Origin of the sequence: Pedobacter aquae (assembly GCF_008195825.1) — a bacterium.
Taxonomy (GTDB): domain Bacteria; phylum Bacteroidota; class Bacteroidia; order Sphingobacteriales; family Sphingobacteriaceae; genus Pseudopedobacter; species Pseudopedobacter aquae.
The window spans coordinates 3,632,265-3,747,607 of record NZ_CP043329.1; the positions used below are offsets into that span (position 1 = coordinate 3,632,265).

Consider the following 115,343-nt stretch of genomic DNA (forward strand, 5'->3'; position numbering starts at 1 on the left):
ATAGCGGAGAATATACAACCGGGCCTCATTTGCATTTTGAACTTTGGTTAAATGGTTCGCCAGTAAACCCAGAGAATTATATAACCTTTTAAATACAAAATCATGTTTCAGAAAAAAAAGGAAGACACCAGAAAAGGCGAGCAAAAAGCAGGCTCTATCAATATTGTTGGTGTTGGTACCGAAATTAAAGGTGATTTGGAAACAAGTGGCGATATAAGAATAGATGGGAAAATTACAGGAAACTTATTATCAAGAGCAAAAGTAGTTATTGGGCAAACAGGCGAAGTTAGAGGCAATATCAACTCAGACTCAGCAGAAGTTTCGGGCTTGGTAAATGGAAACATCTCTAGCTCAGAAATATTATACCTTAAAGCTACGGCAAAGGTTAATGGCGATATATCATCTAATAAATTAGTGGTAGAAAACGGAGCTAATTTTACTGGCCATTGTCAAACGGGTTTATCTCAAACCAAATCTATTACAGAAAAAAGCCTATTTGATGTTAGAGCAGAAAGACAAGAAGCCACCGCTTAAAACTGTAAACAATTATATTAAATACTCTGGATTAGCTTTTCAGATGTTTAGTATCATAGGAGTTTTTACTTTTGTAGGATATAAAATCGACGAGTCACGGGCGAGTAAAACTCCAATCATTACAGGTATATTAAGCTTGCTAGGTGTTATCATCGCTATTTATACAGTTTTAAAAGGAATAAACAAATCTTCAAATTGAGTCTTTCAAAATTTTTTATCTGGTTTACCATCTTCACACTTTTCTTAATTGGCTTGGTTTTAATACTTCAAGGGCCTTTAGCTTTAAAAGCTTTTTTTATCCCTAAATTCTGGGTGATATTTGGCTTCATGGCGGGTATAACTTTAATAGTTTATTTGGTTTCTTACTTTGGGATTAAAAAAGGTGGAGAAAATCAGATATTGATATCTATGGGAGCTGTTGTTATTCGTCTGTTAATCAGCTTGATAGTTATTGTTTTTTACGTTATGACGAATAAAATAGACCCCATTTTATTTGTCATAAATTTTTTTTCTATTTATTTATCCTTTACGACCTTTGAAATTTATTGTTTGTTACTTAACTTGCGCCACCAAATTAAAAAGTAAAAAACACGGAATCAATGGATTTTAGCCACATTTTAAATTATAAAAATTTTGGATTAAAGGCGTTATTCGCACTTTTCTTAGCGTTTTTGTCATTTAATGCCTATTCAAATCAAGAAAATGCAACCATTGAACCGGCAGGAGCAGAAGCAGGGCATCATGCTGTAGCAGAAGAAAAATTTGATCCAACGGTAACTATTTTAGAGCACATTAGCGATGCGCATAGCTGGCACTTATGGGGTCATACAAGTTTACCTCTACCAGTTATTTTATATACTCCTCAAGGTTTAGAAGTTTTTTCTTCAGCTAATTTAATGGATGAGCATCATGCACCAAAGCCATACGCTGGCAAACACTACACATATGTAAATGAGCATGAGCATATTAAAGCTTTAAAAGCTGATGGTACTGTTGATGAATCAGTTTCTATTTTAGATTTTTCAATCACTAAAAATGTTGCTGCTATGTTTATATCAGTTATTTTAATTTTGGTGATTTTTATTAGTGTTGCAGGTTCTTACAAAAAACGTGTAGGGAAAGCGCCTAAAGGTTTACAGTCTTGGTTAGAGCCATTAATTGTATTTGTTAGAGATGATATTGCTCGTCCTAATATTGGATACAAATACGAAAAATTTATGCCTCTTTTATTAACTATATTCTTTTTCATATGGTTTAATAACTTGCTAGGTTTGGTTCCTATTTTCCCTGGTAGTGCAAACGTAACTGGTAATATAGCGGTTACTATGGTACTAGCATTTATTGTTCTTATTGTTGTAAATATCAACGGTAATAAATACTACTGGGCTCACATCTTTAAGCCAGATGTTCCTTTTTGGTTATTACCTATCATGTGGGTGGTAGAAATTATTGGAGTTTTCTCTAAGCCTTTCGCCTTAATGGTTCGTTTGTTTGCAAACATTACAGCAGGTCACATTATCGTATTAAGTTTAATATCTCTTATTTTCATCTTTAAGACATTAGCTATCGCTCCTGTTTCAGTTGCTTTCGTTTTGTTTATGGATGTATTAGAGCTTTTAGTTGCTTTCTTACAAGCTTTTATCTTTACTATGCTTACAGCATTGTTTATTGGTACAGCTGTAGAAGAGCATCATCATTAACGGAGAATAAGGATTTAAAGAGAAAAGAGTAAAGACTTCTTAGTAAAAGGAAGTTAAAAACTTTAAGAATAAAATAGAAAGGTTAATAAAGTTTAGATGAATAGTGCTTATTTCTAAAAAACTATCAACTAACAAACTAACCAACTAAATAAATAGAAACATTTTGTTTAACAATCATATAATAAATTAAAGTTATGGTAGGTTCAATCGCTGCAATAGGTGCAGGTTTAGCAGTAATCGGTGCTGGTATTGGTATCGGTCAAGTAGGTGGTAAAGCAATGGAAGGTATTGCTCGTCAGCCAGAGGCTGCTTCAAAAATTCAAACTGCTATGATCATCGCTGCGGCACTTGTAGAAGGTGTTGCTTTATTCGGTGTAGTAGTTGCATTATTAGGTAACAACGTAGGAGCTTAAGAATGTTTTCAATCAGAAATGTAGCGATTGGCTACATTTCTGATTATTTGACTGATAATTCATTAGAAACAACATATATAAATTTTTATGGAATTAGTAACTCCTAGTATTGGATTGGTTTTTTGGACATTAGTATCCTTTCTAATTTTACTCGTTATTTTAAAGAAATTAGCATGGAAGCCCATGTTAAGCGCTATTCATGAGCGTGAGCGTTCTATTGAGGATGCTTTAAACAAAGCAGAATTAGCTAAGCAAGAAATGGCTCGTTTATCAAACGAAAATGAAGCCCTTTTAAAGCAAGCTAAATTAGAGCGTGACGCTATTTTAAAAGAAGCTAAAGAAATTAAAGACCAGATTGTTAATGAGGCTAAAACACAGGCTCAGACAGAAGGCGCTAAATTAATTGAAAAAGCAAAATTAGAGATCAATAATCAAAAGATAGCTGCTTTAGATGAGGTTAAAAACCAAGTTGCTTCTTTATCTTTAGAAATTGCAGAAAAAATTATGCGTCAGCAGTTTAATGACAAGCAAAAGCAAGAGGAACTTGTTGGCGAGTTATTAAAGGATGTTAAGCTGAGCTAAATGAAAAGTAAAAATTAAAAATTTAAAACGATGTTTAAGTTTTGAATTTTGATTTTTGAATTAAACTTTTAAAAAAATGTCAGAAATAAAAGTAGCATCAAGATACGCTAAATCACTTATAGACCTTGCAAAAGAGCAAAATGCTTTAGAACAAGTAAAAGGTGATATGCAATTATTTGTAGATACAGTTAAAGCAAGTACTGAGTTGCAAGCTGTACTTAAAAATCCAATTATTCCAATCGGGAAGAAAAATAACATCTTAGTTGCAATTTTTGGAGATAAAGTACATGCTACAACTAAAGCTTTCTTAAAAATTGTTATTGATAAAGCAAGAGCAGAAGTATTATTTGGAACTGCTAAAGAGTTCTTAAATCAATACAATCAATACAAAAATATCGTAACAGCTAAGGTAACTTCAGCAGTAGCTTTGTCAGATGCTGCGAAAGCAGATATCACTGCTAAAGTAAAAGAAGTTACAGGCGGTGAGGTGATATTAAATGCTACTATAGACGAAAGTTTAATTGGTGGTTTTGTTTTAACTGTTGGAGATAAGCAATTTGATGCTAGTATTTCAAGCAAGTTAAATCAGCTTAAAAAAGATTTTGCACAAAGAGTAGTAGCGTAAGCTAATTAAGTAGAAAATTAAAATTAATATCTTAAATAAATAAAAGATGGTAGAGGTAAGACCAGATGAAGTTTCGGCGATTTTACGTCAGCAATTGTCGGGATTCAAGTCTGAAACTGAATTAGAAGAGGTTGGTACTGTACTCCAAGTGGGTGACGGTATTGCCCGTGTTTATGGTTTAACTAAAGTACAAGCTGGTGAGCTAGTTGAGTTTGAAACTGGTTTACAAGGTATCGTACTAAATCTTGAAGAAGATAACGTTGGGGTGGTATTGTTAGGCGCTTCTGACGAGATTAAAGAGGGTGACACCATTAAAAGAACAAAACGTATCGCATCTATTAAAGTAGGTGAAGGTATGCTTGGTCGTGTGGTAAATACTCTAGGTCATCCAATTGATGGTAAAGGTCCTATTGCAGGTACAACTTACGAGATGCCTTTGGAGCGTAAAGCACCAGGTGTAATCTACCGTCAGCCAGTTACCGAGCCATTACAAACTGGTATTAAAGCTATTGATGCGATGATTCCTATTGGTCGTGGACAACGTGAGTTGGTTATTGGTGACCGTCAAACTGGTAAATCAGCAGTTTGTATTGATACCATCATCAATCAAAAGAATTTTACGATGCAGGACAACCTGTGTTCTGTATATATGTAGCCATTGGTCAGAAAGCAAGTACTGTAGCAAACGTTGTTAAAGCGCTTGATGAAAAAGGTGCTATGGCTTATACTATTGTTGTTGCAGCTTCTGCAGCAGATCCTGCTCCAATGCAATTCTACGCTCCATTTGCGGGTGCTGCAATTGGCGAGTTCTTCCGTGATACAGGTAGACCAGCTTTAATTGTTTATGATGATTTATCTAAACAAGCAGTAGCTTACCGTGAGGTGTCTTTATTATTAAAGCGTCCTCCTGGCCGTGAGGCTTACCCTGGAGACGTTTTCTATCTTCACAGTCGTTTATTAGAAAGAGCTGCGAAAATCAACTCTAACGATTCTATCGCTCAGCAAATGAACGATTTACCAGAGTCTATCAAAGGTATCGTAAAAGGTGGTGGTTCTTTAACTGCATTACCAATTATTGAAACTCAAGCGGGTGACGTTTCTGCTTATATCCCAACTAACGTAATTTCAATTACTGATGGTCAGATATTCTTAGAGTCTAACTTATTTAACGCGGGTGTTCGTCCGGCTATTAACGTTGGTATTTCTGTGTCACGTGTAGGTGGTAACGCTCAAATTAAATCAATGAAGAAAGTTGCTGGTACATTAAAATTAGACCAAGCACAATATCGCGAGTTAGAGGCATTCTCTAAATTTGGTTCAGATTTAGATGCTTCAACTAAATTGGTTTTAGATAAAGGAGCTCGTAACGTAGAAATCTTAAAACAAGGTCAATTCTCTCCGGTAACGGTTGAAAAACAAGTTGCTATTATTTACGCTGGTACTAAAAACTTAATGAGAAAAGTGCCTGTAAATAAAGTAAGAGAATTTGAATTGGAGTACACAACACAATTAGAGCAACGTCATCCAGAAGTTTTAGCAGCATTAAAAGCTGGTAAATTTGATGATAGCTTAACAAGTGTTTTAGAAACAGTAGCAAAAGAGGTTTCTGATAAATATTAATTTTAGTATTGAGTAGAGCGTATAGTGTATTGAGTAAAATCAGTCGCAATACTCACTACTCAATTCTCAATACTAGAAAATGGCAAATTTAAAAGAAGTAAGAATTAGGATTGCATCTGTAAGTTCTACTCAGCAGATTACCAAAGCTATGAAAATGGTTTCGGCTGCTAAGTTAAAAAGAGCTACTAACGCTATTATACAATTACGTCCTTATGCTAATAAACTAAAAGAGATTTTAGCTAATCTTTCTGCTAGTTTAGAGGATGGGGTATCTGTATATACTCAGGAAAGAGAAGTAAAAAATGTACTATTAATTGTAGTAACTTCTAACCGTGGTTTAGCCGGAGCTTTTAATACAAATGCAATAAAAACTGCTAACAATTTAATAGCAGATAAATATGATTCTTACCACAAAAGCGGTAATCTTCACATCATAGCTATTGGTAAAAAAGCTCAAGATTATTATGAGAAGCGTAATTATAATGTTATTGGTAACAATAACGAGCTTTATACTCAACTTAATTTTGAAAACGTTTCTGCAATTACAGAAAGCGTAATGGAAGCTTTTGTTAAAGGCCAATTTGATAAAGTAGAAGTTGTTTATAACCAGTTTAAAAACGCAGCAATGCAAATTCTAACTGTAGAACAATTATTACCAGTGCCTAAAGCAGAGCGTTCAGAAAATCAGGTATCTAATACAGATTATATTCTTGAGCCTTCTAAAGAAGAAATTGTAGAGCAATTGATTCCTAAAAACATCAAAATACAACTTTATAAAGCTGTTTTAGATTCTCATGCTTCTGAGCATGGTGCAAGGATGACTGCTATGGATAAAGCAACTGATAACGCTGGAGATTTGCTTAAGAAATTGAAATTAGCTTATAACCAAGCCCGTCAGGCAGCTATTACTACAGAACTTTCTGAGATTGTAAGTGGTGCAGCTGCATTATCTAACGGATAAAAATTAGTTTAAATAGATATTTGAAAAGAGGTTAGTTTTCTAGCCTCTTTTTTTATTTTTAAACTTTTCTGTTTCTCGTAATTAGAAAAAAAAACACCTCTCTACCATTATGGTTAAAGAGGTGTTAAGGTTAAGGTATAAATATTTAATGTTAAGGTTTTTCCCAAACGATGGTATTATCGGCAGTAAGTGGTAATACTTTATTATTGAAAGATAGTTTAGTGATTTGTAAAGTACCACAACAATCTTTATCCATAAATTTAGTTTCTACTTTCAAAGTATCAGATAAAACAGTACCAACTTTAATAATAAACTCATCGGAGATAGCTGTTTTAAAACTGATATAGCGTGTTGTACTTACGGTACTATCAACCTTAAAACTGATGTTTTCTTTTAATCTGAAGCTATAAATACTTAAATCTGCCTGTTGTTGTCTACCTGTATTGAAAATAAGGCTGTTTAAGCTCTTATCCGTAATTTTAAGTCTTAAATTTTGAGCGGGAGGAGCGCATAATACAGCAGGGCAAATTTTATCATTATCCTGGTTATTACAGCTCATCATGAAAAAGCTAAACAGAAATAGAAGACATTTAAATTTCATCATCTTTTGTTTTAAAACCTTACGATTTCTAATGTGTAAGCGCTACAATTTTATAAAATAAATTAGCTAGTATATCCAACTATTTTATATTTTTGCAAGCATAAAGCTTTAATATTTAAGTTATGGTAAACGCAAACAATCCTTCTCATTATAAAGTAATTATCTTAGGAGTTTTAGTAACTCTTTTTGGTGTGTATCTTAAACAATTTATAGAGCATTCTACTGTTGTAGATTTAATTGGATGGGCATTAACTTTCATTGGTGCATTTATCTCTATAGGTGGTGTTTTCAAAATCTTGAAAGGTTAAAAGAAATTAAAATATTGATAAAAGCTCTGGATATTTCAGGGCTTTTTCTTTTTTAAGCTCAAGATAATTTGCGTTAAAGATTCACTTTCGCGTATTTGTTTTAAAGCTTCTTCATGGGCAATCCAAAATATTTCCTCGGCCCGGCTGATGTCAAAAATGCCTGTTTCCCCTAAACCATGTGGCTCAATTAAAATATCTACGCCTTTTCTTTTTTCTTCCATATCATGGTTGGTAGATAAAGTAGTAGCTCTTTCTATCACATGTTTCATGCTCCTGAGCTTTTCTATCACTGGTAAATGGTTACAAGAAGAGCCAATAATATAATCGCAGTTATTTTGTAAAGGCTCTAAAGGGAAATTATTAAGCACACCACCATCAACATAAAAATTTCCTTCTATCTCTATCGGATTAAAAATTCCCGGAATACAACTAGAAGCCATCACCTTGTCTATTAAAGTACCAGAGCTAAAGTAAGTAAGCTTGCCTGTGTTAAAATTAGTAGCAGTAACGGTTAAAGGTATTTTTAATTTTTCAAAGCTATTGTGCGGTAGGTAATCTAAGAATAAAGGAAAGGTAGGTTCTAGTTTTAGAAGTGCCGGCCTCCCTATGGCTAATCTAAACAAGCGTAGTAGTTGTGTTTTTTTAAAGATATTTAAAGCGTCGTAAGGGTCTATCCCATTAGCAAATAAAGCTCCTGCAATAGCCCCGGCACTAGTACCTGTAATTTGGTGGATAGGAATTTTCTTTTCTTTTAGTGCTTTTAAAACACCTAAATGTGCAATTCCTCTTATTCCGCCTCCACTTAAAACAATACCTATTTTCATTTTTGATTTGGCCTATATTTAGACTCTTTTAATATTTTCTGATAGTCTTTTTCTAACATCAGTTTTTGCAAAGTTGTTTCAGGATTTTCTTGCATATAATGCTTTACAATTTGCCAGCCCGTAAATAATCCAAGTTTTGGGGCCGAGTTATTCTTGTCGCCAAAGCCAGGTGTAAATGGTGCTTCTGACAGGTATTTCTGTATTTTTAAATAATCTGTATCATAAAGTAAGTCTTCACTCAAGAAATAGGCCCAAATATCAGACTCGAAATTGCTTGCCCATTCTGCTTGGGCTTTGGTATACCCAATAAGTACACTATCGGCAACTTGGGGTTGTACTTTACTTAAAAAATAAAGAATCTTACCATTGTAAATCATCTTATCCAATAAGCTTTTCTCCGCATCAGATTCTGGAAATAACTCCTCACGAGCCAATACTTCCATTACCCTTGGGGTGATGTTGTCTGGTGTAAACCTTCTGCTGATATACATGGGTATACTTTCTACCAGCGCCGGATAGAACTTAGAATTATTGCCTAAAAACATATCTAAACCAATGCCAATATAGTTTTCACCGATGGGTGTTTGTACCTGAAAACCTGAAATATAGGTGATTAATGTAGGTATTTTGATTTCCGGATAGTAATATTTTACATGTTTAAAAGCATCGGTAAGTATAGGGATTTGAGCATCTAAATTTGGATAAACTGCTTGTGTTTCTTTTTGTAAATCCTGATAAGGAGCACCTGATAAAACATCTTTTACAACTGGATAATAAGCGGTATCTGATATTGGTCCCGTATTTAAGATTTTCTCAAAATAATCTTGATAAAAAGCACCATATTCTTTTTGTAACTGAGGTAATGCTATAGCAAGCTGGTTAGCATTTACTTTAGCTAAGTCTTGATCAAACCTTTTGATTTTAAGCTCAACTTTAATATCGCTAACGTCTATTTTATTTTCTTGCTTACATGAAATACATGCAAATAAGCATATCAGAAAAAAAAAAGTACTTTTGGGACAGATTTTTGCTTTAAGAATCATCAGACTAATTTTAATTACCGAAGTTATGAAAAAGATATTATTCCTATTTCCCTTTCTATTTTTAAGTTTTTACGTTTTAGCACAAGATGAGGAAGAACCCGCATTTAAATTAGGATTAACAGCACATCCAACCTTAGGATGGGTGAAATCTGATATAGATAATATAGATGGTAAAGGTGTAAGATTAGGTTTTTCTTACGGCCTTTTGGCAGATATAAATTTTGCAGATAATTATGCTTTTAGTACGGGTTTAAAGCTAACTACTATTAATGGTAGAACAGAAACTGTGGTAGGAACCACAAATTCTGAGCAGGTTTTTAAATTACAATACATAGAGATACCAGCTAAGCTTAAACTATTAACCAATGATCATAATGGCGTAAGGTTTTTTGGAGAGTTTGGTTTAGGAAATGGTTTAAATATCAAAGCTAAACAAGACAATACTTCAACCATTACGGCTGATAATGCTGATAACAGAGATATTTATAACGAAACAGCTTTTTACAGAGGCTCTATCATTATGGGGGCTGGTGCCGAGATTAGTACAACCGGAAGAACAAAAATATTAGCAGGTTTGAGTTTTGATAATGGTTTTACGGATATTAAAAAAGGAGACGGATCTTTAAAAAATGCTTATATAGGTATAAATATTGGCGTGTTTTTTTAAGAGATTATAAAAAGCGAAGACTCAGTTATGAAGATAGCATTAGCACAATTAAATTATCATATCGGAAATTTTGAGTTTAATACTCAAAAAATTATCCAAACCCTTACAGAACAAAAAGCAGCTGGAGCAGATTTAGTGGTGTTTGCAGAATTAAGTATTTGTGGCTATCCACCCAGAGATTTTCTAGAGTATCCAGAGTTTATTGCTTTATGTAAACAAGCTGCTTTAGAAATAGCAGAAGCTTGTGAAGGTATAGCTTGCATTGTAGGTGTTCCAGAATTAAACCCTGTTATAGAAGGTAAAGATTTATATAATGCAGCTTACTTTATGGCTGATGGGGAAATTAAACAAGTTATTAGAAAAGCTTTATTGCCAACTTACGATGTTTTTGATGAGTATAGGTACTTTGAGCCTGCTCATGAATTCAAATGCGTGGATTATAAGGGCTATAAAATAGCCGTTACCATTTGTGAAGATTTATGGAATTTAGGCGATAATCCTTTATATAAAGCTTGCCCTATGGATGAGCTTATTAAAGAAGAGCCAGACTTTATGGTCAATATTGCGGCTTCGCCTTTTGCTTATAATCATGATGAGCAAAGGATTGTTATACTCTCTCAAAATTGCCATAAATATCAAATTCCTTTATTTTATGTGAACCAAGTTGGAGCGCATACCGAGTTGATTTTTGATGGCGGCTCTTTAGTTTTTGATAAAGCAGGCGATATTGTTTCAGAGCTTAAATATTTTGAAGAAGATGTTCAGATTTTTGATGTAGGCCAGGTTAAAAGCTCCATTGTTTTAAGTGAAAATCAAGAAAGACCATCAGATACAGCGCAAGTACACCAAGCTTTGGTTTTAGGTGTAAGAGATTATTTTCAAAAATTAGGATTTAAAAAGGCCATCTTAGGCTTATCAGGTGGGATAGATTCTGCCCTAGTTTGTGCACTGGCTTGCGAGGCTTTAGGTGCAGAAAATGTGATGGCTGTACTTTTACCTTCTAAATATTCTTCTGATCATTCTGTTAAAGATGCTTTAGACCTTGTAAAAAATATTGGCTGTAAACATACAACATTGCCTATAGCGCAAGTCGCCGCAGCATTTGAAGAGACACTAGCTCAAGAATTTGAAGGCCTTGCACCAAGCTTAGCAGAAGAGAATATACAAGCCCGTTCTCGCGGTGTGTTATTAATGGCGATGTCTAATAAATTCGGCTATGTGTTATTAAACACTAGTAATAAAAGCGAATCTGCTGTAGGCTATGGAACTTTATATGGTGATATGTGTGGCGCTATTTCTGTTATTGGCGATTGTTACAAGACGCAAGTTTTTCAGTTGGCAAGGTATATCAATAGAAACGGAGAAATTATTCCAGAAAACACCATTGTTAAACCACCATCTGCCGAGTTAAGGCCAGATCAAAAGGATTCTGACTCTTTACCAGAATACGATATTCTGGATAAAATACTATTCGAGTATATTGAATTGAAGAAAAGCTCAAAAGAAATTATAGAACAAGGCTTTGATGTAGATTTGGTTAAAAAAGTTTTAAATCTGGTTAATAATGCCGAATTTAAGCGCTATCAAACCCCTCCAATTTTAAGGGTATCACCTAAAGCTTTTGGAATGGGCCGAAGAATGCCTATAGTAGGTAAGTATTTATTTTAAACCAATTATAAATTATGAGAAAATTACCTCTTTTAATTCTATTTTTTATGACAACAGTTGCAGGTGCTCTCGCACAAACAAAGGCAGAGAAAGAAGTTAGTATAGCCGTAGAAAAGCTGTGTGAGGCTATGGTTAGCGGTAACAGAGCCGATTTAGAAAACATCGCGTCAAGCGATTTAAGCTATGGCCATTCTGGCGGTAAAATTGAAGATAAAGCTGCTTTTGTGGAAGCAATTGCTGGTGGTAAATCTGATTTTGTTAAAATAGATTTAGCAGACCAAACCATTCAAGTAGCAGGAAAGACAGCTATTGTTAGACATAAATTATCAGCAGATACCAATGATGGTGGTAAACCCGGACATGTGAATTTACATATCCTTTTGGTGTTTGTAAAGAATAGTGGGAACTGGGAATTGTTAGCCAGACAGGCAGTGAAAATCCTTTAACATAAAAAGAGGCTGTCTCAAAAATAGTATCTGTCACATTGAGCGGAGTCGAAATGTTCTCTGATATGCTTAGAAAAGGCTTCGACTCAGCTCAGCCTGACACAAAATGGTAATTTGAGACAGCCTCTTTTTTGTATTATCTTTTTTGAAGGTGACTTATTTTACCATAAAATCTATATGAACATTTCCCCATGCTAAAGCTACTTCTCCGTTTTTAGCGATAGTAAATGTCATTCTTTCCATAAACTCTTTAGCTTTTTCTGTTTTTACAGTAAATCTAAGCGCATCTTCTGCTTCTTTATATTTGTAATTTCCCCATTGCTCCCAAGTTTTGTTAAAAATAACAACCCATTCTTTTTCACCCGGAATAGTAAATAAAGCATATTTACCAGCGGCTAAGCTTTTGCCGTTTATCTTAACGTCTTTACTTACTTCAAACTGTGTAGCAGCGTTTGCACCAGTTCTCCAAACTTGTCCGTAAGGTGCAATTTCTTTACCAATGGTTCTGCCTTTAATGCCAGGCTGTGCGTAATTGATAGAAACTTTAGTGCCATTGCTTAAAGTTTCTGTAACACTTGCAGGCGGACTAGCAGGTTGTTTTTTAGCTTCCTGAGCTTTAACTACTACATTCCCGATAAGGAAAAATAGGGCAGAGAATAATAAGATTGTTTTTTTCATGATGTTGTTTTTATTTAGAAACGTTAATATTTATAAAATGTTGATACCTCATCAAAATATTACCTCCAATTTTTAAACAAATTGATTAAACCATTGGTAGAAGCATCATGAGAAGTAATTTCATCATCGTTTTTAAGCTCTGGTAATATCTTACCTGCAAGTTGTTTTCCTAGCTCAACTCCCCATTGGTCAAAACTAAAAATATTCCAAATAACGCCTTGAACAAATATTTTATGCTCGTACATCGCTATTAAAGCGCCTAAAGTTTTAGGGTTTATTTGTTTTACCAAGATAGAGTTGGTTGGTCTATTGCCTTCAAATACTTTGAAAGGAGCTATTTTTGAGATTTGCTCATCGCTTTTACCTTCTTTTTTAAGTTCGGTAATTACTTCTTCTTCTGTTTTGCCATTCATTAAGGCTTCTGTTTGTGCAAAGAAGTTTGAAAGCAATAAGGTATGATGCTCGCCAAGAGGGTTATGAGATTTTGCTGGGGCAATAAAATCACAAGGAATTAATTTAGTACCCTGATGAATTAATTGATAAAAAGCATGTTGTCCGTTAGTTCCAGGTTCTCCCCAGATAACAGGGCCAGTTTGGTAGTTTACTTTATCGCCATCTCTAGCCACATATTTTCCATTACTTTCCATGTCTCCCTGCTGGAAATAAGCAGCAAAACGATGCATGTATTGGTCGTAAGGTAAAATAGCTTGAGTTTCTGCCTCAAAGAAATTGTTATACCAAAGCCCTAATAAAGCTAGTATTACGGGTATATTTTGTTCAAACTCTGTTTCTCTGAAATGGTTATCCATTTCATGAGCGCCTAGAAGTAAATCTTCAAAATTCTCAAAACCTACAGAAAGTGCAATAGGTAAACCAATGGCACTCCATAAAGAGTAACGTCCGCCAACCCAATCCCAAAACTCAAACATATTTTGGGTATCAATACCAAATTTAGAAACGCCTTCTGCATTGGTAGAAAGCGCAGCAAAATGTTTAGCGACATCGCTTTCGGCAGCACCTGCTGCTAAAAACCAATTACGGGCAGAATGGGCATTAGCCATCGTTTCCTGCGTAGTAAAAGTTTTAGAAGCAATTAAAAATAAAGTAGTTTCTGGATTAACCTTTTTTAAAGTTTCTGCTATATGTGTACCATCAACGTTAGATACAAAATGAAGTGTTAAATGGTTTTTATAAGCTTTTAAAGCCTCGGCAACCATAACAGGGCCCAAATCAGAGCCTCCTATACCAATATTTATGACATCTGTAATGGTTTTTCCGGTATATCCTTTCCAATTTCCATTGATAATAGCATCAGAAAAGATTTTCATTTTCTGTAAAACCGCATTTACATCGGGCATTACATCTTTACCTTCAAAAATTACAGGTGTATTACTTCTGTTTCTTAAAGCTGTGTGTAATACAGCTCTATCTTCTGTTTCGTTAATCTTCTCACCATTAAACATGGCTTGTATAGCACCTTCAACTCCGCATTCTTTTGCAAGTTGAGTTAATAATGCCATGGTTGTTTCGTTTATTCTATTTTTAGAATAATCAACTAAAATATCATTAAACAATACGGTGAATTTGTTAAACCTTTCTGAGTCTTCAGTAAAAAGAGTTCTCAAGTGTTTATCAGATATTTCAACAAGATGATCTGCCAGATATTGATAGGTTTGTGTTTTTGTGAAGTTGATTTTTGGTAACATGCAGTTTAATTTATTGATTTCTAAATGATGTGCAATATAAGCATTGCAAAATTTTTAAGACAAAACTATTCACATTCGTTTTTGTAACTTACTATATCTTAAATTGCAACATAACACTAATTAAAAATGAGAAAACTGTTTGTTACTTTGCTAGTTGCATTAAGTTCGCAACTTTTTGCACAGAATAAGATAGATGACGTTAAGACATTTACCTTAAGTAACGGAATGAAGTTTCTGGTTCTGGAAGATGCTTCAATCCCTAATGCCAATATGTACCTGTTTTACAAAGTAGGTTCTAGAAATGAACATCCGGGTATAACCGGCTTGTCTCACTTTTTTGAGCATATGATGTTTAACGGAGCAAAGAAATTTGGTCCTAAAGAATTTGACCGCACCATGGAGTATAATGGTGGAGCTAATAATGCCTACACCACACAAGATGTTACGGTTTATACCGATTGGTTTCCTGCCCAAGCATTAGAAGTTATATTCGATTTAGAATCAGATCGTATTGCTAATTTGGCTATCGCCGATAATATGGTAGAGTCTGAAAGAGGCGTTGTACTTTCAGAAAGAAGTACCGGTTTAGAAAACTCGCCATGGAGGATGCTAGGCGAAGCTGTTAATGCAACTGCTTTTCAGGAACACCCTTACCATTGGTCTGTTATTGGTTACGAAGAGGATATTAAAAATTGGACAAAACAAGATTTAGAATATTATTTTAAAACTTATTATGCGCCAAATAACTGTACGGTTGTTATCTCGGGCAATGTGAAATTTGATGAGGTAAAAAGGCTTGCTGAGAAATATATGCAACCTATACCAGCTCAAAAACCAGGGCCAAAAGTTCATTTGGTTGAGCCTAAACAAACCGGAGAAAGAAGAATCACTGTTCAAAAACAAGTAAGTTCTCCTTACATGATTATTGGTTACCATGCACCAGAAGCGCAACATGCCGATTATTATGCTTTGGATATCTTAAGCTCTATTCTAAGCAACGGAAACTCGTCTCGCTTATACAGCAATTTGGTTGATAAAAACCAATTAGCAACATCTGTTTTTACAGATTATAGCCCAAGTTTTGATCCCACTTTATTCTCTGTTTATGTTTCATCGGCAAAAGGAAAATCTACAGATGATATAGAGGAAATGGTTTATACCGAGCTTGAAAAAATAGCTAAGGAAGGTGTTACAGCTACCGAACTACAAAAAATAAAGAACCAGAAGTTGAGCGAATTTTATAATCAGGTTGAAACCATTAATGGTAAATCTAATAATTTAGGAACCTATGAGGTTTTCTTTGGCGATTATAAAAAGATGTTTACCGCTATGGATGAATATGCTAAAGTAAGTATAGACGATGTTAAAAGGGTAGCTGCAACTTATTTTAAAAAGTCTAATAGAACAGTTGGGGTTTTAAAAAGTAACACAGAAGAATAATCATGAAAAGAAATCAATCAATCATAAAAATAGGCTTTTTCTTGCTGATGGTTTTTCCTTTGGTAGTTTTAGCACAGCAAGCTAAGTTTAAGCTTCCTGCATATGAAAAATTTAAATTACCCAATGGTTTAACCGTTTATTTGATGGAGCAGCATGAGGTTCCTACTAACCTGAGTTCGATTAATATTTTAAAATAAATTAGTCAATCATAATAAAAATAGTTATATTTAAGTGTCTTAAAATCAAATACTTAACTATAATTATATATGATTGACTACTCTAAAATTAGCGATATTTTTTGTCTTGTGGATGAATTTTGCAAAGATTTCGATAACAATACACATTCCTTTCTACTGGGAAAAGCTTCTAAGCGACCACCAGTGATGTCCAAGAGTGAGGTTATATCGATTTGCCTATTCTTTCATCTTAGTGGTTTCAGGTGCTTTAAGCACTTTTATCTGTTTTATATTCAACGACACATGCAGTCCGAATTTCCAAAAACGGTTTCTTATAATCGCTTTGTTGAGCTTAGCCAAAGCATACTTATGCCGATGACCATATTTTTGAAGACCTGCTGTTTAGGTATTTGTAGCGGTATTTCATTTGTAGATTCAACCCCAGTTAGGGTATGTAACAATAAGCGAATAAAACGGAATAAGGTATTTAAGGGCATTGCAGAGGTAGGTAAATCTACAATGGGCTGGTTTTATGGATTTAAGCTCCACATTGTAATCAACGATAAAGGAGAAATTTTAAACTTTGCAATTACACAGGCAAATGTTGATGACAGAGATCCGCTCAAAAATGAAAACTTCCTGAAATCAGTATTTGGAAAACTATTCGCAGATAAGGGATATATTTCTGAGAAACTAGCCAATATATTGTTTGTCAATGATATACATCTAATTACGAGCATTCGTAACAATATGAAAAACAGCTTAATGACTATGAATGATAAGATTACTCTTAGAAAAAGATCAGTAATAGAAACGGTAAACGATGAACTAAAAAACATTTGCCAAATTGAGCATTCAAGACATAGGTCTTTTACAAATTTTATATCCAACATGATTGCCGCATTAATTGCCTATTCTTTTTTTCCTAAAAAACCTTCAATTAAATATCAAAATGCTAATTCTAATCAAATCTTAGCTTTTTGATTAATCGAACTCAGGTTACTATTAATATAGCAGCGGTAATTCCTTCAGGAGCGGTTTTAGATGCTGATAAAAAAGGTTTAGCATCATTAACAGCCAAGGCTTTACAATTTGGAACAAAAAGCTACACCAAAGCTCAAATAGAAGAGCAAATGGATTTTATAGGAGCATCTTATAATACTTATGCCGGTAAAGAATTAGCTGGTTTAAGCGCTAAGTTTGCTGCCAAACATCAAGATAAGGTTTTGCCTATAATAAACGAGCTGTTAACGGCCCCTAGTTTTAATGAAGAAGAGTTTAGTAAAGAAAAGCAAAGAATCCTTACGCAATTAGAAAGAGCTAAAGAAAGTCCGCGTTCTGTTATAGGTAATTATTGGGATAATTTTATGTATGGTAACCACCCATACGGTAACCCAGTTTCTGGTAGTGTTAGCTCGGTTCAAAATTTAGCTGTTACTGATGTAAAAGGCTTCTATAGTAAGAATTATGGGCCAAATGGTGCTGCTATTGCTATTGTTGGAGATTTTAAAGCTAAAGAGATGAAAGCTAAAATCTCTAAGCTTTTTGGTAAGTGGACAAATCCTGTTAGCGCTACAGCTGTTGCATCAACCATAGAAAGCCCTAAAGAGGCTAGAGTTTTATTGGTAAATAAAGGTGATGCCCGCGAGACAACCATGTTGATAGGTGGTAAAGGTGTTAGTCGTAACAATCCAGATTTTGTAGCTATAGAAGTTGTAAATACTGTTTTAGGGGGTAGGTTTACCTCATGGTTAAATGATGAGTTAAGAGTAAACTCGGGTTTAACTTACGGTGCTAATAGTCGTTTCTCAACCCTAAAAAATTCTGGTACATTTTACATCAGTACTTTTACAGCAACTGCAACTACAAAAGCTACGGTTGATAAAGCTTTAGAAGTATTGAAAAAGCTTCAGGAGAAAGGTTTAGACGAAGCCACCTTGCAGTCGGCTAAGAATTATGTTAAAGGACAGTTTCCTCCAGATTATGAAACGCCTGCTCAATTAGCTTCATTACTTACCGATATGTTTTGGTATAATTTTAACGAAGACTTTATCAATACTTTTGAAAGTAAGGTAGATGGCTTAACTGTTGAAAAGAGTAAAGACATCATCCAAAAGTATTTCTCGGCAAATAATTTACAGTTTTTATTTGTAGGTAATGCAGCAGAAATTAAGAATGTTGTTAGTACCTACGGAAAAGTGACTGAAAAACAAATCAAAGAAGACAGCTTTTAAAATAAATACTATACACTAAGTATCCTTAAAAGTGGGTTAGCCTCGGCTAATCCACTTTTATTTTTTGGTATAGTAATTGATAATTAAAAAGCGACTCTCATTCAATTGTAATAATATTAAAATTTAGCTTCCTAGTTTATTAAATAATTATTTATTAGCTTGCATTTTTAATAATATAGTTACAATTTTGATTTATAATAGTTAATTTAATAATCTTGCCTAATTTAACAGAAGATGTTTGAAAAGTTGTATTCCATAGTTAAAGAGAATTTAGAACCGCATTTAAATGAGGTAGGTGAAATTTCTGTTAGTGCACACGAAGCTATCATTAATGAAGCATCGGGTACTATTATTGATGTTTTAAAAGCGCAAATAGATAACGGGAAGGTGAGTGATTTAGTAGCGTTCTTTAGCATTTCTAGTATTGATAACACGGTATTAGTGCGTTCAATAGCATCTAAATATGCTATAAGGCTAAATAAGTATTATGGTATCAATATTAATATTGCTAAAGACTTTGCTGATAAACAAATGCCTATAGTGATGAATAAGTTTATTAAAGTAGCTAAAGATAATCCTAAGAGTGCAAATGGGATGTTTGCTTTTTTTAATAAACTTAGCGGCTACACCGTAAATTTTGAAACCCTGTTTGGCAAAATGCCACAGTTTCAATTAGCTTAATTTGTAAAGGTTAAATAATTTAAAATAGTTGAAAGAACTGCTTTTATAGCGGTTTTTTTTATGCGCTAGAATTTGTGTAGGAATAAAAAAAGGAGATTGTTTTTAAGCAATCTCCTTTTTTATGTTTAAATATTTACTACTACCAGAATACAGTATAAAGTGCAAGTAAAATACCGAATATTAATAGCGCACCTACGGTAAAGCTAGTATTGGTTTTAAACATGCTACTGTCTATTTCTAATCCTTTAGGGTTAACGCCTTTTCTGTTTTCTAAAATGGAAATCAAGTACATTCCAATAATACAGAATACGAATACAAAGCCCATTCTATCTAAGAAAGGAATTTCATAAACGCCATTTACATTAACCGCGAATCCTGCTGGATATAAGAAAGAAAGATCTGTCCATTCTGGAAGGAATTTTAAAACCACCGATAAGATAAAACCTCCAATAGTTGCAAACATTGCTGCAGAAGAAGTAGTTCTTTTCCAGAAAAATCCTAAAATAAACATGGCAAAAATACCTGGAGACACAAAGCCTGTGTACTCTTGAATATATTTAAAACCACCTTTTTCTATACCTAGGTGAGGTGCAATAACTACCGCTAATAACATGGTAGCAATAATGGTAATTTTACCAGTAAACACTTGGTTAGCTTCTGATGCATTAGGGTTAAATATCTTCTTGTAAACATCTAAAGTGAAAATAGTAGCAATACTATTTGCTTTACCTGCTAAAGAAGCTACCACTGCTGCTGTTAATGCTGCAAAAGATAAACCTTTTAATCCCGGAGGCAATAAGTTTAATAATACAGGATAAGCGCTATCAGGGTTTACTTCGCCGTTAACAAGCATCTCAGTAGTAAAGACCTCTTGTTTGTATAATACGTAAGCCGCTATACCAGGTAATACTACGATAATAGGCATTAACAATTTTAAGAAAGCTGCAAATAATAAACCTCCTCTAGCAGTTTTTAAATCTGCACCTAGAGCTCTTTGAGTGATGTATTGGTTACAACCCCAATAGTTTAAGTTAACAATCCACATACCACCTACCAATACTGTTAAGCCAGGTAAATCAACAAAGTTCTTATTGTCTTTATCAAAAATCATGTGGAAGTGGTCGTCTGCTTGTGAAGTAATTAAGTTAAAACCGTTAATTACACCACTTGAACCATTATTTTGAGCTACTAAATCAAGTGCTAGGTAAGTTGTAGCTAAGCCTCCTAAGATTAAGAAGAACACTTGGATTACGTCTGTATAACCAATAACCTTCATACCACCTAGCGTAATGATGATAGAGAAAATAGCTAAAGCATACATACAAACTGTAAAGTTTATACCAGAAATACTACTTACAGCTAAAGCTCCTAAGAAAAGGATAGAGGTTAAGTTTACAACTACGTAAAGTAATAACCAGAAAACGGCCATAATCATGGCAACGGTCTCGTTATAGCGCTGACTTAAGAACTGCGGCATGGTAAATATCTTGTTTTTAAGATATACCGGGATAAAGAATACCGCAACAATTACCAATGTTGCAGCCGCCATCCATTCGTATGTAGCAATAGCAAGGCCTAAAGTGAAGCCAGCCCCACTCATACCAATAAATTGCTCTGCAGAGATGTTTGAAGCGATAAGTGAGGCACCAATTGCCCACCATGTTAATGATCCTTCTGCCAAGAAGTAGTCTTTAGAGCTTGCGCTCTCAGCTTTTTTACGGTTGTAAATCCATAATCCGTAGCCAGCAACAATCACAAAGTATATTAGAAATACAATGTAATCTGAAGTTTGAAGTGTGTTCATTCTTTCTTTAAGTTTAGTTTGGAAGACGTGAATTTATTAAAAAATATGTTTATTAAGCATGTTTTCAAAAAATTCTTGTTTTCCGCTGATGATTTGAGGTTCTCCGTGTTCAATGGCGTAAGCTCTTAAATCTGCTAAAGAAAGTTTTCCTTCCTCAAATTCTTTGCCCTTACCAGCATCAAAAGAAGCATAACGTTGTGCTCTTAGTTTTTTGTATTCAGACTTTTCTAAAATTTCTTCGGCTACTAATAAAGCTTTTGCAAAGGTATCCATACCACCTACGTGTGCATAGAATAAATCTGCAGGGTCTGTAGAATTTCTTCTGATTTTAGCATCAAAATTAATACCTCCACCTTGTAAACCACCAGCTTCCACAATGACAAGCATAGCTTCTACCAACTCTAAAATGTTGTTTGGGAATTGGTCTGTATCCCATCCGTTTTGGTAATCGCCTCTGTTGGCATCAATAGAGCCTAACATACCTGCATCTGCGGCAACTTGTAGTTCATGTTGGAAGGTGTGGCCTGCTAATGTAGCGTGGTTAACTTCTATGTTTAGTTTGAAGTCATTTAGTAAGTCATATTGTCTTAAGAAGCCAATAACGGTAGCAGAATCGTAATCATACTGATGTTTTGATGGCTCACAAGGTTTAGGCTCTATAAAGAAAGTTCCTTTAAAGCCATTACTTCTTGCATAATCTTTTACGGTATGTAAGAAACGAGCGAAATGTTCTTGCTCTCTTTTCATGTTGGTATTTAACAAGGTCATATAGCCCTCTCTACCACCCCAAAACACATAATTTTCTCCGCCTAAAGCGATAGTAGCATCAATAGCAGCTTTTACCTGTGCAGCACCATGCGTAAGTACATGAAAATCTGGGTTGGTGATAGCACCATTCATGTAACGTTTATGAGAAAATAGGTTTGCTGTACCCCAAAGTAATTTGATGCCACTTTCTTTTTGCTTTTGTAGGGCATACTCAACCATAACATTCAGTCTTCTCTCGTTTTCAAGGATGTCGTTTGTATAATCAACAACATCAACATCATGAAAACAATAGTAAGGAAGGTTCATTTTAGTCATAAACTCGAAAGCAGCATCCATTTTATCTTTCGCTCTTTCTACAGCATCCGCTTTAGCGTCCCAAGCAAAGTCATGAGTAGGACCTCCAAACGGATCGGCACCGTTACCATTAAAAGAGTGCCAGTATGCGCAAGCAAATTTCACATACTCTTTCATGGTTTTACCTTGAACTATTCTGTTTTCATCATACCATCTAAAAGCTAATGGATTGTCTGATTCTCTTCCTTCAAATTTAACCTGGTTTATTCCTTTGAAGAATTCTTTTTCACCTGTTACGATTGACATTTTTGATTGATTTATATGTTATTAATTTTTTGATTGAGTAATTGTTTCCATTCTTGGTAAGCAGTATCATAAGCTGCTGTTTCCTGAGGTTCTATAGTAGCTAGTACCTCTTGATTTTGAAAGGCTTCTTGGGCAGTTTTAAAATGTTTGATGCCGATACCTGCACCTAAAGCAGCGCCCACGCTACCATCATTCTGATAAAGCTCTATAGGTACTTGGGTAGCTCCGGTAAAGGCTTTTCTAAATACTTCGCTTAAAAATAAGTTTGATTTTCCTGCTCTAATCACTGATGGATTTAAGCCGTTTTCTCTCATGATATCTAAACCATACCTGAAAGAAAAAGCAATACCTTCTTGTACGGCATTAAGTATATGCGCTGCTTGGTGTTGATTTAAATCGATATTAAAAATATGAGCGCCAATAAGCTTATTGTTTAACATTCTTTCTGCACCATTACCAAAAGGTAAAATTCTGAGGCCTTTACTGCCAATTTCTACCTGTGAGGCTATCTGGTTCATTTCTGGATAGCTTAAATCTTTGGCAAAAAGTTTTCTTGCCCAGCTGTTTAAAATCCCGGTACCATTGATACACAATAAAACACCTGTTCTAATCTGGTTTTCTAGATAATTAACATGAGCAAATGTATTGATACGAGATTGTTGGTCGTAAACTAACTGGTTACTTACACCATAAATAACCCCAGAAGTACCAGCCGTAGCGGCAACTTCACCTGGCTCTAATACATTTAAAGAAAGCGCATTATTGGGCTGGTCGCCAGCTTTATAAGCTACTTGTATGCCCGCTTTGAGCTGAAGAGCTGTTGCTATATCAGTTTTTACCTCACCATGATTGGCAAATACTGGTTTTAGTTCTGGAAATAGGGAAGTATCAAAGCCAAATTCTTTGCATATTTTTTCTGATAGCTGGTTGTTTTTAAAATCCCAGAAAATCCCTTCAGATAAAGCGCTGATGCTGGTTGTAATCTGCCCGGTTAATTTCATGGCTATAAAATCTCCTGGAAGCATGAGTTTATAGATATTGGCAAAGATTTCTGGTTCATTTTCTTTTACCCAAGACAGTTTAGATGCCGTAAAATTGCCTGGCGAGTTAAGATGATGACTTAAACTTTCTGCTTCGCCTATATTTTGAAATGCTTTTTCTCCAATTTCAACAGCTCTACTATCGCACCAGATAATAGCATTTCTTAGCACTTGCTGGTTTTTATCAACCACTACTAAGCCATGCATTTGATAAGCTATACCAATTCCTATAATGTCTTGTGGGTTATATTTTTTGGTTTGATGATTTTTTAAGATGGCTTTTTGCGTAAAATCCCACCAGCTTTCAGGAGATTGCTCTGCCCAACCAGGTTTAAGGGCAATAATTTCTGCCTCCGTTTCTGGGTATTGTGCTGATGATATAATTTCTTGAGTATGAGCCTCAATAACAGAAACTTTTACAGAAGATGTGCCTATGTCTATTCCTAATAAATACATAAATTTTATTTTGCGGTGCTGATATAAACAATGTGCAACCGGTTGCATAAAAGTATAATTAATATTTAAATTGTCAAAATATCCTATAATTTTATTTACTTTAAGCAGTGAAAAAGAAAGCAACCATTTACGACATAGCCAAAGAGCTTAATATTACTGTGTCTACAGTATCTAGGGCGCTAAATAATTTTTCTACCATAAGTGATGCAACAAAAAAAGCTGTTTTTGAAACTGCTAAAAAGTTAAATTATAGTCCTAATCGTTTAGCATCATCCTTAAAATCTGGAAAAACCCATACCATTGGTGTTATTGTGCCTAGTATGGAGATACACTTTTTTGCTGTTGTTATCCATAGTATAGAACAAGTACTAAAAGATAATGGTTACCGTATTCTTTTATATCAATCAAGTGAATCTGTAGAGAATGAAATTAATGGTGTAAAAACCTTATTAGAGGCTCAAGTAGATGGTATTATAGCTTCTATGTCTTTAGAAACTGAGGATACATCGCATTTTCAAGTGCTTAAAAAGCAGCAAAAACCTTTAGTTTTGTTTGACCGTGTTGATGAAAATTTAAATGTTCCAACGGTAACTTTAGATGATTACAAAGCAGGTTATTTGGCAACTAAACATTTAATAGACCAAGGTTATAAGAATATTGCTTTTGTAACCACCGTTCATCAAAATAGTATTTTTGGGAATAGGGTAAAGGGTTATAAAGCTGCTTTGGCAGATCATCAATTAGAAATAAAAGAAAGCCAAATTATTTATGGCGGTTTATCTATTAAAGATGGTAGATACGGAGCTGATAAACTTATGCGAGCAGAAGATAGACCTGATGCTATTATTGCTGGTGATGATTATACTGCCCTTGGTGTTATCAAAAAATTGAAAGAATTAGAGTTAACGCCACCTGAAATAGGTGTTATTGGTTTTGCCAATGAAACTTTTTCTGGTTTTATTACACCAAATTTATCAACGATAGACCAACAAGCAAGTAAAATGGGTGTAGCTTGTGCGCAAAGTTTTATAAATATGATAGCTAGCGAAAATCCATATAAAAAGATAGAACATACAGTTATAGAACCTTTGGTGATTGTTAGACAGTCGACCTCAAAATAATATAAGTGTAATTTTACACTTCTTTTTAAGTGTTAAGTTTTATTATATTTATTTTTGAGTACTCATAACCCTATCCTCACATGTCTGAAAAGAAAATAGTTATACTTTATGTTGATGATGAAGAAAACAATCTGATTTCTTTCAAAGCTAATTTCAGAATGAAATACCAGGTGCTAACTGCTATAAGCGGAGATGATGCACTTAAAATTATGGAAGGCAAAGTGATTGATATTATTATTACCGACCAAAGAATGCCTAACATGACAGGGGTAGAATTTTTAGAAAAGGTATTGGAGAAGTTTCCAGAACCTATGAGAATTTTGCTTACCGGATATGCAGATATGAGTGCTGTGATAGACGCTGTTAACAAAGGCAAAATTTTTCATTACCTCACTAAACCTTGGAACGAAGAAGAACTAGATATGACTATTAAGAGAGCATATGATGTTTATCTGGAGCGTAAAGAAATAGAAGTGATGAACCAAAAATTGGCAACTTCTAATGATCAGCTAGAGTTTCTTTTGAGACAGAAATTGCTTTCTTAATTAGATACATTATTTTATTTTAGTAATCATTTCATCAAAAGCTTCATAACTATAAGGTTTCCTTAAAACACCATAAACAGAATCGTAAGTAGCTATTCTAGTGATATCATTTTTATTAAGAGAAGTAGTAATAGAAATAATTCTATAGTGGTCTTTAACGGCTTTAGGTAGGTTTTCAAACTCTTCTATAAACTGAAAGCCATTCATAACAGGCATCATGATATCTAATAAAAGAACGGTTATAGCATCTTCTTCAGGCTTCACCGATTTAATATCCTGTAAAGCCTCAATAGCATTATCATAAGCTTTGAATTTATTACACTTGCCTGTGTTGTAAATAAGCTTTTCGGCTATATAACAATCTAATTCTCTGTCGTCTACAATAATAAAGTTTAACTTCATGTTCTTATTTATTAGGTATTTTGATAGTGAAAGTAGTGCCTTGGTTAAGCTCTGAGTCTACTTCTACTTGTCCGTTTAGTTTTAATAAAGCGCTTTTAACATTAAATAAGCCAAAGCCAGAACCCGCTTCTTTAATGTGCGCTCTAAAGAATAAATCAAATATCTGATTTTTATATTTTTCGTCAATCCCCGAGCCGTTATCAGCAACAATAATAGTAGCTACGCCTTTTTCTACAACAATACTTAAGTTTACAAATTTGTTTTCTTTTTCTAATACTTGGTATTTAAAAGCATTAGATAGGAGGTTGTTGATGATTAAGAAAATGGAAACCCTATCGCTCCAGAAAGATTCTTCTTGTTGTAAATGGATATGGAATGTAATGGATAAAGTTTTAGCGTAGATAAGATAAACATCTTCCATTTCTTTGATAAGCGATTTAAAATCAACATCAGTGATTTTAAGTTCTCCTCTTTCTAGGCTGTAATAATCATGCATGCTTAAGATAAAATCATCTAGTTTCTGAACAGATTTGTTCATCATCCTTAAAATATCTTTTACCTCATCTAAATTAGGCGTATTTAAAGCTAGGTTTATCCCGCCAGAAATACCTACTAGTGGGCCGCGTATATCATGGCTGACAGAGTATGCAAACTTGTCTAACTCTGTGTAAGCTTTGTGCAGTTCTTGATTCTTTAAAGCCAGCATAGAGCTTGCTTCGTAAAAATTTACTGCTTCTTCAATGGCGCTAATAATATCGGCATCTATCCAAGGCTTTTTTACATATCTAAAAACATGACCTTTATTGATGGCATCAATAACAGCTTCAATATCAGTATAAGCCGTTAGTAATATTCTTATAGGGTAGGGGTGTGTACTTCTAATTTCAGCGAAAAAATCAACTCCTGTTTGTAAAGGCATCCTTTGGTCGCAAAAAATAACTTTAATATCGGGATGTTTATTTAAATATTGCGTGGCCTCAGCCGTGTTTTGAGCGGTGAATATCTGATAATCAAGTCGTAAAGAAGCCTTAAAACCTATCAGGTTATTCATCTCATCATCTACATACAATATTTTAACTTTTTCTGACATGCTTTAACCTATAATAATTTGATGAATAAGAGGTATTTTAATCATAAACTCTGTGCCTTTATCTAACGCTGTATTGATGAAAATTTGCCCGTTATGCTTTTTGATGGTATTATAAGCAATAGACATACCTAAGCCGGTGCCTTCGCCTACATCTTTAGTAGTAAAGAAGGGGTCAAATATTTTATTTCTTGTACTATCAGACATTCCGCAGCCATTATCTACAATAGATATGGTTACAAAATCTTCTGCGGCCAACGTTTTTATGGTAAGTAAGCCATCTTTATCATCAGTATGTTTAATTGCTATTGCATGAATAGCATTAGAAATAATATTTAAAAATACCTGATTTAGTTTGCCCGGATAACACTCTACCAGTGGTAAATTACCATAATGCTTTTCTACTTTAATGTTATTATTGTTTAGCAGGTTATTCATGATAACCAAAGTAGAATCTAAACCTTCATTAATATCTGCCCGTTTCAAATCGTCTTCATCAACCCTAGAAAATATTCTTAAGCCTTTAACAATTTCGGCGGTTCTGGTAGCGCCTTCATGAATACCTTTTAGTAAATGGTTAATTTCTATTTTTAGGTAGTCATAATCTAGTTCTTCTTTATATTCTTCTATTTCTTTTTGTTTTTCCTCAATAGTTTTATCAGATAAACCTACTTTTTCTATAATCTCTATGGCATCAAAAAGCATATTAACATCTCTAAGTAACGGAGAAACGTTAGATGTTACAAAGTTAATAGGGTTGTTAATTTCATGAGCTATGCCGGCAGTTAACTGACCTAAAGAGGCCATTTTCTCTGCCTCAACCAGTTGCGTTTGTGTTTGCTTTAAATCTTCTAAAGTATTGCTTAGCTCATCATTGGTTTCTATCAATTCATAAGTTCTTTCTTTTACTTTTTGCTCTAAAAGGATGTTTTGTTCTCTAATGATACGCTCGTTTTCTTTAGCAATTGCTAGGGCTTGCGCTTGAGATTGTTCTTTTTCTTTTTAAGGATATTAATTCTATCTGCAAGTGCTAAAGAAAGTAAGGTAACTTCTAAAGCAGTACCCAATTGCATAGAGTAGTTGGTAAAGGTATTATAGGGTAATAAGCCCGAGTTCTTTAAAATAAATATAATCAGACCGATAAAAAAGCCTGTCCACGCAATAAGAAAGAACTTAGCAGGGCGATAGCCCTGGGCTGTTATGGTAATGGCAACAACATAAATAACAACAATAGTATAGATAGCAGCTATATCTATTAGCCTATAGCTTATTAAATCAAAACCTAATATTCTTAGTAATACTGCACTACTATAAAGTAAAAGTGATAATATAAAAAGATGATTAAGTTTAGGTGTTCTGCTTTCAGATTGAAGAAAAAGTCTGATAAATATAACTCCTGAAATACCTGCTAAGCCAGGGAAAATAACCAAAGCTTTATGAAACAAAAAGGGCGTTTCAGAGAATATATATTTAAAACTATGACCTGATAAGGTTATTTGAGTAAGAAGGGTAAATAAAGTGTAAAGAACATAATATATATAACTAATATCCTTGGTTGATATATATAAAAAGGCATTGTATAAAATCATCACTAATAAAATGCCTATTAAAACTCCCCAAAAGATATCATGATTGTTTAGAAACTCAGACATTTTGATATCACTACCTAAATAAATAGGTAGAAACATTTGCTCGCTACTGTTAACTTTTAGGTAATAAGTTTGTTCTGCTCCATTGCTCAAGTTTAAATCAAAAATTGCATGTTGATGTTTGTACTTTCTGGCACTGAAATTTTTGGTATTACTTATTTTTTGAAAGTAAAGGATACCGTTTCTTTTATAATATAACTCACTATTATCAAGAGATGAGTTCTCTACCATCAGGAGAAGTTTATGATATTCGCTTTGGTTTTTAATAGTGAATGTTAGCCAAAAATTAGCTTCGCTTAAAGGTAAGATAATGGTTTCCGTATCAGAGGGTTTAAAGTTTTTAGCATTTAAAATATCTTTAACAGTTAAACTCTTAGTTTTATCTTCAAGAATAGCAACATGATTTCCAATAATGGTATTATCATCTTTAAAGACCAGCTTGGACTGCGCTTTACTTGTTTGAATGCCTATTAAAATAAATAGAAGTAAAAGTATATTCTTCATAAGATGAACCAAATTTAACTGATAAATAGAATTTTTTCTAAAGGTAATCTGTGAGATTTTATTTCTGGTTCTTCTGCCACAGAAATTTTTGCTAAAAATACTTCTGCATGGTTATGATTTAAACCTGTTAAAGCCTCAAATTCCTTTCTAAGTAATTGTAGCTCTTCTACACTTTCTTTGTCTAAACCTTCTCCATGCCCATGATTTATCCTGCTAAACAGATATAAAGGAGATATTAAAGGGTGTATAGCTAAGTGAAGTTGTGTAGCAGCAAGCCAAAAGCGCTCCATTGCTTGGCCACCAAGGAAAAAGCTTTCCAATTGATATTTTGGAACACTTATAAGGCATAATGCTGATGCCGATGCTATCGTTTTTAATGCTAAAGTATCAAATGCTTTACCGCCTTTTAAAGTTTTTAGCGTTTGTATAACACCAGCATCTTTGATCATGCTTAAAGCTGCAAGTTGTGAGTTACTGAGGCCTAAAGTTTTAACATCAATACCATCTTGTGATTGCTCGGCATCCTGGGTGGTCCATCGCATTTCACGATGAACAAAATCGTAATGACCTTCTTTGTTTAGTAAACGTATTCTGTCGCAAATACCAATCATTCTTCCTAACTTTTTAATTTCATCATCATTAGTAAAATATTGAAAATGAATATTAGGGATGGTATTGGAGATGTTTTTTAACTCATCCAACTTTTCTTGTGGTAATATTTGTTTTACTGATGGATTGCGGTTAGTACATCTTTTAAAGATATAAGAAGCAAGTTCTTTTAGAGATGAATTTGTATTTGATACTGAGTTTTCAAAATGAATAGCTGCAACCAATTGCTCATTTCCAGAAAGAGGGAAAAGGCTTATTTTAGCTTCTAAATTGTAGCTTAAAGCTTTTAAATAAAGATTCTCAAAAGCAGCACCCAAGGATATAAAAGAAGCTGTTTTCTGGAAATCTCCAAAAGAATAAGAACGGTTTTCTTCATGAAAAAGATAAAGAAAGCCATCTTTAAAAAGCCATTTCCAAGGTTGGTCATTCCCGGTAGATGGTGCTGCCGAGGCGGCATGTACTAAAGCCTTTAGCGTATCATCATCAGGAACTATAGGCGATGGGCTTCTTGATATGGAGACTTGATTAGCTAAATTTATTAAATCTTGTTTTGATAAAGGTTGGTGTGGATTTATTCTTTCTGCTACATGTTCTGGTGAACCATCTTTTGGGTTGGCAATAAGTTCTTCTAAATCAATATAATATCTGCCAGAAGCATGAAACTGATTTAGTAAAATTCTTCTGCTTACATCAGCTGCTACAGCGCCACCTAAAGTAACAGAGCTTGCAAGTTGTGGCCATGTATTTATGGTTTGCTGCACTTCTACCATAGATGCTTTGCCTCTTAAAGAGATATTTTCTGCACCAAGCATTTGCAATATCAAAGGTATTTTTTCCTCGTTACTTAATTCTTTAATATTCTGCGGATTAATTCCTTTTAACGTACCATGAAGCAGCTCTCTATTGGGATCTAAGTCAAACCGTTCTACATCAAGCATTCCTCTGTCGCTGGTATCCATCAAAACAGGAATTTGTAATGCTTTAGCTTTATGTCTGGCTATAATTTTCATGTCTAAGCCATCACATTCATCCACCAAAAGGTCTATTTTGCCGTCTTTTAAAAAGAAATCATCTAAATTATTTTCTGTTAAGCCCTCTTTAAAGCAAATAACCTTTAAAAAAGGGTCTATTTCTAAAATTTCACGAGCGGCAATGACCACTTTTGATAAACCTAAATTGCTTACACCACTTCTAATTCTATTGAGGTTACTTAACTCTAAACTGTCAAAATCTGCTAAACGTAATTCGCCGCAGCCTCTTTCCATAGCTAAAGTAAGCGCAATAGATTGCCCAACAGAAAGGCCAATAATACCTATCCTTTTTTGACTTAATAAATCTCTCTCTGCTCTGGTGATTTTGTATTGATTTCTATTAGTTCTTACCTCTATAAAAGCTTCTTCATCTAACAGATGGACTAATTTTTTACTCCAAGGGTAATAAACCCAAACACCATATTGTTCTAAAGTTAATTCGCCAATTTCTTCTTCAATGAGCTTAGTTGATACATCTTCTGTTAGCCTAATGGATGGATTTTTAGATTTAACAAACTCCTGTAATTGACTTAAAATTTCATCATGTACAAATAGTACCTGCTGCTGCTCAAATAACTGATTGAAAGTTTCTTGATCTTCTTTTTGATATATTCTGAGAATTAAAGGCTGATAAATTTCTTTAAGAGCATTGTTAGTCTGATTTAATTGAGAAGTATAGGTATTAGACATTTCTTAGGGTTTAGTAGAAGATATCAAATTCATCTAAGTCTTTATTTTCTAGTTGGGAATTTGGTAAAGAGGTATTGGCAATAGCCGCTTTTAAATCCCAATTTTCTAGTCGAGGTATTTGTATTTCATAGTGTATTTCTATTTGTTTGTTTCTAAGTTTTTCTAACCGAGTGATATTCAAATCTTTTCTAAGTTTAAAAATAGCGTCCTTTTCTTCATCTATTGCTTTACTCAAAAGTTCTGGATCTTTTAAAATCATGGTAGTAGCAATTAAATCTAGTTTAGGATAATAAAAGGTGCCATTATTTCCTATGCTGGTTTCTATTTCATAGCCAGAATTAATACCCATTTGTACAGTGTATGGGGCGCAAAGAGCAAAAATAGATTTAATGCCAATTTGTGTAGAGATGGCTACGCAAGCTCTAGATAAGAAAATACTACCCACGCCGTAGCCAGCAATTTCTCTTGAGTTCCAAAGGCCACAAAATTCGCCAGTTCCTTGTTGTGCATACTGGTAAACTAGATTGGTTACAGCGGGGTCTAAGGCCTTTGTAGCTTCTTCTATTGGTAAAGGTTGGCTACCACCAGCTACATGTATACGTACACCGCCATAAACCTTTTTTCTGTCTAAAGACTCTACAATCAATACAAAAGCACCAGGGTTATCTGTCCATTCATTTTTTGATGAAGTAACCTTAGTAACGCCAATGCTAGTAAGTACATTCTTATGCCCTTCCACAAATAAGGCACAAGTTTCAGGGTCATCAATTGCCCTAAAAGCTCTTAACCTTACCTCTGGTTTTTCTTTATTTAAATAAGACTCCATTATGATGTACTAATGTGTAGTGAAATAAATATAGCTAAGAAAATCTTATACCTATTATATGGGATAAAAGTTATTAAAATTTTTTTTAATAAGAATAAAATTAATAAATAAATAGCCTTTAAGGTGGTTTTAATTTGTTTTAAAGCTAAAAAGGCTATGATACAAGCATTTATTTAAAAGTCTAATAGGTAATAATTTAATTGTAACAAGCCTACTAAGTGTTCTGTATCCTAATTTAAACATCAAAAAATCAGTTTAATAATTAGAATTAATGGGTTTAACTAAAAAATCCACATTTAATAGTGTAAATAAGCAATATTTTTTACAAATTGGCATCGCCGTAGCAACCAATTAGAAATAATAGAATTAGGCAACAAAAACAACAGAATTTCCAAATGAAAGAAGGCGCAGTAATACCAGAAGATTTTTTACTTTACAGCAAGCAGGCAAAGGTTTTATATCATGATTATGCTAAGGATTTACCCATCATAGATTATCATAATCACCTTCCTCCACAAGAGATTGCGGAGAATAAAAAATTTAGTAGTTTAACAGAAATCTGGTTAAAAGGAGATCATTACAAGTGGAGAGCCATGAGAGCTCTAGGGGTGGATGAAAACTATATTACAGGCAGCGCTTCTGATGAGGAAAAATTTATGGCCTGGGCTAAAGTGGTGCCAGCAACAGTAAGAAACCCACTTTTCCATTGGACACATATGGAGCTTAAGAACCCTTTCGGAATTCAAAGTTTCTTAAATGAGCAATCAGCATCAAAAATTTATAATCATGCTAATGAGCTATTAGCACAAGATAACTTTTCTACGCAAGGTTTATTAACCCAATTTAATGTAGTTATGGTGGGTACTACAGATGACCCTTGTGATGATTTAAAATACCATAAGCAATTACAAGAAAGTAGTTTTGCAGTTAAGGTAAAACCTTCTTTCCGTCCGGATAAATCTTTATTAATTGGCGATGTAAATGCTTACAGAGCTTATATCCAAAAATTATCAGCAGCATCGGGTATACAAATTACAGATGTAGAGTCTTTAATTGCAGCATTAAGAAACAGGGTTGATTATTTTGAAGCTCATGGTGCAAGTATATCTGACCATGGTTTACAAGCAATTCCAACAAAATTAACTTTAACAGATGCCCAAAAGCAAGAATATAAAAAGCTTTTAGCTGGCGATGTAGATACTTTTTCTGATACAGATGCATTTGCTGGATATGTTTTAACCGAGTTGGGAAAAATTTATCATGAAAAAGGTTGGGTACAGCAATTCCATTTAGGTGCTATTCGTAACAACAACCACGGTATGATGAGAAAATTAGGTCCTGATACCGGATACGACTCTATAGCCGATTTCAAACAAGCCGAAAGTCTGTCTAATTTCTTAGGAAATCTTTCTTTAGAAGACCAATTAACCAAAACTATTCTTTATAACCTTAACCCAGCAGATAACGATGTTTTTGCTACCATGATAGGTAATTTTGCCGATGGTAAAACAAAAGGTAAGATGCAATTTGGTTCTGGTTGGTGGTTCTTAGACCAAAAAGATGGAATGGAAAAACAATTGAATTCATTATCAAATATGGGGGTTTTAAGTACTTTCGTAGGGATGCTTACAGATTCTAGAAGTTTCCTTTCTTACTCTAGACATGAATATTTCAGAAGAATATTATGTAACCTTTTAGGTTCTGAGATGGAGAATGGCCAAATCCCTGATGATGAAAAATGGATTGGACAAATTGTAAAAGATATCTGCTACTATAACGCTAAACAATACTTTAATTTATAATGAGTAAAATATTAACCTTTGGTGAGCTATTACTAAGAATTTCTCCGGATGCAAACGGCGAATGGTTAAAAAATAATGAAATCCCAATTTTTGTTGGCGGAGCCGAGCTAAATGTAGCTACCGGCTTAGCCATCTGGGGTGCTGATGTATCTTTTTTTACTGCTTTACCAGATCATGATCTTACCAAAGAGATTTTAGGTTATGTAGAAAATCTAAATATTGATGCTTCAAGAATTGCATTACAAGGAGAGCGTATTGGAATTTATTACCTTACCCAAGGTAAAGATTTAAAAAGCGCAGGCGTCATTTATGATAGAGCTTATTCATCATTTTATGCTTTAAAACCTGGAGATGTAAATTGGGACAAAGTACTAGAAGGCGTAAGCCATTTTCAGTTTAGTGCCATATGCCCTGCTGTTTCGCAAAATGCTGCAAACGTTTGCCTCGAAGCTGTAAAAGCCTGTAAAGCAAGAGGTATACATGTTTCTTTAGATTTAAATTATAGAGCAAAGCTTTGGAAATACGGTAAAAATCCGGTAGAAGTTATGCCAGAAATTGCTTCTTATTGCGATTTGATTATGGGTAATTTATGGGCGGCTCATCAAATGCTGGGTACGGCCTTAGATGATACTTTGATAGCTCAAGATGCTAAGGAAGCTTATCTTCAACATGCCGAAAAAACATCCTTAGAAATCATGAGTAAATTTCCTAACTGTAAAGCGATAGCTAATACCTTCAGGTTTGAAAACGGCGAAGGTATTAATTACTATACCACGTTTTATAAAGAGGCCAAACTACATGTATCTCAACAATATCAGGTAGATAAAATCATCAATAAAGTAGGAAGTGGAGATACCTTTATGGGTGGTTTACTTTTTGGTATATCATCTGGCTATAGCACACAGGATACTTTAGAATTTGCAACGGCGGCAGCTTTTAAAAAGCTTTTCATCCCAACAGATTCAACATCAACAACTAAAGAAGAAATATTACAAACTATAAAAGACTATGCCTCATAAACAAACTATCTTAGACACCATTATTGGTCAAGGGATGCTACCTCTATTTTATCATGAAGATAAAGAGCTAAGTTTAGATATCATTAAAACCTTATACCAAGCAGGTGTAAAAACGCTAGAATATACCAACCGTGGTCCGGCTGCTTTAGAGAACTTTAGATATTTAAAATCACAATTAAAAGATCTTCCTGATTTTTATTTGGGTATAGGTACCATTAAGAACACCAAAGAAGCACAAGATTTTATTGATGCTGGTGCAGATTATATTGTTTGCCCAACGGTAAATGTTGCAGTAGGCGAATTGGTTAATAGTCTTGATATGCTTTGGATACCAGGCTGTATGACACCTACAGAAATTAGTACCGCACAAGGAGTTGGCGCATTATTGATTAAACTTTTCCCGGCAAATGTTTTAGGAACTGGTTTTGTAAGTGCGATAAGAGAACTTTTTGTTGGGCAGCATTTTATGCCAACAGGAGGAGTAGAAATCGAGGAAAAAAATATTCGCGAATGGTTTAAAGCCGGTGTTTCTGCGGTTGGAATGGGGAGTAAACTCATCAGTAAAGATGTGATGCAAAACAGAGCTTTAGACGAGTTAGCAAAAAACACAGCAGAAGCTTTCAGGCTGATAAAACTTTGTAAATAAATCCAAATTATATAAACCAAAATAAACATGATGAACGAAAAAATAGGAAAATTCAGGTGGACGATATGTTCGCTTTTATTTTTTGCTACTACAGTTAATTATCTGGATAGGCAGGTATTAAGTTTACTACAACCACTACTTGCAGAAGAGTTTGGCTGGACAAATTCTGATTATGCCAATATTACGGCTGTTTTTCAATTTGCTTATGCAATTTCTATGCTTTTTGCAGGGCGTTTAATTGATAAATTAGGAACTAAATGGGGTTTTGCTTGGGCTTTAATCATTTGGTCTCTGGCAGCTATCATACATGCTTACGCAGAGGCCTTAGGGGAGTTTGCATCACCTATCTTTATTTCACTTGGAATTGCTTTACCAGTTTCTGTTATAGGATTTATGATAGCAAGAGCGCTATTAGGGTTTGGAGAGTCTGGTAACTTTCCTGCGGCAATTAAAGCAACAGCAGAGTATTTTCCAAAAAAGGAAAGAGCACTTGCCACTGGTATTTTTAATTCTGGTTCTAACGTAGGAGCCATTTTAGCGCCCATAACAGTGCCTTGGGTGGCTTCGCATTGGGGGTGGGAACTTACCTTCTGGATTATAGGAGCCATAGGCTTTTTATGGTTAATATTTTGGTTTTGGCTTTATGAAAGTCCTGCTAAGTCTTCTCGTTTAAGTGAGGCCGAAAGAGCATATATAAATAGTGATATTGAAGATCAGAAAGTAGAAAATACAAGCGAAGTTGTAGAAAAAGTATCATGGTTTAAACTATTAGGATTTAAACAAACATGGTCTTTTGCTTTTGGAAAATTCATGACTGATGGTGTATGGTGGTTCTTTTTATTTTGGCTACCGGCTTATCTTAAAGCACAATATGGTATGACGGGTACAGATATCATGTTACCACTTTCTATACTTTATAGTATGACTATGTTCGGTAGTATAGGCGGAGGTGCTTTCCCTATGTATTTTATAAATAAAGGTTATAAGCCTTATGATGGAAGAATGAAAGCTATGTTTATTATTGCTTTATTCCCATTGGTAGTGCTTTTAGCACCAGTTTTAGGTGAAATTAGTTTTTGGTTTCCAGTAATTTTAATAGGTATTGGTGCTTCGGCACACCAAGCATGGTCTGCTAATATTTTTACAACAGTTTCTGATATGTTCCCTAAGAAATCAGTAGCATCTGTTACTGGTATTGGTGGTATGGCTGGCGGTTTAGGCGGTGTAGTTATGAGTAAGCTAGGTGGATATTTATTTGATCATTATGAAAAACTTGGACACGTTGAAACAGGTTATACCATTATGTTTACTATTTGTGCCTTAGCCTATGTAATAGCTTGGTCTGTAATGAAAACTTTAGTGCCAAAAATGAAAGCTGTAGAAATTTAATTTATGCTTTTAACTTAAATATAAAAGCTGTCTTTTCTAATCAAAAGGCAGCTTTTTTTATGCTCCGTTTGGATGAAGCGTAGTATCTAACATGACAGATTCAAACTCTTCAATAGGATATTTACTTTCAATAATATCGATAAGCATTTCTGCAGCTTTTTTCCCCATATCAAAAGCTGGCTGTCTGATATAAGATAAAGAAGGGTTTAACAGCTCAACCAATTCTGAATTGCTAAAGCCAGCAATAAGAATATTACTATTATTAGCGTACTTCTTTAAAGTGCTTAAGCAGCCAGTACTTAGTCTATCACTAGCTACAAAAATGGCATCTGGCGGGTCATGCTCAATAAATTCTCTAACGGCTATTTCTACCTCCATTTTATCTCTTCCGCCGTGTTTGCAGTATTTTATTAATTTATCATCTACAGGAATATCATATTTTTTTAAGGCATCTTCATAACCTTTTTGTCTTTCGGCAGTAATAGAAAGCTGTGAAGCGTTAGCTAAATGAGCAATACGTTTACAACCTTTATTAATTAGGAATTCTGTAGCCTCAAAAGCACCTTTAATATTATTACTAGATACTTTATGGGTATTCATAGAATTTAAAATCCTATCAAAAAAAACAATGGGTAAGCCTTGTTCATGTAACTTTTCAAGATGACTGTAATCTTTAGTTTCTGCACTTAGGGATACCAATAAACCGTCAATAGAACGGTTGGCAAGATGTTCTACGTTAATGACTTCGCGGTCATAACTGTCATGTGTTTGGGAGATAATGACGTGGTAACCTTTGCTGTAAGCAACAGATTCTATACCATCAATAGCTTGAGAAAAAAACTGATTAGCAACTTCACAAACAATAACACCAATAGAATAACTTCTTCTTTCTTTAAGGCTTAATGCAATGGGGTTTCTTTTGAAGTTAACTTTTTCAGCATAGTCTAAAACTATCTTTTTTGTTTCTTCACTAATTTCATATCCACCTCTTAAAGCCCTAGAAACTGTTGAAGTAGACAGATTTAAAGCTTTGGCTATATCTTTTATCGTAATAGGTTTAAACATTAGGCTCTGTGGTTTAAAAAAGCTTCATCATAAAAATAGTAAAAAATACCTAAAACAGTATTTTTAAGCTTAAAAAATGTTGGTTTAACAATTACGGCAACGATGTCGGCATCGATTGCGTAGTTTTTTTTAAGCAGATGTTTTTTTTTTCTTTAAAAACTGTTTACCATTGTTTAAGCCAATTAAATAAAGCGGTTCTTACCTATTAAGAATTGCTTCTCAATTTATTAACCAATAATCTAAATTATGACCAAGAAAATTCTACTATTTATGGCCTTTTTGTTCATTTCAATTACTTCCTTACAAGCTCAAAACAAGCAAGTAAAAGGTATCGTAAATGATGATAAAGGCGATCCTTTAATTGGGGTAGCTGTTACCTTAAAAGGTAGCACTCAAGGTACACAAACAAATGTTAATGGTGAATTTGTCCTTAACGTACCAACAAATAATGCTGTTTTACAATTTAAATATATTGGCTATAAGGCAAAAGAAGTTGCTATTGGTAGTCAAACTGCTTTAAATGTAATTTTAGATGTAGAAGCAACCATGTTAAATGAGGTTGTTGCTATTGGCTACGGCACCGTAAAAAGAAAGGATTTAACCGGAGCGGTTGCCTCTGTAAATGCCGAAGTTATTGCTGCAGCACCCGTATCATCAGCCTTAGAAGCTATTGCAGGAAGGGTAGCTGGTTTAAATATTACCTCTACAGAAGGTTCTCCAGAGGCAGAAATTAATGTTAGGGTAAGAGGTGGCGGTTCTATCACGCAAGATAATTCTCCGCTATACATTGTTGATGGTTTTCCATTACCATCCATTGCAGATTTAGCCCCTCAAGATATTGAGACTATTGATGTTTTAAAAGATGCTTCTTCCACTGCTATATACGGTGCTAGAGGTGCTAATGGTGTTATTCTTATCACTACAAAAAGTGCAAAGGCAGGAAAAACTTCTATTAGTTTTAACAACTTCACAGGTGTAAGGCAGTTAGCCAAAAAATTAGATGTTTTAAGTCCGCTTGATTATGTTACTTGGCAATATGAACAAGCTCTTTTAACTAATTCTTTAGCAGATTATACAAGATATTTTGGCAATTTTCAGGATATAGATTTATATGCAAATGCTCCTGAAAATGATTGGCAAGAAATTATTTTTGGCAGAAATGGAGCTACCTATAATCAAAATTTAAGTGTTAATACAGGTACAGACAAAACCAAGATAAGTCTTAGCCATAATTATGTTAAAGACAGGGCTATTATGCAGTTATCTGGTTATGAAAGACAAAACTTAAATTTTAGGCTTAACCACAAGCTTCACAAAAAAGTTTCAATAGATCTTGGAGTACGTTATTCTGATACCAAAACAGAAGGTGGTGGCGCAAATGAGGTAAGAGAATTTTCATCTGCTGATTCTAGATTAAAACATGTGATGTTGTATCCGCCTTTGCCGGTTGCAGGTTTAACTACCACTACAGAAACAGATGATGACTTCAACTTGTATAACCCGCTAACAGCTTTGTTAGATAATGATCAATTTGTACATAGAAAGGCATACAATTTAAACGGTGCAATTAGTTATGACATCTTTAAAAGATTAAAATTGAGATCAGAATTAGGTTATGATGGGTTTGCTAATGCACAAGATCGCTTTTATGGCAATACCACCTATTATGTTAGAAATGCACCTTTAGCAGAAAATCAAGATGCTCCAGCTTTAATTCTTACCAATACTCAAAGAAATAGTTTTAGAAGTACAAATACTTTCAGTCTTGATCTTAATGACATGATAGCTAAAGGGCATGATCTTTCTGTTTTAGGTGGGCATGAGTATCTTCAAACTGAAGAGAAAGTACTAGAAAATGTAATTCATGGTTTCCCTGAAACATTTAATTTTGATAATGCAAGGAAATTATCTACCCAAGGTCAAGCCAATTCAATTGATAATAACTTCCAACCTGATTATAAAATTTTATCATTCTTTGGAAGAGCAAATTATAATTTCCAAGGTAAATACTTGTTTTCTGCCTCTTTAAGGGCTGATGGTTCTTCAAGATTTGCTCCAGGTAATCAATGGGGATATTTTCCTTCAGTTTCAGGAGCCTGGAGGATTTCTCAAGAAAAATTTATGTCTGGAACAAAAGAATGGTTAACTGACTTGAAATTAAGAGCAAGTACTGGGGCTGCGGGTAATGATAGAATCCCGGGTAACTTAATCAATCAAGTATATCTTAATTCTACTACAACGTGGGTAAATGGTACCAATAATTTTTGGGCTGCCTCTAAAACCATGGCCAATCCAGATTTAAAATGGGAAACTACCGTAACCAATAACGTTGGTTTAGATCTTGCCTTATTTAACTCAAGAATTAACTTCACATTTGATGCTTACCAAAACCGTACAAAAGATTTATTAATTGCATTCCCTGTAGCAGGAACTGGTTACGATATCCAATTTAGAAATATCGGTGAAACAGAAAATAAAGGTTTAGAATTCTCCTTAAATTGGAATGCGGTAAGAAAAACAAATTTTGATTTTAGTGTAAATGCTAACATCGGCATCAATAGAAATAGAGTTGTTAACCTAGGTGGTCTAGAAGGTATACCTGGAAGTTCTGGTTGGGCCTCTACAGAAATTGGTGTTGATTATTTAGTTCAGCAAGGTTTCCCAATTGGTAGAATATCTGGTTACATTAGTGATGGTAGGTACGAAGTTTCTGATTTTGATGGCTTTGATGCGGCAACTAACAGATGGATTTTAAAGGAAGATAGAAGAGTTACCAGTTCAATTCTTTACGATATCCGCCCAGGAGCTATGAAAGTTAAAGATTTGAATGGCGATAATATTATCAATTTAAGTGATAGAACTATTATAGGAGATACCAACCCATTACATACCGGAGGTATTTCTTTCAATGCTAGAGTTTATAATTTTGATATTGCTACCTACTTTAACTGGAGCTATGGAAATGATGTGTATAATGCAAATAAAATAGAATACACAACTACAAGTAGATTTAGTCAGAGAAATATGTTAGGTATTATGGCAAGTGGACAACGCTGGACAAATTTACGTCCAGACGGAACATTATCTAATGACCCAGCAGAACTTGAAGCTTTAAACGCTAATACAACCATGTGGTCTCCTTACAGCAGATTTGCTTTATCAGATTGGGCTGTAGAAGACGGTTCATTCTTAAGACTAGCAACTGTAACTTTAGGTTATACACTTCCAGAAGCTATTTCTAAAAAATTGAAAATGAGTAAAATGAGAATTTACGCATCAGGTTACAACCTATTCTTATTAACTAATTATAGCGGTTTTGATCCCGAGGTATCTACCAGACGTAGAACTCCATTAACTCCAGGAGTTGATTATTCTGCATATCCAAGAAGTAAGTCTTATGTAGTTGGTTTAAACGTTAATTTTTAGGGAGATTTAATAGCAATAAAGATGAAAAAGTTTTTAAATATATTATTTTTAGTAATAACTATTAGTTTAGTTAGTAGTTGTAAAAATGTATTAGATGCACCTGCGCAATCATCGCTAGATGAATCTACCATATTTTCAACGCCTGCTTTGGCAGAAGGTACTATTACTGGTATTCTTCAGTCTTTTGGAGAAACCAATTCTTATAGAGGAAGATTCTTGGTTTTTTATGGTTCCAATACCGATACAGAAGTTCACAGTAGTGTAAAATCTATTAATGACGATAGAGCTAGATTAACGAACTATAATACCAATATAGCAAACGGTCAGATGAATACTGATAACAATGCCTACGCTAAATTTTACGAAGGTATTGAGAGAGCTAATTTGGCTATCAGAGGTTTAAGAACACATGCAGATGTTCAAAATAATCCAAGATTAGCTCAGGTTTTAGGTGAGATTTTAACTTTAAGAGCAGTATTATACAGTGATTTAATTAAAGGTTGGGGCGATGTTCCTGCAAGGTTTGAACCTATAACTACAGCAACAACTAATCTACCAAGAAGTGATAGAGATGTTATCTACAAGCAATTATTAGCAGATTTGGCAGAAGCAGCAACTTTATTACCGTGGCCAAACGAAACTACCACAACCTCAACAGTTGAAAGGGTAAACAAAGCTTTTGCTAAAGGTTTAAGAGCAAGATTAGCCCTAGCAGCTGGTGGTTATGCACAAAGAGCAGATGGAGTGATACGTTTAAGTACCGATGCAGACCTATCGAGAGATAAAATGTACGCTTTAGCGAAACAAGAGTGTTTAGATATCATCAATAGCGGGAAATTAAGATTATTAGGTTTTGAACAAGTTTTTAGAACGCTAAACAGAGAAACAGGTTTAGCTGGCTTAGAATCTATGTGGGAAATTCCTTTTAGCGAAGGTAGAGGTCGTGTAATTTTTGATTTAGGTGTTAGACACTTAAAAACAAATAAATATACCGGCCAAAGTAGGGGAGGAAACGTTGGACCTAACCCCATTATGTTATATGAATACGAAGCAGGAGATGTAAGAAGGGATGTAACTGTAGTACCTTACGAGTGGGATAGAGCTGCCACAGATGCCGCAGACCAAGGTGGTTTTCAAGTTCCTTCAACATTAAGTCGTTTATACTTTGGTAAATACCGATACGAGTGGATGAGTAGAAGAGTAACCTCTACCAATGATGATGGTTTAAATTGGATGTATATGCGCTACGCTGATGTTATTTTAATGGCCGCAGAAGCTATTAATGAGATAGACGGACCAGCTGCAGCAGCACCTTATTTAAAAATGATAAGAGATAGAGCTTTCCCTAATCAAGCGCAAAAAGTAGCACAATTTATGCAAACGGCTACGGTTTCTAAGGAAGCCTTCTTTAATGCTATTGTTAATGAAAGAGCTTTAGAATTTACTGGCGAAATGTTAAGAAAAGCTGATTTGATAAGATGGAATTTATTAAATACTAAATTAACTGAAGCTAAAACTAAACTACAACAATTAGAAACAAGACAAGGTAGATATGCCAACCTTCCGCAGCGTATTTATTGGAAGCTAGCATCTAATAATGAAACAGTTGAAATATACGGTTTAAACTTTGGTGATACAGACGCTATTGGCGCTGCTGGTGGATATACTGCTAATAAAGCTTGGACACTTTCTGCTTCATCAGACCAAGCTACCTATTGGGATGCTTTGTTTGTTAGAGACCCTAACAGTCAACAATATTGGCCAATATGGCAATATTTTATAGAAAATTCTAACGGAGTGTTAAATAATGGAGGGGTTAATTACCAATAATAAACAGTCATGAAAAAGAATAAGACAATAATTTTAGGCGCTTTAATGGGTGTCCTGCTCTCATTTTCTGCTTGTAAAGAAGATCTCTTAACAGAAATTACTACTTTAAATGTTGATAGAGCATTTTCTCCAACTGGATTGGATGCTAGAGTTGTTAACAAAACAGGTTTAAGATTAAATTGGAATAATGTTTTCAATGCTGAAACGTATACCATAGAGATTTTTGAAAATCCAGATTTCTCTGGTTCTCCTGCTAGAACTATTGAAAACGTTTTAACCTCGCAACTACCTTTTACTGTTACAGGCTTGGCCGGAGAAACCAGTTATTCAGTAAGGGTAAAAGCTGTGGGGCCTAATGTTAGCGATTCAAAGTGGATTACCGCAACTTTCACTACTGATCCAGAACAAATTTTCTCGCCAGTAGATTTAGCTACTGTAACAGCAAGAGGAGTTACTTTAAGCTGGACACCAGGTGAAACAGCAACCACCATCACGTTTAGTCCAGGTAATATTGTACATACCGTTACATCATCTGAAATTACCGCAGGTAGAGCTGTAATTACAGGTTTAATACCAGAAACTGCTTATACAGCTAAATTAATGAATGGTACTAAAACACGTGGAACTGCAACTTTTACCACTTTACTAGATTTAGGAGGCGCAACTGCAGTAACACCAGCGGATGATTTAGCTGCAATCATAGCTAACGCACAGCCAGGGGCTGTATTGGCTTTGTTTGGAGGCACCTACAATATCAATGCAGATATCGTTATCAATAAATCTATTTCTATCAGAGGGGCTAAACCTTCTGATAAGCCAATTATAAATGGTTTGATTTTTAGAGTAAGAGCCAATGCGGCATTAAATATTAAAGATTTAGTATTAAACGGAACAGGCTCTCTAAACGGTAATCAAACTATTATTTATGATGAAGTCTCTGATAATGCTTATGGTAACCTCGTGGTAGAAGACTGTATTATAAGAAACTATGTTAAAGGTATTATTTATGTTAATCTTAGAACACTTATAGAATCTGTAACGTACAGAGGCAATATCATCCATAATATAGAATGTAATGGTGGAGATTTTGTTGATTTTAGAAATGGTTTAACAAGAACATTTAACTTTATCAATAACACCGTATATAACTCAGCACTTGCGAGAGATTTCTTCAGAATGGATGGCGGAGGTTCTACAAACTTCCCAACAGTACAATCCATCCTTAATATTAGTAACAATACTTTTAATAACGTTTCTAATGGCGCTACTAGACGTATATTGTACATCAGATTAGCAAATCATCAGATTAATTTTACAAAAAATATATTAGCAAATACAGAGGGTTATTATAGCAATCAAGCTATTACGACCATTACTACCATGGCTAATAATAATTATTTTAATGCGCCTAATTTCACTGCAAGCGCAACTGCTGGAGCTAAGAATGATACAGGTACTTTCACAAACTTAAACCCTGGTTTTGCAGATGCTGCTAACGGTAATTTCACTTTAGCTAATGCAGATTTAAGATTTAACCAAATTGGAGCCCCTAGGTGGTTTTAAAATTTTAAAAAGGAGAATTTTGTAAACAGCAAGATTCTCCTTTTTATAAATGTGAATAAGATGATGTTAAGGATAAATAAAATTATTACAGCATTAGTAATGCTAGTAGCTTGCTTTTTTATAAGCTGTAAAAAAGATAAAGCTTCTTCAGATGGTGGAGGAACCATCATAAATCCACCTCCAAGCGGTAACACTGATGGCCCTGTGAAAGTGACTGAAACAGCCTTTGCTTTTCCTGGTGCCGAAGGTGCAGGTAAAAATACTACAGGTGGTAGAGGTGGTAGAGTGATTAAAGTAACCAACCTTAATGATAGCGGAACAGGAAGTTTAAGAGCAGCTGTAGAAGCAAGCGGACCTAGAATTATTATTTTTGAAGTTTCGGGAAACATCAAATTAAGAAGTAGGCTTCAAATTAGAAATGGGGATGTCACCATAGCAGGACAAACAGCTCCTGGTGATGGAATATGCTTACAAGATTATGAAACTAATATAACAGCTAATAATGTTATTATTCGTTATTTAAGATTTAGATTAGGCGATACCAATGTTGCTACTATAGAAAGTGATGCCATTTGGGGTAGAGAGTTTGAAAATGTTATAATAGATCATTGTTCTATGAGTTGGTCTATAGACGAAACTGCGTCTTTTTACCACAACAGAAACTTTACCCTTCAGTGGTGCTTCATCACCGAGAGCATGAATAATTCTGGACATGAAAAAGGCGCACATGGTTATGGTGGTATTTGGGGAGGCAGCCCTGCAACTTTCCATCATAATTTATTAGCTCACCATACCAATAGAAACCCACGTTTTGATGGTGGTTTAAGAGGAGGAACAGGTACCGGTAAGTTTGGGGTAGACCGAGTAGATTATCGTAATAACGTAGTTTATAATTGGAGTGGTAATAGTACAACAGGTGGAGAAAATGGAGAATATAATATCGTTAACAACTATTATAAATATGGGCCAGCTACCCCATCAAATAGAAGAAATCGTATTGTTGAAATTTGGAGAGATAATACTTTAGGTAGGGGTTATGGTATTTTCCATGTAGCCGGAAATTTTGTTTTTGAAAACCCTACTATCACAGCAGATAATTGGAATGGTGGAGTTAATTTTCAATCAGGTTCTGGCATTACAAGAACACTAGCCGAAAGAACAACACCTTTTGCTATCATCAATATACCAGCACACACCGCAGAACAAGCTTTTGAAGCAGTATTAACTTATGGTGGAGCAAGTTTAACGCGTGATGCTATAGATACTAGAATTGTTGGAGAAGTTAGAAACGGTACGGCAACCTTTAGTGGTTCGGTTTCCAGATTAGCTGGCATTATAGATAAGCAAAGCGATGTAGGTGGTTGGCCGTTTTTAACACAAACAGCAGTTTTAACAGATACTGACGGTGATGGCATGCCAGACAATTGGGAAATAGCGAGGAAAATAGATCACACTAGGGCAAATGCTAATAATAGAGATTTAAGTACAGGTTATGATAATATTGAAGTTTACATCAATAGCATAGTAAGTTCCATAACAGAAAATCAAGTTAAATAAATGAAGAAAACATATAGCTTAATCACCATCCTTTTTTTCTTTTTGATGGATGTTATAGCACAGCCTCTAGCTTTTCCTGATGCAGAAGGCTTTGGTAAATTTACAAGCGGTGGCAGAGGTGGAAAAGTTTATGTAGTTAATAATTTGGATGATGATGGAGAAGGAAGTTTAAGAGCAGCAGTTACGGCTAAACACCCCAGAATGGTGGTTTTTGTAGTTTCTGGAACTATACATCTAAAATCTAGATTAAACATTAGTAAAAATATAAGCATAGCTGGCCAAACAGCCCCTGGCGATGGTATTTGTATTGCAGATTATCCGGTAAGTTTAACTGGTGATAATATCATCATCAGATACTTACGTTTTAGAATGGGAGACCGCTATCAAAATGGAGGTAAGGTGCCCGGCTCTGGTAGTGATGATGCCATGAGTATTTCTAAAAGGAAAAACATCATCATAGACCATTGCAGTTTTAGCTGGAGTACCGATGAGGTTTTATCCGCCTACGGTGGTGATAGCACTACCCTTCAATGGAATATCATTTCAGAACCGTTAAACTATTCTTATCATTTTGAAGAAGGCGATACTGATTTTGAAAAACATGGTTACGGTGGTATCTGGGGAGGCTCAAATTTATCGGCACATCATAATCTTTTTATCCATTGCAATAGCAGAACACCTAGGTTTAACGGCGCTCGTTTAGGCGCTACAGATGAATTTGTTGATTTCAGAAATAACGTGATTTATAATTGGGGGCATAATAATGTTTATGGTGGCGAAGGCGGTAAATACAATATCGTTAACAATTTTTACAAGTTTGGGCCATCAACCAATCAGAATATTTTAAACAGAATTGTTAACCCTTCTATAGATAAAACAGGTAAACACGGGCAGTTTTTTGTTGCCGGAAATAGGGTTTATAAATCATCTGAAACAACAAAAAATAATCTAAAAGGCATTCATTTTGATAAAAAAGCAGATAGTTTAAGTAAAGAAGAAGCTATTGCAAAAGAGCCTTTTAAAGTTTTAGATGATGAAAATCAATCGGCAAAAAAAGCCTATAAAGCTGTTTTAAAAAGTGTGGGTGCAAGCTACAGAAGAGATACGTTAGATAGCAGATTGATAAACGATGTGAAGCAGCAAACAGGCAGAATTATAGATGTACAAGGTGGCTTTAAACACGGCACAAGTTACGAAGAAAGCAAAATTGCTTGGCCGTCTTTAGCATCAGAAAATGCAAAAATAGATACAGATAAAGACGGTATGCCGGATGATTGGGAAATTAAAAACAAGTTAAATCCTAAATCAGCAGATGACCATCAATTATTTACCATAAGTAAGGATTATACCAATTTAGAAGTATACATCAACAGCTTAACAAAGTAACTCCCACAGCGCATGAAGTTTCTAAAACCGATAGGTTTCGTTTTAATAATGGCTATGATTTTAGCTTTTAACCAAGCTAAAGACAAAACGACCCTTTATTTAATTGGCGACTCTACCATGTCTCAAAAAAGTATAAAAGCTTATCCAGAAACTGGTTGGGGCATGCCTTTTACTCACTTTTTTGATTCTACAGTAGTGGTAGAAAACCACGCACAAAATGGTAGAAGTACCAGAACTTTTATAGAAGAAAATAGGTGGCAGCCTATTGTAGAGAAATTACAAAAAGGCGATTATGTATTTATCCAATTTGGTCATAACGATGAAGTAGCAACCAAAAAGAGTTATACTACAGAAAAGGATTTTAAGGCTAACCTTTTAAAATTTGTAAAAGAAAGTAGGGCAAAAAATGCCATTCCTGTTTTAATTACCCCGGTAGCCAGAAGAAAATTTAATGCTGACGGAAAGATTGTAGATACACATGAAGTTTATGCTGCTTTGGTAAGAGAAGTGGCTCAAAAAAATGAGGTTCTTTTCATAGATTTATCTGTTAGTAGTATGAAACTGCTTCAAGATTTTGGAGTAGAAAAATCAGCTTATTTGTTTAATCATTTAGAGGCTGGACAAAATACTAACTACCCCAATGGTAAAACAGATGATACACATTTTAATGAGCATGGTGCCAGAAGAATGGCAGAATTGGTACTTCAAGAAATCAATAAACAGCAAATGGATTTAGCAAAATATATTATAAAATAATGAAGCATTTTTTTAAGTATCTTTTCTTTTTTACGCTATGTATTTCTCAAATACAGATGCTTAAAGCTAAAGACTACCATTTTATAGTTGACGCAAAAGGGAGTGGAGATTTTAAAACCGTACAAGAGGCTATTCATGCAGTACCAGATTTCAGAAAGCAAACAACTATTATTTATATCAAAAATGGTGTTTATAAAGAAAAGTTGATTTTACCAGGATCAAAGAAAATGGTGAAATTTATTGGCGAAAGTAAAGAAAAAACTATTTTAACTTTTGATGATTTTGCAGCCAAGCTTAATAAATTTGGTGAGCCTATAGGCACATCAGGTTCTTCTTCTTTTTACATTTATGGGGATGATTTTAGTGCCGAAAATATCACGTTTCAAAATTCGTCTGGTCCGGTTGGGCAAGCAGTAGCCGTTCAAGTTATAGGAGACCGTATACATTTTAAAAATTGTAGATTTTTAGGTTATCAAGATACCCTCTATACCTATGGTTATGGTAGCAGACAATATTATGAAAACTGTTATATAGAGGGTACTACCGATTTTATTTTCGGAGCTGCAACAGCCCTGTTTAAATCTTGCGAGATTTATAGTAAAAAAGGAGGCTCGTTTATTACAGCGGCATCTACTCCAGATACTGTCAAATATGGTTATGTATTTATAGACTGTATACTCACCGGCGATGCACCAGAAAATTCCACCTATTTAGGCAGACCTTGGCGCCCCTATGCAAAAACAGTTTTCATCCATTGCGATTTAGGGAAACACATTAAACCAGAAGGCTGGGATTTTTGGGGAAAAGAAAGCAATAAGAGCACTGCATTTTATGCAGAATATAAAAATACAGGCGAAGGTTTTAAACCAGAGCAACGTGTGAAATGGGCTTTTCAATTAACAGAAAATCAGATAGATAGTTATAAAGTGAATTTAATTTTAAGAGATTGGATTCCTAAATAACCGAAGGTAAACTTGTTTTTAAACAAGTGGTATTTTGAATGTTAGCTAAGACGATAGGCCTGAGAATCTATCGTCTTTTTTATCTGATAGTTTAAAAAAATAGTTTTGTATCGATTGCACAGTTTATCAAACCCAATTATCAACATCTTAAATTTTTTTATGTAGAATTGTAATGGAAGCCAATTTATAATCATCATGAACAAAAAAATAGTGAGAAGCTTATTGCTTTCTATCGCATACTTTTCTATTCAAACCATTTCTGCTCAGGAATATGTTTCAAAAGTTTGGGTAGCCGATTTAGGCAACGGAAAATATAAAAATCCAGTTTTAAATGCTGATTATTCAGACCCTGATGCCATCCGCGTAGGTGATGATTTTTATATGATTTCTTCAAGCTTTAACCATATACCCGGCTTGCCTTTATTGCATTCTAAAGATTTGGTAAACTGGACTATCCTTACGCATGTTCTGCCGAAGCAAATACCTGCCGAAACTTTTAAGAAAGTTCAACATGGTAATGGTGTTTGGGCGCCAGCCATACGTTTCCATAAAAACGAGTATTATATCTATTACCCCGACCCAGATTTTGGTATTTATGTAACCAAAGCATCTCGTCCTGAAGGCCCCTGGTCTACACCAGAATTAATTTATGAAGGTAAAGGTTTAATAGACCCTTGTCCGCTTTGGGATGAAGATGGTAAAACTTATCTCGTACATGCTTATGCAGGCAGCAGGGCAGGTATCAAAAGCGTCATAGCCATTGCCCCTATGAATCAAGAGGGTACCAAAGTAACGGGTCAAAGTGTAATTGTTTACGATGGGCATGAGGATGATCCAACTATAGAAGGTCCTAAGTTTTACAAAAGAAATGGTTATTACTACATTTTTGCTCCAGCTGGTGGAGTACCAACAGGCTGGCAATTGATTTTGAGGTCTAAAAATATTTATGGGCCTTATGAACGTAAAAATGTGCTAGACCAAGGCAAAAGTCCAATTAATGGCCCACACCAAGGCGCTTGGATTGATACCCAAACTGGTGAAGATTGGTTTTTACATTTTCAAGACAAAGAAGCTTATGGTAGGGTAGTACACCTGCAACCCATGAAATGGGTAAAAGACTGGCCAGTTATTGGTGAAGATAAAGATGGCGATGGAAAAGGCGAGCCTGTTTTAGTTTATAAAAAACCAAACGTTGGTAAAAGTTGGCCTGTGCAAACACCTGCCGAGTCTGATGATTTTGATAGCCCAATTTTAGGTAAACAATGGCAATGGCAAGCAAATGCAGATGGTACTTGGGCTTTTGCAGGTAATAAAGGTAATTTGAGGTTATACACCAAGCAAATTCCGACAGAAGCTAAAAGCCTATGGGAGGTACCAAATATTCTTGGACAGAAATTTCCTGCTGATAATTTTCAAGTAACTACTAAAATTACTTTTACCCCAAATGATAAGTTAGAAAATGAAAAGATAGGCTTAATCATCCTTGGACAAGATTATAGCACCCTGTTTCTTAAAAGCAAAAAAGATGGTATTTATTTAGGCTATGGGCTTTGTAACGGAGCGGTAAAAGATAAAGAAGAAGTTGAAAGTATCATTAATAAAATAGATACTAAAACGGTGTATTTTAGAGTTCAGGTAAGTAATGGCGGTATTTGCAAATGGTTTTACAGTACAGATAATAAGAAGTTTTTACCCGTTGCCGAGCCTTTTACTGCTTTACCAGGAAAGTGGGTAGGCGCTAAAGTGGGGCTTTACGCCGTTAGAAATACACAAATTAATGACTCTGGCTATGCCGATGTAGATTGGTTTAAGGTTGAACCCATCAAATAATTAAAATAATGAGATATTTTTTAAGCGCATTTTTACTGCTTTTTAGCATCGCCTTAAAGGCACAAATTCAGGTTAATAATGTTGCAGAAATTTTAGCTGCTGTTAAAATAGCTAAAGCCGGAGATTTCATTTTAGTAAAGGGTGGCGAGTATAAATTTGATGCTCGTATAAACTTAAATACATCCGGTACTGTAGAAAAGCCTATAAAATTAATGGCTGCTGATTTAGCAAACCGACCGAAATTTGATTTTTCTGCTCAGTTAGAGGCTGATGCTAACCAAGGCATAGCTTTAAGAGGTAATTATTGGCATATTAGAGGTATTGATGTTTTTAATGCTGGCGATAATGGCTTAATCATTAACGGAGGAAGTTTTAATACGATTGAGTTTTGTACATTTTCAGAATGTGCTGATACTGGCCTACAGATTAGCGGTGGCGCTGCCCAGAACCTCATCCTAAATTGCGATTCTTATTTTAATGCCGATGCTAAAGTAGAAAATGCCGATGGTTTTGCTTGTAAGCTTGATGCCGGAACAGGTAATACTTTTAAAGGTTGTAGGGCTTGGCAAAATTTAGACGATGGTTGGGATGGTTACCTCAAAAAAACAGATAACATTACCACCAATTACGAAAACTGTTGGGCTTTTTTAAATGGAATGCTAAAAGATGGCACACCGGGTAAAGGCGATGGAAATGGCTTTAAATCTGGCGGTAGCGATGATAAATTACTTAAGCACAACGCCATTTATAAAAATTGCATTGCAGCCGGTAACCTAAAAAAAGGTTTTGATCATAACAGTAATCGTGGCGAAGTTACTTTGTTAAATTGTTTAGCTTTTGATAATAAACAAAGCAATATGGGTTTTGGAAGTAAAAATCCATTAACAAAATTAACTATAAAAAATACCCAAGTTATGGGTGAAGTGGGGAGCCTAAATGCCGATGTAACCGATATCAGCAATAACAGCTGGCAAAAGCCTACCGCTAAGCAAAAGGTTTTAAGCATTCAGGATTTATTAAAACCTCGTCAGGCAGATGGTAGCTTACCCAATATTCCTTTTTTCGATTAAATTATGAAGTATATTCTTGGTTTTCTTTTCTGCTTTTTAAGCATCATCTTTTTACAAGCGCAGCCCAAAGTTTACCCATCAAAATTTACGGTTGCACAAGATGGTAGCGGAGATTTTAAAACCATCCAAGAGGCAGTAAACGCTGTAAGAGACCATTCAGAACAGAAAGTAACCATCACCATCAAACCGGGTATCTATAAAGAGAAATTGGTTATCCCAACATGGAAAAGAAACATCATCCTAAAGGGGGAAAATAAAGAAAACACCATCATTAGTCATGCAGATTATTCTGGTAAACCCTTTCCTGGGAAAGATATCACTGGAGATCCAAACTTTAGCACTTACACTTCTTACACTGTTTTAATTGCAGGGAATGATTGCGAACTACAAAATTTAACCATAGAAAACACGGCTGGTGCAGTTGGTCAGGCGGTAGCGCTACATATAGAAGGCGATAGAACAGCCGTTAAAAATTGTGATATAAAAGGTCATCAAGATACTTTGTATGTTGCTAGAGATGGTTCAAGAAATTATTTCGAGAATTGTACCATTAGCGGCACTACCGATTTTATTTTTGGTGCTGCAACAGCATGGTTTCAAAACTGTAACATCATCAGTATAAAAGATTCTTATATTACTGCAGCTTCTACCACCTCCCAAACAATTTATGGCTTTATTTTTATGAACTGTAAATTGCTTTACGCTGATGATAAAGTTACCAAGGTTTTCTTAGGTAGGCCATGGCGTCCTTATGCTAAAACGGTATTTATATCCACCTTTATGGATAAACATATAAAACCAGAAGGTTGGGATAATTGGCGAGATCCAGCCAATGAAAGTACTGTTTTTTATGCAGAATATGATAGTAGTGGCCCGGGCACCTTTATGCAAGAAAGAGTAAAATGGGCACATCAATTAAAGAGAAAAGAGCTGAAAGCTTACACGCTCTCCAAGGTGTTTAAGGGATGGCAGCCTTTCAAATAAAGATTCTATTAGTTAGTTTTATAAAAATTATAAACTAACATCATGAAAAAACTACTTTTTACTTTTTTGTTTTTTGTAGCCTTAAAGGCTGATGCACAGCATAAGCTTACACAAATTTGGAAATCTGCTGATAGTATTCCGGTACCAGAATCAGTTTATTATGCTGCTAAAGAGAAGCTTTTATACGTTTCGCAAATAGATGGTGGCGGTAGTGCTAAAGACGGAAAAGGTGCTATTGGTAAGCTAGCTTTAGATGGTAAAACCATTAATTTAAACTGGGTAACTGGGCTTAATGCACCTAAAGGAATTGGCGTTTATAAAAACACCATGTACGTTGCAGATTTAACCGAAGTTGTGGTGATAGATATGAAAGCCGCTAAAATAACCAAGCGTATTGAAGTGCCAGAAACAGAGTTTTTAAACGACGTTACCGTAGATGATAAAGGCGTTGTTTATGTGTCTGATACCCGAAAAAGAAAGGTTTTCCGCATTGTTAACAACACTCCTGAACTTTATTTAGAGGATGTTAAAAGTGTAAACGGACTAAAAGCTATAGGTACAGATTTATACATTTTAGCGGGCCCAGAATTGTGGAAAGCCAACGCTAAAAAAGAGCTTACTAAACTAGCTGAAGGTTTAGAATTAGGTGGCGATGGACTAGAGCCTGTTAAAGAGGGAGAGTTTTTAGTTTCTTGTTGGGGAGGTTTAATTTACTACGTAACTGCTAGCGGTAAAGTAGAAAAATTATTAGACACCAGAACAGAAAAAATTAATACTGCCGATATTGGTTATGATCCAATAAAGCGTATCGTTTACGTTCCAACTTTTCTTAAAAATTCTGTCTTAGCTTTCAAACTAGACTAAGATATTTTTCATATTTCCCCTCTAAATCTTATACAGATTAAAGGGGAAATATTGATTTACTTCTAATAAGATAGCCTTCTCCTTTATGGCTTGTCTGCCAAATGTAAAATATGCTAAGGTTAACTCAACTTTTTACGCAAACCTTCCCGGCAACGATTGCACAAATAAATACCCTTAAATACTCAAATGCTTTCCTATTTTTCCCTAAAATTGTTATTTAAAGGTATTTAATCAAATATTGAGGCCTTTAAAATTCTTATAAACCTGGTCTTTTTTAACACTAAAACAACTAATAGCTGGTAATTTTTGACCTATAATTTCAAAAAGAATATGATTATTAAAGGGATTAAAAGAGTAATATTTTCAGGGGTAGTGCTTTCTACTCTTGTTTCTTCATCTTTAGCGCAAGAAAATAAGCAAAAGCAAATAGCAGATTCTTTAGCTTTTCTAAAAACTTTCAATGTTAAAATGCCTATCGTAAAAACACCTGTTTTTAAGCAAGATACTTTTGATATTGTTAAATACGGAGCTAAGCCTGATGGTGTAAGTCTTAACACAAACAGCATTAACCAAGCTATTGATGCTTGTCATAAAAATGGTGGCGGTGTAGTTGTATTAAATGAAGGTGTTTGGCTTACTGGGCCACTTTACCTTAAAAGCAACGTAAACCTACATTTAAGAAGTGGCGCTTTATTACTTTTTACTACAGATAAAAGCCAATATAAATTAATTGAAGGTAGCTGGGAAGGTAAGCCTGCCGTTGTTAATGAAGCTCCAATATCTGGTTACAACCTAGAAAATATAGCCATTACTGGCGCTGGTATTATAGATGGTAATGGTGATGCTTGGAGATTTGTTAAGAAAAGTAAATTAAACGAATCGCAATGGAAAAATTTGGTTGCCTCTGGTGGTGTGGTAGATAAAGACGGCAGTAAGTGGTATCCTTCTGCAAGTTACCAGAAAGGTTATCATATTAAAGATGCAACGGTAATTAAGCCTGGTACTAAGCCAGAAGACTATACAGAATTGAAAGATTTTTATCGCCCTAATTTGGTGGTTTTAAATAGCTGTAAAAAGGTGCTGTTAGAAGGTGTTACTTTTCAAAACTCACCGGCATGGAATCTTCATCCCTTAATGTGTCAAGATTTAACGGTAAGAAATATTTTGGTAAGAAATCCATGGTATGCACAAAATGGCGATGGTATTGATGTGGAGTCTTGCAAAAACGTTCTGATAGAAGGTTCTGTTTTTGATGTTGGCGATGATGGTATTTGTATTAAATCCGGGAGAGATGAAGCGGGTAGAAAAAGAGGGATGCCAACGGAAGAAGTAATTGTAAGAAATAATGTGGTTTACCATGCTCATGGAGGTTTCGTTATTGGTAGCGAGATGTCTGGTGGGGCAAGAAACCTATTTGTTTACAACAACTCTTTTATAGGTACTGATATTGGCTTACGATTTAAAACCACTCGCGGTCGTGGTGGAGTGGTAGAAAAAATCTACATCGCTAACACTTTCATGAAAAATATCCCAGGCGATGCTATTTTATTTGATATGTATTATGCCGCAATAGACCCAGTGCCTATGGCTGGCGAGGAAAGAGCAGCACCTAAAGTAGAATTTTTACCCGTTACAGAGGCTACACCACAGTTTAAAGATTTTTACATCAAAAATGTGGTTTGTATAGGTGCAGAGAAGGGTATTTTCATGAGGGGAATTCCAGAAATGAATATCCAAAATATCAATTTAGAGGATATTACCATTAAATCTAAAATTGGTATCGAGCTGATAGAGGCTACCAACATCAACTTAAAAAATATTCATTTGGTAAGTGATCAAACTAACCCTTTGATTTTAGTTGAAAATAGCAAGCAAATCAATATCAGTGGTTTAAAATCAGATACAGAAATCCAAAATCTGATAACCTTATCGGGTGATAGAACTGAGGCTGTCTCTCTTACTGGCCCATCTGTTATAACAGCAAAAGATAAGGTGAAATTTAATTTCGGAGCAAAGCCAAAATCGCTAAAAATTAATAAATAAGAAATGATGAAGCGTTTTATAATAGCATTTTTAGCAGGAAGTATGGGTTTAGCTTCTTGCTCTACCACTCGTCAGATTTCTAATCAGCAAAAGCCATTGGCACAAGAGCTGTCTAAAACAGTGATGCATAAATGGCCTTTTCCTATAGAAAATAACAGCAGACCATTAAAGTGGACTTACGAAACTGGTGTTTTCTTAGAGGGTATTACTAATGTTTGGAAAAGCACTGCCGATGCTACTTATTTCAACTACGTACAACGTTGTATGGATACGTTTGTAGAGGCTGATGGAACCATCAAAACCTATAAACTAGCTGATTATAATATTGATAATATCCGCACAGGAAGAGCTTTATTGATGCTTTATCGCGTTACAGGAAAAGAAAAGTATTATAAAGCAGCGGCTCAATTAAGAAAACAATTGCAAGAGCACCCTAGAACAAAAGAAGGGAGCTATTGGCATAAGAAAATATATCCGCACCAAGTTTGGTTAGATGGTTTATACATGGGGATGCCATTTTATGCCGAGTGGGCGCAACTCTTTAATGAGCCAGAGGCATTTGATGATATCGCAAACCAATTTACACATATAGAAAAAGTTGCCCGCGACCCAAAAACAGGTTTAATTTACCATGGTTGGGATGAATCTAGAGAGCAAAGGTGGGCAAACAAAGAAACCGGAAACTCGCCACATTTCTGGGGCCGAGCGATGGGTTGGTACGGTATGGCTATGGTTGATGTTTTAGACCATTTCCCAGCAAATCATCCTAAAAGAGAAGAAATTGTAGGCGTTTTAAATCGCTTTGCAGCGGCTATTAAAGCATCTCAAGATAAAAAAAGTGGTTTATGGTATCAGGTCATGAATATGCCTGATGGCAAAGGAAATTACCTAGAAGCATCTGCATCTTGTATGTTTGTTTATACCTTGGCAAAGGGCATCAGACTAGGTGTTTTGCCAGCAACATACGAAGCGGTTGCACAAAAAGCTTATATAGGTATCCAAAAACAATTTTTAGAGACTGATGCCGAAGGTTTTCTGCATTTAAACGGTACTGTAAGTGTAGCTGGTTTAGGTGGTAAACCTTATCGTGATGGTAGTTATGAGTACTATTTAAGCGAAAAAGTTATTCAGGATGACCCTAAAGGGATGGGAGCTTTCATTTTAGCTGCTAATGAAATGCAGATAAGAAATAACCCACAAGTAGGTAAAGGTAAAACCGTTTTGTTAGATAATTATTTCAATAACGAGTTCCGTAAAAACATCATCGGTCAACAAGAAAGTTTCCATTACGTATGGGATGAAATGGATAATAATGGCTTCTCTTTACTAGGCGAGCATATTAATTATACCGGAGCTAAACTAGCAACTTTAAAAGCAGCACCAACAGCAGCTAATTTAGCGCAGGCAAATGTCTATATCATTGTAGATCCAGATACGGAGAAAGAAACTGCCAATCCTAATTTTATGGATGCTTCATCTATCCAAGAAATTAAAAACTGGGTTAGCCAAGGCGGAACTTTAGTTTTGATGGCTAATGATGAAAAAAATGCCGAGCTGGATAAGTTTAACAAGCTGGCAGAAGTTTTTGGCATTCAGTATAAAAAAGAATTAAAAAATCCGGTAACGGGCAACCAATATGAAATGGGTGCTATACCTGTTCCTGCCGGAAATGAAATTTTTAAATCGGCCAAGAAACTATACCTAAAAGAAATTAGTACCCTTCAACTTCAAGGCCCTGCAAAGGCAGTTTTAACCCATAATAATGATGTGGTTATGGCAACTGCTAAGTATGGTAAGGGTTTGGTATTTGCAGTTGGCGACCCTTGGCTGTACAATGAATATGTAGATGGCAGAAAGCTTCCTGCGGATTTTGATAATCTTACGGCAGCTAAAGAATTATTCCACTGGTTATTAAAGCTAACATCTTCAAAATAAACAATCTCTCAAAAATGCAATTATCACAAAGCAATTTAAAAGACATTAACGCTCAAGTGGTAGGTAAACCAAATACAAATATATTTGATTTACCCGCTAAAGTATTACAATTTGGAACAGGCGTATTATTACGTGGCTTACCAGATTATTATATAGATAAAGCCAATAAAGCCGGAATTTTTAATGGTCGAGTTGTAGTCGTAAAATCTACCGATACAGGTTCTACCAAAGAATTTGATGAGCAAGACGCTTTATACACCGTTTGCGTACGTGGTATAGAAAACGGTAAAAAAATAGAAGAAAACATCATTAATGCCTCTATTAGTAAAGTTTTGGTGGCAGGTACACAATGGCAAGAAGTATTAGATTTTGCTGCTTCACCCAATTTGCAAGTTGTTATATCTAATACCACAGAGGTAGGTATACAATTGGTAGAAGATGATGTTCATGCACATCCTCCGGTATCTTTTCCGGGTAAATTATTAGCGGTTTTATTTCATCGTTATAAAATATTTAATGGCGCAGAAGACAGAGGTTTAGTTATCGTTCCAACAGAGCTTATTCCTGATAATGCTACCAAACTAAAAGACATCCTTTTAAAGCAAGCTAAGAAAAACCAATTACCTCAAGATTTTATGAATTGGATGCAAAACAGCAATCAATTTTGTAATTCTTTGGTAGATAGAATTGTACCCGGTAAACCTGATGCTGCTGCTTTAGAAAACCTACAACAAGAATTAGGTTACACCGATAATTTACTTACCATGTCTGAAGTTTATAGTCTTTGGGCTATAGAGGGCGACGAAAAAGTAAAGCAAAAGCTGTCTTTTGCTGAGGCTGATAAAGGTGTAGTCATCACTCCTGATATCAATTTACATCGCGAGCTAAAACTTCGTTTGTTAAACGGTACACATACCCTAAGCTGCGGGGTAGCGTATTTAGCAGGGTTTGAGACTGTAAAATCAGCTATGGATAATGAGGACATGGAAAATTTTATTGCCGATTTGATGAAAGCTGAAATAGCCCTAGCCATACCTTATCAAGTTACAACTGATGTTACGGATGATTTTGCTGACAAAGTTTTAGACAGGTTCAGAAACCCACACATCAAACATCAATGGTTAAGTATCAGTATGAACTATACTTCCAAACTGAAAATGAGGGTAGTACCATTATTGCTAAACCATTACGAGAAATTTACACATGTACCCCAATTAATAGCTTTTGGTTTTGCAGCATACATTCGTTTTGTAGAAGGTAAGCAAGAAGGCGATAAATTTTATGGAGAGCTTAACGGTACAACATATCATATCAATGATGATAAAGCCGCCTATGTGAACGATATTTTAATAAAGCATCAAGATAATAAAGTAGAAGCTGTTTTAGCAGATAATTTTCTTTGGGGAGATTCTTTAGCCGAGCTTCCGGGCTTTGTAAAAGCAGTTAACAAGTATTACGAAGAAATAAAAAAATCATCTGTAAGTACTTTATTGAAACAATTTAAGAGCAGTAAAGCACAGGCATAACCATGAGACAACGTATTTTAAAAGTTCATCCAAATGATAATGTAATTGTTGCCTTAACTGATATTAAAGCTGGCGAACAATTAACCTACCAAAATGAAAATTATACTGTTTTAGACGACGTAAAGGCTAAACATAAATTTCTTACTACTGATTTAAAAGCAGGTGAAGAGGTTATCATGTATGGTGTTTTGGTTGGTAAAGCACAAAGCGATTTAAAAAGAGGAAACGTTATAACCACATCAAATCTTAAACACGCTGCTTTAGGTTTTGAAACCGGAGAGCGTAAAACAGATTGGCTTAAACCCGATGTTTCTGCATGGCAAAATCGTACTTTCATGGGTTTCCACCGTGAAGATGGCAGCGTAGGTACAGCAAATTACTGGTTGGTTATCCCGATGGTTTTTTGCGAAAACAGAAATATTGATGTGCTACAAGAGACCTTAACCGGAAGCTTAGGTTACAAAAGGAAAAACAACTATCAATCACAAGCAGAGCAACTGATAGCTCTTTATAAAAACGGTGCAAAAACAGATGAGCTTTTACAGGCCGAAGTTTTTGTAGAAGAAACTCATCAAAAAGCAGAACGTGTTTTTCCTAACGTAGACGGTATTAAATTTTTAAAACACGAAGGCGGTTGTGGTGGTATCAGGCAAGATTCAGAAACTTTATGCGGCCTTTTAGCAGGATACATTACACATCCAAATTGTGCTGGCGCAACTGTTTTAAGTTTGGGATGTCAAAACGCTCAGGTATCTATTTTACAAGCAGAAATTGCTAAAAGAGACCCTAATTTTTCTAAACCTTTATACATTTTAGAACAACAAAAAATTGGAACTGAAGCTGATATGCTTTCATGGGCTATCAAGCAAACTTTAGCAGGTTTAGCTAAAGCCAACGAGTGTACACGTCAACCAGCACCTATAAGTAAAATTACTATAGGTTTAGAATGCGGTGGTTCTGATGGTTTTTCTGGTATTTCTGCAAATCCGGCTATAGGCTATACTTCTGATTTATTAGTTGCTTTAGGTGGTACAGTAATTTTAGCAGAGTTTCCTGAGCTTTGCGGCGTAGAGCAAAACTTAAGCGATAGATGTACCACGGTAGAACAAGCAGAGCGGTTCTCTAACCTGATGCGTACTTACGAAAAAAGAGCAGAAGAAGCAGGCTCTGGTTTTGATATGAATCCATCTCCAGGAAATATCAAAGATGGTCTAATAACCGATGCTATTAAATCTGCCGGTGCAGCTAAAAAAGGTGGTACATCACCCGTAGTAGAGGTGCTAGATTATCCTGAAAAGGTAACAAAGCCAGGTCTCAATTTACTTTGTACACCAGGTAATGATGTAGAAAGTACAACGGCAGAAGTTGGCTCGGGCGCCAATGTGGTCTTGTTTACCACTGGTTTAGGTACTCCAACCGGAAACCCAATTGTGCCAGTTGTAAAATTATCAAGCAATACCACTTTATATAACCGTATGAGCGATATTATTGATATCAATACAGGTACTGTTATAGAAGGCGAAGAAACTATTGAAGAAGCCGGAGCAAGAATTTTAGATTATGTAATTGCAGTTGCCAGCGGTGAAATTGAAGTTTGCGCTGTAAAACACGGTCAGGATGATTTTATTCCTTGGAAACGTGGTGTTTCTTTATAGAAATTATAATTAAATAGAGAGGGAAGCCGGTTATGCAAATGCATTCCGGCTTTTTTATTAAAGTTTTGTAGCCCGGTTTAACCTGTCATTTATGGTTATTCCCAGGTTAATATCAGGGAATTTTTCTACTATAATCACATCAAGCTCTTGCTGGTCTAAAATATGCATGGCTTTATATAGGTTTCTTGCAGCTTCTTTCATATCTCCATGTAGAGACAATACTTCCTGATGCACAATATCTTTACCTGTTGCTTTGTCCTTAAACATCATCACACCTATTCTTTTACCTTCAAATTCTGCAAGTGATTTGTAAATATCCTCAGTTAAATAGGTTCTTGTTTTAGGGGCATAATGCTTAGAAAGCATTCCTGGTGCTTGCGGATTAGCATTATTAAGCGTAAGGGGTTTAACTGGGCCAATAAGATTTTCTATATCCTCTACAGCTAAAGATCCGTGGCGGTAAAGAATAGGCTCATCGTTTTCAAACCCAATTATGGTAGATTCTATTCCTTTTTGGCAAGGGCCGCCGTCTAAAATAACAGGTAAAGTATCATGAAAATAGTTGAAAACATGTTCTGCCGTAGACGGACTAATACACCCAAAAGGATTGGCGCTAGGTGCTGCCAAAGGAAAATCTAACTCTTTTAATAAAGCTAAGGTTAAAGCATGGTCTGGCATCCTAACAGCTACTGTGTCTTTGCCTGCTGTAACCATATTTGGTACAGTTGGTTGCTTTTTCAAGACTAAGGTTAATGGTCCCGGCCAAAAATGTTGAGCCAATGTTAAGGCTACAGGCGGGATATCTTTAGCAACTTTATTTAAAAAATCTACCGAAGGAATATGAACAATTAAGGGATTATAATATGGTCGCTGTTTTAAATCAAATATTTTCTTTACAGCAGTATCACTAAAAGCATTTCCGGCCAAACCGTAAACTGTTTCGGTAGGGATGGCAATTAAATCATCATTTTTAAGCGCTTCTATTGCTTTGCTTATATCTTTTGTTAGCATTTGCTAGCTCAATTAAAACACAAAAATGATGATTATATATGATTTATCCTTATTTAATATGATGATATAGTATTAAGAGCGGTTTATGGTTGTCCGCCTTCCCATAATCTTACATTTCTCCATTTGGTTTGCATATTGGTAACGCCATCAAATTCGCCATCCTGCTCTCTACCATACACACCAAATTTCATGTAATTCATAAATTCTTTACCATCTTTTAAGGTTTCTCCATCCTTAAATCTAAATTTTTCTACACCATCCACATAAACAATTACGGCATCGCCAACATCTTCTTGTAAATGGATAACATTTATCCTTACTTCTTTATGATTGATATCCGCTGCAATCACTTTATTTCCTGATGATGGCATTTTAGTGTCAAAAGTAACTTCTAAAGAGCCACCTTTTCGGTTTCCAAAGCCTCTAATTTGCATTTGTGTAGCACCTTCAGAACTTCCAAAAAGCTGGAAAACTGCTTGTTTATCTAGTTTATCATTCATAGTAATATAGCCTTCAAATTGTCTTGAGCCTGTTCTATAATTATCATGAATTCTAATCTCAGATCTATTTCCGGGGAATTTAACCAAAGTGAAGGTATGTGTATTTAAAGCTGGGTTCCAATGATAATGAGTGGTAACATCTGCACTTAATGTAGGCAATTCTTTACCGTCTTTATCTGCAAAAGCAGCAGCTCTAGGCCAGCTAAAAGGGGTATTATCTCCAGATGGTTTTTTGAAATTCTCTAACTGTATTTTAAATCGGCCTTCTTCTCTTTTGGTAACTTCTGCCCAGTTTTTACCTATTTGGGCAAAAGTACTTGAGCAGCATAGAACAAGTAGCGTTAAGGATAATAGTGCTTTTTTCATGTTTTATAATTTATTTGATGAACAAAAAGAGGCTGTCTCAAATTACCATTTTGTGTCAGGCTGAGCGGAGTCGAAGCCTTTTTTAAGCATATCAGAGAATATTTCGACTCCGCTCAATGTGACAGATACTATTTTTGATACAGCCTCTTCTGATTGTTTTACTTAGTTTAAAATTTGATGTAGGGTAATGTTATTTAGTTTTTTTGCAAAGAACTATAACTGGTTTGGTTAAATTCTTTTTTATAGCTTAACGGACTAAGACCTGTTATTTGTTTAAAATATTTATGGAAGCTTGCAAAATTATTAAATCCGCTTTCGTAACATAGCTCTTTAATAGAAAGGTTATTTTCCATTAATAATTTACAAGCTTGGCCTACTTTTACTTCCAGTAAAAATTGCGAGTAAGTTTTTCTTGTTCTTGATTTAAAATATCTGCAAAAAGAATTAGGGCTGATATGTGCTATCTCTGCTATTTCTTCTAGTTGTATTTTTTTACGGTAATTAGCAAGAGTATATTCATAAATTAAAGTCATTCTATCATTTTCATTCTCTTCAAGCTCGTTATTATAGCCTATAGATGATAATGTACAAATTTGTTGAGATTGAGCTATGCTTAGCAAAGTCTCCATCAGAATCATGATTCTTTCTGGGCCTTCTGTGTAAAGGAGCTTCTCTAAACATTCTGCTACTTTATCTCTAGTTTTACCTTTAATTTGTATGCCTCTTTTAGCTTTCTCAAATAAAGTTCTAAAGATTTTATTCTCAGGAAGATTTAAAAAAGCTTCTCCCCAGAAATTTTCATTGAAATGTACAACCCTTGATTCTGCCGTTAATTTTGGGCTTTCATGAGAATATAAGTCATCATACCTCCAATAGTGGGGTAAATTAGAGCCTACTAATACAATATCACCGGGGCCAAATCTTTTGATACTGTCTCCAATAAATTGAGTTCCTTTACCTGCTCTAAAATGAATAAGTTCTAATTCTGGGTGGTAATGCCATCTGTTGTTAATGTTAGGGACTAAATCTTGCCTTACACTAAAAGAATGTACAGGACCAGAGGTCACTTTTAAAAGTTGTGGTTTCATTGGTTTAATTTTTGGTTGATACAATGATAAACCAACAAGACTCTATAATCAATGCTTCTAAGAATAAGCGCCTAACTAATGATTCTTTATAATTAAAAACAGTTTACTTTTTTGTAATAATATTTTAAATATATTATTTAAGTGTATTTTGTATTAAAATTTATGCTATTAATGATATGTTTTTTCATATATATCATCGTAATCGATTTCGTAAAAACTAGGCTGTTTTAAGCACTTTTTGCTGATTTTCTTTTAAAAAAGCAAGAGTATAAAAAGAAAGGTTGCCAATAGTACTGCATAAATTGCTAATTCAGCATAACCATATGTATACTTTAAAAGTTAGTTTTGTTATTCATCCTAAATTATATAATTCTAAATTTTACAATAAGGTCTGTCAGACATTTTTCTGTATGCCTTAATTTGAGAGTTAAATTATGAAGCGCTATATCTTTCTCATCATTCAAATTACAGGTTTTATAATCTTTTCTTCTTTTAAGAGCGATAATCCTAAATCATTAAAACCTAATAAAGTATTGCCCGACCAAGATAATGCAGGCTTAGTATTACCAAAAGGTTTTGGCGCTTTAGTGGTTGCAGAAAATTTAGGTAAAGCCAGACATTTAACCATAACTCCTAAAGGTGATATTTATGTTAAACTAAGTAAGGCTTTAAATGAAAAAACCATTTATCATTTAAAGGATCATAATGGCGATGGCAGAGTTGATGAGCAAATTGGTTTTGGAGATTATATAGGAACTGGGATTTTCCTGAAGGATAATTATTTATATGCCAGTTCAGACGAAGGTGTTTATAGATACAAACTTAACCAAAATGATGAGGTTATTGCGCCAGATAAACCAGAAATGCTAGTAACTGGCTTAATTAATAAAAGACAGCACAATACAAAATCTTTTGTTTTAGATAACGATAACAATATTTATGTAAACATAGGTTCACCATCAAACTCTTGTCAGTACCAGAACAGGGCAAAAGGCTCTATGGGTATTCCTAATTGCCCAACTTTAGATTCGGCTGGTGGTATATGGCAATTTAAGGCTGATAAATTAAATCAATCTTATAAAGAAGGTGTAAGATATGCAACGGGTTTACGTAATGTAATGGGTTTAGATTGGAATCCAGAAAACAATACCTTATTTGTGATGCAGCATGGTAGAGATAACTTAAGTAGCATTTTCCCTGAGTTATATGATGATAAAGCAAATGCAGAGTTGCCCGCAGAATGTATGTTTATGATTAAAAAAGGAGACCATGCAGGTTGGCCTTACAGTTATTATGACCCATTTCAGAAAAAGAAAATATTAGCGCCAGAATACGGTGGTGATGGTAAAAAAGAAGCAGATCCTTCTTACATAGACCCTGTAGTAGCTTTTCCAGCGCACCTTGCTCCAAATGCCTTATTGTTTTATACGGGTAATCAGTTTCCTGAGCGATATAAAAACGGTGCTTTTGTAGCCTTTCATGGTTCATGGAATAGAGCTCCTTTAAAGCAAGAAGGCTTTTTTGTAGCTTTCGTACCCTTTAAAAATGGAAAGCCTGCTGGTGAATGGGAAATTTTCGCCAATGGTTTTGCTGGTTCGCAAGAAGTTATGTCTACCAGCCAAGCAAAATACCGCCCTTGCGGTTTGGCACAAGGGCCCGATGGTTCTCTTTATGTAAGCGAAGATAAAAAAGGAACAATTTTTAGAATAGTATATGATGGTAAATAAGTTAATAACCAGTTTATTACTGGTTTTGGTGATGTCAGTTTCGGCTTTTGCACAAAGTAAATCTAAGGCGCCTGTTAAAAAAGCGGTATCAAAAGCAGCTCCGGTAGCTGCTGGAATGCAAAACGCTATCAATAACGGAAAAGCAGTGTACACGCAATATTGTGCAGTTTGTCATCAAGCCGATGGTTTGGGCGTACCCGGTTTAAACCCACCCTTAAGTAAAACAGTTTATGTTTTAGGAGACCAAACCAGGCTCATAAATATTGTTTTAAAAGGTTTAAGCGAAGGAGTAGAAATTGATGGAGAAACTTATTCTAATGTAATGCCTGCTATGGGTTTTTTAACCGATCAGCAAGTTGCTGATGTGCTTACTTATGTAAGAAATAGCTTCCAAAATAAAGCAAGTGCTATAACTGCTGCTCAGGTCAAAGTAGTTAGAGCAAACAGTAAAAAATAAAACCAATTATGATGAGAAAGATATTCAGTTTTAAAACAATACCTTCTTTTACGATTCTTGCGCTTTTACTTATTTTATCTGTTTTTTCCTGTAAAAAGAAAGAAGTGGCTAAAAAGGAAGAGCCTGCCCCACCTCCAAAGGAAGAGCCTGCCCCACCAACACCTCCTGCAAATACTACTTCTTTAGTTTATGTAGGTACTAATGGTAAATTGGCCTATAATACTTTTGTAAATCAAGGTGAAACTGATAAAATTAATACAGTACCTGATTTTTCAAATGCTGGTTACAAAGGCGGAGGTGTAACTATTCCTACAGCTCCTGTTGTAAGAACCCTGTCTGCACAATCTGGTGATAATAGAGCAAGAATTCAGCAAGTTATACAAGAAGTTGAAGCTTTGCCAATGGATGCAAATGGTTTTAGAGGGGCTATTTTGCTAAATGCTGGCACTTATGATGTAGGAGATTCTTTAGTGATAAGAGCCAGTGGAGTTGTATTGAGAGGCGTTGGCCAAGGCTCATCTGGTACAATTTTAAGAGCAACCAAAAGATTGATAGGTAGTACCCTGATAAGGCTACAGGGAAGTGGCTCTAATTTGGGTGAGGTAACAAGCTCTAGAAGATTAATTTCTGATAGTTATGTCCCTACGGGTACTAAATCATTTAATTTAGAAAATACCAATGGCTTAACCGTTGGTAGTAGAGTTTTGGTTACCAGAACCCCTAACCAAGCATGGATAGATTTGTTAGATATGACACAATATGGATGGACACCAAGTAGATATGTGATGTCTTATGAGCGTGTTATAACCGCTATAAATGGCAATAATATTACTATAAATGCACCTGTTGTAGATCCTATACAAACCCGTTATGGTGGCGGTAGAGTTGGTATACATACCGTTACAGGTAGAATTCAAAATTCTGGTGTAGAAAATATGCGTTTAGCTTCTGTTTTTGAAAACGATAACGACGAGCAACATGCCTGGTACGGAGTAAAGCTTCTTAGAGCAGAAAACTGTTGGGTTAAAGATGTAACGGCACAATATTTTGGCTATGCTTGTGTATCTATAGAAGAGAGCTCTGTATATAACACAGTTCAAGATTGTGCTATGCTTGATCCTAAATCTCAAACAACAGGAGGGAGAAAATACTCTTTTAACATAGCAGGAACCTCACCTTTCAATTTGTTTCAACGTTGTTTTTCAAGAGGTGGAAGACACTGTTATGTTACTGGCTCTACCGTATCTGGGCCTAATGTATTTTTAGATTGTGTTGCAGTAGAAACTACATCAGACATTGGGCCGCACCATAGATGGAGTACAGGATTATTATTTGATAATGTTTTGGTGGGCAAATGAGAGTGCAAAATAGAGGTGCAAGTGGCTCTGGCCATGGATGGGCAGGTGCTCAAACTATGTTTTGGAATTGTAGGTCAACCCGGGTAGATATCATGGTGCAAAGTCCGGCAGCAGCCAGAAATTGGGGTGTTGGTAATATCGCCCTAACTTTTGCAGGCAATGGCTATTTTGAGAGTAACAATAGGCATGTACTGCCAAGAAGTTTATACTTAGCTCAGTTAAAAGATAGGTTGGGCGATGCTGCTGTAAATAACATCACGCTACCGGCACAAAGAATGGGTAGCATATCTACTCAACTTCAAAGTTGGGCTGGCGAAGGCGCATTTAACCCCTAAAATTTTATATTTTCATTAAAAATCATTTATACACTTAAATATTACGTTTTGTTCAAGAAAAATATCATTTGCTTAGTTCTTATTGTTCTAGGTTTACAACATGCAGTATTTGCACAACATACCCAAAGATTAAATGATAATTGGGAGTTCCTAAAACAAGATTTAGGCGGTATTTGGGAAGCTGTTAGACCAGTAGGCGCTGGTAATCCAGAAAGTGTGCCCCTATGGGAAAAAGTAAGTTTACCACATTGTGTAAACGCAGAAGATGCAGTAGACCCTGATATGAATTATTATCAAGGGCCATCTTGGTACAGAACTTTGATAGAGGTAAAAAATCCTTATCAAACAGGAAGAACCCTCTTACATTTTGAAGGCGCTGGACAAAAGACTGATGTTTATATTTATCAAACTAAAGTGGGCTCACATGTTGGTGGATATGATGAATTTACTGTTGATATTACAGATGCTGTAGCTGCTTTCCAAAAAACAGATGTTTATCAAAAACAGTTTAAAGGTAAAATACCTTTGTCTATCCGTACAGATAATTCTCGCGATTTGGAGCTTATTCCATCAGATTTATCTGATTTTAACCTTTATGGAGGTATTTATCGCTACTTAAATCTAGTTTATAAACCAGCCCTTTCGGTTGATAAAGTTTTTGCATTAGCCACGGTAGATAAAGATGGTAAAAATGCATCCTTAAATGTAAAAGCTAGGTTTTATAACCCTAAAGGTGCTAGCAATGCAGAGGTAGAACTTAAGTTGATATCACCCTCAGGTAAAGTTATCAATACACAAAAAAAGCAAATTCAGTTAACAGGTAAAGACTTAGAAATTACCAATATAAAAGTAGCTAAAGCCGAGCTTTGGTCTACCGATAAACCAACGCTTTACACCGTTGAAATAAATGTTAAAACTGCTGATGGTGTAGATCAACATCAAGAAAAAATAGGATTCAGACATTTTGAATTTGTAGAGAAAGGGCCGTTTTTATTAAACGGAAAGCGTTTGCTATTACAAGGTACACACCGTCATGAAGACCATGCCGGAGTTGCTGCCGCTATGACAGATGAAATGATGCGTACCGAGATGAAGATGATGAAAGATATGGGTGTTAATTTCATCCGTTTAGGGCATTATCAGCAATCTAGAACCATCTTAAATTTATGCGATAGCTTAGGAATGGTGGTTTGGGAAGAAATTCCTTGGTGCCGTGGTGGCTTAGGTGGTGATATTTATAAACAACAAGCCCGCAGAATGCTCACCAATATGATAGAGCAACACTACAACCATCCATCGGTAATTATTTGGGGTTTAGGTAATGAAAACGATTGGCCTGGAGATTTTCCTGAGTTTGATAAAGAAAAAATCAGGGTATTTATGAAAGAACTGCATGACCTTTCTCATGCTTTAGACCCAACACGTAAAACAGCTATCAGAAGATGCGATTTTTGTAAAGATATTGTAGATGTTTACTCGCCTTCTATTTGGGCAGGTTGGTATCGTGGTATTTATACCGAGTATAAGCAAGTTTCTGAAGAAGAATTTAAGAAAGTTAAACACTTTTTACATGTAGAGTGGGGTGGTGATGGTCATGCTCGTCGTCATTCCGAAAGTCCGGATAACGCTTTACGTAAAGTTAAAACTGGCGTTGGCGCCGACGAAAGAGCCGGAGACGCTTCTTTAATTGGTGGTGCTAGCAGGGTTTCTAAAGACGGAGATTGGAGTGAATCTTACATTGTAAACTTGGTAGATTGGCATTTAAAAGAGCAAGAAACCATGCCTTGGCTTACGGGCTCGGCACAATGGCCTTTTAAAGATTTCTCTACCCCAGTAAGGCCAGATAATCCTGTACCTTACATGAACCAAAAAGGAGTTGTAGAAAGAGATTTTACTAAAAAGAGGTTTTCTATGTTTACCAGTCTTATTGGACTAAAAAGCCAATGGTACATATTTACGGACATACTTGGCCAGTACGTTGGGGTGCAGCCGGAGAAGAAAAAATGATAAAAGTTTTCTCTAATTGCGATGAAGCAGAACTGTTTGTAAATGGTAAAAGCCAAGGGGTAAAAAAGCGTAACAGTCAGGATTTTCCTGCCGCAGGTTTACGCTGGAATGTTGTCCCTAATGCCGGTAAAAACACAGTTAAAGTAATTGCTAAAAAGGGTAAAACCGTTTTGGAAGACGAACTAAGTTTTGATTACGAAACCAGACCTTGGGGTAAGCCAGCAAAATTAGTGCTTCAGAAAATAGCCGAAGAAAATGGTAAAGCTACTTTTGAAGTAAAGCTTAAAGATGCAAACGGCGTACAATGTTTAGATGCTAGAAACTGGGTGCGTTTTTCTTTAGCCGGAGATGGTGAATTGATAGATAACCAAGGAACTTCTACAGGTTCTAGATATGTACAATTTTATAATGGTAGGGCTTTGATTAGTGTTAAAACTAATGGTGGCAAAAGCACAATTGCAGTTAAATCAGAAGGTGTACCTTCAGAAATGTTGGCTTTTTAAGATGAAGAAATACTTTTTGCTATTAGTGCTTATTGCCTTTGTTAAGGTAGGGTTTGGCCAAAATCAACCAGATAAAACCTTAAAACTTTGGTATGATAAACCAGCCGCCAATTGGAACGAGGCTTTACCTATTGGTAATGGGCGTTTAGGCGCTATGATTTTTGGTGGGCCTGCTAAAGAACAGTTGCAGCTTAATGAAGAAACGCTTTGGTCTGGTGGGCCAAATAATAACGTAACTGCCGAGTCTGGGAAAGCCATTCCTGCTGTAAGAAAACTCTTAGCAGAAGGTAAAATTGTAGAAGCGCAGGCTTTGGCCGATGTTGAACTCATGCCTAAAAAAAATAGTGGCATGATGTATCAACCTGTTGGAGATTTATTTTTAGATTTTCCGGGGCATGAGCAAGTTCAAAACTATTACCGCGATTTGAATATCGAAAAGGCCGTAGCAACTGTTACCTATAAACTAAAGGGAGTGAGCTATAAAAGAGAGATTTTCTCTTCATTTTTAGACCAAGCCATCATTGTTAGGCTAACCGCAAGCGAAGCAGGCAAAATTACTTTCAATGCTTCTTTAACATCACCTTTAGAGGGAGAGCAAAAAGTAGCTAATCAAAAACTTATCCTAAGCGGAACATCATCAGACCATGAAGGTGAAAAAGGTCAAGTAAAATTTGAAGCTCAAGTTAAAGTACTTGCCAATGGTGGTACAACACAACTTTCAGATAAACAATGGAGAGTAAAAAATGCAAACTCAGCTACTATTTATATATCCATAGCAACTAATTTTGTTAATTATAAAGATGTTTCAGGTAATACCTCAGCAAAAGCGAGTGCTTATTTAAGTAAAGCTGTTCAGGTAAACTATCCTCAAGCATTAGCTAAACATATTCAGTTTTATCAGCAATATTTTAACCGTGTAAAATTAGATTTAGGCGTTAATGATGCTGTTAAGAAGCCAACTAACTTAAGAATTTATGAATTTGCTAAAAGTAACGACCCGCATTTAGCAGCGCTTTATTTTCAGTTTGGTAGGTACTTGTTAATATCAAGTTCGCAACCGGGGACACAGCCGGCTAATTTACAGGGTATTTGGAATGCTCAGGTTAATCCATCTTGGGATAGTAAATATACCATCAACATCAACACAGAAATGAATTATTGGCCTGCCGAGCTTACCAATTTAACCGAACTGCATGAGCCATTGTTTAAATTAATTAAGGATATTTCTGTAACAGGAAAAGAAACAGCCCAATTGATGTATGGTGCTAAAGGTTGGGTAGCGCATCATAACACAGATATTTGGAGAATTACAGGTCCTGTTGATAGGCCTTATGCAGGTTTATGGCCTATGGGAGGCACTTGGTTGAGTCAGCATCTTTGGGATAGATATGAGTTTACTGGAGACGTTAATTTTTTAAAAGAGCATTATCCGATATTAAAAAGTGCTTGCGAATTTTACTTAGATGTTTTACAAGAAGAGCCTAAAAATAAATGGCTAGTAGTATCTCCATCAAACTCGCCAGAAAATACACAAGTGGCTAAGCAAAGAGTTTCTATAACAGCAGGCGCAACTATGGATAATCAGCTTTTGTTTGATTTGTTTAGAAAGACCATAAAGGCAGCTGAAATTTTAGGTATTGATGCTGATTTTGCTAAACAACTAGCCGCTACACAAGCCCGATTAGCACCTATGCAAATTGGTAAACATAGCCAATTACAAGAGTGGATGTGGGATTTAGACCGCCCTGATGATAAACATCGTCACGTTTCTCATCTTTACGGCTTGTACCCAAGTAATCAAATATCTCCATACAAAACTCCAGAACTATTTGATGCCGCTAGAACTTCTTTATTGTACCGTGGCGACCCAGCAACAGGCTGGTCTATGGGTTGGAAAGTAAATTTATGGGCTAGGTTTTTAGACGGAAATCATGCTTACAAATTAATTACAGATCAATTACGATTGGTAGATCCAGCTATGCCCATGAGTGTTACCGGAGGAGGGACCTATCCTAATATGTTTGATGCGCATCCGCCATTCCAAATAGATGGAAATTTTGGTTGTACGGCAGGTATTGCAGAAATGCTTTTGCAATCTCATGATGGTGCTTTACATATTTTACCAGCCTTGCCAGATAATTGGCCTAGCGGAAGTATAAAAGGTTTAAAAGCTAGAGGTGGTTTTGAGGTTGATATTGTTTGGAAGGATAAAAAGCTAACATCAGTAACTTTAAAATCTTCTTTAGCGGGTAATTGTAGGTTAAGAATTAATGAAGATTTAATCAGCACAAAACCCATAGGACTAAAAGAAGCTCAAGGCTTAAATGCTAATACTTTTTACGAAGTTCCAGAAGTTAAGAAACCCATTATCGCTGCAGAAGCTAAATTAAATCCGGTGGGTATAAAAGCATCAAAAGAATTTGATGTAGATGCTAAACCGGGTAAAACCTACTCTTTTAAATTTTAAACTGATGATGTTAAAGCGTTTTTTACTGATAGTTGCTACTAGTTTATCTGCTCATTTAGTTGCTGCTCAAGAGAACTCAAATAAATTGTGGTATCAAAGCCCCGCCAGAGTTTGGGAAGAGGCTTTACCCTTGGGCAATGCTAAAACCGGAGCCATGGTTTTTGGGAACATCAGTAAAGAGCGTTTACAACTCAACAATAATACTTTATGGTCTGGTTATCCAAATGCTGGTAATAACCCTAAAGGTGTAGCGGCTTTACCTTTGGTAAGGCAAGCTATCATTACTGAAGATTACGGTAAAGCAACAGATATTTGGAAGAAAAACCTACAAGGGCCTTATTCTGCCCGTTACCTCACCATGGCAGATTTGTATCTGGATTTTAAGTTTAAAGATTCTACAGCTACCACTTACAGAAGAGAGTTAGATATTAGCAAAGCCATCCATCAAGTAACTTATAAAGTAGGAGGAGTTACTTATACCAGAGAAACTTTTATCAGCCATCCCGATAAGGTTCTACTAATACGCATTACTGCCGATAAGCCCAATGCTATAAGTTTTAATACTGAGCTACATAGCAAACTAAAATATACCACAAAGGCAAATGCAGCAAATTACTTGGTTTTAAAAGGTAAAGCGCCTAAGCATGTAGCTCATAGAAGTGCAGAACCAGAACAGATTGTTTATGATGAAAAGGAAGGGATGACTTTTGAAGTTCATCTAAAAATTAAAACAGAAGGTGGTTCGGTTAAATCATTGCAAAATCAATTACAGGTGAGTAAAGCAAATGCAGTAACCATTTACCTTACCGATGCTACCAGTTATAATGGTTTTGATAAATCGCCAGGTTTAGAGGGTAAAAACCCAGCTATACAGGCACAAGCAGACATGAACAAAGCTTTTGTAAAGTCTTATACTGCGATGAAACAGTTGCATGTAGCAGATCATCAAAAACTGTTTAATCGTATAAGTTTTACTTTAAAAAGCAATCCAGATTTAGATAAATTACCTACTAATATCCGTTTGCAAAGACAAGGTATTAGCGGTAACGACCAAGGCTTACAAGCTTTATATTTTCAGTTCGGAAGGTATTTGATGATAGCCGGCTCGAGACCGGGCTCTTTACCTACCAATTTACAAGGGATTTGGAATGATTTAGTACAACCGCCTTGGGGAAGTAATTTTACAGCTAATATTAATACCCAAATGAATTATTGGCCAGCAGAAAACGGAAATCTTTCTGAATTACATGCTCCATTATTTGATTTTATTGGAAGATTAGCCATCAATGGTAAAGAAACTCTAAAGACCAATTACGGGATTAATGAAGGTTGGACAGTACATCACAATACAGATATATGGGCTAAAACATCGCCAACAGGGGGGTACGATTGGGACCCTCGTGGTACACCACGTTGGTCTGCCTGGGCAATGGGAAGTCCTTGGTTTTGTATGCACCTGTACGACCATTATCTATACACTGGCGATATAAATTTTCTAAGAAATAAAGCCTATCCTTTAATGAAAGGTGCAGCCCAGTTTTTACTAAATTGGTTACAAGAAGATGCTAAGGGACACTTGGTTACCAATCCATCAACCTCGCCAGAGAACGTGTTTAAAATTGATGGTAAAGAGTACGAGATGAGCATGGCTACCACCATGGATATGGGTATTACCAAAGAGTTTTTTGCAGCTTATTTAAACACAGCCAAAGTTTTAAATGTTGATGCAGCTTTAAGAACTCGGGTAGAAAATGCTTATCAGAAATTATATCCTTACAAGATTGGTAAACACGGGCAGTTGCAAGAGTGGTTTAAAGATTGGGATGATCCTGAAGATAAACACAGACATATTTCTCATCTTTTTGGTTTGTTTCCGGGTAATCATATTACTCCACAGAATACGCCAGAATTGGCAGCTGCTTCAAAGCAGTCTCTTATTCACCGTGGTGATGTAAGTACAGGCTGGTCTATGGCTTGGAAAATAAATTGGTGGGCAAGGTTACAAAACGGAAACAAAGCTTTAGAGATATTAAAAACCGGTTTAACCGAGATAGACCCTGTACAAAAGAAAGAAAGTGGCGCTGGGGCTAATGCCCAACTGAGCAATTTCCAGATGAGCGGTGGCGGTACTTATCCTAATTTATTTGATGCACATCCGCCTTTTCAAATTGATGGTAATTTTGGTGCCACAGCAGGTGTTATAGAAATGTTAATGCAAAGCCATACCGATGCTATAAGTTTACTACCCGCTCTTCCAGAAGAGTGGCAACAAGGCAGTATGAAAGGTATCAAAGCTAGGGGCAACTTTACCGTAGATATTACTTGGGATAAAGGTCAATTGAAACAAGCAACTTTAATATCTCATTTAGGAGGAAACTGTCGTTTAACTACCAAAATACCTGTTAAAGTTGTTGGGGTAGTTAGTAAAGCAGCATCGGGTAAAAACCCAAATCCTTTGTATTATCATTTTGATGATGTTAAATTCGATAAAGTAGCACAAGCTAAACTGCCAGATTTAAATACCAATAAAGAATTTACCATAGATTTTAATACCCAAAAGGGTATGAAATACATCATCATGCCTTTATAGCAGACTTTTATGTTTGTGTAACAATCTTATAGGATGTTAATTCAGCTTATTTTTAAGGTAATTGATGTGATTTTTATACCATAAAAATGCTGTTTATTTGGTATAACCATAATAACCAATTTTATTACATGAAATTATATCCTGTAAAGGTCTTGTTGCTGGTAGCAATGACCACCACGCTTCTTTTTGCGTTTTCCAGTGCTACATGGCAGTCTAAGTTTTTAAAAGTTAATGCCGATGGCAGTATTACCTATTTTCCTGATGAACAAGGTAATACCATCCCAGATTTTAGCCGAGTAGGCTATCACCACGGAGATAAAGCAATTCCTGATGTTAAAGTTGTAAAAACAATTACAGCACCAACATCTGGCGATAGCGAAAAACTGATACAACAAGCTATTGATGAAGTGGCAAAACTTAAGCCTAATAGTATGGGACATCGTGGTGCAATTTTGCTCAAAAAAAGAACTTATAAAATACCCGGCGTTATTAAAATTAATGCAAGTGGTATAGTGTTAAGAGGCGAAAAGGGAACTGTTTTTGTGGCGTCAGGAAAAGTAAAAAGAAACCTAATTGTGGTTGCTGGTGCTGGCGATGTTAAAGAAGTTAATGGCACAAGGGTAAAAATTGCTGATGATTATGTTCCTGTTGGTGCTAAATCTTTTAAAGTGAAATCTGCTAAAGCCTATCAGGTTGGAGATGATATTATTGTGTACAGACCTGCTACAACAAATTGGATTGCTGATTTGAAAATGGATAAAATAGTTCCCAAATCAGACACCAGACAATGGGATACCCAAACATATAACTTTCCGTTTGAGCGTAAAATCACTAAAATTGAAGGAAACACAATTTTTATTGATAATCCTATTGTAATGGCTATGGAAACGCAATACGGTGGTGGCGAAGTTTATAAATATACTTTTGCAGGAAGAATTAAAGAAGTAGGTATAGAAAATCTAGAGATACAATCAGAGTATGCCAATGATACCGATGAAGAGCATGGCTGGGTAGCCGTTCAATTTAATAAGGTTGAGAATGCCTGGGCTAGAAACATCGTTTCTAAATATTTTGGATACTCTTGTGTAAGTTTAGAAAGAGGAGCTAAAAAAGTTACCGTGATAGATTCTAAATGTTTAGATGGAAAATCGCAAATAACTGGTGGAAGACGTTATTCTTTTAATAACGTTGGGCAACAAAACCTATTCATGAATTTAGAAACTACTGAGGGCAGACATGATTATGTTACAGCAGCTCAAGTTCTAGGGCCAAATGTGTTTTACAATTGCAAAGCATCTAAAACCCATTCAGATATTGGTCCACACCACCGCTGGACCATGGGTACACTTTATGATAATGTGGTAACAGACGGACAAATTAACGTACAAGACAGAGGGAACTCTGGTACTGGGCATGGTTGGGCTGGCGTAAACCAAGTGTTTTGGAATTGCCGAGCTAAAGAAATAACCCTGCAAAACCCTTATGTAAGCGGTAAAAACTATGCTATTGGCGTCATAGCAGATAAAAGAATTAATACAAAACTTGGCGACCGTCCGGATGGTGAATGGGAAGGGCAAAATAAAGAAGGTTTACAGCCAAGTTCTTTGTATTTAGCTCAGTTAAATGCTCGTAAAAAATTAAAGTAATATTTCATCATGAAAAAAATAGGGTTATTAGCTATTTACCTTTGTTTAAGTATTCTTCAAGCATTTTCTCAAGCTATACAATGGACAGAAGTTCATCCTGGTGTGTGGAAAGGTGTAGCCGGAAAGCCAGAAAATTTTGATTTATTAAAGGCATCAGGCGCAAAGCCAAATGCAACAGCTTTAGATAAGGTAGGGAGTGCTAGTTTTCCACTTCAACAAGCTGATATTAAGTTTGAATTACAAGACGGAAAAACTTTTTTAAGTTTCCCTCTCGAGTTAGAAGAACAGCTTTATGGTTTTGGCTTAAACTTTCAAACCGTACATCAAAGAGCTAAGGTTTTAGAATTGCATGTAGACCACTATGGGGGTAAAGATAACGGACGTACCCATGCACCAGTACCTTTTTACATGTCGTCCAAAGGTTATGGTGTTTTCATCAACTCGGCCAGATATATTAAAGTATGGGCAGGCACAAGTTTAAGAAAAGATAGTCCTATTTTCCCGGCAGAGCCGGTAGATAGAACGGCAGGTAAAAACTGGCAATCAAGAAATACTTCTGATGCTATTGAGATTTTAGTACCAGCCGAAGGAGTAGAATTTTATGTTTTTGCAGGTCCAAAACCGTTGCAAGTGATGCAACGCTACAACTTATTTAATGGTGGAGGTTATTTACCACCAAGATGGGGTTTAGGCTTTACACAACGTGTTAAAACAAAATTTACCGACGCTGAAGTAAAAGAAGAAGTTCAAGCCTTTCAGGATAAAGGTTATCCATTAGATTTTGTTGGTTTAGAGCCAGGTTGGCAAAGTTGGGCATATCCAGGAAGTTTTACTTGGGATAAAGGCAGATATCCAAATCCGCAGGCTTTTGTAAAAGAAATGCTCGATAAAGGCATCAGGTTAAACCTATGGATAAATCCTTATGTATCGCCAAAAGCTAGTTTCTATAAAGAAATAAGACCACTAACAGGTTCACACACGGTTTGGCGTGGTGCAGTTCCTGATTTTAATTTGCCAGAAGCCAGAAAAATATTCTTCAATCAGCTTAAGCAAGACCAAATAGACATCGGCGTAAGCGGATACAAAATAGATGAGGTTGATGGTTACGATTATCATTTATGGCCAGATATAGCAAAGTTTCCTTCCGGAGTTTCTGCCGAGCAAATGAGACAAACTTATGGTTTAATGGTACAACGCTATACTTCAGACTTGTTTAAAGAGCGCAACCAAAGAACTTTTGGTTTGGTAAGAGCATCAAACGGAGGTGGTACTTCTTTTCCATATGTGATTTATAACGATTATTACAACCACGAAGATTTTATCACCGCTTTAATTAATAGCGGTTTCTCGGGCGTATTGTGGACACCAGAAGTTAGAGCATCAAAAACTGGCGAAGAGTGGTTAAGAAGATTTCAATCTAATGTATTTTCTCCAATGGCTATGATTAACGCTTGGTCATCTGGTACAAAACCCTGGACTTACCCAGACGTTGCCGAAAAAGTAAAAGAGTTTTCTTTATTAAGGATGAAAATGATGCCTTATTGGTATACTACCTTTGCTAAGTATCATTTTGAAGGAATTCCGCCATTTAGAGCCATGAATTTAGAAGAAGGTTTCCAGCAAGAAGTGAAAAAGGAAGTTGCTGCGGCAAATATTAATCTGGAAGAAAACCCTTATGCAGAAGCTACCTCTAAAGAAATTAAAGACCAATACATGGCAGGCGATTATTTATTGGTAGCGCCAATGTTTACAGGCCAAATATCAAGAAAAGTAGTGTTACCAAAAGGCAGATGGTATGATTTCTATACCGGAGATTTTGTTGGCGATGGCAAAGTAATTACCGTAACACCGGGTTTAGATAAAATTCCGGTTTTTGTAAAAGATGGCGGTATCATACCTATGATGCCCGCCAAATTACATGCTCCAAAATTGAATGAGAAGGTTGATTTAGAAATTAGATTTTATGGTGAAAAGCCAGCTTCTTTTATGCTTTACGATGATGATGGAGAAACTTTTAATTATGAAAAAGGTGCTTTCAGCTGGAGAGAAATCAAGGTAGAGAAACTAAAAAACGGAATATTTAAAGGTTCTATATCCGCCCCAGAAAAAGGAAAACCTAATACCATTGGTAAAGTGAAGATAACAGTTATGACAAAGAAATAATAAAAGCCCAAAATTGAATAAAAAATGAAATATTTTAAATTGATTCTTACGTTAACCTTATTAAGTAACATTGCTTTTGCACAAAAAGTAAATATTAAAAAGGCCTTTAAACATGCCGAGAAACAAACGGCTGTGATGCTTACAGAAGTTGAAAAAGCTAAAGCTAAAACCACGAATAAAAAGTTGGTTTCGCCACGCACCATAGAAAAAGGCGAGTTAAAATTGGTAGCTTCTAGAGATTGGACTAGCGGTTTTTTCCCTGGTGTACTTTGGTTTTTACACGAGAATAATAAGAAAAACAATACCTGGTTTACAGAAGCTAAAAAGTTTACTGCCGATATAGAAGAAGAGAAAACCAACGGGACAACTCATGATATGGGTTTTAAAGTTTATTGCAGCTTTGGTACAGGTTACAGGTTAACCAATGACCCACATTATAAAGATGTAATTATACAGTCTGCTAAAACTTTAATGACCAGGTTTAACCCTAAAACCGGAGTTATTTTATCTTGGGACCATAGTAGGGATAAATGGGTAAATCCAGTAATTATTGATAATATGATGAATCTAGAATTGCTTTTTGCAGCTACAAGATTAACTGGCGATTCTTCTTTTTATAAAGTTGCGGTTACCCATGCCAATACCACTATGAAAAATCATTTTAGATCAGATTACAGTTCGTACCACGTAATAGATTATGACCCAAATACAGGTGCGGTGCTAAAGAAAAATACTCACCAAGGGTACTTTCACGAATCGGCCTGGTCTAGAGGACAAGCTTGGGCGCTATATGGTTATACTTTATGTTACAGAGAAACTAAAAACCCTGCTTATTTAGCACAGGCAGAAAACATTGCTAAGTTTTACCTTAACCATAAAAACTTACCAGAAGATTTAGTGCCTTATTGCGATTTTGATTCTAAAAAAATACCTAACGAAGCTCGTGATGCATCAGCAGCTGCTATTGTAGCATCAAGCTTGTACGAGTTAAGTGCTTACACGCCCGATAAGAAGTCGTATTATCAACAAAAAGCAGATAAAATGCTACACAGTTTAAGTACAAAATACATCGCTCCGGTAGGCGAAGCTAAAGGTTTTATCTTGTTACACAGTACAGGCTCTGCACCTTCTAATAGCGAGGTTGATGTGCCATTAAACTACGCAGATTACTATTATTTAGAAGCTTTATTAAGAAAAAGACAGCTAAAATAAGTTCATCATCTACCTATGAAAAACATTATTTGAGCAAAAAAAAAATCTGCCAAAATAACTTACTTATTAGCTAATTGCTCCTATCATTTTAAGCTAAAATTACTGTTTATTTGATTTAATCAATTTTAAATCTTGCTTTAGTGCAGCATGCAATTTAGCATATCAACAGCCTAAAGATTTTTGATTATAGTTTATTAAAAAATACGCTTTAAGTTCTTGAAACAGGCTTAAATGCTGATTTAAAATACAGAAAGAAGTTGCTTCCCGTAAAGGTGTTAAGTTCCGGGGTATTTATCATTCTTGGTTTAGTAACTTCTTTTTTTATGGTTTAATACCTACAAACAGTAAAAAATTATAACAAGCTCATGATGTTAAAAAGGTTCTTTAAAATAGTTTTTCTTCTAGTTCTTACCCATCAAATTTCATTTGCTCAAGAAAGCATCAATGTTTTACAACACGGTGTACTAGCAGACGGCAAAACGGTAAATACAAAAGCCATTCAAAAATTAATTGATGAGGGCAGCAAAAAAGGTGGTGCTATTATACATTTTCCAGCAGGCCAATATGTGGCGGGTACTATTTTAATTAAAGATAATGTTACGCTTTCGCTGGATGAAAAAGCCGAACTTTTAGGAAGCACAAACATTGCAGATTACCAAATGGTAGATGCTTTTAGAACCGGTAACGGTGCATTAATGGGCTACTGCTTTATAGGCGCAGTGGATGCTAAAAATGTAGGTATCATTGGTGGGGGAACTATAAACGGCAGAGGGAAAGATGTTTTAGCATCAGGCGGAAGAGGTAGAAGACCTTTTCTGGTGAGATTTGTAAGAAGCACAGGTATTGTGGTTAAGGATGTAAAATTGATCAATTCTACCGCTTGGACTACCCACTTTTTTGCTTGTAAAGGCATAGATATTTCGGGTGTTACCATTAAAAGTCGTGGCTTAGGTAATAATGATGGTTTTGATATAGATTGCTCGCAAGACGTAAAAATATTCAATTGTGATATTGATACTGGTGATGATGGGCTATGTTTTAAAACCACTTGGAGCCAAATGGCTTGTAAAAACATTGAAGTAAAGGGTTTAAGAATTACCAGTAACCACGGCGCTATCAAGTTTGGCACCGAGTCTATGGCGCCCTTTGAGAATATCAAAATATCTGATGTTTATATCTATGATACCAGAAACGGTGGTATTAAAATCAATAGTGTAGATGGCGCACAAATACGTAACGTAGAAATTTCTAACATCACCATGAATAATGTGCGTACACCAATGCTCATTAGATTAGGTTCTCGTCTAAGCGTTTTCAGAAAAGATAGCGATACGCAACAAAAAACCGGAGTAATAGAAAACGTTACCATCAAAAATATAAATGCAAAGGCAGCAAATCTTGCGCAAATAGATCCACCAAGTGGTATTTTGATTACAGGCGTACCGGGTCACGACATCAAAAATTTAACCTTAGAAAATATAGACATCAGAATAGCTGGTGGTGGCAATGCTAAACATGCTAGGCAAGTGGTGCCAGAGGTAGAAACAGCCTATCCAGAAATCAGCACTTTTAAACCTACTATTCCGGCTTATGGTATTTGGGCCAGACATGTATCGGGTTTAACCCTAAAAAATATAAGTTTTACAGTTGATAGTACCGATTTAAGACCAGCTTTTATTATTGAAGATGGTAAAAACGTAACCATTTCTAACAGTCGAGTTCCAACTTTTGAAGGTGCAGAAGCAGTTATCAGGTTAGAAAATGTTCAAGCTGCAAATATCACTCAGGTAAGCACTACTGGTAAGGCAAAAGCATTGGTAAGGGTAGAAGGTAAAAGTACCGATGTTAAAGCTTCAAAAAACAAGTTTGGCGAGATAGTTAAAGAAATAGAAATTATTAAACCTTAATCAAACATGACATGAAGTTTTCTTTAAAGGTATTTATCATTTCATTGCTTTTAGTTACAAGCCAAGTAACCATAGCGCAAGAACCAGCTTTTGAGAGTATTAAGAATTTTATAAAGCCAGCAAAAAAAGAAGGTGGCTTAAAGCTAAGTCAGTATTTTTTATGGTGCCCATCGGTGATTAAAGTTGGGAATACTTACCACCTATTTGCTTCGGCATGGCCTGCAGAAGGTGGTATGGCAAGCTGGACAGCCAAGTCTTTATGCATCAGGGCAACCTCAAAAAACCTTTTAGGGCCTTATGAATTTGCTGAAGTTGTTTTAGAAAAAAGAGAAGGTAAATGGGATAATGATAGGGTTCATAATCCTAAAATAGTTAAGGTAGGGAATAAATACGTATTGTATTATATATCATCAGCTAATGAAACAGGTTATGCAGAGGCTGATGCCATTACTGGTCCGTGGACGAGGTCTGAAAAGATGATGAGTTTTAGCAATCCGGCGCCATTGGTAAGGCCTGATGGTAGCGTATATGTATTTGGCAGATTATCTGTTAAAATTGGAGATAAGCAAGTGCGTACAGCTAGAGCAGCAGAGGCCGCAAGCTATAAAGGGCCTTATCAAAACTTAGCTCCTGAAAAGGAAAATCTTTTCCCTAACAATTACGAATTAGAAGACCCAACCATTTGGTGGGCAAATAACCAATACCATGTCATCTGTACAGATTTTGCAGGTGTGGCTACGGGTAGAAATAAAGTTGGTGTTCAGTATTATTCTAAAGATGGTATCAACTATCAGTTATTAACCAAAGAACCTATCAATACCAACGAGATTACTTATGATGATGGTAGTAAAGAAAAATTTAAAAGAGTAGAAAGACCTTTTGCTTACGTAGAAAACGGTATAGTAAAAGCTTACTTTTTAGGTTGCATGACACCTGATGATAAAGGCGTAATTGTAGCCCATCCGGTTGATGATTATGTACCGGGTAAATCATCATCTAAAAAGAAAGAATAGTTCTATTAAGACTTGTCAAAAGGAAAATTTAATGAAACGACGTAATTTTTTAAGAAACAGTTTAGGCTTAACCGCTGGCGCATTATTATCAACTAAAATGGCCAAAGGTTTAAGCTTTTTAGCGCAAGAAGAACAGCCTTTTTATGCTTCATTAAGTGGTAAGTTTTCAAGATATTCTCACCGTTTACCAAAAACCGATCAAAACTATAAAAGGTCAAAAAATTATATAGAAGACGATCCTATTCCAGAATATTCTTGGGCATCTGATGAAGCTTATGAAGCATTTCAGGATATGAAATATGGAGTTAGAATACACTGGGGTTTATATTCTATCTTAGAAATGGGTGGCGAGTCGTGGCCGTTTTTAGGAAACCGAGAGCCTGCTTTTGATTTCCAGAAAAGACAAGAATATCAAGAACTCTACAAAACATGGAACCCTAAAGGTTTTGATGCTAACGAGTGGATGGAGTTTTTTAAAGAAAGCGGTATGAAAATGTTTGCTTTTACCACCAAGCATCACGAAGGTTTTTCTATGTATGATACTAAAACCAGAGTTAAACGTCGTCCTAATTGGACTGCTCCAGGTGGGCCTAAAATAGAAGAGTGTGATACCACTTACAGCATCATGGATACACCTTTTAAAAGGGATGTTGTAAAAGAACTTTGTGATGCCGCCCGTGAACATGATATCAAAATAGATTTATACTATTCACATTCTGATTGGTACGATGCAGATTTTAGACCTTATGGTTATCATCCTCTACAAATCCCAGCTAGCGAAGAGTGGTGCAAAGCCAAGGCAGATGACGAAGAATTTACTGAATTTGAAAGATCTAAGCAAAGGCAAAAAGCATTTTTAACCATTGTACCTAACCCTACTCCGGAAGAAGAAGCCGCTATGATTGCCAGACACCGGGCTCAATTAACAGAGCTGCTTTCCAATTATGGTAAAGTAGACATGGTTTGTTTGGATATTTGGCTTGGTCCAAGAGTGTGGCCACAACTCAGAAAAACCCTTTTAGAGCTCAGAAAAATACAACCTAATGTGATGTTTAGAGCCCGCGGAATAGGTAATTATGGGGATTATTACACGCCAGAAGGTTTTGTGCCAGGCAATAAAGAAAATTCAGATTCGCCATGGTTTGTTATTTATCCTTTAGCAGGTTCTTTCTCCTATGATCCATCATCAAAGAAATATAAGGGTGCCAAATGGGTGGTGAAAAATCTTATAGATTCTGCTTCTAAAGGTGGAAACTTTATGGTAGGTATTGGGCCAGATGGAAATGGGAAATTCTCGCCAACAGCTATCAAACAACTAAAAGAAGTAGGCGCTTGGTTAAAGAAAAACGGCGAAGGAATTTATGCTACCAGAGCCAGAGAAGGCGAGCAGTGGAAAGAAGGAGACAACATCCGGTTTACCCGTTCTAAAGACCAAAAAACCATTTATGTACATTGTTTAGATTGGCCGGGAGATCAATTAGTTTTAAAAACCGTACAACCTAAGGCGGGGTCAAAAATTACTTGTTTAGGTAACCAAAAAACGGTTAACTGGGATTATAATAATTCAACCAAAGAATTAACCATTTATACATCAGCAAAAGTAAAAGCCGGCATTCCTAAAAAAGAACAAATAGCTTACAGTTTTGCTGTACAGGTTTAAATCAATGATGATGAGAAATAGCTTTATAAAAATATTTACCATAGCATGTATGCTTCCTTTTGCGCTTCATGGGCAAAACAGAAGTAACGAGGAAAATGCGAAGCATTATTTGCCAAAATCAGATAAGCAGTACACCTATACCAGCGGTTACATAGAAGAAAACCCAGTTGCAGAATATACTTGGGCATCAGAAAAAGCTTACGAAGCTTTTAACGATATGAAATTTGGTGTTCGTATACACTGGGGTTTATATTCTGTTATTAAACAAGAGAAAGAATCTTGGCCATTGCTAAAACTTCCTAACGAGCAAAAGCAAGCTTATTTTGATATGTATAAAACTTGGAACCCAACAGGTTTTAATGCAGATAGTTGGATGGAATTATTTAAAGAAAGCGGCATGAAAATGTTTGCTTTCACCACCAAGCATCACGAAGGTTTTTCTTTGTTTGATACCAAGACCAGGGTAAAAAAGAGGGTAAATTATACTGCCCCCGGTGGCCCAGTTATAGAAGATTGCGATGTTGCTTATAGCATTATGGAAGGTCCCTTTAAACGAGATATTGTTAAAGAACTAACAGATGCTGCCAGAAAAAGAGATATTAAAATAGATTTATACTACTCTAACCCAGATTGGTATGATGCTGATTTTCGTCCTTATGTTTGGCATCCTTTGCAAACACCTTCTTCTGCAACTTTAGCGGTAAGAGGTAAAGATTATAAGCCAGAAGGTGCTATAGAATCTCATTACGGTAAAAATGGGCCTATCATGGCACCAGACCCTACACCAAAAGAAGTTGAGAGAGCCATGTTGCGCCACCGCGAGCAATTGAAAGAGCTATTAACCAATTACGGTAAAATAGATATGATTTGCTTGGATATGTGGTTTGGTCCGGCGGTATGGCATTACCTCAGAGAAACCATGATAGAACTACGTAAAATACAACCCGATGTCATGTTTAGAGCCCGTGGTATAGGTAATTATGGAGATTACTATACCCCAGAAGGTTTTGTGCCCGGTGCAAAAGAAAATACACAAGTGCCTTGGTTTGTGATATATCCTTTAGGCCGCACTTTTTCTTATGAAGCTGAGGCCGATAAGCATAAAGGAGCAAAATGGGTAGTACAAAATATAGTAGACTGCGCCGCAAAAGGTGGTAATTTTATGGTTGGGGTTGGCCCCGATGGCGATGGTAAATTTCATCCAACAGCAGAAGAACAATTGAAACAAACCGGTAAATGGCTAAAAACAAACGGAGAAGCTATTTACGGAACCAGAGCCCGCGAAGGCGAGCACTGGAAAGAAGGAGACAGTATCCGTTATACCCGTTCAAAAGATAGTAAAACCTTATATGTACATAGTTTTGAGTGGCCTAATAAAACCCTAAATCTTAAAACGGTACAGCCTGTTAAAGGCTCTAAAATTTTCTTAATTGGTTCAGAGAAGCCATTAAAATGGAAATATTCTTCTAAAAAAGGCTTAGATATTTATGTGCCTGCCGAATTAAAAAATACGATTCCGGCAGATGAACAATTGATTTATTCTTTTAAAATAGCTCAATAACAAAATGACAAGATACTGTTTAGCGCTAGACCTAGTTGATGATGAAAAGCTTATTGCAGAATATGAACATTGGCATAAAGCAGAAAATGGTTGGCCCGAGATTAAAAAAAGCATCTTGGATGCACACATAACTGCCATGGAAATTTACAGAACAGGCAACAGGTTATTTATGATTATGGATACCAGTGATGATTTTAGTTTTGATGAAAAGGCTAAAGCCGATGCTGAAAATCCTAAGGTACAAGAATGGGAAAAATTGATGTGGAAATTTCAACAGCCGCTAGCTTGGGCAAAAGAAGGCGAGAAATGGATACTCATGAACAAAATATTTGAATTAAAAGCTTAATAATATATACAATGGAATTAACAAATAAAGTAGCCCTTATTACGGGTGGTACACAAGGTATTGGAGCAGAAACCGCATTAAAACTTGCTCGTGATGGGGCGCATATCAGTTTAGTAGCCAGAAATACAGATGACCAATCTTTAATTAATGAAATTAAAAGCTTAGGTAGAAACTGCATATTGCTTAAAGGCGATATGAGTAAGCCTGAAGATTGTGAACGTGTGGTAGCAGAAACTATTGCAGCTTTAGGAGATATAGATGTTTTGGTACATTCTGCTGGTGGTGCAGCTCCAGGTGGATTGCTAAATGGGGCTAAAGATGTTTGGTACAGTGCTTTTGATATTCATATACATGCAGTTTTTCATTTATGTATGGCCGCTGTACCTTCTATGAAAAGAAAAGGCTCTGGTGGTATTATACTTATTTCATCAGCAGCGGGTTTAAGAGGTGTTAAAGGCGCTTTAGCTTATGCGGTAGTTAAAGGTGCTTTACCTCAGTTTACAAGAGCTTTAGCTTATGAACTTTCTGAGTTTGATATTAAAGTTAATTGTGTTTCTCCGGGTGTAATTCGTACCCGTTTTCAAGATTTCTTAAAACCAGAGCAAGTAAAAAATAATATAGAAAACCGTATCCCATTAAAAAGAGAAGGCAAACCAGAAGACGTAGCAGATGCAGTTGCCATGTTGCTTAAAAACGATTTTATAACTGGCGAAAACGTAGTTATAGATGGCGGTATGAGCATGCGTATTTGCTAATTTCTAATTAATTTCTGATGAAAAAATCTTCATTTTTATAGGGCTTTTAGGATGTTTCTTTTCTCTTACAGCTCAAAATAATACAAAATTAACCAGTCCTGAAATGAGTTGGTGGTATCATCAGCCAGCAAAAAAATACTGGGAAGGTTTGCCTATAGCAACAGGGAGATTTGCTGTGATGATTGGCGGTAGCATTAACCAAGAAGTTATTCCGTTTAACGATGAAACCTTATGGTCTGGTGGGCCTTATAATCCTAATAATCCGCAAGGGCCACAGGTTTTAGAAGACATCAGAAAGAAAATCCTTGTTGAAAAAGATTATGCGGCAGCCAGTAAATCCTCGCTAAAATTAGGGAGTATTCCCTTAAGGGTACAACATTACCAGCCTATGGGTATTCTTCATTTAGGCTTTAACCACAATGAAGCAAAAGCGCAAAACTATCAGCGTAAGCTAAGTATGGATAGCGCTACGGTAACCATCACTTATCGTTTAAATGGTGTAAACTACAAAAGAGAAATTTTTGCAAGTTATCCAGACCAAGTTGTAATGATGCGTATTACGGCTAGCAAGCCTAAAAGTATCAACCTAAAAGCTTCTCTAAGCAGTTTACAGCAATCGGCTGTAACCCAACTTTCCAATGGCGATATCGTCATGAATGGTACTACCACCGAGCTTACTGAGGAAGAATATGCAAAAAAAGTCTTGCCGGCAGCCATGAAATGGCAATCGCGTTTAAAAGTAAATGCAGAAGGCGGTAAAACCAGTTATGTGAAAAATGCTGGTAAAACGGGTGATGAAATACAGATTTCTAATGCCAATACGGTGGTTATCATGCTTGCAGGAGCTACCAATTGGGTAAATTATAATGATGTAAGCGCTAATGAGAAAGAGAGATGTAATAACTACATCGTTAAAGCAGCAAAATTTAAGTACTCGGAATTGAAAAACCGTCATTTAAAAGATTATATGCCACTTTTTGCGAGTTGTAAAATTGATTTAGGCGGACATGAAAAAGCTAAGATGAATACTACCGATAGGATTCTAGCTTTACGTAAAGGTGCGCATGACCCCTTATATATTTCGCAATATTTCCAATATGGTAGGTACCTGATGTTGGCCGGAGCTAGAGAAAAACCTTAGCTTTTAATAATCATAATATTTGGTTAGACAATATGGAAGGTCGTTGGCAGGGGCGTTGGACATTAAACATCAATATTCAAGAATGTTATTGGCCTGTAGAAAGCACAAACTTAGCGGGTTTAAACGAGTCTTTATTAACCTTTACAGAGATTTTAGCAGAAGCCGGAGCCAGAACAGCCAAAGAATTATATGGTTGTAAAGGCTGGGTTGCACATCATGGCACTGATATTTGGTTCAATACGGCACCAACAGACCCAAATCCAAAAGCATCTGTTTGGCCTATGGCAGCTCCGTGGATTTTACAACAATTATTTGATCATTACTCTTATGAGCCCGATGCTGCTTACCTTAAAAGATTATATCCTTTAATGAAAGGTTCGGCAGAATTTATTCTTGATTTCTTAGTTAAAGATCCAGAAACAGGTTTTTTGGTTACCTGTCCATCAACCTCGCCAGAGAATAATTTCTTTACTACTAAAGGCGAAGAAGCTTCTGTTTCTGCAGGTTCTTCTATGGATAACCAGCTTATTAGAAACCTGTTTAGAAATTGTATTACAGCTATAAAAGTTTTAGGTGAGGATGCTGCTTTTGCTAAAAAATTGGAAGATACTATGAAACAATTGCCACCTCATCAAATTGGGCAATTTGGTCAGTTACAAGAGTGGTTGCATGATTATAAAGAAATGCAAGTAGGGCACAGGCATATTTCACATCTTTTTGCTTCATATCCTGATGATGATATCACCTTAAGGAAAACCCCAGAATTAGCTAAAGCTGTAAAAGTTGTGTTAGATAGAAGAGGAAACATCAATAAAGGATGGTCTGGTGCTTGGAAAATTAACCAACAAGCCCGTTTTGAGCAGCCCGAAGAAGCTTATCAGATTTTAAAATCTATGCTTACCGATATTAGTATCCACCCAAGAGCAGAAGATAGTGATATCACACCTTCTTTTGAAGGAAACCAAGGTATACAAGGTATTATTGCTGGTGTTGCAGAAATGCTAATGCAAAGTCACTCTAACGAATTATACCTATTGCCAGCTGTACCAAAAGATTTAAAAGATGGCAATATCAATGGATTAAGGGCCAGAGGAGGCTATGGTGTTAACATCAGTTGGGCAAATCAACAATTAAAAGAAGCTACAATTACCTCAAAATTTGCGCAAACCTGCAACTTAAGAAGTAAAACACCAGTGAAAATCCTGCTGAATAAACAGGTAATTAAGCTTACAAAAGCAGCCGATAATTTATATACTTTTAACGTAGAAGCAGGTAAGACTTATACCGTTTTACCCAACTAACCTAAACTAATGACAGATACTACTTTTAAGCCATCTAAAATGCGCTGGGTCATGATAGGCTTTGCGTTTTTAGCTACCGTTTTAAATTATATAGACCGTTTGGCTTTTAATTATTTAAGTGCCGAGGGAGCTTTAAGAGAGCTCATTCCTGATGATGCTTTTGGATACATAACCACTGCTTTTTTGTGGCCTACATGGTTTCAAACGGTTTTTCTGGCTTTGCTATAGATAAATTAGGAACCAAATTGGGTTATTCTATTTGTATGGCGTTTTGGACTACCGCTGCTATGTTACATGCTTTAGCAAGATTACCATGGCATTTTGGTTTAGCCCGTTTCTTTTTGGGTATTGGCGAGGCGGGTAACTGGCCATCAGCCATTAAACTAACTAGCGAGTGGTTTCCGCAGAGCGAGCGCTCTACAGCATCGGGTATTTTTAACAGCGGTTCTGCAATAGGAGCTGTAGTTGCCCCGCCATTAATTGCCTTTTTAGGTACTGTTTATGGTTGGAAAGCTACTTTTATTATTGTAGGTTCTTTAGGTTATATATGGCTTATTGCTTTTTGGTTTACTTATTATACCCCAAAACAAGCCTTAGAAGAAACCAAATTAAGAACCATCCCGGCTAAAAAACTCATCAAAAACAAATTTGTATTAGGTTTTACTTTATCTAAAGTATTGATGGATCCTGTATGGTATTTCATAACATTTTGGATAGGACGTTATTTGGTTGATGTTCACGGTTGGGATTTAGCCATGATAGGTTGGTTTGCCATGATACCTTTTATCTCTGCCGATTTTGGAAATATATTAGGAGGCTTATTTACCCAAACTTTAATTAAAAGAGGCATGGCTGTACCTAAAGCCAGAAAATTAGCTGTTACCATTTTTGGGCTGATGACCGCTGGCTCATTAATATTAGGGCCATTAATTATTACCTCTCCGGCAATTGCAATAGCTGTTTTAGCAGTAGCAGGTTTTGGCTACTCTTCTTACACAGCTAATTCTATGGCTTTCCCTGCCGATGTTGTTCCAAAAAATGCTACCGCATCTGTTTGGGGTTTGGCAAGTGTGGGTTCTGGTTTAGGCGGAGCTATTTTTCAATCTATATCTGGTGTAACGGTAAAGAATTTTTCTGACACTTATGGCTATGCTTCGGCATACAATACCGTGTTTATAGGCTATGGCGTTTTAGCGATGTTGGGCTTGTGCGTTGTGCTATTTGTTATAGGGCCTTTGGTAAGAGATGAAGAATTGCATGCTTATGTAAATCAGGATAATCCTCAAGAAAATCAATCAAATTAAATCTGCCATGTTAAAAACACAACTACTACATCCTGAAATATTAATGGAACTAGGTCGTAACGGACATGGTTCAAAAATTTTAATTTCTGATGGTAATTTTCCGGTAAATACCTGTACGCCGCAAACGGCTAAAAAGGTTTATTTAAATCTTACCCCAGGCGTTTTAAATGTTGTTGATGTATTAAAAGTGATTAAAAACTTCATCCCGGTAGAGAAAGCCTACATCATGCAGCCACCAGATGAAACACCACAACCTATCCATCATGAATTTAAACAAATTCTTGACGAGGATACACCATTTGAAGCCCTAAAAAGATATGAGTTTTATGATATTGCCAAAACACCAGATGTTTGCTTAGCCATAGCTACGGCAGAGGTAAGGAGGTTTGCTAATATTATTTTAGAAATAGGCGTTATTAGGCCAGAATAAATCAGCATCATGCAAACATTAAATCATATATATCAACATAAAATTGTAGCCATTATCAGAGGTGTTTCCGCCGATAAGGCTAAGGATGTGGCTTTTGCTTTAGCAGAGGGAGGTGTGAAAATTTTAGAAATTACCTTAAACTCTCCAAAAGCCTTACAAGTTATAGAACAATTGGCAGATAGTATCGGAAAACAAGTTTTAATAGGCGCAGGTACTGTTTTAGATCCAGAATCTGCTAGAGCAGCAATTTACGCTGGGGCGAAGTTTATTTTATCGCCAACGGTAGATATCAATACCATACACATGACCAGAAGGCATGGTGCGGTAAGTATTCCTGGCGCTTATACTCCAACAGAAATTTTAAATGCTTATGCTTGGGGTGGCGATATTGTTAAAGTTTTTCCAGCAAGTGCAGGTGTGGCGTATATCAAGGATGTAAAAGGGCCTTTACCTCAAATTCCTATCATGCCAACCGGAGGTGTTGGTTTAGATAATATCAAAGAGTTTAAGAAAATTGGTGCTGTGGCTTACGGAATAGGGAGTTCTTTGGTTGATGCTAAGCAAACCATCAATGACGATTATTTAAAACAATTGACTTCAAAAGCTAAACAGTTTATAGAGGCTGTTCAATAATATCCATATTTAAAATGAAAATTACAGGTTACGAATTATATCAAGTTCCGCCAAGATGGTTATTTCTTAAAATAGAAACCAGTGAAGGTATTGTAGGCTGGGGCGAGCCCGTTGTTGAAGGTAAAGCAGCCACAGTTAAAGCCGCTGTTCAAGAATTAATGGAAGGCTTAATTGGTAAAGACCCTCAAAATATTGAAGACCATTGGAATATGATGTACCGAGCAGGTTTTTATCGTGGTGGTCCTATTTTAATGAGTGCCATTGCCGGTATAGACCAAGCGCTTTGGGATATTAAAGGTAAATTCTATAATACGCCAATTTATCAATTATTAGGAGGTAAAGCTCGTGATACCATGAAGGTTTACTCGTGGATAGGTGGCGACCGCCCTGCTGAAGTAGGTACAGCAGCCAAAGAAATGATAGATAAAGGCTTTAAGGCAGTAAAAATGAATGCTACCGAAGAGCTTCAAATCATAGATACTTATGATAAAATTGATGCTGCCATTGCTCGTATTGCTGCTGTTAGAGAAGCTGTTGGGCCGGCTGTTGGTATAGGTATAGATTTTCATGGCAGGGTGCACAAACCTATGGCCAAAATTTTAGCTAAAGAGCTAGAGGCTTACAGACCTATGTTTATAGAAGAACCCGTTTTACCAGAAAATAACGAAGCATTAAGAGAAATTGTCAATTTAACTTCTATTCCTATTGCTACTGGTGAGCGTATGTTTTCTAGATGGCAGTTTAAAGATTTATTAATTGGTGGTTATGCAGATATTATTCAGCCAGATTTATCCCACGCAGGTGGTATAACAGAGTGTAAAAAGATATTCTCTATGGCAGAAGCTTTTGATGTTGCTGTAGCGCCACATTGCCCGCTAGGCCCTATTGCTTTAGCAGCCTGTTTACAGGTAGATGCCACCAGTTATAATGCTTTTATTCAGGAGCAAAGTTTGGGTATCCACTACAATCAGGGTAGTGATATTTTAGATTATATCGTAGATAAAAATGTGTTTAAATATGAGGATGGTTATGTTAAAATACCAGACGGACCAGGCCTCGGTATAGAAATAAATGAAGACCACGTAAAAGCTATGGCTAAAGTTGGACACAATTGGAAAAACCCCGTTTGGCGTCATCAGGACGGAAGCATAGCAGAGTGGTAATCATTAAAAGATAAAAAGGAGGAGTCATAAGCGTTCATTGTTTGAAGGGTGTATTCATTGGTTTGGTTTAATTAATCTTCTTTCAAGAAATATGTACATTTTGATTTCCTTCTTTTTTTAATTCTCCTACATGAATAATTTGTTTTTAAGTTGCGATTGGGGTACATCATCTTTCAGACTACGTTTGATAGATGCTTACGGTTTAAAGGTTTTAGCAGAAGTAAGCAATGCCGAAGGTAATGCTAGCTTATTCCAGAAATGGAAAGCGGCAGGGGCTGATACAGATAGAAGAACAGATTTTTATCTTTCCTTTTTAAAGGAAAATATTGATAAAATCAGTTCAGAATTTGGTAAAAGCTTAGATGGGCTACCAATTATTATTTCTGGTATGGCATCTTCTACGGTAGGCATGCAAGAGCTTCCATACAAAGAGCTTCCTTTTTCTTTAAACGGTGCCGATTTAAAGGTTTCTCATTTTCAAGCTAACGCAGATTTTTCTCATCCTTTTACCCTAGTTTCTGGTGTTTGCTCTCAAGATGATGTGATTAGAGGAGAAGAAATACAACTAGTAGGCTGCCAACCCGATAAGAGAATTAAGGAACAAGTTTTTATCATTCCGGGTACACATTCTAAACACGTTTTTACTGTTGATGATAAAGCTGTAGGCTTCTCTACTTACATGACGGGAGAACTTTTCAGCTTATTAAGCAGTCAAAGTATTTTAGCAACAACAGTAGAAAAACAAGGTATTTTAACAGATGATGAAAATACAGCAGCCTTTAAACAAGGTGTTTTAGATAGCTTTAAAGCTAATTTATTGCATGCTATGTTTTGGGTAAGAACCAACCAGTTGTTTAATAAATTTAGTAAAGAGAGCAATTATTACTATTTGAGTGGCTTATTAATTGGTGCCGAGCTGAAAGAATTAACAGGAACAGAAAAGGCTATAACTTTATTGTCTTCCGGTATCTTAAGCGAGAGCTACTTGTTAGCTTTAGAAACCTTAGGTTTAGCAAAGCAAGTATCACAAAAAAGTGTTGATGAAGCTATTATTAATGGCCATTATCAGCTTTACATGCTTCATTACCAATAGAAAATCTTTATTTTCATAGTCTGAAAATAAGATGGATGATATTTAAAGCTCGCTATTACCTTGTTTTATTAGGATTAATTTGTACATCTTTTGCTCCTAGGCAAGAGATAGTCCAAACTTATCAGATTAATGGTTATACACAAGGTACTACCTATGCTGTAAAATATTATGCATCTAAAGCATTAGTTTCTGAAGAGGAAATTGAAGTTGTCTTAGCCCAGCTCAACCAATCTTTATCTGTTTATCAGGATACATCACTGATAAGCCAATTTAATTTAAGCAAAAGAGGTGTTTTGTTAGATAAACATTTGGGCAAAGTGGTAAAAGCGGCTCAGAAAATAGCTAAAGCCTCTGCCGGCGCTTTTGATATTACTGTTTTTCCTTTAGTAGAAGCATGGGGTTTTTTAGGAAAAGAAAAGCAGCTACTGCCAGATAGCTTAGCACTACAAAAAATATTAAAGAATGTAGGCTACCAGCAATTAATCATCAAAAAAGATAGCTTAATAAAAATTAACCCTGCAGTAAAAATTGATGTTAATGGTATAGCACAAGGTTACTCTGTAGATGTTCTTGCAGATTTTTTAGAACGTAAAGGCATCCATCACTATATTGTGGAGATAGGCGGCGAGTTAAGAATAAAAGGCAAAAAGCCTGATGGCTCTTATCCTAAAATTGGAATAGAAGCGCCAAGCTTAGAAGAAAACTCCTTGCAGCAGATTATTATCCCAAAAAAAGGAGCTATCACAACATCTGGCAGCTATCGTAAATTCATAGAAAGTAAAGGTTTAAAGCAAACACATCTGATAGATGCTAAAACAGGTTATCCTATCAAAAGCAAAAATATTAGTGTAACGGTTTATGCTAAAAACGCTATGTTGGCAGATGCCTATGATAATGTTTTGATGGGGATGGAAATAGAAGAAGCTTTCCGCTTTTTAAAAAAACATCCAAACTTAGAAGCCTTTTTTATTTACCAAGAAAATGGGATTTTAAAAGATACTGCAACAATTGGCTTTTCTAAATTAATAGCGCCATGAATTTATTGCAGAATAAAAGTAAAAATGTAGGTGCTAGGGATGTGGAGATGCTGTGAATCAATATCTATTCCGCAGAATGGAAGGATTTTATCATGTTTTCTTTTGATGAATCCGGAATATTAGTCTCAGAAATTAAAAATTTTAATGAGAACATAAATTTCAGTAGGTATAAAAAATTTCAATTTTACACTACTGCTAGCACTATGAAAATCATCCTTTTTTATAAACCTAAAATTAAAGTTATCACATCTTAAAATTGCATTTTTTCCCTTTTCACAGGGGGTTCAAACTACTAAGAATAGGTGTCTTTATAAGTCAAGGTACTTTAAGTAGAATATTAAAAAAGCGTCCTATTATCTAAACAAACAAGATGTTAGGGGGTTATTTCTATTCAAAAGCGGGTGTAATTTATATCAATCTATTTAACTCATACTAACAGATTGAAATACTATTGATACGTTTACATCAACCAATTAAACCAGATTGTAAACTAATTAATTCTTGTATGAAGTTTTATACCCTTTTAGTATTACTGCTAATTTTGAACACCGCCTTAATGGCACAAAATGTAATTAGCGGAAAAGTCGTTTCAGACGACGATAAGTTACCTCTGCCCGGGGTAAGTGTGAAAATCTCAAAATCAAATGCTGGAACTTTAACAGATGTTAATGGTAATTTCAAAATATCGGCTAAGCCAGATGATGTTTTGATTTTTTCTTTTATAGGTTTTGATAGTAGAAGTGTAACCGTAGGAAATCAAACAAATTTATCTATTTCATTGCGTTCATCTAATACTGTATTAGATGAGATTGCTGTAGTAGGTTATGGTACACAGAAAAAAGTAAATTTAACAGGTTCTGTACAAACATTACGTTTAGATAGTGCTGTAAACACTCCAGTTACTAACTCAGCTCAGTTGATGTATGGTAAGTTTTCTGGGGTTCAATTAACTCAAGGTAGCGGACTTCCTGGTTCAGATGCTTCATCAGTTATTATTAGAGGTATTGGTACTTTTGGTAATTCTAACCCTCTTGTAGTTATTGATGATATACAGTATAGTGGCTTAGGAGCCTTCAATAACTTAGCTCCTTCAGATATTGAAACCATTTCTGTTTTAAAAGATGCTTCTGCTAGTGCAATTTATGGTGCTAGAGGAGCCAATGGGGTAATAGTTGTAACCACTAAAAAAGGTAAAAGCGGAACTTTAGATGTAAGCTATAATGTTTATCAAGGTTTCCAAAATGTAACGGTAGTACCAGAATACTTAGACGCAGTAGATTACACTATTTTAAGAAACGAGCGTGATATTAACTTAAACGGTGCAAACGCCCCTATAAGATACTCTCCTGCTAATATTCAAGCTATTATTGATGGTACTAATCCAGACCAGTATTCAAATACAAAATGGTCTGATGTTATCTTAAGAACTGCGCCAATACAAAACCATTATTTATCTTTTGCTGGTGGAAATGATAAAACTACTTTCAGAGTTTCTTTAGGTTATTTAAATCAAGAAGCTGTTGTAAGAGGTAAGTTTGAAAACGAAAGGTTTAACTTAAGTTTAAATATCAACTCTAAACTAAAAAGCTGGTTAACGGTTTCAAATGTTACTAATGCCTACTGGACTAAATTTAAAGGTCCTTCTGGTGGCGCTGGTGCTATTACAGGTGAAACTGGTATCATCAATCAATTTCAACGCTCTGCACCAACAATACCAGTTTATTACTCTTCAGGAGAATATGGTACAGTAGATGGTTCTTATCAAAATGTGAACTTTAGTTACCCTATAAACCATCCATTAAGAAGTGGCGAATTAGGAGATCACAGTAATGATGATATTAACATTGCTGAAAGAATAGGTGTAAAAGCCAATATCACTAAAAATCTATCTTTTGAGACTAGTGGTGCCATCAACTTAAATTATGGAATGGTATCTAACTTTACACCAAGATTTAACACTTTAGATTTCAACGGAGACATTGTTTCTGCTGCTGCAAATAATACTTTATCTAAATAGTACAGATCTTAACTACAGATTGTTAAATGAGAATATTTTAAGATACACTAAAGTATTTGGTAAAGACCATGATGTTAGCATACTTGCAGGGCACTCAGTTATTTACGGTAGAAGCGATTCTTTTAGCGGTTCATTACAAGGTTTCCCATCAGATTTACTACAAGAGTTCAATGCTGGGGGAGTGCTAAATCCTTCGGTAGCTGGTGGTGCTAATGAGGAATCTTTACAATCCTTCTTCTCAAGAGTTAACTATGCTTACAAAGGCAAGTATCTATTTGAAGTTAACTTTAGAAGAGATGGTTCGTCTAGATTTGGTCCTAACAGAAGATATGGTAATTTCCCTTCAGCTTCTGCTGGTTGGAGACTGTCAGAAGAAAACTTCATGAAAAACCTTACTTGGGTGTCTGAGTTGAAATTAAGAGGTAGCTGGGGTATAACAGGTAATGATAATATAGATAATTATATTTATGAGCAATATTTAAATACCAATTTAGATTACTTCGTAGGAGGCTCAGTAGTGCCCGGAGTAGCTTTAACCAGACTTTCTAACCCAAATATTTCTTGGGAACAAGTAGAGCAATTTGATATTGGTCTTGATGCTGATTTATTTAAGAATAGATTGTCATTTTCTGCAGATTACTTTAGAAGAAGTAGTTCTGAGGTATTGTACAGCAACTTTCCAATTCCTGCTACCGTAGGTGTAAACAGTTTATCTGCACAAAATGCAGCTAACATGGTAAATGAAGGTATAGAGGCAAACTTAAGTTTCCGTGGAAAAATCAACGAGTTTAATTATACTTTAAGTGGAAACGTATCCAAATTTGCTGATAATAAAGTTACCAGCTTAGGCTTTAGAGGTGTTGAAACCATCAGTGGTAATAACATCATTAGAATAGGTCAGCCATTTAATGCTTTCTATGGTTATAAAGTAGAAGGTATTTTTCAAACAGCTGATGAGGTTACAAATGCACCAAGACAGTTTGGTTCGCCATTAACGCGTCCAGGAGATTTCAGATATGCAGATTTATCAGGCCCTGCTGGCGTACCAGATGGTATTATTGATGCTTTTGATAGAACGGTAATTGGTAATCCTTTCCCATCTTGGTTATATGGCTTTAGTGGTAATTTTAATTATAAAGGGATAGATTTAGCGGTAACTTTCCAAGGTGTACATGGTTTAGATCGTATTTTAAACAGTAATGGTCAACAACCAATGCCAGATGATAGAAATAACGGATTATCCTATTGGTTAAACAGATGGACACCTGAAAATCCATCAACAGAATTACCTCGTCTTGGAGGTGTTAACAATACTGTTATTTCTGATTTTTATGTACAGGATGTTTCTTTCTTAAGATTAAGAAACTTAGAGTTGGGTTATACTATTCCATCAACATTAACCAAAAAATACGGAATATCTAGACTTAGATTCTATTTAAGCGGCCAAAATATCTTAACCTTCACAAAGTTAGAAAATTTTGATCCTGAGCGTGAAAGAGGTGGAGCTACAGATAGATTAACCCCTCTTTACAAAATTTATTCATTTGGTTTAAACCTTAAATTTTAATAGGTATGAAAAAGATATTAATAGTTAGCTTATTTTTTGCCCTTGCGGGATGTAAAGAAAGCTATTTAGAAAGAAGCTCTTTAGTTGCTGTTACATCAGCAAGCTTTTGGCAAAATGAAGCCGAAGCAAAACTTGGTGTTAATGCTATTTACGATGCTTTACAAGATAGACCTCAATACAGCGGTACATTAAACGTATCCAATGCAGCAGGCTTCCCCATGTACGATTGTTTTGGAGACAACGCTTTTAATAACTACAGGTACGAAGGTCCAGGAGACTATATGGTACGTAATATGGACCCTAGCAAAGGTTTCTTTAACGGTTTATGGAACTCTAGCTACAGAGGTATAGCAAGAGCTAACTTGGCTTTAGAGAATATTGAAAAAATACCTTTATCAAGCATATCTGCCGAGAGCAAAAAAACACTTCTAGCGCAAGCCTTATTCTTAAGGTCTTTATTTTACATGAACTTAGCTATCTACTTTGAAGATGTGCCTTTAATATTAAAAGTACAAAGTTTAGATGAGGCTTATGTTGCTAAAAATACATATGCAGAAGTATCAGAGCAAGTAATTAAAGATTTAACAACAGCTATAAATGATTTACCTACAAGTTACCCTTCTGCCGAATATGGTTATGCTACAAAAGGTGCTGCACTAGGTTTATTAGCTAGATTTGAGCTTTATAATAAGAACTATCAAGGAGTTTTAGATGCTACACAACAAATGTCAGCATTAGGTTACTCTTTAAACTCTAGTTATGCACAATTATTTACAGAAGATGGTGAGCTTTCTAGAGAAATTGTATTTGCTGTAAGGTTTTTCCAAGATGCAATTTCTAGTAATGGAGAGTTATTCTCTGCAACTTTTGAAGGTATTCCAAGAGTTAATGAGCAACCTATGAGGAATTTAGTAAGAGATTACTATTGTACAGATGGTAGACCTATTACGACATCTCCATTGTTTAATCCGGCTAACGAAAAAGCTAACAGAGACCCAAGACTTCTTGCTTCTGTTTATTTTAGAGGTGATGTTTGGTTAACTAGCCCTTTAAGGACTTTTGCAGGAAACACTGCTACTGGTTATGCTCGTAAGAAGTATATAAGAAATGGTCCTTCTGCTATTGGTATAAGACCATTTAGTCCAGGAGGTCAAGATTTTATTGTACTTAGATGGGCAGATGTTTTATTAATGAGAGCAGAGGCATTAATTGAATTAAACAGATCAGCAGAGGCGGCTCCATTAATTAATCAAGTAAGAGCAAGGGTGAATATGCCGTCTATAGCACAAGTAGAAGGGGCTAACAATGCCGTATTAACACAAACAGATTATAGAAATATTTTAAGACGCGAAAGACGTGTTGAGTTAGCTTTTGAAGGATTAAGATTTTTTGATTTAAAACGTTGGGGCGAAATGCAACAAGCTGTAGCCAGAGCCGTAGCAGATAATGTTCCGGGTTATGCGCCTCTTTACGAAGGTAAGAAATCAGAGATTTTTGGTATCCCTCAAACAGAACTTGAAGCTAATGAATTTTTAGTGCAGCATCCTGCATGGCAATAGAAAAGGTGTAAGTAGGCTGCAAATTATTGTCATGAACTTTGATGCCTAGTATCACTTTTTATAATCTGTTTAAAGTTTGATCTCGTAATTGAACTTTAAACAGATGTTTTAATCTTATTATAAACCAATATAAAATTGATATGAAAAATGTAAAACTCTCATTTATATTCTTAGGCTTAATTAGCCTAATTGCTATTTCATGCTCTAAGAAAGAAGCAGAGGTTAGAAGAGCGCCGATAGTTCCGCCTACGGAAGTGCCGCCAACTTCAACAGTTACAACGGGTTTAACTATATCTCAAGGCGCTAATTTGGCAGAACCAAAGTTTGATTTAGAAGAGTATTTTGTATACACTTCTGGTGCTCAAAGTACTGTTAATTTTAAATCACTTCCTGCTACTTATAATGATAAAATCAAATCTATAAATATACCAAGAGGTTATATGGCTGTTTTATCCGAGAACCAAAATGGTACCGGAGAATCTATTTGTTATGTAGCTGCTGTAAATGATATCAGAGCAAACTTACCACAAAGGTTAGTTGATAAAGTTTCCTTTGTAAGATTTGTGCCAATCAATAATGTTAATAAAAAAGGTCTTGGCCTAGTTGTAGCCAATGATATTAATGCTATAAACAGCGCTTGGTATTATAATTGGGGTTTAAATCCTTTTGCTTCACCAAATAAACAACATGTTCCTATGACATGGGGCAAGGGTTCTGCTACTACAACTACAGCTTTAGATCTTATCGCAAGAAAAAATATAGATCATTATTTATCTTTTAATGAACCTGATAATAGAAATCAATCAAATATTGTAGATATTGATACAGCTATTGCTAGATACAGATTGATGCTACAAACAGGTTTAAGAATGTGCTCACCAGCAGTAGAGCAAGATAATGCTCTTGATGCTGCGGATTGGCTTCCAAGATTTATGGCAGCTGCCACGGCACAAAAACTTAGGGTTGATGTTGTTGCTTTACACTGGTATGACTGGGGCAACGAAAGGAATAATTTAGCTACACCTGAGGCCACTGCCGCAGCTGCTCTAACTAGGTTTAAAAACTATATAGAAAGAGTAAGAATAGCATAATATTTTTAAGCAAATACAACAAAAACAACAGCATTACAGATAATCATATTTATGATATTGGCGCTAGTGCTATCGCTTTTGTGGGTAGTGCCGATGCTGTTCGCTCGCCCGCTTTTAGGTATGAACAGTTTGTTCCTTGGGATAAAATGGATTTTGAAAAAGGACCTAAAAATTCCATTTATCCTCAATATTGTATCGCCAAAGGGAATCTCATTCATGATATTGGTACCATAGAAAAGCAGGTTGCTGGTGTACAAATTTCTATGGCGGCACATATTACGGCAAGCTACAACTCTATTTATTCGGTTCCACGCTCTGGCATAAACGTAAGCGAGGGAACTTGGGGCGGACATATTATAGAGTTTAATGATGTTTTTAAAACGGTGCTTGAAACTGGCGATCATGGCGCTTTCAACTCTTGGGGGAGAGACCGTTATTGGCGACCAAATCGTCGTATTATTGATAGTATTGTGGCTGCCCGGCCGGGTATAGAATTGTTGGATGTTATTGACCCTATCATCATCAGGAATAACCGTTTCCAGTGCGACCATGGCTGGGATATTGATTTAGATGATGGAAGTAGCCATTATGAGATTTATAATAACCTTTGCTTAAGCGGAGGTTTAAAACTTAGGGAAGGCTACCAACGCATCGTTAAAAATAATATCCTTTATAACAATACTTTTCACCCACATGTATGGTTAAAAAATAGTCGGGATGTGTTTAAAAATAACCTGGTAATGTCGCCTTATGCGCCCATTGGGATGGCTAATTGGGGTCATGAGATCGACTCCAACTTCTTTTTCTCTGAAGAGGGATTAAAGAAAGCGCAATCTTTAAAACAGGATGAACACAGCAAATTTGGAAATCCTGATTTTGTGGATGCAAAAGCTGGAAATTTTCAGGTAAAAGCTAATTCTGCTGCATTGGAGACAGGCTTTAAAAACTTCCCGATGGTTTTTGGAGTAACCAAACCTGCATTAAAAAAAATAGCAGAATCACCAGTGCTAAGTTCCATGCCTATGTTGAGCGAAGAAAAAGGAATGCAGATCAATTGGCTGGGAGCAAATTTGAAAAACGTAGAAACTTTAGGCGAACGTTCTGCAGCTGGTATTCATGATAACAACGGGGCATTGCTACTAAACTTAACAGAAGCCTCTTTAGCAGACAAAAGCGGACTGAAACCCGGTGATGTCATCATCAAATTAGGAAATAACGCCATAAAATCAGTTAACGACCTTTTAAAAGCTTATCAAAGTATTAAATGGACGGGGCATGCTAAGGCTATAATTGTAAGGAATCAGGGGGAGCAGATTATTGAAATTTTGTTTAAGTAGGGGATTAAAACGGTTGAAATTTGAAAGAACAATTCTCCGCAGGGTCATCTTTAAAGAGAGGTCCTGCACTCAAAAGATTTTATAGTTCTATCTGTGCTGACTTCTTCTTAATTAATTCCTTGTAATTGGATTTAACTTCTGTAGGGAGAAAGCTTTGATCAATTATTTTTGTCCATTCCATGCTTAGTGTTCGATATTTTTTGAAAATATTTTCAATTACTTTATCATCTAAAGATGCTTTCATGGCTGTTACAAAGTCAGCTTTTTTTAGTTTTTTCTTCTTACCATTCAAATTTAAAGCAAGCTCTTCATCATCGTCCTCTACAACTAGCTCGGAGGCCACCAAGTCATATGCGGGGCAAAGCTGAAATCCTAATTTGGGTTTAAAGAGCGAGAAATTTTTTAAATGCATGTCATTGTTACCAGTTAAAAAACTAAACAAAACCAATTCGTAAAAGTCAGTAATATCTAAGCCGGGGTTACTGGAGTATTTATTAATAGTTTTTGCAATTTGTTCGTACGAGCCTTTGTATTTATGTTCGGTTAATCTTTCAGTCAACTGGCACATATCTTCCATCGGCAGCTTTCTTCCCTGGTGTCGGTCAATTCGTTTGGTGATGTATGCCAATTTTCCCGATTTCATCCTGATAAGGGAGTGTGGTACGGTTTTAATTTTACTAAACTCCGCTAAATGCATGGTTAAATCCTCATTTTCAGGCAGGTTTTGATAGAATTCTGTTTGTGGTTTCAGGATATATTCTCCCCATAAACCTACTATAGTAAACCTATCAGGTGCATCATTACTCTCCGTTATTCCGAGAGATAGTTTAGGTTGAACTCCAGTCACTGTTTTCTGAGATTTCACCACTTTTTCTGCAAGTTCCAAGAGTTGTTCCTCTGCAAAATCAATTATTGGAGGAATCGGTTTCCCGAAAAATTTTTTACTGCACTTTTCGTGAAATCCGTTTTGCCCAGCTATAGATTCCATTTCAGTAGGAGATAATTCCTGATAACAGTATAAACACTTATGCTTCATCTTCAGTAATTGCTTCTATTGATACTGCTCCTATGCAATCTTGGCAAGTATGTAACAATACATCCATACGGTCTCTCACATTTAGTTTCCAATTCTTCTGGGCTATATCTAATAGCCATCCTTCGGGAATTAAACCATCAAAAAAGGGAAAAAGTGTATTACTATCATATCCTTTTTCTTGTAGCGGAAGCGTTAAACTAATGGCTTCTGACCCGTCAGCTTTTATATAGACAGAATCATATTGAAAGTGATAGCCATTCTCATCTTCTGATAATATACCAGCTAATTTATTATACATATAAACTCTAGCCCTCTTCATTACGTTTCTTTGGTACTGGTTGCAGTTCATGTCCAAATAAGGACAGAACTTGATTAACTTTATCCAGTCTAAGTGATTCTTTGCCTTGCTCTAAATCCCTTATAAACCTTAATCCTACACCTGCTTTAAAGGATAAATCTTCCTGAGTTAATTGGTGTGATTTTCTCCTCTCTTTTACAAACTGACTTAATTTACTCATAGAAGATTCCTTTGATAACAATAGGAAATTACCTATTTCTATACCCGTTAAGGTATAAAAGTAAGAAAAATTTTATAATTATACCCGATAAGGTATAAAACTAAAAATTTATGCAACACTATACCCTTTCGGGTATAATAGTAGCTACTTATGATAATTAATATAGGAGTTTGCGTAGGATTCTCAGCGAGGACCTTGCGCAAACATATTCTGAAAGGTTATTAACTCAATACTTATGGATTCACCACAAACTTCAAAGCTATATTTTTCTCAGCGCCACTTAAGGTGATGACGTAGATATTATTGGCTTCTAGTTTCCCCGAAGTATCTAAGTTAACCAAGTTCATGCCGTTTCTCAAAAGAACTTTATCATTAAAAATTCTTTGTCCTTTTAAATCAAAAATGCTGAGGTTAACAGTTTCATCTTTTGCCCAATTTAACCTTAACTGAGTAGCTTTTAAATCGCTATACACGTTTAAATTATCTTCTGAATTTGCCAATTGGAAATTAACAGCAATGGGAGGGAAAGTTTCTGTTTTACCATCCAAATCTGTTTGCGAGAGTTGGTAATAATTAACCCCATTAGCCGGGAATTTATCCCTAAAGTTATAATTCTGCAATTTAGATGAATTGATTGCACCTTTTATGGAAGCAATTTGGGTGAAATCTTTTCCGTTGCTGCTATGCGATAAGGTGAATTTTTCGTTATTAACTTCAGTACTGGTTTTCCAATTTAAATTTACCCCATCCTTGCTGGCTTCGCCAGTAAAAGATAAAAGCTGGATAGGTAATGAAGTAACTTCTACCAAAGAAACGTCATCTAAATACGCTATATCGGCAGTTTTATTAAATCTCAACCTGATAGATGTTTGATTAGCTGGAACCGTATAATTGGCAAATAAGGTAGTATTGCTTGATGATGTTGTGGTTAAAGGAGTAAAAGTTGTTGCAGCCTGATCACTTCCGTTTACAATGGTGCCACTAAAAACGCCACCTCTGGTTGGTCCGGCGCCACCGCTTGCCCCAGCAGCAGATTGTATCCTTGCTGTAAACTGTAATTTATAGGTTTTACCCGGCACTACCGTTATCGCATCTGATGTTAAAGTTCTGTTGTTTGTTGCAGAAGCAAACCTCATGCTGGTAATGTTGATTTCATCTACAATTTCTTTTACAAAATCTGCGGTATGAGCAGTTGTCCAGCCATTTATAAATGATGTCGTATTCTCAAAATCTCCATTAAAAACTAAATTTGCAGGAGAAGAGGCAAGATTGGTAGACCTAGTGTCAATAATATTGCTAGTTAAACTTGCGGTAGAAACATGGTCTTTATAGGTTTGCCCTAAAGAAGTAAGCGTTCCGTTTACAGAAGCAGGAAAAGTAGTTTCAAAGAAATAAGCATATCGCTCAATCCTGCTATCACCTTCTAAATAAGGTAAGGCTACTCTCATAAAGGCGTCTTGTACAGCTGCTGGTCTATTCACATTGGCATTAAATTCTGTTATCCAAATGGGTTTTTTATAACGATTATAAACTGCATCTATATAATTTTTAAAGCGAGTTAAGAGGCTATTAATATCTGGATTAGCGTTTGTTGATGATGACCAATTCCCCCAATCATACCAATGTATGGCAACAAAATCTATCCTTGCATCATCAGCTTCAGCAATTGTGGTAAAGTCAGATAGCCACCTGTTCCAGTTTTCTTCTTTGGTTGCTGGCGAGCCCATCCTATAACCTGTTCTCAGTAAATTTTTGTACACAGGCAACGCCACATTTACGTCGGGAATATTTGCCTGCGAAGTGCCATCAGGTTCGTTAAAAGCTAATAAGGTATTTACATCTGTTCTGGTTGGGTAGGTGTTTAAGTTCAAGAAGTTATTAGCCAAATTGATATTCCAGGCCATCAATACAAACTCGTTATTTGCTGTACTTACATCTAAAGCACCCCAATCATAAAACCAACTTGGGTTTACGTTTGCAACTAGATTATTGTCTTTTGTACCCATACCTTTTTTAGAGATATTACGTATAGGCATTACCCTTATAAAAGATACTTTATCTTGTAAAACAGCTGCTAAATCAACTGTTACGTTACTGGTAACAGCTATATAATTGAAGCTTTTTCCAGTCCCATCTTCATTCTCAGCCAGTGTAGCCATGTAGCCCATATCAAGTTTGATAGATTTGATTTGGTTGTTAAGTCCGCCGGGTATATTAGTCCCAATATGGATACCCGTGGCAGCACAAACTTGGCCTGTACCTCCTTGGCTGATATTTGGATAGATGGTTAGTTGTGCGTTTGTAATTTTGCAAACGCTTAAAAATATAAATATAAATGAGAGTTGCTTTACCATGATAGTTTGTTTAATTGTTTTTCTGGTACACCCTTACGTAATCCACTTCATAAGTCATGGGAAACTTAGATAGTGAAGGGTCTCCACCGTTTTCGCCTCCTATGGCTAAGTTTAAAAGGATATAATGTTCTTGGTGAAAAGGATTAAAACCATCCGGATTATTGGTGTTAGTGATAGAAATATCGTTAATCAACTCATCATCAAGATAAATTTTAATAGCTTCTTCATCCCAATCCATTCGCCAGATATGAAATTTCTCTAGCCATTTTGGGTCTTTCTCTAAAAAGTAAGTGATGGGTAGCACCTTACTATTCCATTTTGCCTCCGAGTTAATGCCTAAATGTGCGGCATTAGCTAAAATACTTTGTCGGTTGTTTTTGATGTAGAACTCCATAATATCAATTTCCCCATTTGCTGGCCACCGTTCTTTGTTGCCTAAAGTCCATATAGCTGGCCAGGAGCCTTTAGCAGAATCTATTCTAGCTCTAACTTCAAACCTGCCGTATTTCCAAGATTTTAAGCCTCTGGTATTGATACTTGCAGAAGTATAATCTCCAAAAGCTCTGTTTTCCCTCCAATCTTTACTATTTACATCATAATTGGGGTTTTTAACCTTTTCTTTTAATGCCGTTATGGTAAGTATGCCGTTTTTACAAGAGGCATTTTTTGCTTGGTACCACTGCAATTCGTTATTACGTTTGAAACCTGTTTCATAAGCCCAATATTTAACATCGGGTTTACCCTTTTTGTTAAACTCATCATGCCAAACCAATTGATAGTCTTTTAATTTTTTCGGACGAGAGAAATCTGCTTTAGTAGCACTATGTTGCTGACTGTAAAGCGTTAAAGAAGCTGATAAAATAAAGAGTGTAAAAAAGGTGTTTTTCATGACTTATGATGTAATATTATCGGCCAATTTTGATGCTTTGCTGGTATTCTCAACTGGGCGGAGTTGAAGTTTAGCTTCCCTTCGACTCCGCTCAGGATGACATTCCCTTCAACTCCCTACCTCAGGCAGGCAAGCGCTCAGGATGACATTCCCTTCAACTCCCTACCTCAGGCAGGCAAGCGCTCAGGATGACATTCCCTTCGACTCCCTACCTCAGGCAGGCAAGCGCTCAGGCTGATAATTTTATAAAATCTTAGCGTGAGATTTTAATACTTTGTTGTTCTTTATTTGCGCTTACGCTGATGACTCCAATATTTCCAGCAGATTTTTGAACAGGAAGTGTTATGCTATTTAAACCGCTTTTTAAAGAAGCTTTTTGCTGATAAAGGATTCTTCCATCTAAGCCTACATAAGAAATAACAGCTTCTTTATCTGTAGTTGATGAAATACTTATAGTTACTGCTAAATCAGAAGAACTTAATAAGCTAATTTTATTGCTGCTTAGGCCAAAGTTTACCGCTATAGGGCCAAAAGACTCTGATTTACCATCAAAATCTACTTGTTTTAATTGGTAGTAGTTATTACCTGTTGCTGGGCTAAAATCATCAAAAGAATATGTTTTTGAACTTGAAGAATTTCCAGAGCCATTAAGCTTAGCAATACTTACAAAGTTTTTGTCTTCTCCGGCTCTTAATACTTCAAAATATTGGTTGTTAGTTTCGCTAGCTGTTGTCCAGTTTAATTTTACACCATAGTTATTTGTTTGGCCTATGAAAGAGCTTAGTGTGATGGGTAAGACGCCTAAGTCGGTAAGAATAACGTCATCAAAATAGGCTATATTAGTACTTTTCGCTAAAGCTATTCTGATGCTAGTAGTTCCTGTAATTCCAGTTGTAAATTCTCTTGTATAGGTATCATTGGTATTTGAAGAAGTTGTAATATTAGTAAATCCTGATATAGTACCTGCTGTTGCAGCAGCAGAAACAGTAATTACACCTGTTGGAGTAACACCAGAACCGGATGCGCCAGCGACCGCATTAATGCGACAGGTAACCGATAATCGATATCTTTTATTGTTTTCTAAAGTTACAATTTGAGCCACTGAACTTGCATTCTGCGAACCCAATCTAAGTGATATAGCTCCATTAATTTTATTTGCAGTAGTTTCATTATTTATATCCGATGCTGCCCCTGTGTAGATAGGCCAACTAGCAAACTTAGGGCTGGCGGCAACATCAAATGTTTCAAAATCTCCATTAACTACAATTTGCGCAAAGCTATTCATGTAAAATAAACAGATGATAAAAATTGAAAAGTAAAATTTTTTCATAATTCTGGGTTTTTAAGATTTTATAATTTGGTTTGATAAAATTAGATGGAATTCGGTCGCCAAAGGGGTATCTTAAATTTCAAAATGGGGCGGCAGGAAGTTCATTAACTATCAAATGATGCTTTTTTTGGAACTTCCTTGCCTTAAATTAATTCACCCTGGTTGATTTATTCTTGATATCCTCCAACAAAGTCTGCATTTTCTTAACCTTTTTAGGATGCATAGCGGCAATATTATTTCTTTCAGTGGGGTCTGCTTTTAAGTTGTATAATTGTACTTGCTTGCTTAAAGCAGATTCAACTTTTTTGTGGTCTAGCCATTGCGGGGTAGACATGCTTACTGGGTGTATGTATTTCCACTGGCCCTGTCTTATGGCTAAAGTAAAAGCTTCTTCTACAATGTATTTTCTGCCTTTTTTACTTTTTCCTAAAATAACTGGCAGGGCGTCAAAACTATCCAAAGCTTCATTATGGTTTAATTTTACACCGCTTAGTTTTGCTAAAGAGTGGTATAAATCTATCTGTGTAAATAAGGCATCACTTACGCTAGGTTTAATTTTAGAAGGCCAATAAGCAATGGTAGGTACTCTTGTACCAGCTTCAAAAGCACTATATTTTCCTCCTCGGTATGGGCCAGCTGGTTTGTGCGAGCCTAGCATTTCAACCGATTTATCGTCATAACCATCGTCTAAAACGGGTCCGTTATCACTACTAAAAATAACTAGCGTGTTTTCTGCAATACCTAGGCTATCTAAGGTTTTCATCAATTCGCCTGTGCAATAATCCATTTGGGCAATAGCATCTCCTCTTGGGCCCATGCTGCTTTTTCCTACAAACATAGGGTGAGGCACTCTGGGTACATGTATATCCTGAAAAGCAAAGTATAAGAAAAACGGATTGGCTTTATTGGCAGTCATGTATTCTTTTGCTTTTTGAGTTAAAACCAAAGAAAACTCTTCATCTTTCCATAAAGCTGTTTCTCCGCCACTCATAAAGCCAATTCTACTTACACCATTCACAATGGTATTGCTATGTTGTAAATCAGCTTTCATTTTTAACAATTCAGGATTTTCTGTTCCAGTAGGTCGGTTTCCAATTTTCTGCTCGTAACTTACTTTAATAGGGTCTTTAGGGTCTAAGTTTACCACCCTTTGGTTTTCGGTATAAACGGTAGGCACTCTATCTCCCGTTGCCGGAATTAAGAAACTATAATCAAAACCAATCTCTTTAGGCCCCATTTCTATGTAACCATTCCAATTGATATTACCTGTGCCTAAACCCAAATGCCATTTACCAATTACAGCGGTGTTATAGCCAGCTCTTTTTAAAGTATTGGCAATGGTTGGTGTCTCTGGCGTAATTAATGCTGGAGCATCGCCAGGTAAAATAGCAGCCTTATTTCTGAAAGCGTAATTACCAGTAAGTAAAGAGTATCTAGAAGGTGTACAAGTAGAAGCGCCGCAATGCCCATCTGTTAACAATAAACCTTTTGCGGCCATCTTGTCTAAATTTGGTGTTTCTACACCTTTTGCCCCGGTAACGCCTAAATCTCCATAACCCAAATCATCAACATAAATAATAACAATATTGGGCTTTTTTTCCTGAGCAAACATGATCTGAGGAACTAACAAAGCAGCAGTTAAAGCGGCATAAAAGCTAAAAAAGAATTTATTCATAATGGATATGGTGATACATTAAAAAAACTGTTGGCTATCAATAGCAGCAGCAGTTTATTAATTGGTTTATAAACATCAAAAGTAAATGCTATAAGTTTTAAGGATGGGTATAGAGCATTCAAAAAGGTGCCTCAAATAAGTCAATATGAGATATTAATGCTATTAAATAAGCTTTTTTGCTTTTTGATGATGATTTCATGAGAAATCTTTATGCTTAACAAGTGCTAAATCTTAAAATGATAGAACGCATTTATTTTGAACCAAAATGGACCTTATATTGAATGCAATTTGGCTAACAGAGCTATTAGTTTATTTTACTTTTGAATAGATAAAGACCAATTATATTTTAATGCACTTATAAGATGAAGAAACTGTTGTTTGTATTACTGCTTGCCGTAGCCTCTATTTCTTTGGCACAGGCTAAAAGCTATTATTTTAATGCTAAAAATGGTGATGATAATGGTAAAGGGACATCGCCAGAAAGCGCTTTTAAAACTTTGGCTAAAATTGCAGCGTTAAAATTGCAACCCGGTGATTCTATTTTATTAGCAAGCGGTACAAGCTTTCAAGAATCTTTAATTTTAAACGCTATCAAAGGTGCATTGGGTAAACCTGTAGTTGTCTCCACGTATCCTAAAAATAGCCCTGAAAAAGCCATCATTGATGCTAAGGGTTTTGCAAACGGTGTGCTTATACAAAATTGCAGCTTTATAGAGGTTAGTCATCTGGCAGTATCAGCCAATGGAGGGAAGTTAGCCCCCATAGATGGTAAATTACCAGATATGAGATGCGGAGTATTGGTAAAAGCCAATGATGCGGGTAGGTATAGCCATATAAACATCCTAAATTTAACAGTTAAAGATGTTTTTTATGAAGAACCTGGCTTTACCAGAGGGAAAGACGAAGTGAAAACAGCTAATGGCACACAAAGATACGGATGGGGGATACGTTTCATCAGCGAGGGTGATGCCATATTTGAAAACGTTAGGGTAGAAGGCTGTGATATTGCCAATGTAAGTCATACCGGTTTAAAATTAACAGGTAAAAAAGAAAGTATCCTTAATATTAAACTCATCAATAACAAAATTACCAATGTGGGTGGCCCCGGGGTGCAGATGTCTGGCGTTAAAAAAGGTTTGGTAAGCGGTAACCAAGTTAATGGCTCTGGAAGTAAAAGCGATAGCAGAAATTGGAGCAGGGGAAGTGGTTTGTGGACATGGGGTACCTCTGATGTTATCATAGAAAAGAATGCTTTCTTAAATGCCAATGGTCCCGGAGATTCTGCCGGTTGCCATATAGACTATAACTGTAATAATATTATTGTGCAATACAATTTAAGCGCAAATAACGCTGGCGGTTTTTGCGAAATTTTAGGTAATAACTACAATTGCGCTTACCGTTATAACATCAGTGTAAACGATGGTTTTAGGATAAAAGGAAAAGATGGCGCTTTCCAAGAAGGTAAAATATTTTGGCTAAGCGGTTACATTGGCGATAAAGTAAAACCTAAAGGGCCGTTTAATAGCTATATCTATAACAATACTATTTATACCAAAAATGATATGATAGCGCAAGTAGCCGTGGCCACAAGTGCAGCGGGTGTTTTGGTAGCTAATAATATATTTCATATAGCAGGGCCAAGTAAATTTGTTGCCGGCGACCAGCTAAAGGCAGAAGGTTTAGTACAGGCTGAAATTGAGAACTGCTTTTTCCAAAACAATTTATTCTTAACCCAAAATAGCTGGCCTAAAGAAGTTATTATTCAAGATACAAAGCCCCTTTACGGCGATGCTGGTTTTGTTAATAAAGGTGGCTTTAAGTTAGAAGATTACATCCCAACAAATAGTTCTTTAATCAAAAATAAGGGCATTACCATTAAAAAAATTAATGGCGATGCTATTGGCTTAGAAGTAGGTTTAGCGGTTAAGTACGATATTTTAGGAAATAAAATTACAGGCAAGCCAGATTTAGGCGCCATAGAACTTAAGAAATAGTTTATGAGAAAATTAATTTTTTTCTTGCCTTTTGTGTTGTGTTTAACGATGCAAATTCAAGCTCAAAATGCTAAACCTAATGTAATTGTTATTCTAGCAGATGATTTAGGCTATCAGGATGTTGGCTTTAACGGTTGTAAAGATATTCCTACACCCAATATAGACAAGATTGCTAAAAACGGTGTTGTTTTTAAAAATGGCTATGTTACTTATGCAGTTTGTGGCCCAAGTAGGGCAGGCTTAATTACAGGTAGATATCAAGATAGGTTTGGCTTTAGTAGAAACCCGTTATTAGCTCCGCATGATATTGATATGGGACTTCCTTTAAGCGAAGAAACCATGGCAGATATTCTGAAGAAAAGCGGTTACAAAAGTACTGTCTTGGGTAAATGGCATTTAGGTTCGCACCCTGCATTACATCCTTTAAAAAGAGGTTTTGATGAGTTTTTTGGTTTTGTAGATGGCGGACATCAGTATTTTCCAGAAAGCTGGACCTTAAATGATATTACCGAAACCAGAACACAAAACGATGGTTACAGAACCAAATTACTAAGAGGTAATAAACCAATTGAGGAAAAAGAGTATTTAACCGATGCTTTATCTAGAGAAGCCGTTGAATTTATCGGTAGAAATACCAAAACGCCATTTTTTATTTATTTAGCTTATAATGCGCCACATTCTCCATTACAAGCCACCAGTAAATATTTAGATAGGTTTTCAGCCATTCAAAATCCGAAAAGGAAAACTTATGCAGCTATGGTTAGCGCTATGGATGATGGTGTTGGCGCTGTACTTCAACAACTAAAAGATAAAGGTTTAGAGAAAAATACCATGGTTGTTTTCCTTTCGGATAACGGCGGACCAGAAAATGATAATGCTTCTGATAATGGGATTTTACGTGGCCAAAAATCTAATTTTTGGGATGGCGGTATTAAAGTACCTTTTGCTATACAATGGCCGGGGAAAATTAAAGCTGGTACGGTGTATGAAAAACCAGTTATCTCTTTAGATATTTTAGCTACCGTTGTAGCATCGGTTAAGGCAAAAATTAATCCTGCTAAACCATTAGATGGGGTTAACCTATTGCCTTATTTAAACGGCGAAAATAAAAAAGCACCACATGATTATTTGTTTTGGAGAAATTACGATCAGGATATAATTGCTGTAAGAACAGAAAAGCATAAGATTGTAGTTACCAAAGCTTTTAATGAAGAATTGTTTAATAGCTTAGAAGATATAGCAGAGAAAACAAACCTTTTTCAAGATGATAAACAAACTTTTGATAAGTTAATGCAACAATGGAAAGTTTGGAATGGGCAGTTGAAAGAGCCTTTGTTTTTAGGTTTAACACAAGAAAAACAATATAACGAGCTAAACCCTAAACGCTTTGTTTTTGATAAGTAAAAATTGGTTTTATTATTTGTTGGTGGGTTTTTGTTATATGTCAAACAGCGTCTCTCTTTCGAGGACGCTGTTTTTTTGTTAGTTAGAATTAGTTGGTTAGTTAGAGTTAGTTAGTTAGTTGGTTAGTTAGTTAGAGTTAGTTAGTTAGAATTAGTTGGTTAGTTAGAGTTAGTGCCGCTATCAAATAATAATTAGAAATTATTCTTCATCTTTTTCATCCTCCTGAATTTGGCCTGTTTCTTTTTTGATGTAATCTGAAGGGGTCATGTTATATTGTTTGATAAAGCATTTTCTAAAGTGTTTGGTATTGTTAAAGCCAACCTCATAAGCAATTTGTTTAATGGTAAACTCTCCGGATACAAGCAGTTGTGCACTTCTTTGTATCTTAATAAACCTGATAAATTCTGAGCCAGACATATCTGTAATAGCTTTTAGCTTACGGTAAAAGGTA

At 35.7% G+C, this 115,343-nt stretch carries 94 protein-coding genes and 3 pseudogenes (2 of these 97 cut by a window edge); 71 read left to right on the forward strand and 26 right to left on the reverse strand.

Annotated features, from left to right (window positions below; translation table 11 throughout):
• The 9 genes and pseudogenes from FYC62_RS16055 to atpG all read left to right on the forward strand — a co-directional run.
• Positions 1–92: the final stretch of a M23 family metallopeptidase gene (locus FYC62_RS16055; RefSeq protein WP_039450096.1), read on the forward strand. Its footprint begins 772 nt before the window's first position; only the last 92 of its 864 coding nucleotides appear in the window; the start codon falls outside the window, past its left edge; the stop codon is at positions 90–92.
• A 10-nt stretch (positions 93–102) separates the two neighbouring features.
• A complete protein-coding gene (locus tag FYC62_RS16060; RefSeq protein ID WP_039450097.1) occupies positions 103–534 on the forward strand; it encodes a bactofilin family protein in 432 nt (143 codons plus the stop codon).
• Positions 500–733 carry an AtpZ/AtpI family protein gene (locus tag FYC62_RS16065; RefSeq protein ID WP_026905002.1) on the forward strand — a complete coding sequence of 78 codons (234 nt, stop codon included), beginning with the start codon at positions 500–502 and terminating at the stop codon, positions 731–733. The genes FYC62_RS16060 and FYC62_RS16065 overlap by 35 nt, the downstream gene beginning before the upstream one ends.
• Positions 734–1,133: 400 nt before the next feature.
• Entirely contained in the window at positions 1,134–2,234 is a 1,101-nt protein-coding gene (gene atpB, locus FYC62_RS16075; protein WP_149075668.1) for a F0F1 ATP synthase subunit A, read from the forward strand.
• 194 nt (positions 2,235–2,428) lie between these two features.
• The gene (atpE, locus tag FYC62_RS16080; RefSeq protein ID WP_149075669.1) at positions 2,429–2,647 is read left to right on the forward strand and encodes an ATP synthase F0 subunit C; all 219 of its coding nucleotides are present in this window, start codon (positions 2,429–2,431) and stop codon (positions 2,645–2,647) included.
• A gap of 87 nt (positions 2,648–2,734) precedes the next feature.
• Positions 2,735–3,229 (forward strand): F0F1 ATP synthase subunit B, encoded by a 495-nt coding sequence (gene atpF / locus FYC62_RS16085; protein WP_039450105.1) that lies wholly within the window; start codon positions 2,735–2,737, stop codon positions 3,227–3,229.
• Between the two features lie 76 nt (positions 3,230–3,305).
• Positions 3,306–3,854 carry an ATP synthase F1 subunit delta gene (gene atpH / locus FYC62_RS16090; protein WP_039450107.1) on the forward strand — a complete coding sequence of 183 codons (549 nt, stop codon included), beginning with the start codon at positions 3,306–3,308 and terminating at the stop codon, positions 3,852–3,854.
• Between the two features lie 46 nt (positions 3,855–3,900).
• A pseudogene (gene atpA / locus FYC62_RS16095) lies at positions 3,901–5,474 on the forward strand (F0F1 ATP synthase subunit alpha).
• Between the two features lie 79 nt (positions 5,475–5,553).
• Positions 5,554–6,435 (forward strand): ATP synthase F1 subunit gamma, encoded by an 882-nt coding sequence (atpG, locus tag FYC62_RS16100; RefSeq protein WP_149075670.1) that lies wholly within the window; start codon positions 5,554–5,556, stop codon positions 6,433–6,435.
• A gap of 151 nt (positions 6,436–6,586) precedes the next feature.
• On the opposite strand, the gene FYC62_RS16105 is transcribed toward atpG, so the two are convergent.
• Positions 6,587–6,994 (reverse strand): hypothetical protein, encoded by a 408-nt coding sequence (locus FYC62_RS16105; protein ID WP_039450117.1) that lies wholly within the window; start codon positions 6,992–6,994, stop codon positions 6,587–6,589.
• A gap of 164 nt (positions 6,995–7,158) precedes the next feature.
• Between FYC62_RS16105 and FYC62_RS16110 the strand changes: the two genes are divergently transcribed.
• The gene (locus FYC62_RS16110) at positions 7,159–7,344 is read left to right on the forward strand and encodes a hypothetical protein (protein ID WP_039450120.1); all 186 of its coding nucleotides are present in this window, start codon (positions 7,159–7,161) and stop codon (positions 7,342–7,344) included.
• Positions 7,345–7,379: 35 nt separating this feature from the next.
• Here the strand turns inward: FYC62_RS16110 and FYC62_RS16115 are convergent, their stop codons facing one another.
• Both FYC62_RS16115 and gldB read right to left on the reverse strand, forming a co-directional pair.
• Entirely contained in the window at positions 7,380–8,168 is a 789-nt protein-coding gene (locus tag FYC62_RS16115) for a patatin-like phospholipase family protein (protein ID WP_149075671.1), read from the reverse strand.
• A complete protein-coding gene (gldB, locus tag FYC62_RS16120; RefSeq protein WP_149075672.1) occupies positions 8,165–9,211 on the reverse strand; it encodes a gliding motility lipoprotein GldB in 1,047 nt (348 codons plus the stop codon). Before gldB ends, FYC62_RS16115 begins: the two co-directional genes overlap by 4 nt.
• Before the next feature lie 25 nt (positions 9,212–9,236).
• Between gldB and FYC62_RS16125 the strand changes: the two genes are divergently transcribed.
• Genes FYC62_RS16125 through FYC62_RS16135 form a run of 3 tightly spaced genes read left to right on the forward strand, consistent with a single transcriptional unit; the run spans position 9,237 to position 11,992 of the window.
• Positions 9,237–9,878: a porin family protein gene (locus FYC62_RS16125; protein ID WP_039450127.1), complete on the forward strand. Its 642-nt coding sequence runs from the start codon at positions 9,237–9,239 to the stop codon at positions 9,876–9,878.
• A 27-nt stretch (positions 9,879–9,905) separates the two neighbouring features.
• Entirely contained in the window at positions 9,906–11,546 is a 1,641-nt protein-coding gene (locus tag FYC62_RS16130; RefSeq protein WP_039450130.1) for an NAD+ synthase, read from the forward strand.
• Positions 11,547–11,593: 47 nt separating this feature from the next.
• Positions 11,594–11,992, forward strand: a complete 399-nt coding sequence (locus FYC62_RS16135) for a nuclear transport factor 2 family protein (RefSeq protein ID WP_240534764.1) — start codon at positions 11,594–11,596, stop codon at positions 11,990–11,992.
• A gap of 156 nt (positions 11,993–12,148) precedes the next feature.
• On the opposite strand, the gene FYC62_RS16140 is transcribed toward FYC62_RS16135, so the two are convergent.
• On the reverse strand, positions 12,149–12,670 hold the full coding sequence (locus FYC62_RS16140; protein WP_039450136.1) for a DUF2911 domain-containing protein: 522 nt from the start codon (positions 12,668–12,670) through the stop codon (positions 12,149–12,151).
• Positions 12,671–12,729: 59 nt separating this feature from the next.
• Positions 12,730–14,376: a glucose-6-phosphate isomerase gene (pgi, locus tag FYC62_RS16145; RefSeq protein WP_149075674.1), complete on the reverse strand. Its 1,647-nt coding sequence runs from the start codon at positions 14,374–14,376 to the stop codon at positions 12,730–12,732.
• 126 nt (positions 14,377–14,502) lie between these two features.
• On the opposite strand from pgi, the gene FYC62_RS16150 reads away from it, so the two are divergent.
• From FYC62_RS16150 to FYC62_RS16170, 5 genes are all read left to right on the forward strand, one after another.
• Entirely contained in the window at positions 14,503–15,816 is a 1,314-nt protein-coding gene (locus tag FYC62_RS16150) for a M16 family metallopeptidase (RefSeq protein WP_149075675.1), read from the forward strand.
• 2 nt (positions 15,817–15,818) lie between these two features.
• A complete protein-coding gene (locus FYC62_RS16155; RefSeq protein WP_149075676.1) occupies positions 15,819–16,013 on the forward strand; it encodes a hypothetical protein in 195 nt (64 codons plus the stop codon).
• A gap of 69 nt (positions 16,014–16,082) precedes the next feature.
• Complete coding sequence (locus FYC62_RS16160; protein ID WP_149074804.1) at positions 16,083–16,976, forward strand: IS982 family transposase; 894 nt, start codon at positions 16,083–16,085, stop codon at positions 16,974–16,976.
• Positions 16,973–18,226: a M16 family metallopeptidase gene (locus FYC62_RS16165; RefSeq protein WP_149075677.1), complete on the forward strand. Its 1,254-nt coding sequence runs from the start codon at positions 16,973–16,975 to the stop codon at positions 18,224–18,226. The genes FYC62_RS16160 and FYC62_RS16165 overlap by 4 nt, the downstream gene beginning before the upstream one ends.
• Before the next feature lie 234 nt (positions 18,227–18,460).
• Positions 18,461–18,907: a hypothetical protein gene (locus tag FYC62_RS16170; RefSeq protein ID WP_149075678.1), complete on the forward strand. Its 447-nt coding sequence runs from the start codon at positions 18,461–18,463 to the stop codon at positions 18,905–18,907.
• Positions 18,908–19,046: 139 nt separating this feature from the next.
• On the opposite strand, the gene FYC62_RS16175 is transcribed toward FYC62_RS16170, so the two are convergent.
• From FYC62_RS16175 to FYC62_RS16185, 3 genes are read right to left on the reverse strand one after another with little or no spacing between them, the layout of a single operon-like run.
• A complete protein-coding gene (locus FYC62_RS16175; protein WP_149075679.1) occupies positions 19,047–20,711 on the reverse strand; it encodes a sodium/sugar symporter in 1,665 nt (554 codons plus the stop codon).
• A gap of 36 nt (positions 20,712–20,747) precedes the next feature.
• Positions 20,748–22,079: a xylose isomerase gene (gene xylA, locus FYC62_RS16180; RefSeq protein ID WP_149075680.1), complete on the reverse strand. Its 1,332-nt coding sequence runs from the start codon at positions 22,077–22,079 to the stop codon at positions 20,748–20,750.
• An 11-nt stretch (positions 22,080–22,090) separates the two neighbouring features.
• Positions 22,091–23,575 carry a xylulokinase gene (locus tag FYC62_RS16185; protein ID WP_149075681.1) on the reverse strand — a complete coding sequence of 495 codons (1,485 nt, stop codon included), beginning with the start codon at positions 23,573–23,575 and terminating at the stop codon, positions 22,091–22,093.
• Positions 23,576–23,682: 107 nt separating this feature from the next.
• On the opposite strand from FYC62_RS16185, the gene FYC62_RS16190 reads away from it, so the two are divergent.
• Entirely contained in the window at positions 23,683–24,696 is a 1,014-nt protein-coding gene (locus tag FYC62_RS16190) for a LacI family DNA-binding transcriptional regulator (protein WP_149075682.1), read from the forward strand.
• Between the two features lie 80 nt (positions 24,697–24,776).
• A complete protein-coding gene (locus FYC62_RS16195) occupies positions 24,777–25,241 on the forward strand; it encodes a response regulator (RefSeq protein WP_149075683.1) in 465 nt (154 codons plus the stop codon).
• A 9-nt stretch (positions 25,242–25,250) separates the two neighbouring features.
• Here FYC62_RS16195 and FYC62_RS16200 read toward each other — a convergent pair whose 3' ends face one another.
• The 6 genes from FYC62_RS16200 to FYC62_RS16225 form a co-directional block, all read right to left on the reverse strand.
• A complete protein-coding gene (locus FYC62_RS16200) occupies positions 25,251–25,643 on the reverse strand; it encodes a response regulator (protein ID WP_149075684.1) in 393 nt (130 codons plus the stop codon).
• A 4-nt stretch (positions 25,644–25,647) separates the two neighbouring features.
• Entirely contained in the window at positions 25,648–26,733 is a 1,086-nt protein-coding gene (locus FYC62_RS16205; protein ID WP_149075685.1) for a hybrid sensor histidine kinase/response regulator, read from the reverse strand.
• Positions 26,734–26,736: 3 nt separating this feature from the next.
• A complete protein-coding gene (locus FYC62_RS16210; RefSeq protein WP_149075686.1) occupies positions 26,737–27,618 on the reverse strand; it encodes a sensor histidine kinase in 882 nt (293 codons plus the stop codon).
• Between the two features lie 80 nt (positions 27,619–27,698).
• The gene (locus tag FYC62_RS16215) at positions 27,699–28,883 is read right to left on the reverse strand and encodes a 7TMR-DISM family protein (RefSeq protein WP_149075687.1); all 1,185 of its coding nucleotides are present in this window, start codon (positions 28,881–28,883) and stop codon (positions 27,699–27,701) included.
• A 14-nt stretch (positions 28,884–28,897) separates the two neighbouring features.
• Positions 28,898–31,213: an Rv1355c family protein gene (locus tag FYC62_RS16220; protein WP_149075688.1), complete on the reverse strand. Its 2,316-nt coding sequence runs from the start codon at positions 31,211–31,213 to the stop codon at positions 28,898–28,900.
• 10 nt (positions 31,214–31,223) lie between these two features.
• Positions 31,224–32,039: a hypothetical protein gene (locus FYC62_RS16225; protein WP_149075689.1), complete on the reverse strand. Its 816-nt coding sequence runs from the start codon at positions 32,037–32,039 to the stop codon at positions 31,224–31,226.
• A 395-nt stretch (positions 32,040–32,434) separates the two neighbouring features.
• Between FYC62_RS16225 and uxaC the strand changes: the two genes are divergently transcribed.
• From uxaC to FYC62_RS16245, 4 genes are read left to right on the forward strand one after another with little or no spacing between them, the layout of a single operon-like run.
• A complete protein-coding gene (gene uxaC / locus FYC62_RS16230; RefSeq protein WP_149075690.1) occupies positions 32,435–33,841 on the forward strand; it encodes a glucuronate isomerase in 1,407 nt (468 codons plus the stop codon).
• Positions 33,841–34,860, forward strand: a complete 1,020-nt coding sequence (locus FYC62_RS16235; RefSeq protein WP_149075691.1) for a sugar kinase — start codon at positions 33,841–33,843, stop codon at positions 34,858–34,860. Before uxaC ends, FYC62_RS16235 begins: the two co-directional genes overlap by 1 nt.
• Entirely contained in the window at positions 34,850–35,506 is a 657-nt protein-coding gene (locus FYC62_RS16240; protein ID WP_039447959.1) for a bifunctional 4-hydroxy-2-oxoglutarate aldolase/2-dehydro-3-deoxy-phosphogluconate aldolase, read from the forward strand. The genes FYC62_RS16235 and FYC62_RS16240 overlap by 11 nt, the downstream gene beginning before the upstream one ends.
• A 30-nt stretch (positions 35,507–35,536) precedes the next feature.
• A complete protein-coding gene (locus tag FYC62_RS16245; RefSeq protein WP_149075949.1) occupies positions 35,537–36,895 on the forward strand; it encodes an MFS transporter in 1,359 nt (452 codons plus the stop codon).
• 57 nt (positions 36,896–36,952) lie between these two features.
• Here FYC62_RS16245 and FYC62_RS16250 read toward each other — a convergent pair whose 3' ends face one another.
• Complete coding sequence (locus tag FYC62_RS16250; RefSeq protein ID WP_149075692.1) at positions 36,953–37,960, reverse strand: LacI family DNA-binding transcriptional regulator; 1,008 nt, start codon at positions 37,958–37,960, stop codon at positions 36,953–36,955.
• A 246-nt stretch (positions 37,961–38,206) separates the two neighbouring features.
• Here FYC62_RS16250 and FYC62_RS16255 point away from each other — a divergent pair, with 246 nt between their 5' ends.
• From FYC62_RS16255 to FYC62_RS16325, 15 genes are all read left to right on the forward strand, one after another.
• Positions 38,207–41,386, forward strand: a complete 3,180-nt coding sequence (locus FYC62_RS16255) for a SusC/RagA family TonB-linked outer membrane protein (protein ID WP_149075693.1) — start codon at positions 38,207–38,209, stop codon at positions 41,384–41,386.
• A gap of 21 nt (positions 41,387–41,407) precedes the next feature.
• Positions 41,408–43,216, forward strand: coding sequence for a RagB/SusD family nutrient uptake outer membrane protein (locus tag FYC62_RS16260; RefSeq protein WP_149075694.1), 1,809 nt, complete (start codon positions 41,408–41,410; stop codon positions 43,214–43,216).
• A gap of 9 nt (positions 43,217–43,225) precedes the next feature.
• The gene (locus tag FYC62_RS16265) at positions 43,226–44,779 is read left to right on the forward strand and encodes a DUF4957 domain-containing protein (protein ID WP_039447976.1); all 1,554 of its coding nucleotides are present in this window, start codon (positions 43,226–43,228) and stop codon (positions 44,777–44,779) included.
• 60 nt (positions 44,780–44,839) lie between these two features.
• Positions 44,840–46,336, forward strand: a complete 1,497-nt coding sequence (locus tag FYC62_RS16270; protein WP_149075695.1) for a pectate lyase family protein — start codon at positions 44,840–44,842, stop codon at positions 46,334–46,336.
• Positions 46,337–47,722: a pectate lyase family protein gene (locus tag FYC62_RS16275; RefSeq protein ID WP_149075696.1), complete on the forward strand. Its 1,386-nt coding sequence runs from the start codon at positions 46,337–46,339 to the stop codon at positions 47,720–47,722.
• Between the two features lie 12 nt (positions 47,723–47,734).
• Positions 47,735–48,478 (forward strand): rhamnogalacturonan acetylesterase, encoded by a 744-nt coding sequence (locus tag FYC62_RS16280; RefSeq protein ID WP_039447982.1) that lies wholly within the window; start codon positions 47,735–47,737, stop codon positions 48,476–48,478.
• Entirely contained in the window at positions 48,478–49,440 is a 963-nt protein-coding gene (locus FYC62_RS16285) for a pectinesterase family protein (RefSeq protein WP_039447985.1), read from the forward strand. Before FYC62_RS16280 ends, FYC62_RS16285 begins: the two co-directional genes overlap by 1 nt.
• Before the next feature lie 195 nt (positions 49,441–49,635).
• Positions 49,636–51,270 (forward strand): glycoside hydrolase family 43 protein, encoded by a 1,635-nt coding sequence (locus FYC62_RS16290; RefSeq protein ID WP_149075697.1) that lies wholly within the window; start codon positions 49,636–49,638, stop codon positions 51,268–51,270.
• Between the two features lie 8 nt (positions 51,271–51,278).
• Positions 51,279–52,340, forward strand: coding sequence for a right-handed parallel beta-helix repeat-containing protein (locus tag FYC62_RS16295; RefSeq protein ID WP_149075698.1), 1,062 nt, complete (start codon positions 51,279–51,281; stop codon positions 52,338–52,340).
• A gap of 3 nt (positions 52,341–52,343) precedes the next feature.
• Positions 52,344–53,324, forward strand: coding sequence for a pectinesterase family protein (locus tag FYC62_RS16300; protein ID WP_149075699.1), 981 nt, complete (start codon positions 52,344–52,346; stop codon positions 53,322–53,324).
• Between the two features lie 42 nt (positions 53,325–53,366).
• Positions 53,367–54,188 carry an ATP-binding protein gene (locus tag FYC62_RS16305; protein WP_149075700.1) on the forward strand — a complete coding sequence of 274 codons (822 nt, stop codon included), beginning with the start codon at positions 53,367–53,369 and terminating at the stop codon, positions 54,186–54,188.
• Positions 54,189–54,518: 330 nt separating this feature from the next.
• Entirely contained in the window at positions 54,519–56,231 is a 1,713-nt protein-coding gene (locus FYC62_RS16310) for a glycoside hydrolase family 28 protein (RefSeq protein ID WP_149075701.1), read from the forward strand.
• A gap of 3 nt (positions 56,232–56,234) precedes the next feature.
• Positions 56,235–58,166 carry a glycoside hydrolase family 88 protein gene (locus FYC62_RS16315; RefSeq protein ID WP_205943737.1) on the forward strand — a complete coding sequence of 644 codons (1,932 nt, stop codon included), beginning with the start codon at positions 56,235–56,237 and terminating at the stop codon, positions 58,164–58,166.
• A gap of 14 nt (positions 58,167–58,180) precedes the next feature.
• Entirely contained in the window at positions 58,181–59,692 is a 1,512-nt protein-coding gene (locus FYC62_RS16320; RefSeq protein WP_149075703.1) for a tagaturonate reductase, read from the forward strand.
• Positions 59,693–59,694: 2 nt separating this feature from the next.
• On the forward strand, positions 59,695–61,347 hold the full coding sequence (locus tag FYC62_RS16325) for a UxaA family hydrolase (protein ID WP_149075704.1): 1,653 nt from the start codon (positions 59,695–59,697) through the stop codon (positions 61,345–61,347).
• 57 nt (positions 61,348–61,404) lie between these two features.
• Here the strand turns inward: FYC62_RS16325 and FYC62_RS16330 are convergent, their stop codons facing one another.
• The 3 genes from FYC62_RS16330 to FYC62_RS16340 all read right to left on the reverse strand — a co-directional run bounded on the left by FYC62_RS16330 (position 61,405) and on the right by FYC62_RS16340 (position 64,312).
• Positions 61,405–62,358, reverse strand: coding sequence for an L-threonylcarbamoyladenylate synthase (locus FYC62_RS16330; RefSeq protein ID WP_149075705.1), 954 nt, complete (start codon positions 62,356–62,358; stop codon positions 61,405–61,407).
• A gap of 83 nt (positions 62,359–62,441) precedes the next feature.
• Complete coding sequence (locus FYC62_RS16335; protein ID WP_149075706.1) at positions 62,442–63,224, reverse strand: hypothetical protein; 783 nt, start codon at positions 63,222–63,224, stop codon at positions 62,442–62,444.
• 194 nt (positions 63,225–63,418) lie between these two features.
• A complete protein-coding gene (locus tag FYC62_RS16340; protein WP_149075707.1) occupies positions 63,419–64,312 on the reverse strand; it encodes an AraC family transcriptional regulator in 894 nt (297 codons plus the stop codon).
• Positions 64,313–64,746: 434 nt separating this feature from the next.
• Here FYC62_RS16340 and FYC62_RS16345 point away from each other — a divergent pair, with 434 nt between their 5' ends.
• The 30 genes and pseudogenes from FYC62_RS16345 (at position 64,747) to FYC62_RS16490 (ending at position 103,692) form a co-directional block, all read left to right on the forward strand.
• Positions 64,747–66,039, forward strand: a complete 1,293-nt coding sequence (locus FYC62_RS16345; RefSeq protein WP_149075708.1) for a PQQ-dependent sugar dehydrogenase — start codon at positions 64,747–64,749, stop codon at positions 66,037–66,039.
• Positions 66,029–66,496: a c-type cytochrome gene (locus tag FYC62_RS16350; RefSeq protein ID WP_240534765.1), complete on the forward strand. Its 468-nt coding sequence runs from the start codon at positions 66,029–66,031 to the stop codon at positions 66,494–66,496. Before FYC62_RS16345 ends, FYC62_RS16350 begins: the two co-directional genes overlap by 11 nt.
• Before the next feature lie 11 nt (positions 66,497–66,507).
• Entirely contained in the window at positions 66,508–67,854 is a 1,347-nt protein-coding gene (locus FYC62_RS16355; RefSeq protein WP_149075709.1) for a hypothetical protein, read from the forward strand.
• A complete protein-coding gene (locus FYC62_RS16360; protein WP_149075710.1) occupies positions 67,851–68,189 on the forward strand; it encodes a hypothetical protein in 339 nt (112 codons plus the stop codon). The genes FYC62_RS16355 and FYC62_RS16360 overlap by 4 nt, the downstream gene beginning before the upstream one ends.
• Positions 68,190–68,252: 63 nt before the next feature.
• A pseudogene (locus tag FYC62_RS16365) lies at positions 68,253–70,699 on the forward strand (glycoside hydrolase family 2 TIM barrel-domain containing protein).
• 1 nt (position 70,700) lies between these two features.
• Positions 70,701–73,166, forward strand: coding sequence for a glycoside hydrolase family 95 protein (locus FYC62_RS16370; protein ID WP_149075711.1), 2,466 nt, complete (start codon positions 70,701–70,703; stop codon positions 73,164–73,166).
• 4 nt (positions 73,167–73,170) lie between these two features.
• Positions 73,171–75,756, forward strand: a complete 2,586-nt coding sequence (locus tag FYC62_RS16375; protein ID WP_149075712.1) for a glycoside hydrolase family 95 protein — start codon at positions 73,171–73,173, stop codon at positions 75,754–75,756.
• 128 nt (positions 75,757–75,884) lie between these two features.
• Positions 75,885–77,402: a hypothetical protein gene (locus tag FYC62_RS16380; protein ID WP_149075713.1), complete on the forward strand. Its 1,518-nt coding sequence runs from the start codon at positions 75,885–75,887 to the stop codon at positions 77,400–77,402.
• Between the two features lie 9 nt (positions 77,403–77,411).
• Positions 77,412–79,565, forward strand: a complete 2,154-nt coding sequence (locus FYC62_RS16385) for a glycoside hydrolase family 31 protein (RefSeq protein WP_149075714.1) — start codon at positions 77,412–77,414, stop codon at positions 79,563–79,565.
• A 24-nt stretch (positions 79,566–79,589) separates the two neighbouring features.
• Positions 79,590–80,777, forward strand: coding sequence for a glycoside hydrolase family 88 protein (locus tag FYC62_RS16390; RefSeq protein ID WP_149075715.1), 1,188 nt, complete (start codon positions 79,590–79,592; stop codon positions 80,775–80,777).
• Positions 80,778–81,142: 365 nt separating this feature from the next.
• A complete protein-coding gene (locus tag FYC62_RS16395; RefSeq protein WP_149075716.1) occupies positions 81,143–82,684 on the forward strand; it encodes a glycoside hydrolase family 28 protein in 1,542 nt (513 codons plus the stop codon).
• 11 nt (positions 82,685–82,695) lie between these two features.
• Positions 82,696–83,697 (forward strand): glycoside hydrolase family protein, encoded by a 1,002-nt coding sequence (locus FYC62_RS16400; RefSeq protein WP_149075717.1) that lies wholly within the window; start codon positions 82,696–82,698, stop codon positions 83,695–83,697.
• A 31-nt stretch (positions 83,698–83,728) separates the two neighbouring features.
• Complete coding sequence (locus tag FYC62_RS16405; RefSeq protein WP_168199465.1) at positions 83,729–85,357, forward strand: alpha-L-fucosidase; 1,629 nt, start codon at positions 83,729–83,731, stop codon at positions 85,355–85,357.
• Positions 85,358–85,361: 4 nt separating this feature from the next.
• Positions 85,362–86,918, forward strand: coding sequence for an alpha-L-fucosidase (locus FYC62_RS16410; protein WP_149075718.1), 1,557 nt, complete (start codon positions 85,362–85,364; stop codon positions 86,916–86,918).
• A 4-nt stretch (positions 86,919–86,922) separates the two neighbouring features.
• Complete coding sequence (locus tag FYC62_RS16415) at positions 86,923–87,264, forward strand: L-rhamnose mutarotase (protein WP_039448019.1); 342 nt, start codon at positions 86,923–86,925, stop codon at positions 87,262–87,264.
• An 11-nt stretch (positions 87,265–87,275) separates the two neighbouring features.
• A complete protein-coding gene (locus tag FYC62_RS16420; protein ID WP_149075719.1) occupies positions 87,276–88,019 on the forward strand; it encodes an SDR family NAD(P)-dependent oxidoreductase in 744 nt (247 codons plus the stop codon).
• A gap of 103 nt (positions 88,020–88,122) precedes the next feature.
• A pseudogene (locus tag FYC62_RS18215) lies at positions 88,123–90,104 on the forward strand (glycoside hydrolase family 95 protein); the annotation flags it as partial.
• Positions 90,105–90,164: 60 nt separating this feature from the next.
• A complete protein-coding gene (locus tag FYC62_RS18220) occupies positions 90,165–90,461 on the forward strand; it encodes a glycoside hydrolase family 95-like protein (RefSeq protein WP_394348907.1) in 297 nt (98 codons plus the stop codon).
• 9 nt (positions 90,462–90,470) lie between these two features.
• Positions 90,471–90,689: a hypothetical protein gene (locus FYC62_RS16435; RefSeq protein WP_149075722.1), complete on the forward strand. Its 219-nt coding sequence runs from the start codon at positions 90,471–90,473 to the stop codon at positions 90,687–90,689.
• Positions 90,656–91,765, forward strand: a complete 1,110-nt coding sequence (locus FYC62_RS16440; RefSeq protein WP_149075723.1) for an MFS transporter — start codon at positions 90,656–90,658, stop codon at positions 91,763–91,765. Before FYC62_RS16435 ends, FYC62_RS16440 begins: the two co-directional genes overlap by 34 nt.
• Before the next feature lie 7 nt (positions 91,766–91,772).
• Positions 91,773–92,195, forward strand: a complete 423-nt coding sequence (locus FYC62_RS16445; RefSeq protein WP_039448028.1) for an RbsD/FucU family protein — start codon at positions 91,773–91,775, stop codon at positions 92,193–92,195.
• A gap of 9 nt (positions 92,196–92,204) precedes the next feature.
• On the forward strand, positions 92,205–92,828 hold the full coding sequence (locus tag FYC62_RS16450) for a bifunctional 4-hydroxy-2-oxoglutarate aldolase/2-dehydro-3-deoxy-phosphogluconate aldolase (protein WP_149075724.1): 624 nt from the start codon (positions 92,205–92,207) through the stop codon (positions 92,826–92,828).
• Positions 92,829–92,842: 14 nt separating this feature from the next.
• Positions 92,843–93,991, forward strand: a complete 1,149-nt coding sequence (gene dgoD / locus FYC62_RS16455) for a galactonate dehydratase (RefSeq protein WP_149075725.1) — start codon at positions 92,843–92,845, stop codon at positions 93,989–93,991.
• Between the two features lie 130 nt (positions 93,992–94,121).
• Positions 94,122–95,084 (forward strand): 2-dehydro-3-deoxygalactonokinase, encoded by a 963-nt coding sequence (locus tag FYC62_RS16460; RefSeq protein ID WP_149075726.1) that lies wholly within the window; start codon positions 94,122–94,124, stop codon positions 95,082–95,084.
• A gap of 35 nt (positions 95,085–95,119) precedes the next feature.
• Positions 95,120–96,121: an FAD:protein FMN transferase gene (locus FYC62_RS16465; RefSeq protein ID WP_149075727.1), complete on the forward strand. Its 1,002-nt coding sequence runs from the start codon at positions 95,120–95,122 to the stop codon at positions 96,119–96,121.
• A 505-nt stretch (positions 96,122–96,626) separates the two neighbouring features.
• Positions 96,627–98,138, forward strand: a complete 1,512-nt coding sequence (locus FYC62_RS17900; RefSeq protein WP_149075728.1) for a SusC/RagA family TonB-linked outer membrane protein — start codon at positions 96,627–96,629, stop codon at positions 98,136–98,138.
• On the forward strand, positions 98,101–99,705 hold the full coding sequence (locus tag FYC62_RS17905; protein ID WP_262713574.1) for a SusC/RagA family TonB-linked outer membrane protein: 1,605 nt from the start codon (positions 98,101–98,103) through the stop codon (positions 99,703–99,705). The genes FYC62_RS17900 and FYC62_RS17905 overlap by 38 nt, the downstream gene beginning before the upstream one ends.
• Before the next feature lie 5 nt (positions 99,706–99,710).
• Positions 99,711–101,264 (forward strand): RagB/SusD family nutrient uptake outer membrane protein, encoded by a 1,554-nt coding sequence (locus FYC62_RS16480; RefSeq protein WP_149075730.1) that lies wholly within the window; start codon positions 99,711–99,713, stop codon positions 101,262–101,264.
• Positions 101,265–101,404: 140 nt separating this feature from the next.
• The gene (locus FYC62_RS16485; protein ID WP_149075731.1) at positions 101,405–102,355 is read left to right on the forward strand and encodes a glycosyl hydrolase; all 951 of its coding nucleotides are present in this window, start codon (positions 101,405–101,407) and stop codon (positions 102,353–102,355) included.
• 80 nt (positions 102,356–102,435) lie between these two features.
• Positions 102,436–103,692, forward strand: a complete 1,257-nt coding sequence (locus FYC62_RS16490) for a PDZ domain-containing protein (protein WP_149075732.1) — start codon at positions 102,436–102,438, stop codon at positions 103,690–103,692.
• A 79-nt stretch (positions 103,693–103,771) separates the two neighbouring features.
• Here the strand turns inward: FYC62_RS16490 and FYC62_RS16495 are convergent, their stop codons facing one another.
• The 7 genes from FYC62_RS16495 to FYC62_RS16525 form a co-directional block, all read right to left on the reverse strand.
• Positions 103,772–104,680, reverse strand: coding sequence for a HipA domain-containing protein (locus FYC62_RS16495; protein ID WP_205943738.1), 909 nt, complete (start codon positions 104,678–104,680; stop codon positions 103,772–103,774).
• Positions 104,681–104,717: 37 nt separating this feature from the next.
• On the reverse strand, positions 104,718–105,047 hold the full coding sequence (locus FYC62_RS16500; RefSeq protein WP_149075734.1) for a HipA N-terminal domain-containing protein: 330 nt from the start codon (positions 105,045–105,047) through the stop codon (positions 104,718–104,720).
• Positions 105,034–105,246 (reverse strand): helix-turn-helix transcriptional regulator, encoded by a 213-nt coding sequence (locus tag FYC62_RS16505; protein WP_149075735.1) that lies wholly within the window; start codon positions 105,244–105,246, stop codon positions 105,034–105,036. The genes FYC62_RS16500 and FYC62_RS16505 overlap by 14 nt, the downstream gene beginning before the upstream one ends.
• Before the next feature lie 233 nt (positions 105,247–105,479).
• Positions 105,480–107,600, reverse strand: a complete 2,121-nt coding sequence (locus FYC62_RS16510) for a glycosyl hydrolase (RefSeq protein ID WP_149075736.1) — start codon at positions 107,598–107,600, stop codon at positions 105,480–105,482.
• A gap of 10 nt (positions 107,601–107,610) precedes the next feature.
• Complete coding sequence (locus FYC62_RS16515) at positions 107,611–108,489, reverse strand: glycoside hydrolase family 16 protein (protein WP_149075737.1); 879 nt, start codon at positions 108,487–108,489, stop codon at positions 107,611–107,613.
• Between the two features lie 253 nt (positions 108,490–108,742).
• Complete coding sequence (locus FYC62_RS16520; RefSeq protein WP_149075738.1) at positions 108,743–109,819, reverse strand: hypothetical protein; 1,077 nt, start codon at positions 109,817–109,819, stop codon at positions 108,743–108,745.
• A 148-nt stretch (positions 109,820–109,967) separates the two neighbouring features.
• A complete protein-coding gene (locus tag FYC62_RS16525) occupies positions 109,968–111,494 on the reverse strand; it encodes a sulfatase family protein (RefSeq protein WP_149075739.1) in 1,527 nt (508 codons plus the stop codon).
• A 362-nt stretch (positions 111,495–111,856) separates the two neighbouring features.
• Between FYC62_RS16525 and FYC62_RS16530 the strand changes: the two genes are divergently transcribed.
• Positions 111,857–113,488 (forward strand): right-handed parallel beta-helix repeat-containing protein, encoded by a 1,632-nt coding sequence (locus FYC62_RS16530; protein ID WP_149075740.1) that lies wholly within the window; start codon positions 111,857–111,859, stop codon positions 113,486–113,488.
• 3 nt (positions 113,489–113,491) lie between these two features.
• Positions 113,492–114,892, forward strand: a complete 1,401-nt coding sequence (locus FYC62_RS16535) for a sulfatase family protein (protein ID WP_149075741.1) — start codon at positions 113,492–113,494, stop codon at positions 114,890–114,892.
• Between the two features lie 198 nt (positions 114,893–115,090).
• Here FYC62_RS16535 and FYC62_RS16540 read toward each other — a convergent pair whose 3' ends face one another.
• Positions 115,091–115,343, reverse strand: partial view of a two-component regulator propeller domain-containing protein gene (locus FYC62_RS16540; protein ID WP_168199468.1) — the final stretch only. It continues 3,836 nt past the right edge of the window; only the last 253 of its 4,089 coding nucleotides appear in the window; its start codon lies off the right edge, out of view; it ends in the stop codon at positions 115,091–115,093.

What these genes read in the sequence shown, in the direction of transcription:
- FYC62_RS16225 (WP_149075689.1), bottom strand. Translation starts at nt 32,039, where the DNA reads ATGGAGTCTTATTTAAATAAAGAAAAACCAGAGGTAAGGTTAAGAGCT.
- FYC62_RS16405 (WP_168199465.1), top strand. Translation starts at nt 83,729, where the DNA reads ATGAAACGACGTAATTTTTTAAGAAACAGTTTAGGCTTAACCGCTGGC.
- FYC62_RS16290 (WP_149075697.1), top strand. Translation starts at nt 49,636, where the DNA reads ATGAACAAAAAAATAGTGAGAAGCTTATTGCTTTCTATCGCATACTTT.
- FYC62_RS18220 (WP_394348907.1), top strand. Translation starts at nt 90,165, where the DNA reads ATGCAAAGTCACTCTAACGAATTATACCTATTGCCAGCTGTACCAAAA.
- FYC62_RS16295 (WP_149075698.1), top strand. Translation starts at nt 51,279, where the DNA reads ATGAGATATTTTTTAAGCGCATTTTTACTGCTTTTTAGCATCGCCTTA.
- FYC62_RS16345 (WP_149075708.1), top strand. Translation starts at nt 64,747, where the DNA reads ATGAAGCGCTATATCTTTCTCATCATTCAAATTACAGGTTTTATAATC.
- FYC62_RS16060 (WP_039450097.1), top strand. Translation starts at nt 103, where the DNA reads ATGTTTCAGAAAAAAAAGGAAGACACCAGAAAAGGCGAGCAAAAAGCA.
- FYC62_RS16400 (WP_149075717.1), top strand. Translation starts at nt 82,696, where the DNA reads ATGAAGTTTTCTTTAAAGGTATTTATCATTTCATTGCTTTTAGTTACA.
- FYC62_RS16250 (WP_149075692.1), bottom strand. Translation starts at nt 37,960, where the DNA reads ATGTTTAAACCTATTACGATAAAAGATATAGCCAAAGCTTTAAATCTG.
- FYC62_RS16465 (WP_149075727.1), top strand. Translation starts at nt 95,120, where the DNA reads ATGATATTTAAAGCTCGCTATTACCTTGTTTTATTAGGATTAATTTGT.
- FYC62_RS16495 (WP_205943738.1), bottom strand. Translation starts at nt 104,680, where the DNA reads ATGGAATCTATAGCTGGGCAAAACGGATTTCACGAAAAGTGCAGTAAA.
- FYC62_RS16360 (WP_149075710.1), top strand. Translation starts at nt 67,851, where the DNA reads ATGAGAGTGCAAAATAGAGGTGCAAGTGGCTCTGGCCATGGATGGGCA.
- FYC62_RS16260 (WP_149075694.1), top strand. Translation starts at nt 41,408, where the DNA reads ATGAAAAAGTTTTTAAATATATTATTTTTAGTAATAACTATTAGTTTA.
- FYC62_RS16175 (WP_149075679.1), bottom strand. Translation starts at nt 20,711, where the DNA reads ATGAACACACTTCAAACTTCAGATTACATTGTATTTCTAATATACTTT.
- dgoD (WP_149075725.1), top strand. Translation starts at nt 92,843, where the DNA reads ATGAAAATTACAGGTTACGAATTATATCAAGTTCCGCCAAGATGGTTA.
- atpH (WP_039450107.1), top strand. Translation starts at nt 3,306, where the DNA reads ATGTCAGAAATAAAAGTAGCATCAAGATACGCTAAATCACTTATAGAC.
- FYC62_RS16480 (WP_149075730.1), top strand. Translation starts at nt 99,711, where the DNA reads ATGAAAAAGATATTAATAGTTAGCTTATTTTTTGCCCTTGCGGGATGT.
- FYC62_RS16330 (WP_149075705.1), bottom strand. Translation starts at nt 62,358, where the DNA reads ATGCTAACAAAAGATATAAGCAAAGCAATAGAAGCGCTTAAAAATGAT.
- FYC62_RS16130 (WP_039450130.1), top strand. Translation starts at nt 9,906, where the DNA reads ATGAAGATAGCATTAGCACAATTAAATTATCATATCGGAAATTTTGAG.
- atpF (WP_039450105.1), top strand. Translation starts at nt 2,735, where the DNA reads ATGGAATTAGTAACTCCTAGTATTGGATTGGTTTTTTGGACATTAGTA.
- FYC62_RS16535 (WP_149075741.1), top strand. Translation starts at nt 113,492, where the DNA reads ATGAGAAAATTAATTTTTTTCTTGCCTTTTGTGTTGTGTTTAACGATG.
- FYC62_RS16335 (WP_149075706.1), bottom strand. Translation starts at nt 63,224, where the DNA reads ATGAAAAAAGCACTATTATCCTTAACGCTACTTGTTCTATGCTGCTCA.
- FYC62_RS16245 (WP_149075949.1), top strand. Translation starts at nt 35,537, where the DNA reads ATGAACGAAAAAATAGGAAAATTCAGGTGGACGATATGTTCGCTTTTA.
- FYC62_RS16275 (WP_149075696.1), top strand. Translation starts at nt 46,337, where the DNA reads ATGAAGAAAACATATAGCTTAATCACCATCCTTTTTTTCTTTTTGATG.
- FYC62_RS16285 (WP_039447985.1), top strand. Translation starts at nt 48,478, where the DNA reads ATGAAGCATTTTTTTAAGTATCTTTTCTTTTTTACGCTATGTATTTCT.
- uxaC (WP_149075690.1), top strand. Translation starts at nt 32,435, where the DNA reads ATGAAAGAAGGCGCAGTAATACCAGAAGATTTTTTACTTTACAGCAAG.
- FYC62_RS16270 (WP_149075695.1), top strand. Translation starts at nt 44,840, where the DNA reads ATGATGTTAAGGATAAATAAAATTATTACAGCATTAGTAATGCTAGTA.
- FYC62_RS16500 (WP_149075734.1), bottom strand. Translation starts at nt 105,047, where the DNA reads ATGAAGAGGGCTAGAGTTTATATGTATAATAAATTAGCTGGTATATTA.
- FYC62_RS16375 (WP_149075712.1), top strand. Translation starts at nt 73,171, where the DNA reads ATGATGTTAAAGCGTTTTTTACTGATAGTTGCTACTAGTTTATCTGCT.
- FYC62_RS16505 (WP_149075735.1), bottom strand. Translation starts at nt 105,246, where the DNA reads ATGAGTAAATTAAGTCAGTTTGTAAAAGAGAGGAGAAAATCACACCAA.
- FYC62_RS16310 (WP_149075701.1), top strand. Translation starts at nt 54,519, where the DNA reads ATGATTATTAAAGGGATTAAAAGAGTAATATTTTCAGGGGTAGTGCTT.
- FYC62_RS16235 (WP_149075691.1), top strand. Translation starts at nt 33,841, where the DNA reads ATGAGTAAAATATTAACCTTTGGTGAGCTATTACTAAGAATTTCTCCG.
- FYC62_RS16185 (WP_149075681.1), bottom strand. Translation starts at nt 23,575, where the DNA reads ATGTATTTATTAGGAATAGACATAGGCACATCTTCTGTAAAAGTTTCT.
- FYC62_RS16240 (WP_039447959.1), top strand. Translation starts at nt 34,850, where the DNA reads ATGCCTCATAAACAAACTATCTTAGACACCATTATTGGTCAAGGGATG.
- FYC62_RS16420 (WP_149075719.1), top strand. Translation starts at nt 87,276, where the DNA reads ATGGAATTAACAAATAAAGTAGCCCTTATTACGGGTGGTACACAAGGT.
- FYC62_RS16280 (WP_039447982.1), top strand. Translation starts at nt 47,735, where the DNA reads ATGAAGTTTCTAAAACCGATAGGTTTCGTTTTAATAATGGCTATGATT.
- FYC62_RS16200 (WP_149075684.1), bottom strand. Translation starts at nt 25,643, where the DNA reads ATGAAGTTAAACTTTATTATTGTAGACGACAGAGAATTAGATTGTTAT.
- xylA (WP_149075680.1), bottom strand. Translation starts at nt 22,079, where the DNA reads ATGTCAATCGTAACAGGTGAAAAAGAATTCTTCAAAGGAATAAACCAG.
- FYC62_RS16325 (WP_149075704.1), top strand. Translation starts at nt 59,695, where the DNA reads ATGAGACAACGTATTTTAAAAGTTCATCCAAATGATAATGTAATTGTT.
- FYC62_RS16355 (WP_149075709.1), top strand. Translation starts at nt 66,508, where the DNA reads ATGAGAAAGATATTCAGTTTTAAAACAATACCTTCTTTTACGATTCTT.
- FYC62_RS16380 (WP_149075713.1), top strand. Translation starts at nt 75,885, where the DNA reads ATGAAATTATATCCTGTAAAGGTCTTGTTGCTGGTAGCAATGACCACC.
- FYC62_RS16435 (WP_149075722.1), top strand. Translation starts at nt 90,471, where the DNA reads ATGACAGATACTACTTTTAAGCCATCTAAAATGCGCTGGGTCATGATA.
- FYC62_RS16350 (WP_240534765.1), top strand. Translation starts at nt 66,029, where the DNA reads ATGGTAAATAAGTTAATAACCAGTTTATTACTGGTTTTGGTGATGTCA.
- FYC62_RS16160 (WP_149074804.1), top strand. Translation starts at nt 16,083, where the DNA reads ATGATTGACTACTCTAAAATTAGCGATATTTTTTGTCTTGTGGATGAA.
- FYC62_RS16370 (WP_149075711.1), top strand. Translation starts at nt 70,701, where the DNA reads ATGAAGAAATACTTTTTGCTATTAGTGCTTATTGCCTTTGTTAAGGTA.
- FYC62_RS16195 (WP_149075683.1), top strand. Translation starts at nt 24,777, where the DNA reads ATGTCTGAAAAGAAAATAGTTATACTTTATGTTGATGATGAAGAAAAC.
- atpG (WP_149075670.1), top strand. Translation starts at nt 5,554, where the DNA reads ATGGCAAATTTAAAAGAAGTAAGAATTAGGATTGCATCTGTAAGTTCT.
- FYC62_RS16105 (WP_039450117.1), bottom strand. Translation starts at nt 6,994, where the DNA reads ATGAGCTGTAATAACCAGGATAATGATAAAATTTGCCCTGCTGTATTA.
- FYC62_RS16265 (WP_039447976.1), top strand. Translation starts at nt 43,226, where the DNA reads ATGAAAAAGAATAAGACAATAATTTTAGGCGCTTTAATGGGTGTCCTG.
- FYC62_RS16410 (WP_149075718.1), top strand. Translation starts at nt 85,362, where the DNA reads ATGATGATGAGAAATAGCTTTATAAAAATATTTACCATAGCATGTATG.
- gldB (WP_149075672.1), bottom strand. Translation starts at nt 9,211, where the DNA reads ATGATTCTTAAAGCAAAAATCTGTCCCAAAAGTACTTTTTTTTTTCTG.
- FYC62_RS16440 (WP_149075723.1), top strand. Translation starts at nt 90,656, where the DNA reads ATGGTTTCAAACGGTTTTTCTGGCTTTGCTATAGATAAATTAGGAACC.
- FYC62_RS16125 (WP_039450127.1), top strand. Translation starts at nt 9,237, where the DNA reads ATGAAAAAGATATTATTCCTATTTCCCTTTCTATTTTTAAGTTTTTAC.
- FYC62_RS16215 (WP_149075687.1), bottom strand. Translation starts at nt 28,883, where the DNA reads ATGAAGAATATACTTTTACTTCTATTTATTTTAATAGGCATTCAAACA.
- FYC62_RS16065 (WP_026905002.1), top strand. Translation starts at nt 500, where the DNA reads ATGTTAGAGCAGAAAGACAAGAAGCCACCGCTTAAAACTGTAAACAAT.
- FYC62_RS16315 (WP_205943737.1), top strand. Translation starts at nt 56,235, where the DNA reads ATGATGAAGCGTTTTATAATAGCATTTTTAGCAGGAAGTATGGGTTTA.
- FYC62_RS16110 (WP_039450120.1), top strand. Translation starts at nt 7,159, where the DNA reads ATGGTAAACGCAAACAATCCTTCTCATTATAAAGTAATTATCTTAGGA.
- FYC62_RS16205 (WP_149075685.1), bottom strand. Translation starts at nt 26,733, where the DNA reads ATGTCAGAAAAAGTTAAAATATTGTATGTAGATGATGAGATGAATAAC.
- FYC62_RS16115 (WP_149075671.1), bottom strand. Translation starts at nt 8,168, where the DNA reads ATGAAAATAGGTATTGTTTTAAGTGGAGGCGGAATAAGAGGAATTGCA.
- FYC62_RS16385 (WP_149075714.1), top strand. Translation starts at nt 77,412, where the DNA reads ATGAAAAAAATAGGGTTATTAGCTATTTACCTTTGTTTAAGTATTCTT.
- FYC62_RS16520 (WP_149075738.1), bottom strand. Translation starts at nt 109,819, where the DNA reads ATGAAAAAATTTTACTTTTCAATTTTTATCATCTGTTTATTTTACATG.
- FYC62_RS16515 (WP_149075737.1), bottom strand. Translation starts at nt 108,489, where the DNA reads ATGAAAAACACCTTTTTTACACTCTTTATTTTATCAGCTTCTTTAACG.
- FYC62_RS16445 (WP_039448028.1), top strand. Translation starts at nt 91,773, where the DNA reads ATGTTAAAAACACAACTACTACATCCTGAAATATTAATGGAACTAGGT.
- FYC62_RS16305 (WP_149075700.1), top strand. Translation starts at nt 53,367, where the DNA reads ATGAAAAAACTACTTTTTACTTTTTTGTTTTTTGTAGCCTTAAAGGCT.
- FYC62_RS16340 (WP_149075707.1), bottom strand. Translation starts at nt 64,312, where the DNA reads ATGAAACCACAACTTTTAAAAGTGACCTCTGGTCCTGTACATTCTTTT.
- FYC62_RS16510 (WP_149075736.1), bottom strand. Translation starts at nt 107,600, where the DNA reads ATGGTAAAGCAACTCTCATTTATATTTATATTTTTAAGCGTTTGCAAA.
- FYC62_RS16155 (WP_149075676.1), top strand. Translation starts at nt 15,819, where the DNA reads ATGAAAAGAAATCAATCAATCATAAAAATAGGCTTTTTCTTGCTGATG.
- FYC62_RS16150 (WP_149075675.1), top strand. Translation starts at nt 14,503, where the DNA reads ATGAGAAAACTGTTTGTTACTTTGCTAGTTGCATTAAGTTCGCAACTT.
- FYC62_RS16525 (WP_149075739.1), bottom strand. Translation starts at nt 111,494, where the DNA reads ATGAATAAATTCTTTTTTAGCTTTTATGCCGCTTTAACTGCTGCTTTG.
- FYC62_RS16530 (WP_149075740.1), top strand. Translation starts at nt 111,857, where the DNA reads ATGAAGAAACTGTTGTTTGTATTACTGCTTGCCGTAGCCTCTATTTCT.
- FYC62_RS16300 (WP_149075699.1), top strand. Translation starts at nt 52,344, where the DNA reads ATGAAGTATATTCTTGGTTTTCTTTTCTGCTTTTTAAGCATCATCTTT.
- FYC62_RS16320 (WP_149075703.1), top strand. Translation starts at nt 58,181, where the DNA reads ATGCAATTATCACAAAGCAATTTAAAAGACATTAACGCTCAAGTGGTA.
- FYC62_RS16170 (WP_149075678.1), top strand. Translation starts at nt 18,461, where the DNA reads ATGTTTGAAAAGTTGTATTCCATAGTTAAAGAGAATTTAGAACCGCAT.
- FYC62_RS16395 (WP_149075716.1), top strand. Translation starts at nt 81,143, where the DNA reads ATGATGTTAAAAAGGTTCTTTAAAATAGTTTTTCTTCTAGTTCTTACC.
- FYC62_RS16485 (WP_149075731.1), top strand. Translation starts at nt 101,405, where the DNA reads ATGAAAAATGTAAAACTCTCATTTATATTCTTAGGCTTAATTAGCCTA.
- atpE (WP_149075669.1), top strand. Translation starts at nt 2,429, where the DNA reads ATGGTAGGTTCAATCGCTGCAATAGGTGCAGGTTTAGCAGTAATCGGT.
- FYC62_RS16390 (WP_149075715.1), top strand. Translation starts at nt 79,590, where the DNA reads ATGAAATATTTTAAATTGATTCTTACGTTAACCTTATTAAGTAACATT.
- FYC62_RS16415 (WP_039448019.1), top strand. Translation starts at nt 86,923, where the DNA reads ATGACAAGATACTGTTTAGCGCTAGACCTAGTTGATGATGAAAAGCTT.
- FYC62_RS16220 (WP_149075688.1), bottom strand. Translation starts at nt 31,213, where the DNA reads ATGTCTAATACCTATACTTCTCAATTAAATCAGACTAACAATGCTCTT.
- FYC62_RS16255 (WP_149075693.1), top strand. Translation starts at nt 38,207, where the DNA reads ATGACCAAGAAAATTCTACTATTTATGGCCTTTTTGTTCATTTCAATT.
- FYC62_RS16450 (WP_149075724.1), top strand. Translation starts at nt 92,205, where the DNA reads ATGCAAACATTAAATCATATATATCAACATAAAATTGTAGCCATTATC.
- FYC62_RS16135 (WP_240534764.1), top strand. Translation starts at nt 11,594, where the DNA reads ATGACAACAGTTGCAGGTGCTCTCGCACAAACAAAGGCAGAGAAAGAA.
- FYC62_RS16460 (WP_149075726.1), top strand. Translation starts at nt 94,122, where the DNA reads ATGAATAATTTGTTTTTAAGTTGCGATTGGGGTACATCATCTTTCAGA.
- FYC62_RS17900 (WP_149075728.1), top strand. Translation starts at nt 96,627, where the DNA reads ATGAAGTTTTATACCCTTTTAGTATTACTGCTAATTTTGAACACCGCC.
- FYC62_RS16140 (WP_039450136.1), bottom strand. Translation starts at nt 12,670, where the DNA reads ATGAAAAAAACAATCTTATTATTCTCTGCCCTATTTTTCCTTATCGGG.
- pgi (WP_149075674.1), bottom strand. Translation starts at nt 14,376, where the DNA reads ATGTTACCAAAAATCAACTTCACAAAAACACAAACCTATCAATATCTG.
- atpB (WP_149075668.1), top strand. Translation starts at nt 1,134, where the DNA reads ATGGATTTTAGCCACATTTTAAATTATAAAAATTTTGGATTAAAGGCG.